Here is a 115,343-nt window from a genome sequence, read left to right as displayed (position 1 = left end):
GTAGCCCTCGGGGTTGCCCCGGGCGTCGTCGGGGAGCTTGAGGTGGGCCTTAGCCAGGGACTTCTTGGTGGTGCCCGCCGGGACCCTCAGGGCCTTGTCGACGGCGGCGTAGACCTGTCCGGAGCGCCAGCCCTCCGGAACGACGAGCGACGTCGGGCGCCCGTCGTCCCCCATGCTCAGCAGCGGCACCGCCACGGCGGTGGCCGCCACGACGGCGCCGGTCGCGATGAGGGCGACTCGGCCCCGGCGCGTCAGTCGGATCGTGCTCCGTGGCGGAGTGTTCGTCTGCATAACGGGCACGGTAACGCGCTATTGCCCGCAAACCCGGCATATCGTCATCTTGTCGGCTCCAGTTGGGCGTCACGGTGGACCAGGGCGGCATAGCGGCCCTCCGCGGCCAGCAGTTCCTCGTGCGTGCCGCGCTCGACCGCTTGACCCGCGTCGAGGACGACGATCTGGTCGGCGCTCCTGATCGTGGACAGCCGGTGCGCGATGGTGAGCGTGGTGCGGTTGGCCGACAGGGCGTCGATCGCCTCCTGGACGGCGTGCTCCGTACGGGTGTCCAGGGCGCTGGTCGCCTCGTCCAGGATGAGCACGGGCGGGTCACGCAGGATCGTGCGGGCGATGGCGAGGCGCTGCTTCTCACCGCCGGAGAACCGGTGGCCGCGCTCGCCGACGACCGTGTCGTACCCGTCGGGCAGTGAGGCTATGTGCTCGTGGATCTGGGCCGCCCGGGCCGCCGTGTACAGCTCCTCGTCGGTGGCGTCCGGCTTGGCGAAGCGCAGGTTCTCGGCGACCGAGGCGTGGAAGAGGTACGTCTCCTGGGAGACGACGCCGACCGCGCGCGCGAGGGTGTCGAAGTCGAGGTCCCGGACGTCGACCCCGTCGAGGGTCACGCGTCCGCCCGTGACGTCGTACAGCCGGGGGACGAGATAGCTGAGCGTCGACTTGCCGGAGCCGGTCGGTCCGACGACGGCGAGGCTGCCGCCGGCCGGGACCGTGACGTCGATGTCCTTCAGGATCGGGGCGCCCTTGTCGTCGTAGCGGAACTCGACGTCCTCGAAGCGGATCTCACCCTTGACCTGGTCGAGGTGGACGGGGTTCTCGGGCTCGGTGATGTCGATGGGCAGGTCGAGGTACTCGAAGATGCGCTGGAACAGCGCGAGCGAGGTCTGGATCTGCACACCGGTGGCCAGCAGGCTGACCGTGGGGCGGAACAGGCCCTGCTGGAGCGAGACGAAGGCGACGAGCGTGCCGATCGATATCGACGGACCGCCGAGTTCGAGGGCTATGCCCGCGGTCCAGTAGATGACGGCGGGCATGGCGGCCATGACGATGCCGATGACGGACATACGCCAGCGTCCCGCCATGTTCGACCGCACCTCCAGGTCGACCAGGGCCTCGGACTCCTCGGCGAAGGACTTCGTCAGCGAGTCGGCCCGGCCCATGGTGCGCCCGAGCAGGATGCCGCTGACGGAGAGCGATTCGGTGACGGTGGCGGCCATCGCCGCCATCTGCTTCTGGCGCTGGGTCGTGATCTTCTTGCGTTCGTTCCCGACCCGGCGGCTGATCCACACGAAGACCGGCAGCAGGAGCAGGGAGACGACGGTCAGGCGCCAGTCCAGGGCCACCATGGCGACGATGGTGGCGACCACGCTGGTGAGGTTGGAGACCAGAGAGGTGGCGGTGGACGTGACGGTCGCCTGCATCCCGCCGATGTCGTTGGCGATGCGCGACTGGACCTCGCCGGTGCGCGTCCGGGTGAAGAACGCGAGGGACATGCGCTGGAGACGGCCGTACACCGCGGTGCGCAGGTCGTGCATCACCCGCTGGCCCACGGTCGTGGAGATCAGTGTCTGCAGGACACCGAAGACACCGCTGAGGACGGCACTGGCGATCATGCCGAGCGCGAGGAGGGTCAGCAGACCCGTACGCCCTTCGGGGATCGCGGTGTCCAGGATCGCCTTCAGCAGGAAGGGGGTGGCCACGCCCACGAGGGACGCGGCGCCCACCAGCAGGCCGACGATGGCGAGGCGGCCGCGGTAGGGACGGAAGAGACCGAGGATGCGGCGCACCTGCCGCGGTTGTCCCTTGTCGGCGGGTGGCGGGCTCCAGTTGGACAGTTCGGGGCGCAATGGACTCCTAGGAAATGAGGATCACAGGGACATCGGTGAGGTTCCGACGGCTGCCGGAGCCTAGCTCATTGTTACCTATACTCACAATGAACGGCATCCTGATATTGTTCCCGCATGACCACCCCCGATGCCGACGGACTGCTCGCCGAGCAGCTGCTGCGTCTGACGCGCCGCGTGCACCGCATCCAGAAGCGCCATCTGGAGCAGCGCGAGCTGGGCATCACCCCCGCCCAGTCACGGCTCCTGCGCACCCTGGCGCACTACGCCTCTCCGCCCCGCATGGCCGATCTCGCGGAGCGCCTCGAAGTGGTGCCCCGTGCCGTGACCACACTGGTCGACGGCCTGGAGGCGAGCGGCAGGGTGCGCCGGGTGCCCGATCCCACCAACCGCCGGGTGATCCGGATCGAGGTCACGGACGAGGGGCGCAAGGCGCTGCGGGAGCTCCGCGCCGCGCGCCGCGGCGCCGCGGAGGAGATCCTGGCTCCATTGACCGACGAGCAGCGCGAGGTGCTCGGCGGCCTGCTGGACACCCTGGTGGACGGCATGCCGCGGATGGAGCACCAGTGCTGAGCGGGCTCGCGGCGGTGCGCCGGTGCTGAGCGGGCCCATGGTGGTGCGTCGGGGCTGAGCAGGCCCACGGCGGTGCGCCGGCGCTGAGCGGGCCCACGGCGGTGCGCCGTCGCTGAGGCGGCCGGGCCCTCCGCGCCGCCCGTGGCCGCCACGAGCGTGTGAGGAGTGTCCGCGATGCCTCTGCTGGAGCCCGACCCCGACCGGCTGCGCCCCCGCGCCCGTCAGAAGGCCCCGGCGGGCGACCGGGTCCCCGAGGACCGGGCCGGCGGGACGCCCGAGCCGCTGCGCGGCGAGCTGACGGCCCTGCTCGGCCCGGACAAGGTCCTGACGGGGATCTCCGACCTGGTGCGCTACGCCTCCGACGCCAGCCCCTATCGCTTCGTGCCGCGGGTCGTCGTGGTCCCCGAGGACGTCGACGACGTGTCGGCCGTGCTCTCCTACGCCCACGGCCGGGGCCGCGAGGTGGTGTTCCGCGCGGCCGGGACGTCGCTCAACGGCCAGGCTCAGGGCGAGGACGTCCTCGTCGACGTCCGCCGGCACTGGACGGGCGTGGAGGTCCTGGACGACGGGGCGCGGGTCCGGGTCGCTCCGGGCACGACCGTCGCCCGCGTCAACGCCGCCCTCGTCCGGCACGGGCGCGTGCTCGGCCCCGACCCGGCCAGCGCGGTCGCCTGCACGGTCGGCGGCGTCGTCGCGAACAACGCCTCCGGCATGACGGCGGGCACCACCCGCAACTCCTACCGCACCCTGGCCTCGCTCACCGTCGTGCTGCCCTCCGGCACGGTCGTCGACACGGCCGAACCGGACGCCGACGAGCGGCTGGCCCGCGCGGAGCCGGCGCTGTGCGCGGGGCTCATGGAACTCAAGGCGGAGATCGAGGCGGACACCGAGCTGACCGACCGCATCCGCGCCAAATACGCGATCAAGAACACCAACGGCTACCGCCTGGACGCCTTCCTCGACGGCTCCACGCCCGTCGGCATCCTGCGCGGTCTGATGGTCGGCTCGCAGGGCACCTTCGGCTTCATCTCGGAAGTCGTCTTCGACACCCTGCCCCTCGACCGCCGGGTCTCCGCCGCCCTGCTCTTCTTCGGCTCGCTGCCGGCCGCGGCCGCCGCGGTGCCCCCGCTCACCGCCGCGGGCGCGTCGGCCGTCGAGCTGATGGACGGCAACACCCTGCGCGCCTCGGTGGCCGTCGAGGGCGTGCCCGGGGACTGGGCGGATCTGCCGCGTCCCACAGCGGCGCTCCTCGTCGAGTTCCGGGCCCCGGACGAGGCCGCGCAGGAGGCCTACGAGGATCGGGCCCTTTCGGTCCTGCGGGAACTCCCCATGGTGGCGCCCGTGCCGTCCGTGACGAACGCCCTCACCCGCGACCCGCGGGCCATCGCCGGCTTCTGGAAGGCCCGCAAGGCGTTCGTGACGGCGGTCGGCGGGGCACGCCCGTCCGGCACGACGCTGATCACGGAGGACTTCGCGGTGCCGCCCGAGCGGCTCGCCGAAGCGTGCGAGGCGCTGCTGGAACTCCAGACGCGGCACGGCTTCGACGCCGCCGTGGCGGGCCACGCCGCACACGGCAATCTCCACTTCCTGCTGGCCTTCGACGCGTCCTGGCCGGCCGACGTGGAGCGGTACGCCGCCTTCATGGACGACTTCTGCCGCCTCACGGTCGAACGCTTCGACGGCTCCCTGAAGGCCGAACACGCCACCGGACGCAACATCGCGCCCTTCCTCGAGCTCGAATGGGGTTCCAAGGCAACGGATTTGATGTGGCGCACGAAACGGCTCATCGACCCGGACGGCGTGCTCGCGCCGCGCGTCGTCCTCGACCGTGATCCGCGGGCGCACGTCCGGGGTCTGAAGACGATCCCGCGCGTCGAGGCGATCGCCGACCCCTGCATCGAGTGCGGCTTCTGCGAACCGACCTGCCCCAGCCGGGACCTGACGACGACACCGCGCCAACGGATCGTGCTGCGGCGCGAGATGACGCGCCAGCCCGACGGCTCCCCGGTCGAACGGGAGCTCCTGGAGGCGTACGGGCATGACGCCGTGGACACCTGCGCGGGCGACTCGACCTGCGCACTGGCCTGCCCGGTCGGCATCGACACGGGCGCCCTGATGCGGACGTTCCGGCATGCCCGGCACACGCCGCGCGAGGAGCGGGCCGCCGCGCTCGCCGCACGGCACTTCCGCACGCTCGAAGCCTCGGCGCGACTGGCCGTCGCCGCCGCCGACCGGATCGGCGCCCGCCGTGTGAACGCCGTGACCCGGGCGGTCCGCAAGGCCGTGCGCCCCGATCTCGTACCGGAGTGGCTGCCCCGGATGCCCGGCGGCGCCCCCTCCGTCCTGCCCCGCACCGACCGCGTGGGCGCCGTCGCCGTCTATTACCCGGCCTGCGTCAACCGCATCTTCGGGGGCCCTGGCGACGTGTCGCTCGCACACGCCCTCGTCGCGGTGTCCGCCCGAGCGGGAAAGCCGGTGTGGATTCCCGAGGACGTCCGGGGAACGTGCTGCGCGACGATCTGGCACTCCAAGGGGTACGCGGAGGGAAACGCCGTGATGGCCAACCGGGTTGTCGAGGCGGCCTGGGGCTGGACGGCCGGCGGACGGCTGCCGCTGGTCGTGGACGCCTCGTCGTGCACCCTCGGCCTCGCGCGCGAGGTCGTCCCGCATCTGACGGCCGACAACCGCGAGTTGCACGCCGAGCTGAAGGTCGTCGACTCGCGGGTGTGGGCCGCACAGGACCTCCTCCCCCACCTCACGGTGCACCGCACCCTGGGGTCCGCGGTGCTCCACCCGACCTGCTCCATGCGGCACTTGGGCGACGAGGCGCAGCTGCGCTCGGTGGCCGAGGCCTGCGCGGACGAGGTGGTGATCCCCGACGACGCCGGGTGCTGCGCCTTCGCGGGCGACCGCGGCATGCTCCACCGGGAGCTCACCGAGTCGGCCACGCGCGACGAGGCCGCGTATGTGACCTCGCGCCACTTCGACGCGCGTCTGTCGGCGAACCGTTTGTGCGAGGTGGGCATGGATCACGCGACGGGCCGCCGCTATTACTCGGCCCTGCTGGCCTTGGAGCAGGCGACGCGTCCGGGCGGGCTCGACGGGCGGCACGGTCCCGTGTGAACACCCGCACGGCGAGCCGGACCGGTCGCCGTCCGTCAGGCCTTCAGATCCGCCTTGTCCCCCATCACCACCACGGGGTGCTGCTCCGGGTCGAGCGTGCGCAGCAGGTACTCCATCGCCGGCTTCGACAGACTCACGCAGGCCGACGTACCGCTGCCGTGGTCCATGTGCAGCCAGATGCCGCCGCCCTTGTCGTCGCCCCAGGGACGCGTCCCGTCGTCCGGCGGATTGCCCTTCAGTCGGTTGTAGTCGATGGCGATGACGTAGTCGAAGTCGTGCCAGTACGACTTCGCCCACTCGTGCGGCGCCTGGAACGTCTCCGACTGCGTGTACGGCAGCCGGGCTCCCGGGTCGTCGAGCACACCGCCGGCGTCGCTGAGCGTGAACACCCCGACGGGACTGCGCTTGTCGCCCTCGTGGTGGTCGGCGGTCCAGCCCTTCTTCCCGTTGTGCGCGGCCCAACTGCGCGTCTTCTCCCAGACCTTGCCGGACTTGGTGTAGAGCACGGCCGTCGACTCCGCGGAGTCCTTGCCCTGGCCGTACACCGCGAGGACCTGGCGGGAGTCCGACGGGATCCGGCCCTGGAGCCGGTCCCCCACGTCGGGGATGCGCGTCGGGTCGGCGGGCGGCGCACTCGTACGGGCGACCCCGCCGCGGGCTCCCGGGCGGCCCTTCCCTCCGCCACCGCCGCCGCCCTCCCCGCCACCGCAGGCCGCGAGCATCACCGCGACGGTCCCGCAGACCATGGCCGCGAGCCCCGTACGCACCGCACCGTTCGTTCGCATGCCGCCCATCCTCGCACCACGTATCGGACGAATCACCCTCATCCGCCGTCCCGGCAGGTCGTGGCCGGCCCGGGCCGGTTCCTTGCGGCGGCGCGTAAAACCGCTTGCTTTCGACCACGCCGCGACGCGAACCTTTCACGGTTTGCTGTCGGCCTCCGCTGCCGACCGCTGCCGAAATCCGGAGCACTCTCCACCGCCTGACACGAGCCACTGGGACGTCATGCAGATCCAAGACCTTCCGTATCCCGACCCCGGTGTGCCCGACGCACGCTCGGGTCCCCGCTTCCTGTGGTGGCTCGGCCGGAACCAGCTCGACGGACAGATCAAGGCTCTGGCCTGGGGTCTGCTGCACTTCCTGGCCGTTTCCGCGCTGCCGTTCTGCGTCGGTCTGGCCGTCCAGTCCGTCATCGACCGCTCCGGCACCCGGCTCTCCCTGACGGGAGCCCTGATGGTCGCGTGCGGCGCGTGCATCGCCCTGGGCGAACTCATGCTGCACCGCACCGCGGTCACCAACTGGATCACCGCGGCCGCACGCCTCCAGCAACTGCTGGCCCGCAAGACCGCGCTCCTCGGCTCCGCGCTGACACAGCGCGTCGCGGCGGGCGAAGTGGTCGCGGTCTCCACCGGCGACGTCGAGAAGATCGGCTGGTTCGTGGAGGGCGTGTCCCGGTTCTCCGCCGCCGCTGTGACGGTCGTGGTGGTCTGCGTGACCCTGGTCGTCTACCAGCCCGCCCTCGGGGTGATCGTCGCCGTGGGCGTGCCCGTGCTGGCGGTGGCCGTGCTGCCGCTGCTTCCCCGCGCCACCCGGCGCGCCGACTTCCAGCGCGAGAAGGCGGGACGCGCCACCGAACTCGCCTCCGACACCGTGGCGGGCCTCAGGGTGCTGCGCGGCATCGGCGGCGAGGAGCTCTTCCTCGACCGCTACCGCCACGCCTCCCAGGAAGTCCGCCGGGCCGCCGTCCGTAGCGCGCGCATGTGGTCGCTGATCTCGGCGATCCAGGTGCTGCTGCCGGGTCTGCTGATGATCGCCGTGGTCTGGCGGGGCGTGCAGCTGGCCCGGGACGGACGGATCGAGGTCGGTGAACTCGTCACCGTGTACAGCGCCGTCATGCTGCTCACCTACCCCTTGCGGCATTTCGAAGAGATCGCCATGGCCTACTCCTTCTCCCGTCCGTCGGCCCGCCGCGCGGCCCGGGTGCTGTCCCTGGAACGGGCCGTGGACAGCACGGGCTCGCTCGCCGCGGAAGTCCCGGACGGCGATCTGTACGACCCGGTCACCGGTCTGCTGGCCCCCGCGGGCCGGCTCACCGCGGTGGTGTGCGGAGACCCGGACGCGGCGGGGCATCTCGCCGAACGGCTCGGCGGCCATGCCTCCGAACCGGAACAGGTCGAGGAACCCGAGGCCGGACGCGGGCCGAAGAACACCTCGGTCGTCCTCGGGGGCGTCCCGCTGGACGAACTGCCCCTGGAGAGCGCCCGCACCGCCGTCCTCGTCCAGGACAAGGACCCGGTGCTTCTGTCCGGCTCTCTGCGCGAACTCCTCGACGTACCCGCGTCGGGACTCGTGAGCGCGGAGGCCGCCTTGTCCGCCGCCCAGTGCGCGGACGTGCTGGACGCGCTCGCCCAGGGGGCGCTGGATGCCGGGGATCCGATGGACGCGCGCATCACGGAACGCGGGCGCTCCCTGTCCGGCGGCCAGCGCCAGCGGCTCGCGCTGGCCCGGTCCCTGATCACCGACCCCGAGGTGCTCGTCCTGGACGAGCCGACCTCTGCGGTCGACTCGCACACCGAGGCCCGGATCGCCGACGGAGTGCGCTCGCTGCGCGCTGGGCGCACAACCGTGGTCTTCACCTCCTCACCGCTGCTCCTGGACCACGCGGACCGGGTCGTCCTCGTCCACGACGGAGAGGTCGTCGCGGTCGGCGTGCATCGCGAACTGGTGCGCACCGAACCGCGGTACCGCGCGGTGGTGACCCGCGAGGCCGAGGAGGAGGCCGCCGCCGGGACCGCGGACCGGACCGCTCTCGGCGACGTGACCGCAGACGACGAAGCCGTTCTGGACGGCGTACTGGAAGAGATCGAGGAGACCGCATGATCGGCGTGGCGCCACCTGCGTACGACCCGGCCGCCCCGACGACGGCGAACACGCTGCCCGTAGGCGCGCCCGCGACCGTGCGCGCCTACGTCACCGAGCTGTTCCGGCGGCACCGGCGGGCCTTCCTGCTCCTGGTCACCGTCAACGCCGTGGCCGTGGTCGCCTCGATGGCCGGGCCCTATCTGCTGGGCTCCGTCGTCGAACGCGTCTCGGACCACGCGCGTGACCTCCATCTGGGGACCACCACCGCCCTGTTCGCCGTCGCGCTCGTCGTCCAGGCCATGTTCGTACGGCAGGTGCGGCTGCGGGGTGCCGTGCTCGGCGAGCGGATGCTGGCGGACCTGCGCGAGGACTTCCTCGTACGGTCGGTCGGCCTGCCGCCCGGCGTCCTGGAGCGCGCCGGAACGGGCGACCTGCTGTCCCGCATCACCACCGACATCGACCGGCTCGCCAATGCCATGCGCGAGGCCGTCCCGCAGCTGGCCATCGGCGTCGTGTGGGCGGCACTGCTGCTCGGCGGACTCGCCGTGACCGCCCCGGTGCTCGCTCCCGCCGTGCTGGTGGCCGTACCTCTGCTGGTCGTGGGCTGCCGCTGGTACTTCAAGCGGGCGCCCGCCGGCTACCGCTCGGAGGCGGCCGGCTACGCCGCCGTGGCCGCCGTCCTGGCCGAGACCGTCGACGCCGGGCGCACGGTGGAGGCGCACCGTCTGGGCGAGAGCCGCATCGAGCTGTCGGACCGCCGGGTCCGTGAGTGGACGGCGTGGGAGCGCTACACGCTCTGGCTGCGTTCGGTTCTCTTCCCGGTCGTCAACATCACGCATGTGACGGTGCTGTGCTCGGTCCTGATGATCGGCGGGTGGCTCGTGCTCCAGGGCTGGATCGGGGTGGGCCAGCTGACGACGGGCGCGCTGATCGCGCAGATGCTCGTAGACCCGGTGGGGCTGATCCTGCGCTGGTACGACGAGCTCCAGGTCGCCCAGGTCTCGCTGGCACGCCTGGTCGGGGTCCGGGACATCGAGCCGGACGCCGGCGACCCGGCGGTGGCGCCGGAGGGGCGTGACGTCCACGCCGACGGGGTGCACTTCGGCTACCGCGCCGGGGTGGACGTGCTGCGGGAGGTCTCCCTCGCGGTTCCGCCCGGTACCCGGCTCGCCCTGGTGGGCCCGTCCGGCGCGGGCAAGTCCACCCTCGGCAGGCTCCTCGCCGGTATCTACGCGCCCCGGGACGGCCGGATCACCCTCGGCGGCGCCGAGCTGTCCCGGATGCCCGCGGAGGAGGTCCGGGCGCATGTCGCGCTGGTCAACCAGGAGCACCATGTGTTCGTGGGCTCGTTGCGCGACAACCTGCTGCTCGCCGTCCCCCGGTCCCGACGGGACCAGGACACCGAGCAGACACAGAAGCAGCAGCAGAGAACGGAGAAGGAAGACGGACGGGCACGGACTGCGGCGTCCGGGGCTCAGGGCGAGGACACCGCCTCGGTCGACGCCCGGCTGTGGGCCGCTCTCGGCGCGGTCGACGCGGTCGGCTGGGCACGGGCCCTGGACGACGGCCTGGACACCGAGGTCGGCTCGGGCGGGTTCGCGCTGACTCCGGCCCAGGCGCAGCAGATCGCGCTGGCCCGGCTGGTCCTGGCGGACCCGCACACCCTGGTCCTGGACGAGGCGACCTCGCTCCTGGACCCGCGGGCCGCCCGTCATCTGGAGCGATCGCTGGCCCGCGTCCTGGACGGCCGCACCGTCATCGCCATCGCCCACCGCCTCCACACCGCCCACGACGCCGACGTCATCGCCGTCGTCGAGAACGGCCGCATCAGCGAACTCGGCAGCCATGACCAGCTGGTCGCGGCGGACGGCGCCTACGCGGCGCTGTGGAGGTCCTGGCACGGGTGATCGCGGCCCCGGGCCGAGGTCGCCGGCCGCAGCGAGCCCGCCCGGTGCCGGGCGGGCTCGCCCGGCCGCCGGGTGCGGCGCGCCAGTCGTCGGGTACGGCGCGCCAGTCGTCGGGTACGGCGCGCCAGTCGTCGGGCAGTGGGCCCAGTCGTTGCGGTTCCACCGCGCGTGCTCACCGTGACCCTGATCAGGGGTACGGCACTGTCCCGTTCGCCCTGCGAGGGGCCGGGCGGGCCGGAGGCCGGGCCCTGTGGCGCTGCTGGTCGGGCCCTGTGGCGTTGCGCGGTGCCGAAGGGGGATGGAAGGCTGGTTGTGGGCACCCGCTCGGGGGACTCCCGGGAACCAACCGGTTCGCGGGGAGCGACGCCTGTGTCCGCGGGCCCGCGCGCCCGCCGTCGACCACGGCGGCAGCGGTCCCGTCCGCACCCCCTGGAGGTACCCGTGGACAGCGCCGACGGATGGGGAGACGACGTCTACCAGCCCGACGGATCCGAGGTACAGGACGACGCGGGGCTGCTCGACGCCGAGGACACACTGGTCACCGACGGCGTGAGTGACCCCCTGGACCGCGGCTGGTCCCCTCCCGAGCGGCCGTGGGCGGTGGAGCACCGCGGGGTGACCGCCTCGGAAGGCCGGACGGGCGAGAGCCTGGACCAGCGCCTCGCCGACGAGCTGCCCGACATCGCCGCATCCGACGGGGACGGCATCGGCGACTGCGAGGGCACCGACGGGGAGCCACTCGACAACGAGGTCGGCGCCCTGCGCTCCGGCCGCCTGGTGGCACCGAACGAAGGCGCGCACGAGGACGAGGAGAGCGGGCTCATCGCCACGGACATCGGCATCGACGGCGCCGCGGCCTCGGCGGAGGAAGCCGCGATGCACATCGTCGACGAGGACGCCGTGTCCGGCTGACCGGCACCCGTCCCGCACCTCCCCGGAGGAGTTTCCATGCAGCAGGACAAGCAGCCCGACTACCGTGCCGTGGTCTTCCGCGACCGTGCCGCCGGTTACGCGTTCCTGACCCGCTCCACCGCGAAGAGCGACCGGACCATCGACTGGGACGACGGTGAGACCTACCCGGTCGTGGACGTGGAGATCTCCTCGGAGAGCCATCCCTTCTACACGGGCAAGGCCCGCACGGTGGACTCCGAGGGCCGCATCGCCCAGTTCGAGCGGCGCTACGGAGGCGGAGAGCAGGGGTCCGGGCCGGAGAACGGCTGAGCGCGGCGGGCGTCCTGCGTCGAGCGAAGAACGCCCCGCCTCCGGCCCCTCAGGGCCCTCCGGACTCAGATGAAGTTGAGCGCGGCCGCGCAGCCCACGGCGCCCAGCAGCATGAACACCGGCGTCAGCACCTTGAGCTCGACCCAGCTGCCCGCGCGGAAGCGCATCACCTTGGGCGGACCTATCGGGTACCAGCGCTTGCGGCCGATCGGGATGGGCCACAGGATCGGACAGCCCGACACCGTGAGCGCGTCCCCGATGTCGTGCACCAGGGCGCCGAGGATGACCGGCAGACCGAGCCAGAGGTACTCCTGCCCAGGCGCGGTGAACAGCCAGTCCGAGCCGTTGCCCGGCTTGTCCAGGGTCTGCGCGAGGATCCAGGAGGTCGTCGCGGCGAGCAGCCAGACCAGGACGTTGCTGCTCGAACCGCGGGCGGCTCGCCACAGCAGGCCTTCGATGGCGAGCACCATGTGCACGAAGAGGATGCCGAGGACCGCCCAGCGACCGCAGGTGATCGCCAGGACCGCCGTGCCCGATCCGACCGCCACCGCCCACACCCAGGTGTGCGTCAGCGTGCGGTGTCCGCCGTTGCGCCGGGGGTCGCCCGGCTTCCTGGTGCTCTTGTAGGCGGCGTAGGAGAGCTTGTCGACGATCTCGCACAGCCTTCGCGACACCGGTCCGAAGGCGTTCGAGATGGTGGCGGCGTGGTGGTCCAGATCCGGGGCGAGAGCGGCGCCCGCGCAGATCAGGGCGCCGACGAGCAGGACCGGCCAGGGCATGGCATGGCCGGTCGCGGCGGCAGCCGCTCCGACGCCCAGCCAGGCCGTGGCCCCCGACAGTGAGTGTGCTGGTCCCATCATGGCCGTTCCCCGCCCCATTTCTCTTGTAACGCTGTCCAGTTGCCCGTGCCCGCTGACGCGTCACCGGCGCCACAGCGTAGCGGTCGTGATCTTTCCCCGAACATCCGATTCCCCCATCACGTGTATCGACAGGCAAGATGGGGGCGTGACCCTCATCGATCAGCTGCCGCAGACCACAGACCCCGACGCCCTCTACGAAGCCTTCGAGTCGTGGGCCGGGGAGCGCGGCATCACGCTCTACCCCCACCAGGAGGAGGCGCTGATCGAGGTGGTGTCGGGTGCGAACGTGATCGTCTCGACGCCCACCGGCTCCGGCAAGAGCATGATCGCCGCGGCTGCGCACTTCGCGGCGCTGGCCCGGGACGAGGTCACCTTCTACACGGCGCCGATCAAGGCGCTCGTCTCGGAGAAGTTCTTCGAGCTGTGCAAGATGTTCGGCACCGAGAACGTCGGCATGCTCACCGGCGACGCCTCCGTGAACGCCGACGCTCCCGTGATCTGCTGCACCGCCGAGGTCCTCGCGTCCATCGCGCTGCGCGACGGCAAGCACGCCGACGTCGGTCAGGTCGTCATGGACGAGTTCCACTTCTACGCCGAGGGCGACCGCGGCTGGGCCTGGCAGATCCCGATCCTGGAACTTCCGCAGGCGCAGTTCATCCTGATGTCGGCGACGCTCGGCGACGTCTCGATGTTCGAGAAGGACCTCACGCGCCGCACCGGCCGCCCCACGGCGGTGGTCCGCTCGGCGACCCGGCCCGTCCCCCTCTCCTACGAGTACGTGCTCACTCCGCTGACGGAGACGCTCACCGAACTGCTCGCCACCAAGCAGGCCCCGGTGTACATCGTGCACTTCACCCAGGCGCAGGCCGTGGAGCGGGCGCAGGCGCTGATGAGCATCAACATGTGCACGCGCGAGGAGAAGGACCAGATCGCCGAGCTCATCGGCAACTTCCGGTTCACCACCAAGTTCGGCCGCAACCTCTCCCGTTACGTACGGCACGGAATCGGTGTGCACCACGCCGGCATGCTGCCCAAGTACCGGCGCCTGGTGGAGAAGCTGGCGCAGGCCGGTCTCCTGAAGGTCATCTGCGGCACGGACACCCTCGGTGTCGGTGTCAACGTCCCCATCCGCACGGTGCTGTTCACCGCGCTGACGAAGTACGACGGAACCCGGGTGCGCACCCTGCGCGCCCGCGAGTTCCACCAGATCGCCGGCCGGGCCGGGCGCGCGGGCTTCGACACGGCGGGCTACGTCGTCGCCCAGGCCCCCGAGCACGTCATCGAGAACGAGAAGTCGCTCGCCAAGGCGGGCGACGACCCGAAGAAGCGCCGCAAGGTGGTGCGCAAGAAGGCGCCCGAGGGCTTCGTCGGCTGGACGGACAGCACCTTCGAGAAGCTGATCGCCTCCGACCCCGAGCCGCTGACCTCGCGTTTCCGCGTGACGCACACGATGCTGCTCTCGGTGATCGCCCGGCCCGGCAACGCCTTCGACGCGATGCGGCATCTGCTGGAGGACAACCACGAGCCGCGCAAGCAGCAGCTGCGGCACATCCGCCGGGCCATCGCCATTTACCGCTCGCTCCTCGACGGCGGCATCGTGGAGAAGCTCGACGAGCCCGACCCGACGGGCCGCATCGTGCGGCTGACCGTCGACCTCCAGCAGGACTTCGCGCTCAACCAGCCCCTGTCCACGTTCGCGCTCGCCGCGTTCGACCTGCTGGACCCCGAATCCCCGTCTTACGCGCTGGACATGGTGTCCGTCGTGGAGTCCACGCTGGACGAACCGCGGCAGATCCTCGCGGCCCAGCAGAACAAGGCCCGGGGCGAGGCCGTGGCCGCGATGAAGTCCGACGGCGTGGAGTACGAGGAGCGCATGGAGCGGCTCCAGGAGGTGACGTACCCCAAGCCGCTGGAAGAACTGCTCTTCCACGCGTACAACACCTACCGCAAGAGCCACCCGTGGGTCGGCGACCACCCGCTGTCGCCGAAGTCGGTCATCCGCGACATGTACGAACGTGCCATGTCCTTCACCGAGTTCGTCTCCTTCTACGAGCTCGCCCGCACCGAGGGCATCGTCCTGCGCTACCTGGCCAGTGCCTACAAGGCCCTGGAGCACACCGTGCCGGACGACCTCAAGTCCGAGGACCTGGAGGACCTGATCGCCTGGCTGGGCGAGATGGTGCGACAGGTCGACTCCAGCCTTCTCGACGAGTGGGAGCAGCTCGCCAACCCCGAGGTGATGACGGCGGAGGAGGCCCAGGAGAAGGCCGACCAGGTCAAGCCGGTCACCTCCAACGCCCGCGCCTTCCGCGTCCTCGTCCGCAACGCGATGTTCCGCAGGGTCGAGCTGGCCGCCCTGGACAACGTCGACGAGCTCGGCGAGATGGACGGCGAGTCCGGCTGGGACGCCGACGCCTGGGGCGAGGCGATGGACAAGTACTGGGACGAGTACGAGGACCTGGGGACCGGCCCCGACGCCCGTGGCCCCAAGCTGCTCTCGATCGTGGAGGAGCCCCAGAACGGCCTGTGGCGCGTCCGTCAGACCTTCGCGGACCCGAACGGCGACCACGACTGGGGCATCAGCGCGGAGGTCGACCTCACGGCCTCGGACGCCGAGGGCCGTGCCATCGTCAAGGTCACCGATGTCGGACAGCTCTGAGCACAGGAGAATCCCACCGATGACGAACCCGGCCGAAAGGCTCGTCGACCTGCTCGACCTGGAGCAGATCGAGGTCAACATCTTTCGCGGCCGCAGCCCGGAGGAGTCGCTGCAGCGGGTCTTCGGCGGCCAGGTGGCGGGACAGGCTCTGGTCGCCGCCGGCCGCACCACCGAGGGCGACCGGCCCGTGCACTCCCTGCACGCGTACTTCCTGCGTCCGGGACGGCCGGGCGTCCCGATCGTGTACCAGGTCGAACGGGTGCGGGACGGCCGGTCGTTCACCACACGTCGGGTCACCGCGGTGCAGCAGGGCCGCACGATCTTCAATCTGACCGCCTCCTTTCACAAGCCCGAGGAAGGAAGCTTCGAGCACCAGTTGCCGCCGGCCCGCGAGGTGCCGGACCCCGAGTCCCTGCCAACGGTGACGCAGGAGATCAAGGAGCATCTGGGTTCTTTGCCGGAAACGCTGGAGCGCATGGCGCGGCGCCAGCCGTTCGACATCCGCTACGTGGACCGGCTGCGCTGGACGCCCGAGGAGACAAAGGGCGCCGAGCCGCGCAGCGCGGTGTGGATGCGCGCCGTCGGACCTCTGGGTGACGACCCGCTGGTGCACACGTGCGCTCTCACCTACGCGAGCGACATGACCCTCCTGGACGCCGTCCGCATTCCGGTGGAGCCGCTGTGGGGGCCGCGCGGCTTCGACATGGCGTCGCTGGACCACGCGATGTGGTTCCACCGGCCGTTCCGCGCGGACGAGTGGTTCCTCTACGACCAGGAGTCCCCTGTCGCGACGGGTGGCCGTGGTCTGGCCCGCGGACGCATCTACGACCTCGAGGGCCGCCTGCTCGTCTCGGTCGTACAGGAGGGACTGTTCAGGGCCCTGTAGGCGGAGTCGTGGGGGTTCCTCCGGCGCAGCCAGGCGAGCAGCCTCCCTGAGCGCGGGGACCTCGACTGCGTGAGCGGGACGTCCTCGGCGGCGCAGCCTGTTCGTGCTGCGCGCGGACTCCGGCCCGTCGCGTTCCGTTCTGCCGGCCGAGGAGGCCCTGCCGGGCGGGCCCTCGACACCGCGGACGCGGGGGTCCGGGCAGGAGCCGGGTCGACCGAAGGCGCCGGTTCCGGGCGGGGTGCGGGACGGTCCTGCCTGGCCTCCAGAACGCTCTGCCCCAGGTCCGACCTGAGCCAGCCGATCTCGTCCGGGTCGTCCGCCGTCGTGATGCGTTCGGCGATCCGGGCTCCGGGTGAGTCCGGCGCTGCCTGCGAGACGGGCGCGGGTCGAAGGCGGTCGAGATGGGCGCGTTCGTAGGGGTCCTCGACGACCTCGGCCACCTGAATCGGGTCGAGCAGGGACGCGACCACCGCGGCACGGGCCCAGGGATCCTCGGTCTGCCGCAGCAGGAACCCCAGGTGACGGCCACGCCAGTTGCGCGGACGAAGGTCGAGACCTTCGTCCAGCCGGTCCCGGAGGCCTTCGGGCGTCCGGCCGCTCAGCAGCGGCGCGTTCTGCTCGTCGGTCGCGAACCGCCGCAGCTCCTCGGCGAGGTAGAGCCAGACGACGACCCGATAGCGGTTCAGATAGAACTTGACCGGCACCACCAGTCCCAGACGGGCGAGGCGGGTGAACCGGGTGGTGGTGATGCCCATCAGCGCGGCGCCCTCCGTGGTGCCGATGGCCTTCACCCGCTCCCGCAGCGTTTCGGGGAAGCCGGCTTCGGCTCGCACCCGGTCGATCTCCTCGCGGGTGATCCGGCGTCCTCCACCCCCCTCGTCGGGAACCGAGCGCACACAGCCGAGGTGCAGGGCGAGGCCGAACTCGCCGCGCCTCAGCTCCAGTTCCCGTGCGGCCCGACTGAGCGAACAAGTGGCGGCCCGCGTGATCGTCGTCCCGGACATGACGGTCTCCCCTGTGGTGTCGAGGGCTCGCGCCGGTGTGCGCTCGCCTCGGGAAAAACCGTATCGGGCATGTCCGACATCGCGGGGAGCCTGTGGATAACCTCGGCCGCGGTGACGTGTCAGCAGGTGGAGCGGGTCAGAAGTCCGAAACGGGCTTGCCTTCCGGTTGCCGCGCGTCCACGCGAAGGTGTTCACCGACGCGGTTCACCAGCAGCGTCATCTCGTAGGCGACCTGGCCGATGTCCGCCTCCGCCCCGCTGAGGACGGACAGACAGCTTCCCGATCCGGCCGCAGTGACAAAGAGGACCGCGTCGTCGAACTCGACCATCGTCTGCCGTACCTGCCCGGCGCCGAAATGCCGGCCGGAGCCCTTCGCCAGACTGTGCAGTCCCGACGACACCGCAGCGAGGTGTTCCGCATCCTCGCGGCGCAGTCCCGTGCTCGCGCCCGTCACCAGCCCGTCGTTGGACAGCACCAGCGCGTGCCGAACGTGCTCGACGCGCTCGGTGAGGTCGTCCAGCAACCAGCCGAGTCCCGTGTTCTGTTCCATGATCCGGTCTCCCCGTGTGCTGTTCCCCCCTGGCCGGAGGATTCGACCAGCAAGCCTTCCCCACAGCCGCCGTCCGGGCAAGGAGGACGGGTGGCATGGCAGAGAAGATGGCCGACAGGCAGGTGCGGGGGCGTCGCGGAGTCCGCCGCGGATGGTGCCTGCGTCAGCTGACGGATTCGAGCAACCGGGCGGTGTGAACTCGCCCGGCGTACTCGACGAGCCGGATCAGCACCTCCTTGCCGGAGTCGCGGTCGCGGGCGTCGCAGAGGACGACCGGCGTCCCCGGGTCGAGGTCGAGGGCGTGGGAGACGTCCGGAGCCCCGTACGTGCGGGCGTCCGGGAAGCAGTTGACGGCCACCACGAAAGGAATCCGGCGGTGCTCGAAGTAGTCCACGGCCGGGAAGCAGTCCTCGAGCCGTCGGGTGTCGGCGAGGACGACGGCACCGAGTGCGCCCGTGGACAACTCGTCCCACAAGAACCAGAAGCGGTCCTGGCCGGGAGTGCCGAAGAGATAGAGCGAGAGCCCGGAACGGATGGTGATGCGTCCGAAGTCCATCGCCACGGTCGTGGTGATCTTCTGACCCACGCCGTCGGTGTCGTCGACCGGCCGGCCGGCCTCGCTCAGCAGTTCCTCGGTGCGCAGCGGCCGGATCTCGCTGACCGCGCCCACCAGCGTGGTCTTCCCGACGCCGAACCCTCCGGCGACCAGGATCTTCAGGGCCAGGGCGGTCTGGTCGCCACCCGTGGCGTCGGAGTTCTCGGAGACCATCGATCACTTCTCTCGAAAGTGCCGGCGAACGCCGGCCGTCGGTGCGTCGGTTCGGGTGGGGGAAGCCAGCATCATGACAACCACGGTGCCGTCGGGCCGGGTTGGACCGCATATGACCCATCACGGCCGGAGCGCCTCCGGTCCGCACCCGAAAGTGAGCACGAAGGATCACGAGACCGACCGTCGTGGATCACCTAGAGCGCCCTCAGGCCCTCGATGACCTCACGGAGGATCCGCTCGTCGGGGAGATGCGCGGGCGGAACCGGCCGGCGGACGATGACGCGGCCGCGCTCCAGGAGATCGCCCAGGAGCACCCTGACGACGCCCACGGGCAGACCGGTGCCCGCGGCCAGTTCGGCGACCGACAGCGTCTCGGCACGGCACAGTTCCACCAGGGTCAGGTGCTCGGGACCGAGCGAATCGTCCTCGTCGGTCTCCGGTGCCGTCCGGTCGAGCGCGACCAGGGCGATCAGGTCGAACCGCGTCCCGGGCGGACCGGCCTGGGTACGGCCGCCCGTCACCGCGTAGGGGCGGACGAGCGGGCCCGCCTCCAGGTCGTACCACTGGCTGCCGGGCCGTGACGGGGTGCCCGGTGCGTCCTCGGTCATCTCTCCAGGCCGTCCTCGGTCATCCCGCCGCGGGCGGCTGTGCGGCGGACCGGGGCGGGGCGTGCAGGTGCTCGCCGACACGCCGGACCAGAAGCGCCATCTCGTACGCCACGAGGCCGATGTCGACGGTGACGGCGGTCAGCACGGCGAGGCACGAACCGTCCCCCGCCGCGGCCACGAACAGGAAGCCCTCGTCCATCTCCACCATCGTCTGGCGGACCCCGCCCGCGCCGAAGTGGCGGCCGGCTCCCTTGGCCAGGCTGTGGAACCCGGAGGCGACGGCCGCGAGGTGTTCGGCGTCCTCGCGGCGCAGGCCGGTCGAGGCGCCGACCGCCAGTCCGTCGTTCGACAGCACCACGGCGTGCCGTACCTCGGTCACCCGCAGGACCATGTCGTCCAGCAGCCAGTCGAGTTCGCCGGACCGCTGGGCGCTGCCCGTACTCGGGTCCTGGATCATGTGGGGTCTCCTTCACTGCTGTCGCTGCCCGCTCGGGGGCCGGGGGGTGCGCCGACGCCGGGTGGCCGGCCGCCGCCGCGTGTCCAGCCGGCCCGGTACGCGGTCATACGTGTGCGGACGACTTCGGGTGTGCGCTCGTCGTCCACCGGGGACGCCCGGTGGTCCGTCGGCTCCTCCACGCGCTGCTCGCGCAGTTGGGGGGCGAGGTTCGCCTGGCGGACCCGGCGCGGAAGTCCGTCGGTGCCCGGCGAGTCCCCCTGGGCAGGCTGCAGCCGCAGCGGCACGGCTCCCCGGGGCGCGGTCTCCCGAGGAACGTCCGCCGGGGGCGGTACGACCCGAGGGCCGTCTTCCGGTGGCGGTACGACCCGTGGTCCGTACCCCGCGGGCGGCATGACCCGTGCGCCGTCCGGCGGAGGCGGTGTCGCCCGTGACCCGTCCACCGATGGCGGGGTCACCGAGGGTCCGCCAGACCCTTCCGCCACAGCCCTCGGTCGCGGCAGAACCAGTGCGGGCCGCCGGTCGAGGGCCTGGACGGCGTCGCGCTCCGGAACGTCCGGTACGCGCGTGTACTCCCTGTCCGGCGTGCCGTCCTCCTCGGCCTCGCGGGGGGAACGTTCCGCCGGGCCGTCGTGCAGCAGCGCCGTGGGCAGCAGCACGACCGCGGTCGTGCCCCCGTAAGGAGAAGGCTGCAGGTGCACCTTGACTTCGTGCCGGGCCGAAAGTCTGCTCACCACGAAGAGACCCAGCCGGTCGCTGTCGTACAGGTCGAGTGCCTCGGACCGCTCGATGCGCAGGTTGGCCTCGGCGATCCGCTCCTTGCCCATGCCCAGTCCCCGGTCCTCGACCTCGATGGCGTAGCCGTTCGCGACCGGTTCACCGGTGATCCGGACCCTGGTGTGCGGAGGTGAGAACTGGGCTGCGTTCTCGACGAGTTCCGCCAGGAGGTGGGTGAGGTCGGCGACCGCCGCGCCGGCCACCGCCGTCTCGGGCAGCTGCCGTACCTCCACGCGCGCGTAGTCCTCGATTTCGGAGACCGCCGCCCGGACCACGTTCGTGAGCGAGACGGGCCTTCGCCACGCTCGGCCGGGCGCGGCCCCGGACAGGATGATGAGGCTCTCCGCGTGACGTCTCATCCGCGTCGTGAGGTGGTCGAGCCGGAACAGGTCGCTGAGCTCGTCCGGGTCCTCGGACCTGCGCTCCATGGCGTCCAAAAGATTCAGCTGGCGGTGCACGAGTACCTGGCTGCGCCGGGCGAGGTTCACGAAGACCCCGGAGATGCCGCCGGCCAGTTCCGCGCGTTCGACGGCGGCGTGCAGGGCGGCCCGGTGCACGGTGTTGAGCGCTTGGGCGACCTGTCCGGTCTCGTCGTCGGACGGCCTCCCCGGCGGGGCCTCGTCGTCCACGTCGACGGCCTCGCCCGCGCGCAGCCGGCTCATGGCCGAGGGGAGCTTGCGGCGGGCGATGTCCAGGGCGCTGTCGCGCAGTGCCACGAGTTCCACGACGAGGTCGCGTCCGATGCGTACGGAGATGATGAGTGAGGCGATGACGGCGCCGAGGCCGAAGAGGACCGCGGCACCTGCCGGGGTGAAGAGCGCGTGCCCGAGCGGGTCCGCGGCGTCTCCGGCGTCGCGGCCCGCGTCCGCCTCGACCGTGCGCATTCCGTCGCTCACCCGCTCGTGCGCGATGCTCCAGGTGGCCTCCGGAGCGGCGTCCAGGGCCTTGGCCCCGGGGCGCGCGGCGAGCACCTTGTCCTCGAGCGAGCGCACGTCGTCGTACGCGCTGCCTTCCATGAGGTCGTTCCAGGCGACTCGTTCGGGTCCGCCGAGGTCCGGCGCGGCGGCGTCCGTCAGGGTGCGGCGGGTGTCCACGGCCCCCGTGAACAGCCTCAGCCGCTCGGCGTCGAGGGTTCCGGCGAGCCGGGCCCCGCCGAGTACGGCGTCCTCCTGGGCGAGGGCCTCCCCGGCCCGGGAGAACTCGAGCAGGACACGGGACTCCGAGCGCATGCCCGTGGCGGCGACACCGGTGAGGGCACCGTCGGCGCCGAACGCGGTCGCGATGGTCCTGGTGTACTCGCCGTACGCCTCCTGCCATCGCGTACGGCGGTCCAGTACGCCGGTGCGCAGCGAGCGCAGTCGCTCCGTGTCGGCCACGAAGTCGGCGAGACGTCCCGCGACACCGGTGGGCAGGCCGGCGCCGTCGGCGACGGTGTTGTGGTCCCCCAGGCGGAGCTTCGCCACGGCGCGGTCGGTGATCCGAGACAGGTCCTTGTAGTCGCTCGGCGACACCGTGGCGGGGTCGGTCGCGTACCGGACCGCCTCGGCGCGTTCCGCCTGGAGCGCCGCGACCGCGGCGTCGACGGGGGCGCGGACCGTGGAATCCACGCGCTGCGACTGCCGCAGCCGCGCGATGTCCTGCGCGGTGCTCACGGTCGCGTAGGCCCACAGTGCGAGCAGGGAGACGATGGGCACCATCAGCAGGCTGACGATCTTGGCCCGGACGGTACGGGGCCGGACGCTCCACCGCCCCGCGGCCGTGAGCGCCTGCGGCGACGGTCCGGAGAGGAGGTCGCCGATGTCCGCACGCTCGTCGGCGGGCGGGCCGGCGTGGGCGCGACGGCCGCGCGGCGGGGGCGGCGGGGAGCCGGCGGTGGTGGTCCTGCGGGGTGTACGCATGGCCTCCTCGATCGGAGAGTTCGGAGCGCGTGTCCGGGCCGGGTGCGGCGGGCGCCGCGTCAGCGGGCGACGCCCTCGGCCGGCAGTCGCGAGGGCGTGGACGCTTCGGACCGCCCGGACATCGGGGACAGCGCGACGAACGCCGCTGTCAGGAAGAGGTAGGAGCCGAGTCCTACAGCGAGGGGGAAGATGAACTGCATCGCCGTGGCTCCGGGGAGGGCGACGGCCGAGGGGGTGACGCTCACGCTCACAGCCATCATTCCGGTGTAGTGCATGCTGCTCACGGCTCCGCCCATGACCAGGGAGGCGACGGCGACCGCGACGGGCGACCGGATGGACAGCGCGGCCCCGAGGGCGGCGGTCGCCGCGATCACGCCGATCACGACCGAGAGGGCGACGACGGCCGGGTCGTAGTGCACCTGGCCGTGCAGCCGCAGCGCCGCCATACCCAGGTAGTGCATGCTCGCGATGCCGAACCCGGCGGTGAGCCCGCCGACGGCGAGTGCGCGGCGCCGGTGACGGCCGTATCCGACGGTGAAGAGGCCGACGCCGACAACGGCCATGGCGACCAGCAGGCTGAGGATCGTGAGGGGGACGTCGTAGCGGATCTCCATACCCGTGACGCCGAAGCCGAGCATCGCCACGAAGTGCATCGTCCAGATGCCGGTGCCGAGCGCGGAGGAGGCGGCGAGCAGCCAGTTGCGGCGCGAGCGGCCGGTGGCGTCGAGTCCGCGGACCGTGCAGCGCAGCCCCAGCGCGGAGCCCGTACAGGCCATCGCGTACGACAGTACGGGGGTCAGCCAGCCGAAGGCGGCGTGGTCCATGTGTCCCATGGCCCCGGGACGCTAGTGCGCGCTGGGGCGCACGACCGGGGCGCATTTCGAAAGCTGTTGCAAAGTGACGGAGAGGTGCGCCCGAGCGATCGCACCGGGCTCGAACGTGTGCAGCGCGTCGTCCTTCGTGTCGGTGAGAGATCATGCGGCACATGAGCGACGACCACACACACGTCCAGGAGTTCTTCGGCTCACGTGCCGCCGACTGGGACAGCCGCTTCCCCGACGACGGGCCGGCCTACGCGGCCGCCGTGGCGCTGATGGGGTTGCGCGCGGGTGACCGGGTGCTCGACGCGGGCTGCGGCACGGGGCGCGCCCTGCCGCCGCTGCGGGCCGCCGTCGGCGGCACCGGGGTGGTCGTGGCGGCCGATCTGACCCCGGCCATGCTGGAGGCCGCGGTGAGGGCCGGACGGGACGCCGACGGGCAGCTGCTGCTGGCCGACGTCACCGCGCTGCCGCTGCGTCCGGAGTCGCTGGACGCGGTGTTCGCGGCCGGGCTCATTGCCCACCTGCCGGACCCGGCCGGGAACCTGGTGGAGTTGGCCCGGGTCGTGCGGCCCGGTGGCACGCTCGCCCTCTTCCACCCGATCGGCCGGGCGGCGCTCGCCGCCCGGCAGGGCCGGCAGATCACCGCGGACGACCTGCGCGCCGAGCACAACCTGGGCCCCCTGCTGTCCGGTTCGGGCTGGGACCTGACCTCGTACGTGGACGAGGACGCCCGCTTCCTCGCGCTGGCCGTACGCCGGGGATGACCGCGGATCCCTGACGGTGAACGTCCGTCAGTCCGTACCGACGTCCGTCAGGCCCTACCGAGGACGGCCTCCGCGAAGGCGTCGGGGGCGTCGAACATGATGTTGTGTCCGGCGCCCGGAACGGTTACGACCCGCACGCCCGCCGCTTCCAGGCCCTCCGCGCCGGGCAGTTCGTCGCTGAGTCCGCCCTGGAGGTACACGCGCTCCATCGTCAGCCCAAGGAGCATCCGGCGCATCGTCGGGGTGGTGCCGTGGACCAGTCCCGTCGCCGAGCGGTGCAGGGCGCGTGGATCGGCGAGCCGCATGGTCGCGGCCCAGGGGTGGCCGACCTTGTCGAGCACGCGCGCGTGACCGCCGTTCTCGACGTAGTCGTCCTCTTCGTAGGCGGCGATTCCGCTGCTGCCCGCGGTGACCGTGGGGTGCGGGTCGAGATTGGCCTCCACCAGGAGGAGCCGGGAGACGAGTTCGGGGCGGCGATGGGCGAGCACGATCGCGACCGAGCCGCCCATGCTGTGCGCGACGAGTTCCGCGCCGGTGACCTCGGCCGCGTCCAGGACTGCCGCCAGAGCGGCGGCATGGTCCTCCAGGCCGTAGCCGAAGTCGGCGGGCCGGTCGCTGATGCCGTGGCCGGGCAGGTCGACGAACAGGGTGCGCCGGCCCGCCAGTTCGGGCCGGGCCGCGATGTGGGCGTTGTAGACCGTCGACGCCGATCCGAGCCCGTGCACGTACACGCGCGCGGGTCCGCCGCCCGGCGCCTCCGTCCAGCGGATGCAACTCCCCCTGCCGTCGAACTCGGTCTGCCGCACAGTGCTCTCCCCCGGATGCCGGTCCCGCGCTTCCGCGATGCGTCCCCGCGCCGCGCTTTCCATGACCTGGAGACAATACCTCGGTTCCGATGTATCCATGAAGCGATGTACAGCGTCGGTGCGACAGAATGTGGCCATGCTGGAGCTGGCCATCCTGGGATTCCTGTCCGACACCCCGCTGCACGGCTACGAGCTGCGCAAACGGATCACCGCGCTCACAGGCCACGTGAAGCCGGTGGCGGAGAGCACTCTCTATCCCGCGATCAAGCGACTGGAGAACGCCGGGCTGCTGGAACGGGCCACACAGCCCGGCTCCGTCGCCGCCCCGCGTCACGTGCTGACCCTCACCGAGGAGGGCGGGCAGGAGCTGCGCCGCAGGCTCGCGCAGCCGTCCCGGCGGGACGTCACGGACGAGAACCGCTGGTTCACGGTGCTCGCCTTCCTGAAGCACCTGCGGGACCCCGAGGCGCAGGCCGCCGTCCTGCGCCGCAGGCTGTCGTTCCTGGAGGAGCCGGCGAGCTTCTTCTACGACGGCGACCGGCCACTTCGGGCGGAGGAGCTGGACGACCCCTTCAGGCGCGGCATCCTCACCATCGCGCGGGCCACCAGTCAGGCCGAACTGGACTGGCTGCGGAGCACCCTCGACACCCTCGAACCGGCCGCCCACTGAGACGGAGGTTCCGCTTCACCGGGTCGCCCCTCTTCTGTTGCCGCGGCTCCATCTCTACGTTGAGTAGCAGCAACCGCACGATCGGCTATCACGCAGGGGATGGTGACCGGATGTCCGGCATATTCGGCAGGCTCCGCACGATCGGGCGCAGGACGACGGCGGCGGACTCAGGGGAGCCTTCACGGCAGGCGGCGCTGAAGGAGAGAAAGCGCACATACAACCTCTTCGAAGCAGCTGCGGTGTACGTGGCCGCGTGCGCCGTCGACAACCAGGAACGGATCGACGAGGCAGCCGCCTGGGTGTCTCCCGAGGCACTGTCGTTCGGGGTGAACGAGCTGGCCTGCCGGGCAGTTGTCGCTCTCGCCCGGGAACGCGACGAGTCGCCGCAGGAGGTCGCCCGCACCCTGCTCGGACTGCCCGCTGCCTGACCTCGGGAGCCCGTGGGCGTTTCGCCCCTGTCCAGTCGGATAGCTGCAGCTCCGCACGGGTTTCGGGCCCGTGACAAGCGCCTTCCCGTCGCTTATGGTGCGCCGACAGATGGAGCGATCGGGAGGCTGGAATGGCCGGGACGGACGAAGACGCCGTCGCCACCGCGGATGACGACGCGCTGTACGTACTGACGGCGGTGCTGCTGACACCGGCGAAGTTCCCCAGCGTGCTCGGTGACGACTACCCGGAGGCCTGTGCGGCGCTCGACCTCGCGCCTCTCGCGGAGGGGTACGGACTGGTGCTCGGCCAGGACGGGGAGGGCGCGCGCTGGACCGTCGTCATCGACGACGTCTCCCTGGTGGCTGTCGCCATCGCGTCCTGGGACTGCGGGATGGAGCACGAGCTGTCTCCCCCGGAGCGGACGGTCGTCGCCGCGCTGCCCGGCTGGCCTCTCGAGGTGGCCGTCTCGACCCCCGGCGTACCGGCGCCGCACGATCCGCCGGCCGAGCTCACGGAGCGGCCCCCGCTCAGCCCGCCGGACACCACCGTCTGGGGTCCTGCCCAGCGGCGTCTCGGCGCGGACGAGATCGCGCTCCAGTGGGCGACGTGGCGCGAGCAGATCGACGACAGCGACTTCGCGCCCTCGGAGGGCGCCGAGGACGCCTCCGGCGATGCCGAGGACACCCAGGCCGACAAGGGCGAGGACAAGAGCGAGGAGAAGGAGGAGGGCAAGCAGGAGAAGGCCGTGAACCGCGCCGGCATCCGCCGCGTCCTCGCCGAGGCCCGCTCCTACGTGGACACACCGCCCCCGCTGGGCCGGGTCCGCTCGTCCTTCGCCACGGGCGACGCCCGGACCCTGCGGGCCGACGGCCCCGGCTGGTCGCTCGTCGCCAGGACCGACGACATCGCGTTCGTCCTGCTCGACGAGGAGCCCGGGGAGGTCCTGCCCGTCGGTCGCGGTCCGGAGCTGCCCGACCTCCTGGAGGCTCTGGACAAGATGGCCGTCCGCCCCAGCTGAGCGCGCCCGTCAGGCGCCATTCCGGCCACGCGACGCGGACGGGAATGGCGCGTCGGCAGCGTCGGTCCCTCCAGCTCTCACCGGCTCGCACGGGCCACGGTGGGAGCCGGAAGGACCGACGACGGACGGATCTTCATCGAACGGATCCGCGGCGGAGGGATCCCCGCCGGGCGGATGGCCCCGGACACCACACCCGAGGACGGACCACCCCCGGGACGGATCATCCCGGGGCGACGGCCCGCCGGCCGTTCGCCGGAAGGCGGTCGGCCCTCAGCGTCCCAGTTCCTTGCGGCTGACACGGCGCAGCCTGCGCCGCTGTGAGGGGTCCAGCGCCAGATACGCGGCCGCCGGAACCCCCAGCACGATCAGGAAGGCGGCCCACCAGGGCAGCCAGATCAACAGAATCAGGCCGACCGCCACACCTCCTGCGGCGATCTTCGCGTTCTTCGACATGTGTCGCCTCCTCCGCGGCTGCTGCCGCTCTCTGTCCTGAGAACGGGTCCCCGTCTCCCACGGTTCCGGACCGCGACCCTGATACGTCCCTGAGCCGCACCCCCTAGTGAACCCTGAGGGCCCGGCACGGTCCGCGAGCCGCATCCTGACCGTGACCTACCCACATCCCGCCGGTGTGCGAACCGAGGCCGCCCCGATCGGCCCGTGGAGTCGACGGTGAAGAGGTCGAAGGGCCCCGGCACGGCCGGAGGAGACCCGATGATTGGTCGACGCACGGCGTTCATCCCCACGTCGTGATCCGTTCGGCGTCGGGGCCAACTCTGTCGGCTGTCAACGTACTTGTGACTCAGGAGGCCTGATGTCCCCGCATGTCGCCGGCAAGCGCCACATCCCCCGATCCATCGCCCTGGGCGTGCCGCTCGCCGTGCTGGCCGCACTGGTGACGACCGGCACCGCGGACGCGACGTCCGGACCCGCGCAGCCGCAGGTGACGCACACTGCGACGCTCGGGGACATCCCTCTCGGCGCCTTCAGCAACGCCCTGCTGCCCGGGACCGTGGACGACGACCGTGGTGTCGATCTCGGCGGCATCGGAAGCGACATCTACCCGGCCGGGCGCAAGGGCGAGTTCTGGACGGTCACCGACCGTGGGCCGAACGGCCAGATCAAGGTGGACGGCAAGAAGCGCCGGACGTTCCCCGTTCCGGGCTTCGACCCGGCGATCGTCAAGATCCGGGTCTGCGGCGACTCCGTGAAGGTGATCGACTCGATCCCGATCACCACCTCCTCCGGTAAGCCGGTCACCGGCCTGTCCAACCAGGCGGGGCGCGACGAGGCTCCGTACTCCTACGACGCGCAGACCCCGCTCGCGTACAACCCGAACGGTCTGGACACCGAGGGCATCGTGCGGGCGAAGGACGGCTCCTTCTGGCTCGTGGACGAGTACAGCCCTTCGCTCGTGCACGTCTCCGCGCGCGGGAAGGTCCTCGCGCGTTACGTGCCCAAGGGCCTCAGCCTGACGGGCGCGGACTACCCGGTCGTCGAGGCGCTGCCCGCCGTTCTCCTCCACCGCAAGACCAACCGCGGTCTCGAAGGGCTCGCCCAGCTCCCGGACGGCGACCTTGTGATGGCGCTGCAGAGCCCGCTCTCGCTGCCCGACGCGAACGCGGGCGACGCCTCGCGGAACACGCGGCTGCTTCGCTTCTCGCCCAAGAAGCGTGCCGTGACGGGCGAGTACGCGTACCGCTTCGACCCGGTGAACGTGGTCGACCCGAGCGAGGACGACACCTCCGAGCTGAAGATCTCCTCCGTTGTGGCGGTCGGCGGCGACCGACTGCTCGTCGAGGAGCGCACCGACAAGGCGGCCCGGTTGCAGTCGGTACGGCTCACGCGGGACGCCAACATCCTCGGCGGCCCGTGGGACAGCGACACCACGTCGCCCTCGCTGGAGCAGCTGGACGACCCGGCGTCGGCCGGCGTTCCGGTGCTGGCTAAGCGTCTGGTCGTCGACCTGGGAACGGTCGCGGGGGTGCCCGGCAAGATCGAGGGCGTCGCGCGCGTGGACCGCGACACGCTCGCCCTGATCAACGACAACGACTTCGGGATGACCGACGGGACGGGCGCCTTCGACGCTCAGGGGCGGCTCGTGGACAGCGGCATCGAGACGGTCGTCACCTACGTGCGGCTGCCGCGCGGGATCTGATCCCCGGGCCGGCCTCTTCGGGGCGGCACGCGTGCGAGGACGGTCGACGGGGGCCACGCACACGTGCCGCTCACCGCAGCGGTCCGGTGAGCTTGTGGGTGCTGTCGGCGCCGACGCCCGCGGCCAGGCTGCACGTGACCTTGTCGATCCCGGTCCCGTAGGTCCCGGTGTCCGGGTACTGCACCAGCGTCTCGCGCACCGTACCGGCGGCCTGGGCGGCCGCTCTGCTCTCCAGCGGAGCCTTGCACAGCGCGGACGCGGCCTTCTTGAGGGCCGCGTCCGTCGTGTAGGTGCCGTCGAGTTCGGTGACCTTCACGACCTCGGCGTCGTGCGGCCGCGTGCATGTGCGCCGGGCGGCCTGACCGGGCTGGGCTTCGTCCGCGTCGAAACAATCGCCCTCCTGAAGCAGGTAGTAGGGAACCTCGTCGTCCGCGAGAGACGGGAAGAGCGACTTCAGATCGCTGGGAAACAGCCCGGTGGGCAGGTCCGAGGGAAACGACGGCACGACGGTGGGCAGACCCGAGGGCAGCGAGGGCAAGCCGGACGGGAGGCTCAGCGACGGAGTCGGCGTGCTCCCGGTGCCGCCCGTGCCGGGGGACTTCTTGTCGTTGCCACCGCCGCCCGAACCCGACACGACGAAGGCGACGACGACACCGACACCGACGATCGCAGCGAGGGCGAGAAGAAGGCCGACGCGACGCCGTCCGCCACGATTCCCGTCGGGTCCGCCGGGCCCGAAGGGCGGCCCGGAGGGCGGCCCCGGCGGCGGCCCGGACGGAGGAGGCGGCGGCCATCCCCCGTCACCCTGCCCAGGAGGGAAGCCACCTCCTTGCGCCGGCGAGCCGTGGCCCCACGAGGGAGAACCGTCGCTCCCCGGAGAAGAACCGAAACCGCCCGGCGGAGGCCCGTAACCACCGGAGGACGGTGGGCCGTAACCACCGGAGGACGGCGGCCCGTACCCGGCGGAGGTGGGCGGGCCATACCCACCCGAGGACGGTGGGTCGTACCCGCTGGAGGTGGGCGGGCCATACCCACCGCCCGAGGACGGTGGGTCGTAGCCGCCCGGGGACGGCGGACCGTACCCACGAGACGGCGGAGTGGCGTGGCCCTCCGAGCGCGGGCCTTGGGCATCACCCTCGGAGGGGTGCGTCTCTCCCCGCGGCCGCGGGGGCTGAGGCGGTTCCGGCGGCATGGCCATACCGCCAAGAGTCGCCTCGAATCCGGTCATCGCGCGACCCCTGTGCGGAAGTTGATACGGACTCATGCCATGGATCACACGATTCCGGTAATGTCCGCGCGCGGGCCGGGGTGCGGCAAGGAGCGGGTCGGACCCGCCGCCGGAAGGCGGGTCCGTTCCCTCGGAAGCGGTCCGGTCAGCCGCGCGCGCCCAGGAGGTGGTCCATCGCCAGCTGGTCCAGCTGCTCGAAGGCCATTCCGCGCGCGGCCGCTGCCTCGACATCGAAGTCCTCGAAGGCCGCCCGGTCGGCGAGCAGCGCCGCGAGGCCGTCCTCGGCGGTGGGCTGCGCCAGCTCGTGCAGACGCGAGGCGCGCAGCGCCGCCTGGACCTCCGGGTCGGCCCGGAAGGCCGCCGCGCGCTCACGCAGGATCAGGTAGTTGCGCATACAGCCCTCGGCGGACGCCCACACGCCGTCGAAGTCCTCGGTCCGCGGCGGCTTGAAGTCGAAGTGCTTCGGGCCCGCGTATCCGGCGCTCTCCAGGAGGTCGACGAGCCAGAACGCGGAGCGCAGGTCGCCCGCGCCGAACCGCAGGTCCTGGTCGTACTTGATCCCGGACTGGCCGTTGAGGTCGATGTGGAATAGCTTGCCCGCCCACAGGGCCTGCGCGATGCCGTGCGGGAAATTCAGCCCGGCCATCTGCTCGTGGCCGACCTCCGGGTTGACGCCGTAGAGCTCCGGACGCTCCAGGCGCTCGATGAAGGCGAGGGCGTGGCCGACGGTGGGGAGCAGGATGTCGCCGCGGGGCTCGTTCGGCTTGGGCTCGATCGCGAACTTCAGGTCGTAGCCCTGCGAGGTCACGTACTCGCCGAGGAGGTCGAAGGCCTCCTTCATCCGGTCGAGGGCGACGCGCACGTCCTTGGCGGCCCCGGACTCGGCTCCCTCACGGCCGCCCCAGGCGACGTACGTCTCGGCGCCGAGCTCCACCGCCAGGTCGATGTTGCGGACGGTCTTGCGCAGCGCGTAGCGGCGCACGTCACGGTCGTTCGAGGTGAACGCGCCGTCCTTGAAGACGGGGTGGGTGAACAGGTTGGTGGTGGCCATCGGCACCTTGAGGCCGGTGGCGTCCAGGGTCTGCCTGAACCGCTTGATGTGGGACTCGCGCTCGCTGTCCGAGGACCCGAAGGGGATCAGGTCGTCGTCGTGGAAGGTCACTCCGTAGGCGCCGAGCTCGGCCAGTCGCTGTACGGACTCGACCGGGTCCAGGGCACGCCGGGTGGCGTCGCCGAAGGGGTCCCTTCCCTGCCAGCCGACGGTCCACAGTCCGAAGGTGAACCTGTCCTCGGGGGTGGGCTGGTAGTTCATGCCGCGGCTCCTTGCTAGCTCCGACTATTTCGTCATGGCGGTTTACAAATTAGTATGCGGACGCATCTCTGGGAAGAGACGAAGTAGGAAACCTGGTCACATCGGTCCAGGGACGAACTGCGGGACCCGGGCCTCTGCGGTCTGGAAACCCCCGTGACCAGCACAGATCCCGCGGAGCCGCGGAAGAGGGAGAGCCCGATGTCAGCAGCCGAGGGTCCGCTCGTCGTCGGGGTGGACTCGTCCACCCAGTCCACCAAGGCCTTGGTCGTCGACGCGTCGACGGGAGAGGTGGTGGCGAGCGGGCAGGCGCCGCACACCGTCTCCACCGGGGCGGGCCGCGAGAGCGACCCCCGTCAGTGGTGGGACGCGCTGTGTGAGGCCCTGCGCCAGTGCGGTGACGCCGCCCACGAGGCGGCGGCGGTGTCCGTCGGCGGGCAGCAGCACGGCCTCGTGACGCTCGACGCGCGCGGCGAGCCCGTACGGCCCGCCCTGCTGTGGAACGACGTGCGCTCGGCGCCGCAGGCCCGTCGGCTGGTCGAGGAACTCGGCGGCCCGAAGTCCTGGGCCGAGCGGACCGGCAGTGTGCCGGCCGCGTCCTTCACGGCCACGAAGTGGGCCTGGCTGGCCGAGCACGAGCCCGACGCCGTCCGGGCGACAGCCGCGGTGCGACTGCCCCACGACTACCTCACGGAACGGCTCACCGGGCTGGGCACCACCGACCGCGGCGACGTCTCGGGCACCGGCTGGTGGGCCTCGGGCAGCGAGGCCTACGACGAGGAGGTCCTGGCGCACATCGGTCTCGACCCCGCGCTCCTCCCCCGCGTCGCCCGCCCGGGTGAGGTGGTGGGAACGGTGCACGCCAGGGGTGAGCTGCCGTTCTCCAAGGGCACCCTGGTGGCGGCCGGAACCGGGGACAACGCGGCCGCAGCGCTCGGTCTCGGGCTGCGCCCCGGCACGCCGGTGGTGAGCCTCGGCACCTCGGGGACCGTGTACGCCGTGTCGACGCGCCGCCCGGCCGATCCGACCGGCACGGTGGCGGGGTTCGCGGACGCGCGCGGCGACTGGCTCCCGCTCGCCTGCACGCTGAACTGCACGCTGGCCGTGGACCGGTTCGCCGCGCTGCTCGGCCTCGACCGCGAGGCCGTCGAACCCGGCTCGTCGGCGACGGTGCTCCCCTTCCTGGACGGCGAGCGCACCCCGAACCTGCCGCACGCCTCGGGACTGCTGCACGGGCTCAGGCACGACACGACGGGCGGCCAGCTCCTCCAGGCCGCGTACGACGGCGCCGTGCACTCCCTGCTGGGCGCCCTCGATCTGGTTCTGGACGCGGACGCGGACCGCTCGGCACCCCTGCTGCTGATCGGCGGCGGGGCGCGGGGCAAGGCCTGGCAGCAGACCGTGCGCCGGCTCTCGGGACGGCCCGTGCAGGTGCCCGAGGCCAGGGAACTGGTCGCGCTCGGGGCCGCGGCGCAGGCGGCCGGCCTGCTGACGGGCGAGGACCCGGCGGCGGTCGCCCGGCGCTGGGGAACCGCCCGGGGGCCGGTGCTGGAGGCCGTGGAGCGGGACGAGGAGACCCTCGCACGGATCACCGGGGTACTCTCCGACGCGGCCCCGCTGCTCGAACGGGAGCCGAACAGGAACTGACGGGGCCGGAGCGTGCCGTCCCGGCTCTCACGCGGGGCACCGGGTCCCATGCGAGCGACGGCGGCCGGGGCGGCCCGGTGAGCACCGCTCGACGCGGGACCGCCCGTGGGGACGGGCACCGAGACAGGCCGGCGGTACCGGCCGGACGAGGATCGACGCAAGCATGACCGCACCGCTGCACGAGGCCCATCCGACCGGTTCCGGCCGGCGACTGCCCGACACCCAGCAGGCCATGCGCCGCCGCAACCTCGCCCGGGTCATGCACACCGTAGGCGACGAGGGACCCTTGTCGCGGGCCGCCGTGGCCTCCCACATCGGTCTGACACGGGCGGCCGTGTCCACCCTGGTCGACGAGCTGATCCGCGCGGGATTCCTCGATGAACTGGGGCCCGAACGGCCGGGCAGGGTGGGACGGCCCGGCTCGGCACTCGCCGTCAGCGGACACGGTCCCGCGGGGATCGGCGCGGAGGTGGGCGTCGACCATCTCGCTGTGTGCGCCGTGGATCTCCGGGGCGCCGTGCGGGCCAAAGCCGTGCGCCACGGCACGAACCGCGGCCGGCCGGCGGGTCCCGTGATCCGGGAACTGACCGCGCTGGTGCGCCAGGTCGTCGCCGAGGCCGACCAGGAGGGGCTGTGGCCCGCGGGCGTCGCCGTCGCCGTCCCCGGCCTCGTGGCCCGTGACGCCCGGACCGTGGTCCAGGCCCCGAATCTCGACTGGCACGACACCGACCTCGGCGAACTGCTGCCCGCCGAATGGCCGTTGACCGTGGACAACGAGGCGAACTTCGGCGGACTGGCGGAACTGTGGCTCGGGGACGCGACCCCGCGTGACTTCCTGCACGTGTCCGCGGAGATCGGCATCGGCGCCGCGGTGCTCGTGGACGGGCGGCTGCTGCGCGGCACCCGCGGGTTCGCCGGCGAGCTGGGACATGTCCCGGTGCGCCCGGACGGACCGGAGTGCCCGTGCGGAGGACGCGGGTGCCTCGAACAGTACGCGGGCGAGGAGGCCGTCCTGCGGGCCGCGGGGCTCGGACCGGGCGAGGACCGCGTCGGTCTGCTGTCGCAGCGGGCCGCCGACGGCGATCCGGACGTACGCCGTGCCCTGCGCGACGCCGGGACCGCGCTCGGCATCGCCCTGACCGGCGCGGTCAACCTGCTGGACCCGGAGACGGTCGTGCTGGGCGGTGCCCTCGCCGGGCTCGCGCCCTGGCTGCTCCCCTCGCTGGAGGACGAGTTGGACCGGCGCACGGCGGGCCCCGCCTGCCCCGTGTCCGTCTCCCGGCTGGGATCGGAGGGGCCTCTGCTCGGTGCGGCACATTCGGTGGTACGGGCGGTGCTCGACGATCCGGCCGCGTTCGCCGTGCGGGCGTAGGCGGAACGCCGGGCCCCTCGCGGGGGTGGGGCGAATCGCCCCCGCCCCACCGCGAGGGCGGAGCGAACCGCCGGGCCCTCAAGGGGCTGAGCAAACCGCCGGACACACGGCTCACACGGCCCACCGCCCGGAGGACGTTCACAACGTTCACCCTCACGGATGGGCGCGTTGTCCACTTCCCGCGTGCCGTCCACGGACTCGCGCTCGACCCTTCCAGCCCAACCGGCAAGCGCCGTACCGTAATTCACGCGAGGCGCAGCCGTCCTGCCGGTGGCTGTGTTCCGGTCGGATCGGGGGGTTCAGATGTCGGAGGGGGCGGTTCCGGGTCTGCGGCGTGAGGCGATCGGCCTGCGCGAGGTCCTGTTCCAGAGCATCACGGCGATGGCGCCGGCCGCGGCGGTCGCCGCGTCCATTCCGTCCGGAGCGGCGTTCGCGGGCGGGAGTCTGCCACTGTCCGTACTGATCGCCCTGGTGGCCTGTCTTTTCACCGCGTCGTGCGTCGCGGAGCTGGCGCGGGAGATGCCGGCCGCGGGCTCGGTGGCCACCTACACCGCGCAGGGCCTGCATCCTGCCGTCGGATTCCTCGTCGGCTGGGGCTATGTGTTCGTCGAAGCCCTGGTCCCGCCTCTGCTCCTCCTCCAGCTCGGGTTCACCACGGCGGGCACGCTGCACCAGGAGTGGTCCTCCTATCCGGAGGACCTCTGGTGGCCCTGGTCGCTCGCGGGCGCGGTGGTCATCGCGGTGGCGGGCTATTGGGGAGTGCGCGCGTCGGCCCGGTTCGGAACGGTCCTCGGCGTCTTCGAGGTGCTGGTCTTCGTCGTCTTCGCGGTGTGGCTCATCGTCCGGGCCGGCGGGGACAACACCCTGTCGGTGTTCGGGACGTCCCACACGGCCGAGGGTTACGACGGGATCAGCGGGGTGTTCGCGGGTTCGGTGTACACGGTGCTCGCCTTCGCCGGGTTCGAGGCGGCGGCCCCGCTGGCGGAGGAGACCAAGGACCCGCGCCGCACGATGCACCGGGCCGTCCTCGGCGCGGCCCTGGCGATCGGCTTGGTCTACGTGCTCACGACGTACGCCATGTCGGTTTACTTCGGCCCCGACAGGTTCGCCAAGTTCGGGGCGTCGGGCGCAGGCTCCTGGGAAGGAGTGGCGCGAGCGTCTTTCGGTCTGTTCTGGGTGCTCGTGTTCCTGGCGGTGATCAACTCGACGATCGCCAATGCCAACGCCTGCGCCACGGTCTCCACCCGAACGGCCTTCGCCCTGGCCCGCATCCGGGTGCTCCCCGCCCTCTTCGCGCGCGTGCACCCGAGACACCGCTCCCCCGCGGCCGGGGTGGCCGTCCAGTGCGCCGTGGCAGTGGCGGTCATGCTGGGCCTCGGTCTCGCGTACGACCCGGTCACCGCGTTCCTGCTCCTCGCGACGGTGATCGTGACCGTGGTGATCGGCGTGTACATCGTGGTCAACCTCGCCTGTGCGGGCTATTTCCTGCGCCGCAGACGCGCGTTGCTGCGTCCCGTCCGGCATCTGGTGTTCCCGCTGCTCGGCATCGTCGCGTTCGTTCCGGCGCTGCTGACGGCCGCGGGGCTGCCGGTCTTCGACTTCGTGACCGAACTGACCCCACCCGTCTCGTACGCCGGGCCGGTCGTGGGTGCCTGGATGGCGGCCGGTGCCGTGATATTGATCTTCCTGCTGCGCCGCCACCCCGGGCGCATAGCCGAGACCGCCCGTGTCCACCTCGACGAGACCTCGTCCCCCGCCCCTTCACAGAGCGGAGCCGTACAGCCATGAGCGACCCCCGGGTCCTGACCTTACGTCCCGCGCCGGGCGAGTTCGCCTGGACCTTCGGCGGCGCACCACCCGTCGCACGGATCGCGCCGGGCACCGTGCTCGATCTCTACACCGAGGACTGCTTCGCCGGGCGGGTGCGCTCGGAGAAGGACTTGGTCTCCGAGGTCTGCGAGTTCCCGTTCCTCAATCCGCAGACCGGTCCGTTCTACGTCGAGGGGGCGGAGCCGGGGGACACGGTCGCGGTCCACTTCGTCTCGATCGAGCCGGCCCGAGACTGGGCCGCGTCGACGACGGTCCCCCTCTTCGGCGCCCTGACCTCGACCCACACCACGGCCTCCCTGCAGCCGCCGTTGCCGGAGACCGTGTGGATCTGGCAGCTCGACCGGGAGCGGCGGACGGCGCAGTTCAGTGCGCGGGACAGCGACATCCGGATCGAACTGCCGATGGATCCGATGCACGGCACGGTGGGGGTCGCGCCGGCGAACCTGGAGGTGCGGTCCGCGCTGGTGCCCGACGCGCACGGCGGGAACATGGACACGCCGGAGATGCGCGCGGGAGTGACCTGCTATCTCGGGGTGAACGTCGAAGGCGCCCTGCTCAGCCTGGGCGACGGACACGCGCGCCAGGGCGAGGGCGAGACGTGCGGCGTCGCGGTCGAATGCGCGATGAACACGGTGGTGATCGTCGAACTCCTCAAGGGAGTCGCCACTCCCTGGCCCCGCATCGAGTCCGACACCCACATCATCTCGACGGGTTCCGCGCGCCCGCTCGAGGACGCCTTCCGGATATCCCAGCTCGACCTCGTGCAGTGGCTGGTGCGGGACTACGGGTTCAGCGAGCTGGACGCCTACCAGTTCGCGACACAGACCGTCGAGTCTCCGCTCGCGAACGTCTGCGACACCAACTACACGTGCGTCGCCAAGCTGCGCAAGGAGTGGCTGCCCGCGCGGGAGACCCATCGTGGTCTGCACGCCCGGCTGCGCGAGACGGCCGCGGCCCTGCGGCACTGACCGCACGGCCACCCGGGTCACTCGGGCCGGGCAGGCCACGCGGGCCACGCTTCACCGGGCCCGAATCCGTCCGCGGCCTCGCTCGTCCCATCCGGCACACCGGGAACACCGGGAACAGCCAACACACCCAGCACGCCGCAAACAGCCAGCACGCCCGGCTCACCCAGAACGCCTAGAACGCCTAGAACGCCCGAGCAAAGGCCGTGTGTTCACGGCCCCACACCCGACAGCCCCACACCAAAAGGCCCCACACCCCCCACCGATGAAAGGCCCAGATCCATGGAGCGAGCACGGTCGTTCCCGAGCCGACGGCGGCTGCTCAAGGGCGCAGCCCTCGCGGCCCTCCCCTACGCGTTGCTTCCCGACGTCAAGGCGGCCGCACAGCCGTCGGCCGTCGACTACCCGGGCGCCGACTGGTATCCGGCGACCGGCTCCAACTACACGGCCTCCGACCGCCCCTACAGCTACGACCTCGACTATGTGGTCATCCACGTCACCCAGGCCACGTACGCCACGACGCTGTCCATCTTCCAGAATCCGGCGAAGAAGGTGTCCGCGCACTACCTCGTGCGGTCGGCAGACGGTCATGTCACCCAGTGCGTGCGGGAGCGGGACGTCGCCTGGCACGCGGGCAACTGGGACTACAACACCAGAAGCATCGGCATCGAGCACGAGGGCTGGGTGGACCGGCCCGCGTACTTCACCGACGCCCTCTACGAGGAGTCGGCGCGGCTCACGGCCGCGATCTGCGACCAGTACGGGATCCCCAAGGACCGCGCCCACATCATCGGGCACTACGAGGTGCCGGGCACCGACCACACCGATCCGGGGCCCAACTGGGACTGGACGCGGTACATCCGGCTCGTCAACTTCGCCTGAGCGGGAACGGCCTCGCGGCGAGGCGGGCCGGGACCCAGGGGGGGCACCGGGCGGAAGGGGAACGTCACACGGGTTGTCCAGGCCCGCACCGGGAGTGACGATGGACCCAGCCGCATCGCCTTCCGGGAGGCCGAGTTGACCGATCCTTGGGTGGCCCTGGAACCGGGGACCGATCCCGCCGAGCGGGGTCGGCTGCTGCGCCGCGCGTACGAGTCGTTCACCGAGGCGGGTACGGTGCCGCGGCCGGTTCGTGGCGTGGTGGCGGAGTCGTGGCGGCGGTCGGCGCGAGCGGGCGTCGTCCCGGAGGACACCGCGAGGGTGGAACTCATGGACGGGGAACTCGGCTCCTACCGGGCCGAGCATCCGCTCGCGCAGGTGATGCCGCTGTTCCGGGAGCTCATGGGGACGTTCGCGGCGGACGGGGAGCATCTGCTGGCCGTGTGCGACGCGCAGGGCAGGCTCCTGTGGGTCGAGGGCCACCCGGGGACACGGCGGCAGGCCGGGCGGATGAACTTCGTTCCGGGCGCGCGGTGGTCGGAGTCGGCGGTCGGAACGAACGCACCGGGGACGGCGGTCGCGGTCGACCGTCCGGTGCAGGTGTTCGCGGCCGAGCACTTCATCCGGCGGGTGCAGCCCTGGACCTGTGCGGCGGCGCCCGTGCACGATCCGCGCACCGGACGGGTGCTCGGGGCGGTGGACATCACCGGCGGGGACGGGCTCGCGCATCCGCACAGCCTCGGGTTCGTCCAGGCGGTGGCGCGGGCCGCCGAGGCCCATCTCGCCCTGCTCGCGCCGCCCCGGGCCATGGCCGACGCCCTCGAACTGACGGCCCTGGGGCGCGACGAGGCCCAACTGGTCACCGACGGACGGAAGATCAGGCTCAGTCGCCGGCACAGCGAGATCCTGGTCCTGCTGGCCCGGCATCCGGAAGGGCTGACCGGCGACGAGTTGCAGTGCGCGCTGTACGAGGACGAGTCGGTGACTCCGGTGACCCTGCGGGCCGAGCTGGCGCGGCTGCGCCGGATCCTCGGTCCGGGGCTGCTCGGTTCGCGTCCCTACCGGCTCACCCGGCCGGTCGAGTCCGATGTGGCGATGCTGGAGCGGCGGCTCGGCAGCGGCGCGGTGACGGCGGCCGCGGCGGTGTACTCCGGTCCGCTGCTGCCGGGTTCGACGGCACCGGCGGTGGTGCGGCTGCGGCGACGGCTGGCCGACGGGCTGCGGACGGCGGTCATCACCCGGCGGGACCCGGATCTGCTGGCCGACTGGGTCCGGGCGCCGTGGGGCGAGGACGATCTCGACGTCTGGCGGGCGCTGTCGGCGCTGCGCCCCGCGGCGGCCGTCCACGCGCGGGTGGCGGAGCTGGAGTCCGAGCAGGGCGCACCGGCGGGATGGGCGCACGCCGCACGCGAGGTCAGGGTGCGGCCGCGGCCGCATTGACACCGCGGAGGGCGCCTCGCCGACAGGACTGGCGGGGCGGCGGTGGACCGCTCCGTGGAACGGGGCCGCGGCTCCGGGCGCTCCGGCCTCCCACGGTTCCGACGGTCGTGGCCTCCACAGTTCCGGGCGCCGCGCTCTCCCACGGTTCCGGGCGCCCCGGCCTCCCAAGGTCCCTGGCGCCCTGGCCTCCCACGGTTCCGGGCGCGCAACGTCGTTGCAACGTCCGGGTTCCTAGCCTCGCGGCGAGAGCTGCCCGACGGCGGGCAGCGCTTCTCCGGGAGGCAACCAGCATGACCCGTTACGCGGCGCCCGGCAGCGAAGGCGCGATCGTCTCCTACCAGGCGCGTTACGACCACTTCATCGGCGGCGAGTACGTGGCGCCGGCCCGCGGGGGGTACTTCGAGAACCCGAGCCCGGTGAACGGGCAGCCGTTCACCGAGGTCGCGCGCGGCACCGCCGAGGACGTGGAGCGCGCACTGGACGCGGCCCACGCGGCGGCACCCGCGTGGGGACGCACCTCGGTGACCGCGCGCGCCGACATCCTGCTCAAGATCGCCGACCGCATGGAGGCGAACCTGGAGAAGCTGGCGGTCGCGGAGACGTGGGAGAATGGCAAGCCGGTCCGCGAGACGCTGGCTGCGGACATCCCGCTCGCGATCGACCACTTCCGCTACTTCGCGGGGGCCGTCCGCGCTCAAGAGGGTTCGCTGAGCGAGGTCGACGACGACACCGTGGCGTACCACTTCCACGAGCCGCTGGGCGTGGTGGCGCAGATCATCCCGTGGAACTTCCCCATTCTCATGGCGGTGTGGAAGCTCGCTCCGGCGCTGGCGGCGGGGAACGCGGTCGTCATCAAGCCGGCCGAGCAGACACCGGCGTCCATCCACTACCTGATGAGCCTGATCGCGGACCTGATCCCGCCGGGCGTCGTCAACATCGTCAACGGCTTCGGCGTGGAGGCGGGCAAGCCCCTGGCCTCCAGCCCGCGGGTGGCGAAGGTGGCGTTCACGGGCGAGACCACCACGGGGCGGCTGATCATGCAGTACGCCTCGGAGAACATCAAGCCGGTCACGCTGGAACTCGGCGGCAAGTCGCCGAACATCTTCTTCGACGACGTGTGGGCGCAGAACGACGACTTCCGCGACAAGGCGCTCGAGGGCTTCACGATGTTCGCGCTCAACCAGGGCGAGGTGTGCACATGTCCCTCGCGCGCTCTCGTCCAGCGCGGCCACTACCGCGAGTTCATGGAGGCGGCGGTCGCCCGCACCGAACTCATCAAGCCCGGCAACCCCCTCGACCTGGACACGATGATCGGCGCCCAGGCGTCCAACGACCAGTTGGAGAAGATCCTCTCCTACCTGGACATCGGCCGGCAGGAGGGCGCGAAGGTGCTCACCGGCGGTGAGCGCATCGAGCACGACGGGGAGTTGAAGGGCGGCTACTACGTCCAGCCGACGATCTTCGAGGGCGACAACCGGATGCGGATCTTCCAGGAGGAGATCTTCGGCCCGGTCGTCTCGGTGACGTCCTTCGACGACTTCGACGACGCCATCAAGATCGCGAACGACACCCTGTACGGGCTCGGCGCCGGCGTGTGGACGCGGGACGTCAACACGGCCTACCGGGCCGGGCGCGCCATCCAGGCCGGCCGGGTCTGGACGAACTGCTACCACGCCTATCCGGCGCACGCCGCGTTCGGAGGCTACAAGCAGTCCGGCATCGGCCGCGAGAACCACAAGATGATGCTGGAGCACTACCAGCAGACGAAGAACCTGCTGGTCAGCTACTCGCCGAAGAAGCTCGGCTTCTTCTAGACCCACGAGTAGACCCACGAGTAGACCCACGAGCAGGGCGCCCGACCCGGAAGTCGCCGGGTCGGGCGCCCTTCGTCGGCGGTGGCGGCCCTCCGGCCTGAGGCTGCGCGTACCCTTGAACACCCGTCCGGACGGTCCGAGGGCGGGCGGATACTGTGCGCGAGACGGACGCCCGGTCAGAGAGGGAAAGCGTGACCGACACCAGCGACACCCGACCCGCCGAGGACGAGGCGCGCGCCCCACGGCCGAGCCGATTGCACCGGCTGATGCGCTTCATCCCCCTGATCGCCCCCGTCCTGCTGTGGTCGGTGCCCTGCTGGGTACTCCTGTACGGCGGCCAGCACTGGCCGGCGGCCGTCACCGCGGCCGGCACCGCGCTGTTCGTCCTCGGCCTCGTCGGCATGCCGATCTCGATGGTGCGCGGCCACGGCCGGCGCCAGCAGGACCGGTTGGCGATCGTCGGCGACACCCTGCTGGGCACCAGCTGGGTCCTGTTCACCTGGTCCGTGCTGCTCGGGGTCCTCCTGCGGCTCGCCCTGACCGTGGCCGGCGTCGGAGACGGCCAGGACCGGGCCCGCCTCGTCACCTGGGCCGTCCTCGGCATATCCGCCGTGCTGCTGGCCTGGGGATACACCGAGGCCCGCCGCGTGCCCCGGGTGCGCCGGCTCGACGTACAACTCCCGCGGCTGGGCACCGGCCTGGACGGCCTCAGGGTCGCCCTCATCACCGACACCCACTACGGCCCGCTCGATCGCGCACGCTGGTCGGAGCGGGTGTGCGAGACAGTGAACACGCTGGAGGCCGACGTGGTCTGCCACACCGGCGACATCGCGGACGGCACGGCCGAACGCCGCCGCGCCCAGGCCCTCCCGCTCGGTACCGTACGGGCCACCCGGGCCCGGGTGTACGTGACCGGCAACCACGAGTACTACAGCGAGGCCCAGGGCTGGGTCGACCTGATGGACGAGCTGGGCTGGGAGCCGCTGCGCAACCGCCATCTGTTGCTCGAACGCGGCGGCGACACCCTCGTGGTCGCCGGCGTGGACGACGTCACCGCCGAGTCCTCGGGCCTCGCGGGCCACCGCGCCCACCTCGACGGAGCCCTGAGCGGCGCCGACCCCGACCTGCCCGTCCTGCTCCTCGCCCACCAGCCCAAGTTCATCGACCGGGCGGCGGCGGCCGGCATCGACCTCCAGCTCTCCGGGCACACCCACGGCGGTCAGATCTGGCCGTTCCACTACTTGGTCCGCATCGACCAGCCCGCCGTCGCGGGCCTGAGCCGTCACGGCGCCCGCACGCTTCTCTACACCAGCCGCGGCACCGGCTTCTGGGGCCCGCCGTTCCGCGTCTTCGCCCCCAGCGAGATCACCCTGCTCGTCCTCCGCTCCCCGCGGGCGGACGCCTAGGAAGGCCGGCCGAAACGGTCCAGGAGCGCGTCCAGGCCCTCCGCGAGTCCCTCCGGTCCACCCCGCTCCGCGAGCGCGGGCGCGCTCTCGCGCAGGGTCGGCAGCTCCCGCGGCGACAGATGGTGCAGACCGAGTCGGAAGGCGGGATCGGACTCGTCCGGGTTGTCCACCATCGGCTGCACTTCCACGGAGACGTATCCGAGCAGCCAGGCGGAGTAGGCGCGGAAGAGGGCGGCCGTGCTGGGTTCGTCGAATCCCGCCGCCCGCAGCAGGGTGAGCACCCGCTCGTGGTCCCGCAGCACCGCGCTCGGCCGGCGGGCCAGCGGGACCGCGAGCATGCGGGTGGCGAGCAGCGGAACCGCCTGGGGATGGGCGAGACACACCTCGTACATGGCCCCGGCGGCCCGGTGCAGCCGCTCCCGCCAGTCCGGCTCCTCCTCCGCCGCGGGCGTCAGCTTCTCCTCGAGTTCGAGGTAGAGCGCCTCCACCAGCCCGTCGAGCAGGGCGTCCTTGCTGGGTGCGTACCGGTAGAGCGCCATGGCCTCGACGCCGAGCGCGGATCCCAGTCGCCGCATGCTGAGCGCCGACAGGCCTTCCTCGTCCACCAGCTGCAACGCGCTGGCGAGCACCCGTTCCCGGCTGAGCCGACCGTAACGCCCACGGTCGCTGGCGCGCCGCGCCGGCTGTTCCCCCTCGTTCATCGCCTCGTCCTCCACGCCGGTGAACTTCGCATACGGAGCGAACTCGACGATAAGCCATCGGCCGCCCGTGAAGACCGAGGCGGACCGGGGTCCGGAGGGGAGATGGGGAGTGAAGGCGTTCTCAAAGCGCTCCACCTGGCGCAAGGAGTCGACGCGGCCTACGCGTCCGGCGTTTCCCGGATCACGGCGAAGAGCGCCCGATCCGCGGGCAGGCCGTCGGCGTCGAAGGCGCGGTGCCGGCCAAGGTGTTCGACCCGCCCGCCCGCGCAGTTCTTCAGCAGGTACTCGGTGAGCCAGACGTCGGGGGTCGGCTCCATGCGGGGCAGTCCGAACGACTCGGGCATCTCGTCCTCGCCGCTGTCGAAGAACATCACCTTGCCGGTCTTGTCCCAGAGCCCGCGGAGCATGTCGGTGGCCGTGCCGAAACCCAGCTCCCGCACCAGGTGGTGCCACAAGGACAGCAGGAGGGTGCAGTCGGTCGCCGGCAGGAGGGGGAGGGTGTCGGGGCGGAACTCGAGGCTCATCACGGCCACGTTGTCGAGCCCGTTCCGCCGCACGGCGGTCGTCGCCGTCCGTACGCACTTGGGGTCCGCCTCCAGCGCGACGGAGGGTATTCCGCGCTGGGCGAGCCTGATCGGGAAGTAGCCGACGTTCGCTCCCACGTCGAGCGCGCTCTCCACCCGGAGCCGCTCGACGACCGGTTCCATGGCCTCCCAGCGCGACCCCGTACCGACGGATCGCTTGGCCCTTCGCACATGGATGCCCGGGACCGGCTGGTAGATGCCGTCGGGCAGCGCGTCGAGCTTGAGGCGGAACAGGTCGATCCCCTCGTCGAGCACGCGACGCGCATCGTGCATCAGGCGCGTGGTCGGGAATCGCTGATGGAGGCGCACCATGCGCGTGGAGGTCTGGGTTCCTGCCAACTGGTCCACGGATTACCTCTGTCGACTGGCGAATTACGGTCGCTCCTTGCAGGTCAATCATACCTTTTTCCCCGAATGCGCCACTCTGTGGCGAAGAGGGTCCGGCTCTCCGCGCGCAACGGCAACGCGCGTTCCGCGGCCGAGATGCGGCCCGCTGAACGACAGAGCAGTGTTGGTGGGTGAAGGTTCAGAACGCCTACCGTTCGCGACGGATGAGGAACTGGATCCATGCGCTTTTCGGGCCCTCGAACCTCGGCGAGACGCAATGGTCTCGACGTGACGTCTCCGGCGCCCCGCGACACCTGGCAGCGATGGGTCGACCAGAACGACCGGGCGCTGATCACCCAGACCCCGGACTGGCTCGACTGCATCTGCGCGACGGATTCCTATGACGACGCCAGCCGCTTCTACGCGTTCGGCGATTCCGGCGGGATCGTCGTGCCGCTGGCCCGTAGGCGCGGCTGGCCCGCCCGGCTGATCGCCCAGGACGCCTGGCCCTCCGAATGGGGCATCGGCGCTCCCGTCACCGCTCAGGCGCCCGACCCGCGGCACGTGCGCGCCGTCTTCGAGGATCTGGCCCGGCTCCCCTCGAACCGTGTCTCCGTCCGGTTCGGCCCGAACGTGGACCCCGTGTGGCTGTCGTGCGTGCCCTCCGCCTTCACCACCGTGCCGCACACGACGTACGTCCTGGATCTGGACGGCGGTTTCGGTGATGTGTGGGGGCACTTCAAGAGTTCGGTGAGAACCGCCGTGCGCAAGGGCGAGAAGGCGGGGGTCGAGGTGGAGGTCGACCGCACCGGGCGCCTGGTGCCGGAGTTCTACGCCCTCTACCAGCACTCGATCGCCCGGTGGGCGCAGCAGGCGAACGAGCCGCTGGCGCTGGCCCGCTGGCGCAGGAGCCGGATCGATCCGCTGCTCAAGTTCGAGACGGTCGCGGAGACGCTCGCGGAGTCCTGTGCCGTGTGGATGGCCTCGTACCGGGGTGAGCCGGTGGCGGCCATGATCGTGCTGCGCCACGGGCCGCACGCGAAGTACTGGCGGGCGGGCATGGTCAAGGAGCTGGCCAACCCCGTGCGCGCCACCACGTTGCTGCACAAGCTCGCCATCGAGGACGCCTGCGCTTCCGGTTGCCGGTTCTACCACTTCGGCGACTCCGCCCCCGATTCCTCCGTCAGCGTCTTCAAGGAACGGCTCGGTGCCCACGGCTACCCGTCCTTCGGCTGCCGCAGGGAAGTGCTCCCCCTCACGGCGGGCGATCAGCTGCTGCGGGGCGCCGTGAAGCGGCTCATCGGCTTCAAGGACGAGTGACGCGCGGTCCCCGAGGACGGGCGACGCCAGGACGACGAGGACCTCCGACGCCCGGCCCTCGAGAACGCCTGCCCCCGGTCCTCACGGGCGAGCGACGCCCGGTCCCACCGAGATGCCCTGGCCGGACGCCCCGCCTAGCATCGGACGTAGGCACGTGGGTCCTCGGTCCGCGAGCGTCGTCCTCGCGGGGCCCCTGCGCCCGGCAGGAGAGGTCCGTGAACGCACCTGCTGAGTTCCCGATCGACACTCCGGCCGGTCCCGCGCTCGTCACCACACCGGCGCCGCGTGACATCTGGTGGGAGTTGGCGGGCAAGGACCCCGACACCAACCCCAGCCAGACTCCGCACTGGCTGGACTGTCTGTGCGCCTCGGGACCGTACCGGGACGCGAGCCGTCTCTACGAGTTCGAGCGGGGCCGGCGGCTCGTGCTTCCCCTCGTCGGCAGAAGGCGCCGCCCGCCGTTCCTGGACGCGGCGGAGTCCTGGCCGGCCCAGTGGGGCATCGGAGGGCCGGTGTGCCCGGAGAGCGTCGGCCCGGCGGAGGCGCGTGCCGTCCTCGCCGACCTCGCGCGGCTGCGGGCGCTGCGGATCGCCGTGCGGCTGAGGCCGGCGGACCAGGCCGTTTGGGCGGCCGCGGCCGCCGGTTTCGATCTGCAGCCGCACATGACGCAGATGGTGGACCTCGACGGCGGCTTCGGAGTGGTCTGGGAACAGCGCATCGGGCGGCGGATGCGACGGGAGGTCCGCCGGGCCGAGCGTTCGGACGTCGACGTCGAGGTGGACCGCAGCGGCCGGCTCGTTCCCGCCTTCTACGAGCTGTACCGGAAGTCGATCGTGCGGTGGGCCGAACAGCAGCACGAGCCGCTGGCGTTGGCCCGCTGGCGCAGGACCCGGGAGTTCCCCGAGAAACGGCTGGCGGAGGTGGCGGCCCGGCTCGGTGACGGGTGCGCGATCTGGATGGCCTGGCGCGCCGGTGAGCCCGCGGGGGCGTGCATCGTGCTGCGCCACGGCGGGCACGCCAAGATGTGGCGCAGTGCCATGGACCGGGAACTGGCCCATCCGGTCCGGGCCGTTCCGCTGCTCTACCGGCTCGCGATCGAGGACGCGTGCGAGGCGTCCTGCCGGACCTTCGACATGGGAGAGTCCGCCCCGGGGTCCTCGCTCGCCGAGTTCAAGGCCGGATTCGGCGCGGAGAGCTTCTCCTCCCCGCGCCTCCTGCGGGAACGGATTCCCGTCTCGGCTGCCGACCGCCGGTTGCGGTCGGCCGTCAAACGCCTGATCCGCTTTCAGGACCCCTGAGGTCAGGGAGCTCAGCCCACGTCGACGGGTTCCACGTCGTCGCTGTGGTGCAGGGCTGACAGGCCGTAGGCGTCCAGGAGCATGCGCAGGAGCCCGAACTGGTTGTTCGGCTGGGCATGGTCGCCCGGGCGGACGTGCTGCCCCACCAGGACGGTGGGGACGTGGTTGGGGCCCTTCCCGTCGTCCTCGTCCCAGGTGACGACGAGCAGACTGTTGTGGGTCATCGCCCAGTCGGCATAGCCGCCGAGGTTGTCCCGCAGCCAGGTGTCCCCCTGCCGCACACCGCCGTCGTGCATGTTGTGCTCGAGGTCGGGGACGACGAACGCGACCGTGGGCAGCTTGGTGTAGTCGTGCGGGAAATCGGTCCAGGGGCGGTTCACGGAGGCGGGCAGGTTGTCGAAGTTGACCCAGGGGTTGTGCCGCCGTACGTACGGACCGTCGGCGCAGCCGGTGAAACCCCGGCGCGGCATGCTCTGCGCGTAGCCCGTGAAGGTCAGGCCGGACTGGAGGAGTTGGGTGCCGAGATTGCGGGACGTGAGCCGGTGCGGGCAGGAGTCGTCGTCGACCCCCAGGAAGGAACCCGAGAAGAGCGCCAGGTAATTGGGCTGGCTGGGATGCGTGAGGGCGTAGTACTGCGTGAGCGAGGCGCCCCGCCGGGCCAGTTGGTTGAGGTAGGGGGCTTCCTCGTTGCCGATGACGGCGTCGTAGGGCTGATCGTCCTCGATGACCACGACGATATGGTCCGGGCGGGGAAGCCCGGTCCGGCCCGCGGCGTCGCCACAGCCGGCGCCCGCGAGGAGCGTCACCATCACGGCTGCCCACGCGAGAAGCCTCCTCGCCACCGGGGATCCGGGACCGGTTCGCAGGAGCCTCCTCGCCACCGTGGATCCCGGCCGGGCTCGGAGGGATCTCCTCGTCACCGGGGATCCCGGCCCGAGCCGAAGGAACCCCCTCACCACCGGCGATCCCGGCCCCCGTCGTACGCCTCTCATCCGCCGCTCCACCGCTCTCCGTCCGGGCGCCGCCGCTCCGCGCGCCGCGCGTGATCGCCGCGGGCTGCCACTTGCAGCAATCGGAAATACCGTCACAATCAGTATTGATACCTCCTGCTGGTCGCCATCCGGCGTTGCCGCGGACCGACGAACGGGAGTGCCGACGGCTGTGTCGCCGAGGGCCGTCACGTCGGGTCGGGAGACCGACAGGCCGGATCCGGAAGGTGCACATGCGTCGAGTCAACGCCCCTGTCGGCCGTGGCGGCAGGACGACCGGCCGCCTCAGGGAGCCGGCGTTCCGCGACACGAGGACCGCCGTCGGAGCACCGGTTCTCCGGGAGAGCTCTTCATGGGCAAGCTCCAGACGCTGACCGCCGGGCGCGTGGCGTCCCTCACCGGAGCCGTCACCCGACGGCCCGGTACCGCTGCCGGGGAGCGGCACTCCTCCGGCCGGATCACGGCACTCCAGTGGGCGTCCCGCCTGATCCTTCCCGCGGCCCTCGCCCTGTGGCTGCTGTCGCTGCGCCATGTGGATCTGGCCGGAATGCGCGACTACGGCCTGCTGCAGGTGCTGCCGGTGCTCTTCTGGATCGCGCTCGGCCTGCTCGCCCTCGGGTTCTGCCTGGCCCTGGCCGAACGGCGCACCACGGGCGGGTGGTTCGCGGGATACGTCCTCGGACTGATCGCGGTCATCCACGCGACCCCCACGCTCCTCTACCCGACGCTGCGGTACAGCTGGGCGTGGAAACACGTGGCGGTCGTCGACGCGGTGATCCGCCACCACGGCGAGGTGCCCCACGCGGACAAGCTCGCCATCTACAACCAGTGGCCCGGCTTCTTCGACCTCAACGCGTTCTTCCTCCAGGCCACCGGCCTGCATTCCGCGCTCGGCTACGCGACGTGGACCCCGCCCGTCTTCAACGCCGTACTGCTCGCTCCCCTGCTGCTGCTCCACCGGACGGTGACGCGTGACCGCCGGCTGATCTGGGGGGCGGCGTGGGTCTACTACTCGTGCTCCTGGGTCGGACAGGACTACTTCGCACCCCAGGCCTTCGCGTTCCTGCTCTTCGTGACGGTGATCGCCCTCGTCATGGGGCAGTTGCCCACCTCGGCGCTGTACCGCACGAGCGAGACCCGCGCGGGCCGGTGGCCGGTGGGCCGCTTCGTGGTGGTCATGGTGCTCGCGGCCGTCATTATCTCCTCGCACCCACTGACACCGCTGATGCTGATCAGCGCGCTGGTGGCGCTCTCGCTGCCGCGGCGCAACCGGCGGACCGTCCTGCCCGTCCTGGCCGGCACGGTGGTGCTGGCCGTGATCTGGGACGCCACCGTCGCCCGCCCCTACCTCTCGCAGAACCTGGGCGATTTCCTGAACTCCCTGCTGAAGCCCGACACCAACGTGGTCTCGGGACTGGCCGCCCTGGGCGCCGCGGCCCCGGGCCAGGTCGTGGTGTCCTGGATCGACAGGGGCCTGTCCGCCGCGGTGTTCGTCCTGGCGGCCGTCGCCTTCCTCGCCCGCCCCTGGGTCCGCCGCACCGGCCTGCCCCTGCTCCTCGTGGCCCCGGTGCCGCTGCTGGCCGCGAACGCCTACGGCGGAGAAATGATCTTCCGCGCCTATCTCTTCGCCCTGCCCGCGGCCTCGCTCCTGATCGCGGCCCTGCTGCTCGGCCGGAGCGCGCGACCGGCTCCCGAGCCGGGCCGGCGGCCGCGCCTCGGGGTGCTGGCCGCGTATCCGCTGATGCTCGCCCTGCTCGGGGGACTCATGTTCGGCTACTACGGCAAGGAATCGGCGAACTACTTCACGCAGGAGGAGGTGGCGGCCGGACGGTTCGTCGCGGCGACCGCTCCTCCCGGGTCCACCGTCGTCTCGCTGACGTCGGCCGTTCCCGGCCTGTACCTGCGCTACGACGAGAACCCACAGGTGCAGATGGACGAGCAGGACCTCCAGGACAGACGGCGCCTGGTGGAGGATCCGGTCAAGGGCCTGGAGGGGTTCATCCAGCGGGCCGACCCGCAGCAGCCCGCCTACATCATCCTGAGCCGGGCCCAGGCCGCCGACCTCTACCAGAGGGGGATCCTGCCCGGCGGCACCGTGCAGCGCATGGACGCCGCCCTGGCGAAGACTCCGGGCTTCGTCCCCGTCTACCGCAGCAAGGACGCGGTGGTCTACCGGTACCAGGGCGCGAAGAGCTGAGCCGGGCCATGACCACCACACGCTGGGGACTCGCGCTGTCCGGCTGGGTGGCCCTGGCCGCGGTCACCCTCCTGCCGGACGCCCTGGTCCTGCGCGCCGTCGTGACGACGGCGTTCCTGCTCGTCTGCCCCGGTCTGGCGGCCTCGCGGTGGGCCCGGCCGGGCAGGCGACGGTTCACGGACCGCACCGCGGTCCTGGAGACCGGCGTCCTGGCCCTGACGCTCAGCCTGTCGGCGGCGGTGCTCGTCGTGGAACCGCTGTTCCTGAGCGGCACGTTCACGGTCACCCGGGCGCTGCTCGTGCTCGCCGCCGTCACGTCCGTCCTGGCGCTGCTGCCCCGGCCCGGCGGAGACCGGCACCGGGAGCCGCAGACCGCCCCGGACGCGGACCCGTCGACGGCCGGCACCGGCCGGTCCGAGCCGCCCGACGCGGAGTGAGGCACCGCGCGGCCCGGCCGGGACGCCGCGTCGCACCACGTCAGGGCCTCACAACCGCCCCGCAGCCCCGAAGACCCGCTCCGCCCCCGCCCGCCCGGCGGGGGCGGAGCCATGTCGTCCACAGACCGCCGCCGGGCGCTTGACGTCACTCACAAATCGGGTGAAGGTGTAGATATACGACGTAAACATATGCCGTATGGGAGCACTCGGAGATGCATGATCATGTACAACGACCCGGTCATCGGTAACGAGCGTGAAGCCGGGGCACAGGCCACCGTCAGCCTGGTCGTCCCCGCTCTCAACGAGGCACGCAACATCGCGTGGGTGTTCGAACAGATCCCGGCGTGCGTGGACGAGGTCATCCTCGTCGACGGCGACTCCACGGACGCCACGGTCCCCATGGCCCAGCACTGCCTGCCGACCGTGCGCAACGTCCGGCAGAACGGCCCGGGCAAGGGAAACGCGCTGCGCACCGGCTTCCTGGAGGCCAAAGGGGACTACGTGGTGATGATGGACGCCGACGGCAGCATGTCGCCGGCGGAGATCCCCCACTTCGTGCACTTCCTCGACCACGGCTACGACTTCGTCAAGGGTTCGAGGTTCGTCGCGGGCGGCGGCTCGCTCGACATCACCCCCATCCGCAAGATGGGCAACCATGTGCTCCTGCTCGCGGCGAACCGGCTGTACGGCGCCTGCCTGACCGACCTCTGCTACGGCTACTGCGCCTTCCGGCGCAGCTTCCTCGACCAGCTGGACCTGCACGCCGCCGGCTTCGAGATCGAGGCCGAGATGATCGTGCACGCCCTGCGCTCCGGTCTGCGCATCGCCGAGGTCCCCAGCCTGGAACTGCCCCGGCGCAGCGGCTGCTCGAACCTGCACGCCATCTCCGACGGGCGCCGGGTGCTGCGCACCCTGCTCTCGGAACGCCCCGGTGCCGCCCGGGCCTCCGCTCGGCGGCCCGAGCGGAGCGCATCGTGAGCTCCGCCCCCGTCCCCCCGCCTCTCGTCCGGCCCCCGGTGCCGGTGGTCGACATCGACCTGGCCCGTCCGGGCGAGTTCCGGCTGCCCGGGGACAGGGGGCCCGCCCGGCCTCGGGGGCAGGCCAGGGCGCTCGTACGGCTGAACGGCCGTCCCCTGGGCATGGTCAGCGCCGCTGACGCCTCGGGGCCCGAGGGACTGTGGCGGGCGCTGGCCGACACCGCCCGCGTGGAGCTGGCCGGACAGCTCGCCCGCCACCGGGCCACGGACCGCACCGCCGCTCCGGACGCCGCCCGGCCCCGCACCCTGCGCCAGACACCCGTCATCAGCGTGATCGTGGCGACGCGCGACCGCCCCGAGCGGTTGCGGCACTGCCTGCACTCGCTGCTGCGCTCCACCTACACCGACTTCGAGATCATCGTCGTCGACAACGCCCCGGCGGACGACACCGCCCAGGTCCTGGTCCGCGCGGAGTTCCCCGACCGGGTGCGCTACGTCCGCGAACCCGTCGCCGGGCTGGCCCGCGGGCACAACGTCGGGCTCGCCCGGGCCCGCGGCTCCGTCGTCGCCTTCACCGACGACGACACGCTCGTGGACCCGGGGTGGCTGTCGGCACTGGCCGACACGTTCGCGCGCGACCCCCGGATCGGCTGCGTCACCGGACTGATCGTGCCCGCCGAACTGGAGACCCCGGCCCAGACCGCCCTCGAACGGCAGGGCGGCTTCGCGAAGGGGTACGTGCCCCGGACGTGGTCCCTCTTCGACCCGCCGGCCGACCCGCTGTTCCCGTTCACCGCCGGGCGCTTCGGCTCGGGCGCCAACATGGCGTTCCGTACCGAGGTGCTGCGCGCCCTGGGCGGCTTCGACACGGCGACCGGTGCCGGCACCCCCGGCCGGGGCGGGGACGACCTGCTGGCCTTCTTCGAGACCCTGACCGCCGGGCACACGCTCGCCTATCAGCCCGGCGCCATCGTGTGGCACTGCCATCGCCGCACCATGGACGCCGTGGCCTCACAGGCCTTCGGCTACGGCGCCGGCCTCGGCGCCTATCTCACCGGCGCGCTGCTCAGCGACCCGCGCCGGCTCCCCGCCCTGCTGCGGCGACTGCCCCGCGGCATCCGGTACGCCGTGGCCCGGTCACGCGACCGGGGCGCCGATCCCGAGGCCGGATGGTCCCGGCGTCTGGCGCTCCTCGAAGTGCGCGGGATGGTCTACGGCCCCTGCGGCTATCTCCGCGGACGCCTCACCGGCGCCGGCGCCGGATCCCACTGACGAGGTGAGCGGCTTGGACACCAGTCGGGTGACCGACTCGGCGGCGGGAGGCGCCGGTATGCGACGACGGCCCCTGGGCATGCTGCGCGCCGGTGTCGCCGCCGCGCTCCCGGGCGAACCCGTCCTGCGCACGGGACACGTCCTCGCGGTCAGTTCCCTCGTCAACGCCGGGCTCGGCTTCTTCTTCTGGACCTTCGCGACCCACTGGTACGACGAGCGGACCGTGGGCCTGAGCTATTCGGCGCTCTCCGCGTCCCTGCTGCTCACGGGCATCGGCCAGCTCAACCTGAACGACTTCCTGGTGCGGTTCGTGCCGACCTCCGGCCACCGCGCCCGCCGTCTGGTCCTCACCTGCTACGCCGCGAGCACGTCCTGCAGCGTGCTGGTGGCCGTGGCGTTCCTCGCCCTGGTGCCGACGGTCGCCCCGAAACTCGAGTTCCTGCTGACACCGGTCACCGCGGTCTGCTTCGTGGTCGCGACCGCCGGTTACGCCGTCTTCGTGCTGCAGGACGGCGCGCTCACCGCGGTCCGCATGCCGGGCTGGGTCGTGGGCGAGAACCTGATCTTCGCCGTCGTCAAGATCCTGCTGCTGGGCCTCGGCGCCGCCCTGACCCTCTTCTCCGGGATACTCATGTCCTGGGCCGGGGCCCTCGTGGTGTCGCTGGTCGTGGCCAACGCCGTCCTGATGGGCAGGGGCATCCCCCGGCACGAACGCGAGACGAAGGCCGCGCCGCCACCGCCGCGCATGCTCGGGTACGCCGCCGCCGACTGGTTCGGGTCCCTGTTCCGCGTCGCCGCGTACACCGTGGTCCCGCTGATCGTGCTGAACACCCTCGGCGCCGAGCAGAGCGCCTACTTCTCCGTAGCCTGGAACGTCGCCTACGTGCCGTATCTGATCGCCCGCAACATGGGGACGTCGCTGCTCGCGGAGGCCGTGCGCGGGCCCGAACGGCTCGTGGAGCACTCCCTGCGCGTCCTGCGCCACTCGGGTCTGCTGCTGGGCGGCGTCACGGTCCTGCTGGTCGTCGCGGCCCCGCAGATCCTCTCCCTGTTCGGCGCCTCGTACGCGGCCGAGGGAAGCATGCTGCTCCGTCTGCTGGCCCTGTCCGCGGTGCCGAACCTGGTGCTGAGCGTCGCCATCGACGTGGCGCGGGCCCGGCGCCGGCTGCGCTGGGCCGTGTGGCTGCAGGTGGTGATGTGCGTCCTGGTGCTCGGGCTCACCCGCGCGCTGCTGCCGCACTTCGGCGTCGTGGGCGCGGGCATCGCCTGGCTCGTCACCCAGTGCCTGATCGCCGGCTTCCTGATCGTCACCCGGTCCCGCTGGCTCGTCCCCGTCCCCGAAGGGTCATCATGAACAGCGCCCTCTCCGCCGAACGCACGCTCCCGACCCTGGCGGTCGTCATCTGCGCCTACACCCTCGACCGCTGGGACGACACCCGGGCCGCGATCGGGTCCGTGCTGGTCCAGGACCCGCCCGCCGACGAGGTCGTGCTGGTGGTCGACCACAACCAGGACCTCCTGGAACGCGCCGAGCGCGAACTGTCCGGCGTCCACGTGGTGGCCAACCAGCGGCGCCGGGGGCTGTCCGGGGGCCGCAACACGGGGGTGTCGGTGTCGCGTTCCGAGGTGGTGGCCTTCCTCGACGACGACGCCACGGCCGAAACGGGCTGGACGGGCCGTCTCCTGGCGCCCTACCGCGATCCCCGTGTGGTGGGCGTCGGCGGGTTCGTCCGGCCGTGGTGGCTGACCGGAAGGCCGGTGTGGTTCCCCCCGGAGTTCGACTGGGTGGTGGGCTGCTCCTACCGGGGGCAGCCCCGGCACGCCGCTCCGGTCCGCAACTTCATCGGCGCCAACATGTCCTTCCGCAGGAGCGAACTGATCGCCGTCGGCGGCTTCTTCGACGCCTTCGGGCGGGTCGGCAGCCGTCCGGTGGCCAGCTGCGACGAGACGGACTTCTGCCTGCGGCTCGCCGCACGCGACCCGGAGGCCGTCCTGCTGTACGAACCGGCCGCCGAGATACGGCACCGGGTCCCGGAGTCCCGAACCAGCTGGGCCTACTTCCGCAACCGCTGCTACATCGAGGGGCTGTCCAAGGCGCTGGTGGCACGGCGCTGCGGGCGCGGACCCGCCCTGGCCAACGAGCGCGCCTACGTACGGTCGACGATCTCTCGGGCCCTCGCCCGCAACGTGTCCCGGATCCGGCGACCCGGCGCGCTGCGCAGGATCGGGGCGCTGGCCGGGGGCGTGGGCGCCACCGTGGCCGGCTACATCGTCGGCTCGATCCGGCCGCTGGGTTCCGAGACGGCCGCCGGGTCCCGCCCCGGGGTGGCGACGCCGACGAGGGCGGTGCGGACATGAGCGTCGTACCCGTCTTCCTCTATCACGCGGTGTCGGACGATACCCCGTCGTGGCTGGCCCCGTTCACGGTCAGTCCCCGCACCTTCACGGAGCACCTGGACCTGATCGCCGACAGCGGACTGCGCGTCGTCCCGTTGCGACAGCTGGTCACCCGGCTGCTCGGAGGCCCTCCCCTGCCCCCGCGGGCGGCGGTGCTGACCTTCGACGACGGATACGCGGACTTCGCCACCACGGTGGCTCCGGAGCTCGCCGCTCGGGGACTTCCCTCGACGCTGTACGTGACCACGGGCGCCCTGGACGCCGCCGGCCGGCCGTCGGGGGGCGGACCGTTCCCGTCCGTGGCCACGCTCGACTGGGCCGGCGTCAAGGAACTGGACTCGGCCGGGGTCGAGATCGGCGGGCACTCCGTGACGCATCCTCAACTGGACACGCTGCCGCGGGCATCGGTGCGGGAGGAGGTGTCCGGGTGCAAGGAGCGCATCGAGGACGCGCTCGGGCACCAGGTCGACGCCTTCGCCTACCCGCACGGCTATTCCAGCCGGGGTGTCCGCGCAGTGGTCCGGGAGGCCGGCTGGGTCTCGGCCGCCGCCATCCGGGCGGACTCGGCGTTCAGTTCGGAGACCGACGAACCGCTGCGGTTCGCCCGGCTCATGGTCCGGGCCGACACCGACCGGAACCGGTTCGCGCACTGGACCGGAGGCGAGGGTGCGCCCGTGGCACCGTTCGCGGAGGGACTGCGGACCAGGGGCTGGCGGGCCTACCGCCGGGCACGGGCGATGAGCGGACTGCCGTACCGGGCGATACCCGCCTGACCCTGCCGCCGGCCGGCCGGACGCACCTCCTGTTGTCCTGCCCTCTCCTGAGGTTCTGTCACCGCTGCCAGACGCGGACCCAGTCCACGCTCATACGCGCCGAGTCGGTACCCGGGGGCGGGGTGTAGGGAAGCCCGACGGCCAGGTTCAGGATGACCTCCATCGGCACATGAGGAATGCGCTCGGGCGCGGTCACCCGGAACCGTTCGACCCCGTCGACGTACCAGACGAGCCGGTCCTTCTCCCACAGCAGTCCGAAGCGGTGATAGCCGTCGGGGAAACCGGGCGCGGTGAACGTCCCCCGCTGCTTGCGCTCGGCGCCCTCGGCGTTCTTCCAGTGCACGAACATCGACACCGTGCGCGTGGTGCCGAGGAACTCCATGATGTCGAGCTCGGGCGGGGTGTAGCGGCTCGCGGGCATCATCCAGAACTCCGGTGTCATGCCGCCCTGCGGCGGGATGCGGACCGCCGCCTCGAAGTAGCCGTAGGTGAAGGTGTGCCGCGGCCGGGCGTACCAGTCGTCCCGGCCGGTGGAGATCATGCCGGAGACCCAGGGGTAGACCTTCCCGTCGCTGCCGCGGATGCTCCGGCGCTGGGCGGTCAGGGTCAGTTTCCCTCCGCCCACGGTGACCTGGCCGGGCTGGTACCACTCCAGTTCGTTGTTGGTGCTGATGGTGCAGCCGTTCTTGTTCCAGTCGTAGCAGGTGGCCCAGCGGCCCGTGTCGAGGCGTGAACCGTCGAATTCGTCGCGCAGGACCAGTCGCCACGCGCCGGGCACGGGTGGCCCGGACTCGGGGGACCCGGGCGTGGAACCGCAGGCCCCGCAGGCCGCCAGCAGCAGCAGGACGACCCCGACCAGCGCGCCCCGTGACCTCGTCATGGGCGCTCTCGGGACCCGGCCGCGACGGCGCCGGCCAGCCGGCGCGCGGCGAATCCGGTGCCGGCGACGAACCGCAGCACGGGTCCGAAGGTGGGAGCGGCCGCCAGTCCGGTGAAGAACAGCCCGGGCACGGAGGACTCGAACCCGGACGACAGCCGGGGCGCCCCGTGGAACGTCTCGACCTCGCGGCGGAGTTCGGGTGCCAGCAGCGTCAGCCGGTCGACGTCCACCCGGTATCCCGTGGCCAGCAGCAGATGGTCGGCCCGCAGCGTCTCCGTGCGCCTCCCGTCGCCCACGGCCTCGATCTCCAGACGCACCCCGCCGTCCTCGGCCACCGCGGAGCGGACGCCGCGTCCGCAGAGCACGGGGACCCGGTCCTCCACACGCTCCCGCAGCCACCAGCCGCCGGACGGGCCGAGGACGCTGCGCAGCATCCGCAGCCGTACGTCCTGCGGCAGATGCCGGATGACCCCACCGCCGCGGGCGCACGCCAGCAGCGACCAGCCGGGGCCGAGCGGGGAACCCGGCTTGAGGACGCGTACCGGGCGCGGGCGGTCCGAGGGCCGGTCGGTGTCGGGCGGGGTACCGAAGGCGACGGACCGGGCGCGGGCGATCACGGTGGGGAAGGCCCCGGCCTCGTGCAGCAGCGCGGCGCTCTCCAGGGCCGACTGTCCGGCACCGAGGACGGCGATCCGCTGCCCCGAGAAGCGGCCCAGATCGTGATGCCTGCTGGTGTGCGAGACCAGCTCCGCCGGGAGTCCGGTCAGTTCAGGGGGTTCGTGGGCGAAGGGGACGAGCCCGGTGGCCATCACCACGCGCCCGGCGAGGAACTCCTCCCCCGAGTCCAGGGTGACGCCGAACAGACCGTCGGCCCGCCCTATGGAACGGACCCTGCGGCGCTCCACTTCCGGTACACGGCGCTCCTGGAACCACCGTCCGTAGGCGATCATCTCCTCGACGGGGACGGGGTACCGGTCGCCGACGGGCCCGTGCCCCCGCGCGGTACGGAAGTCCTCCAGCCGGTATCCGGCCTCCGGGGCGGAGACGGACGAGGCGGCGGGGACCGACTTCAGGAACATGCCGTCGGGCATGTTGGCGCTCCAGCACTCCATGGGTTCGCCGAACACCCGCCGTTCCGTTCCCGCCGCGCTCAGCCAGGCGGCGGTGGCGAGTCCGTAGGGGCCCGCACCGATGACGACGGTGGGCAGCCGCCGCGGGGAGCCGTGGACGCGCCCGCTCCCGCCCTTGCCCCTGGGCACGCGGTACCGGGCGGTGAATCCGGTGTTCATGGGCATGGGTCGCTCCCTCCGGTCTCGGGCGACGGCGCGGCGCTCACGGCCGCGCACCGGCCCAGCGGGCGCATTCCCCGAGCACGGGCGCGACCGTGTGCGTGAGCCAGCCGTAACTGCGGCCGAACCTCGGGGACTTGCTGACGTTGTTCACCACGTGCCACAGCCAGCTGAGCAGGGGGATCGCCACCGGGTCGGCGACCCCGTCGTCCGGGTCGAGCCCGGCCAGCGCGAGCAGGGCGCGGTCGTCGTCCGGGATCCGCCCCGCCCGCAGCGTCTCGGCGACCAGGCTTCCCAGCGGGCGGCCGGTGAGCGTGCTGCGCAGGGCCAGCACGAAGGAGTAGGCGTCGATCTCGCACGGCCCGTCGGACCGGCCGCTGCTCCAGTCGAAGACGCCGGTCACCTGGAGGGGGACGCGGTCGAGCAGCACGTTGCCGGGGTGGTAGTCGCCATGGGTCCAGCCCTCCGTCAGCACGGCACCGGTCAGAGCCGCGTCCAGCCGGTGGCGCAGGGCCTCGAACTCGGCCGCCCGACGGCCGGATCCGTAGCGGGGCATTCCGCCGGACAGGACCGTCAGCTGTTCCTCGCACCAGACGGAGGTGCGGTCGGCCGCCTTGCGGGGGCGTCCGGTGGCGGCCCGCAGCTCCGCCAGCAGTCGCAGGGCGGGTGCCATGGCGGCGTACGGGTCCCTGGAGGCGTCCAGGATCAGGTGCTCGGCCGGGACGCCCGGGAGCGCGGTCTGGGCGAGGGTTCCCCCGGGCCCGGGCGAGCCGACGGCCCGGGGCAGGACGGCGCGCCAGGGGTCGAGCCGGCCGTCGGCGGCGAGCTCCTGCAGGACCTCGCGCTCGCGTGCCGTGACGGCGGCGCCGGCCTCGTCCCTGGGGTGTTTGATCACCAGGCTGCCGTCGCCCTGCCGCAGTTCGAACACCAGCAGGCCCGCCTTGGGCAGCGAGGGACGCCGGACCACGGTGATGTCCCGGGGAGCGGCGCCGCGCACGAGCCAGTGGGCCCGGAGGCGGTCGTCGAGACCGGCCAGAGCGCGCGGAAAGTACAGGGGCAGCAGACCGGAGAGCGAGGACATCTTGGCGGGTGTCTTCATACCAGACCTTGCCGGACTGTCAGCGGCACGACCCGTGCATGACGGGGATAATGGTTTCAGGCTGTCTGTCCCGTTCGAGTCGATCTACGAGCCTCGTCCATATTAGTTCCTTTCGGGAGAAGCTTCCCGGAGAGGGGCGGGTGGTCTTCTTGCTGGACACCGAGGTGCCCGTGCTCCTCGCCAGAATCGGCAACTATCCGCTGCACCACGGCAGTCTGGGGGTGGTGCGCACGGTCGGACGGCTGGGCGTGCCCGTCCACGCCGTCGTCGAGGACCGTTTCACCCCGGTCGCCCTCTCGCGCCATCTGACGAGCAGGATCGTGTGGCCGACCACCGGCCGCGAGGAGCCGGAGCGGCTCGCGGACGGCCTGTTGTCCATCGGCCGGAGGATCGGCGCCCGGTGCGTGGCGGTGCCGACCGACGACGAGGCGGCCATCCTCCTCGCGGAGTACGCGCACCGGCTGAAGGAGTGTTTCCTGATCCCGCCCGTGCCCGCCCACCTGCCGCGCCTGCTGGCCTGCAAGGCGAGCCTGCACCGGATCTGCTCCGAGGCCGGCGTGCCCTCGCCGCCGTCACGGGCGCCGGAGAGCCGCGACGAACTGGTCGAGGCGGGCCGCGAGCTCGGCTATCCGCTGGTCCTCAAGAACCTGGCGCCGTTCAGCAGGCTGCGCACCCCCGCCGTCAGCGGCACCACCACCGTCGTGCCCACCGAACGGGCGCTGCTCGCCCGGTTTCCGACCGCCGCGCCGCCGCCCGTGCTCGTGCAGGAGTACATCCCCCGGCAGCAGGCGGAGGACTGGATCACCCACATCTACTGCGGTGCGGGCGGTGTTCCGCGCGCCCTGTTCACCGGGCTGAAGCTGCGCTCCTGGCCTCCGTACGCGGGGATGACCGCCCGGGCGGTGGCGCTGCGCAACTCCGAACTGGCCCGGCTGGCGGAGCGGCTGTGCCGCCGTACCGGCTACAGCGGGCTGGCGGACCTCGACTGGCGCTTCGACCGCCGGGACGGGCAGTACAAGCTCGTCGACTTCAACCCGCGCACCGGCGCCCAGTTCCGCCTCTTCGAGAGCGTCGACGGGGTCGACGTCGTCCGCGCCATGCACCTCGACCTCACCGGCCGGACCGTGCCGGACGGCGCCCAGGCGGAGGGGCGGGTCTTCGTCGCCGGCCAGCTGGACTTCGCGTCGGCGGCGGCCTGGCTGCGTCATGAGCGCCGGCTGCCGCCCGATCTGCTGCACGTGCGGCCCACCGAGCGGGCCTGGCTCTCCTGGGACGACCCACTGCCGGCGGCGGCGGAGGCGGTCCGGTTCTCGGGACTGGTGACGTGGCGCCTGCTGCGGCCGAGACGGCCCGGCCCGACGGGGTGCCGCTGACTCCAGCGGTTTTCGGCTCGGCAGGGTGCCGTTCACCGCGACAGGCCCTGGCCCGGCAACGTGCCGTTGACCCCGGCGGGCCCCTGGCCCGGCGGGATGCCGCCGACCCCGGCAGTCCCCTGCCTGGCGGGATGCCGCCGACTGCGGACTCCCCCGGCACCCGGCAGGCGCCCCACCCGCGCCCCGCAAGTCCCGGGCCTGCGGGGCGCTGCCGTGCGTGACCGGCCCGATCGCGGGTCCGCCGCGCCACGGATCTCTCCACAGTGCCGTTGACCTCAGCCCGTCCTGGGGTAACTATGTACGTATACGCCGTAAATATACGGACGGAAACCTCGGAGACAGACATGCGCCTCACAGTCATCGGCACCGGGTATGTCGGAGCAGTCCACGCCGCCTGCATGGCCGAGACAGGCCACGAGGTGCTCGGCGTCGACGTCGACGAGGAGCGGGTCGCCGCGCTCGCCGCCGGGCACCCCCCGTTCCACGAGCCCGGGCTGTCCGCGATGCTCCAGCGCACGGTGGCCGCGGGCACACTGCGCTTCACCACCTCGCTCGAGGAGGCCGCCCGGTTCGCCGACACCCACTTCGTGTGCGTCGGCACGCCGCAGCGGCCCGACTCCGGCGCGGCCGACCTGCGTCATGTCGAGGCCGTGGTGGACGGCCTGGCGCCGGGTCTGCGCGAGGGGGCGCTGGTCGTCGGCAAGTCCACCGTGCCCGTCGGCACGGCGGACCGGCTGGCCCCGCGGCTGGCCGTGAGCGGCGCCGAGATCGCCTGGAACCCGGAGTTCCTGCGCGAGGGCTCCGCGGTCCAGGACACCCTGCGGCCGGAACGCATCGTGGCGGGCGTCCGCTCGGCCGGGGCCGAGGCACGGCTGCGCGCGGTGTACGCCCCCCTCACGGCGGCCGGCGCGCCGTTCGTCGTCACCGACACGGTGACCGCCGAGCTGGTCAAGGTGGCCTCGAACTCCTTCCTGGCCACCAAGATCTCCTTCATCAACGCCATGGCCGAGATCTGCGACGTCATGGGCGCCGACGTGCTCACGCTCGCCGAGGCGATGGGCCGCGACTCCCGCATCGGACCGGCTTTCCTTTCGCCCGGCCTCGGCTTCGGCGGGAGCTGTCTTCCCAAGGACATCCGGGCCTTCGCGGCGCGGGCCGAGGAGATCGGCCGGGGCGAGTCGGTGGCGTTCCTCCGCCAGGTCGACGAGATCAACGCACGGCAGCGCCGACGCACCGTCGACCTCGCCGAGCGGTTCACGGGCGGGAGTTTCGAGGACCGTGACGTGGCGGTCCTGGGGGCCGCCTTCAAGCCCGGCAGCGACGACGTGCGGGACTCTCCGGCGCTCGCGGTCGCGGAGGAGGTGCGCCGCCGCGGAGCCCGGGTCCGGGTGCACGACCCGGAGGCGATCGACAACGCCCGGGCCGTGTACCCCGAGCTGCAGTACGCCCTCGACGTGACGAAGGCCTGCGAGCAGGCCGATGTCGTCCTGCACCTCACCGAGTGGCCCCAGTACCGGGAGCTGGACCCCGCCGCGCTCGCCGGCGTGGTGCGCGCCCCTGCCCTGGTCGACGCCCGCAACACCCTCGACCCCCAGGCCTGGCGGGCCGCCGGCTGGCGGCTCGGCGCCCCGGGCCGCCCCCGGCTCGGCTGAGCGGAAGGACGATTCCCATGCGTGTGGCGATTTCCGGCGGCAGCGGCTTTCTGGGGTCCCACCTGTGCGAGGAACTGCTCCGCAGGGGTGACACCGTCTACTGCCTGGACAACTTCTCCTCCGGCAGCAAGGCGAACATCGCCCGTCTGCTGGACCTGCCGGGCTTCCGCTGCGTCCCGTGCGACGTCACGGAGCGCTTCCGCTTCTCCGCGACGGTCGACGCCGTCGCCCACCTCGCCTCTCCGGCGTCCCCGGCCGACTACCACCGCCATCCGCTGGAGACGCTGGCGGTCGGCAGCCGGGGAACGGAGAACATGCTGCGGCTGGCCGAGAGCCAGGAGGCGCGCTTCGTCCTGGCGTCCACCAGCGAGGTCTACGGGGATCCCGCGGTGCATCCGCAGAACGAGGACTACTGGGGCCACGTCAACCCGATCGGCCCGCGCAGCGTCTACGACGAGGCCAAGCGCTTCGCCGAGGCCCTCTCCATGGCGTACCGGCGCAGCCGCGGGGTCGACGTGGGGATCGTCCGGATCTTCAACACCTACGGCCCGCACATGCGCCCCCACGACGGCCGGGTGATCTCCAGCTTCATCCGCCAGGCGCTGGACGAGGAGCCGCTGACGATCTTCGGCGACGGCTCCCAGACACGGAGCTTCTGCTACGTCGACGATCTGGTCCGCGGCCTGGTGGCGATGCTCGACTCCGCCGATCCCGGGCCGATCAACCTGGGCAATCCGGAGGAGCACACGGTTCGGGAAGTGGCGGAACTGGTGACGGGGATCACCGGGTCCCGCGGCGAGCTCCGCCATCTGCCGCTGCCCGTGGACGATCCCGTCCGCCGGCGCCCGGTCATCACCCGGGCCCGCGAGGCCCTCGGCTGGCAGCCGCGGGTACCCCTGGAGGAGGGGCTCCGGCACACGGTCGACTGGTTCGTCGCGGAGGCGCGGGCCCACGCCCGCAACCCGGAGGAGGCCGTCGCGGCCGGATCGGCCTGACACGGGACGGCGCGTGGACCACTTCGCCGTCACCGGGCGGCCGGCGGCCCGGGGGCCGACAGCCCGGGGGCCGCCGGCCGCGTGATGCGGCCGGCGCCCTGGCGCGTCGGCGGGGTCAGTGCTGCCAGACCCGCACGTAGTCGACCATCATGTCGGCCGGAGCGATGTTCGTTCCGCTGTGACTGGGGTTGATGGCGTTGTTCAGGATCAGGTACATCGGGGACGAGGTGATCCCCGTCGTGATCTGACCGACCTGCTTGCCGTCGTAGTAGTACGTGGCGGAGCCCTGCTTCCATTCGGCGCCGAACGTGTGCCAGCCGCCGGAGTAGGTGCCGGAGGCGCAGCCGCCCGGACCGCCCGCGGTGGAGTGGAAGTGGTAGCAGGCGGAGCCGCCCAGGCCTTCCAGGACGTCCAGCTCGCCGTCCGTCGGCCAGTTCTGCCCGTCCGCCCAGAAGGAGGGCCAGTTGGCCATCTGCGAGCCGGACGAGGGCGTGTAGATACGGGCCTCGAAGGCGCCGTACGTGAACTGGGCCTTGTTGTTGCTGGTCACGATGCCGGAGACGTAGGGGTACGTCTTGCCGGCGACGGTGGTCGGCTGCTGGGCGAGCTTCAGGTGAAGCGACCCGTCGGCGACCGAGACCTGCGAGGGCGAATAGGCGGATCCCTCGGCGGAGTTCGGCGGCTTGGTGACGCATCCCGAGCATCCGAACCAGTTCGAGTTCCACTTGGAACCGTCGAGGCTGGAGCCGTTGAACTCGTCGCCGAACACCTGGTGCCAGGTGCCGGGGATACCGACGGGACCGGCGGCGGTCGTGGACGGCGCGGAGGACGTCGGTGCCGGGGTCGACGGAGCCGACGACACCGGAGCCGGGGTCGTCGGGGCCGGCGTCGTGGGCGCCGAGGAAGTCGGCGCGGTGGTCGACGGAGCGGTGGTCGACGGGGGCGTGGCCGCCGGGGTGGACGGCGCCGTCGTCGTCGGCGTGGAGGACGCGGGCTGCGTGGCCGTGGGCGTCGGCGTCGGCGTCACGGTGGACCCGGTGCCGGTGCCGGCGGTGAAGGACTTCACCGGAGAGACGCTGTACCAGTGGTCACGGACCTTGTACGCCACGTAATACGTGTAGCTGCCGGGCTGGAACGTGCGGGAGCCCGAGGTGAAGGTGGCGGACCGGGGTCCCAGCGTGGTGGCGGTGGCCCCGGGGAAGTCGTTGTTGCTGCCGTCGGCGGACCGCACGGCGACGGTGAGCGCCTGCAGCTTGATCGTTCTGGCGCTGTGGACGGTGGCCGTGGCCTTGGACTGCCCGTTCGCTCCGGCCGACACGGACAGGGAATCGACCACGACGTTGGGCGTGGACGCCTCAGCCTGGTCCGTCTGCGTAAGGACGCCTCCGGCGAGCGCGGCCGTGGTGACCGCGAGCACGCCCAACTTGGTGCGCATGGCGCGAGGACGACGATGTTTCCGGTTATCAATGGTGCACTTCATTGGCATGTACGCGTGACCTTTCGCCCCCATGCGACAGCTGGACCATGTGCCGGACAAGTGGGCCATGGCGGACTGAACGGTCATGGACTCTGCGCGAGGCCCACCCGATGCGCAAGTGCCCCACCGGCGCCGAAGAACGGCCATATCCGCCGGAAGTTCCTGCCCCGCAACCGAGTTGGCCGCATCGGGCGGAACCCAGTGATGTCCGACACCCCATGGGGCAATTCGGTCATACCGACTAAAGCGCACCGTACTGGTGGGATCTGACACCCCGTGAGCCTCCGCCGGGAGGTGCGCGCGTCCGGAGCCTTGACGTCCGATGAAACAACTCAATAGTTTCAGTATCATCGACTCACCGAGGGGTGTTCCCTTCGTCGTCCCGCCCTGAACGTCAGCAGTCCGCGGATCCCACCGCTCGCGCCGCGAGCCGGGGGCCGCGCTTCCGGCAGGAGGGATCACCCATGGGCCGTTACAGCCGGGTCCGGCGCATCCGGCGGATGGATCCGCGGCAGGACTTCGAGCGGATATACCGGTGGATCATCCATCACGAGTTCCCCCGCGACTATCTGCACGGGACCTCGATCGCGTTCCTGCGCGACTACGCCGTCCCGGACATCTCCCGGCTCCTGGACCGCACCCAGGAGTTCGAACGCGCGGGCCAGAAGCGGTACGACGACACGGTGCTGATCACCTACGAGATGGTCCGCGAGGGGATGGACTCGGAGCACGGCCGGGCGGCCGCCCGCCATCTGAACCGCATTCACGGCCGGTACCGCATCGCCAACGAGGACTTCCTCTACGTCCTGGCCACCACGGTGGTGGGGCCCAAGCGCTGGATCGACCGGTACGGCTGGCGACGTCTGTGCGAGCAGGAGACCGAGAGCCTGGCACTGGTGGGCCGGAGGATGGGCGAACTGATGGGCATCTCCGGCGTGCCCGACACCTACGCCGCGTTCGAGCGGCTCCACGACGACTACGAGCGCGAGAAGTTCGCCTACGACCCCGCCAACCGCCGGGTCGCCGCGGCCACCCTGCGGATCATGGCGGCGTGGTACCCGGCCCCGGTGCGGCGGCTCGCCTCCCGGGCCGCGCTCGCCGTCCTGGACGAACCGCTGCTGACGGCGCTCGGCTTCAGCCCGGAGCCGCCCTGGCTACGGACCGCCGTCCACCGCGTCTTCCGCGCCCGGGCCGTGCTGATCAGGCTGCTGCCCGCGCGGCCGGAGCGGTTCCCGCGCAAACCCGAGGCGCGCACCTACCCCTTCGGCTGGACCCTGGACGACCTGGGTCCGCACTGGGCGCACTCCCGTCCCACGACCCCGCTCCAGGACGAGACGCCGCCCGACCGGGCTCCCGGAGCGGAACAGGCTCCCGGACCGGAACGGCCGTCCACCACGGGGCAGCCCTTGGCCCCTCATGCTCCCCGTCAGGAGACCCGATGACCGAGACCACCCCGGCCGCCGCACCGCGCGCCGCGACCTTCACCACGCACTCCCCCGCGACCGGCGAGCCGATCGCCGCGCACCGGGTGAACGGGCCCGAGGAGGTCTCCGCCGCCGTGGTCCGGGCCCGGGCCGCCCAGGCCGGCTGGGCGGCACTGCCGGCGTCCCGGCGGCGGGACGCGCTGCTGCGCTGGAAGAGGGCGCTCGCCGGCGACCTGGACACGGTGGCTCGCGCCATCGCCGAGGAGACCGGCAAGCCGGCCGGGGACGCCGCGCTGGAGGTCGTGCTGACCCTGGAGCACCTGGGCTGGGCCGCCCGCAACGCCGGACGCGTGCTGCGCCGGCGGAGGGTCGGCACCGGGCTGTTCGCCGTCCACCAGCGGGCCTCGCTGGTGCACAGGCCGCTGGGCGTGGTCGGTGTGATCGGCCCCTGGAACTACCCCCTGTACACGCCGATGGGCTCCATCGGCTACGCCCTGGCCGCGGGCAACGCGGTGGTCTTCAAGCCCTCCGAACTGACGCCGGGGACCGGGGTCCTGCTGGCCGAGACCTTCGACGCCGCCGTGCCCGCGCACGCCGGGCTGCTCACCACCGTCACCGGCGCGGCCTCCACCGGGGACGCCCTGGCCCGGTCCGGGGTCGACAAGCTGGCGTTCACCGGTTCGCCGGGCACGGCCCGCAAGGTGATGGCGGTGTGCGCCGAGACACTGACCCCCTTCCTCGCCGAGTGCGGCGGGAAGGACGCGGTCCTCGTCACCGCGGACGCGGACCTGGACGCGGCCGCCGACGCGATCGTGTGGGGCGCGCTGAGCAACGCGGGCCAGACCTGCGCGGGGGTGGAACGCGTCTACGCGGTGCGCGAGATCCACGCCGAGCTGTGTGAACGGGTGGTCCGGCGGGCCGAGTCGCTGCGCCCCGGCGCCGAGGCGGACGCCCCCTACGGGCCGATGACCCTGCCGGGCCAGGTCGCGGTCGTCGAACGGCATGTGGCCGACGCGCTGTCCTCGGGCGCACGGGCCCTGCTGGGCGGGCCCGAGTCGGTGCGCGCCCCGTTCGTCGCCCCGGTCGTGCTGACCGGCGTTCCGGAGGACTCGGCGGCGATGGCGGAGGAGACCTTCGGCCCGGTCGTGGCGGTCAATCAGGTGGCCGACGTGGACGAGGCGGTGGAGCGGGCCAACTCCTCGCGCTACGCGCTGGGGGCCGCGGTGTTCTGCGGCAGCGGGCGTGCCGGGGCGGCGATCGCGGCGCGGCTGCGCGCGGGGGCGGTGTCGGTGAACTCGGTGCTGGGCTTCGCGGCGGTGCCGGCGCTGCCGTTCGGCGGTGCGCAGGACTCCGGCTTCGGGCGGATCCACGGCGAGGAGGGGCTGCGCGCCTTCACCTCCGTGCAGTCGACGACGGTCCAGCGGTTCACCCCGCCGGTCGTGCTGACCTCCTTCGGTGTTCCGGCCGCCACCCGGGAGCGGGCGATACGGCTGGCGCAGGCGCTGCACAGGCGCCGCTGAACGGCGGCGCCTGCGCGGCGGCAGGGCGCCGGCCAGGCGTGCAGGAGTCGGTCAGGCGTCCAGGAGCGGGGCCAGATAGCGACGGGCGAAGGCCCGGGCCTGGTCCTCGTCCTCCATCTCGATGCAGCCGGCGGGGTTGAGCAGGAAGGACACGGCGACCCGGACCATCAGTTCGGCGACCGGGCGCAGGTCCTCCTCGGGACGGCCCTCGGCCTGCTGCGCACGCCGCAGATGGACCGTCAGGTACTCGACGGTGGCGGAGAGGGAGGAACTGCCCTGCACCGTCAGATAGGGCAGCACCACCTCGGGTTCGAGGCGCAGCAGGCCGCCGAAGAGCGGATGGGCACGGGTGTGGCGCAGGGCGACCACGAAGCCCTCGACGACCCGTTCCTTCATGGTCGGCAGTGCCGCGACGGCCGCGTCCAGTTTCCCGAAGAACCGGCCGAGTTCGCGCAGCAGGGTGTCCTCGACCAGCTTGTCCTTGGTCTGGAAACGCCGGTAGACGGTGACGCGGGAGACGCCGGCCCGTTTGGCGACGTCGTCCACGGAGGAGCGGCGCAGTCCCAGGAGGGTGAACTGCTCCAGGGCGGCGTCGAGGATCCGGCGCTCCGTACGGTCCTCGGGATCCGGCCGGTCGAGGGCCCGGGCGAGCAACGCGTCGTTGGTGTCAGCTCTCATGGTGCCCCTCACGATACCGGCAGACGGCCCTCCAGAGTCTCTGATACATCTACCATATCTTTGTAACGTGCCGCTCGACCGGGCGCCGACTCCCGCGTGGTACGAACGCGAATGCCGCCCCCCCCCCCCCCCGGGATCGGGGGACGGGCGGCAGGTGTCGCACTTGGTCGGTCAGTCCTCGTAGAGCCCGGACAGCTCGTCCGCGTACTTGTCCCGGATCACGCGGCGCCGCATCTTCAGCGAGGGCGTCAGCTCGCCGGTCGCCGGGCCCCATTCCTCGGCCAGCAGTTCGTAGCGCTTGACCTGCTCGGTGCGGTTGAGGCGGGTGTTGGCGGCGGCCACCGCCCGGTCCACCTCCGCCCGGACCGCGGGGTGCTGCACGAGCGCGGCCGGTCCCCCGGCGGTCTCGACACCGTGGGACGCGGCCCAGGCGGGGGCGGCCTCGGCGTCGAGCACCAGGAGGGCGACCAGGTAGGAGCGGTTGTCGCCGTGCACCATCGCCTGGCCGATCAGCGGGTGTTCCTTGAGCGCGTTCTCCACCAGGGCCGGCGAGACGTTCTTGCCGGTGGAGGTGATGATCATCTCCTTCTTCCGGTCGGTCAGCCAGAGGAAGCCGTCCTCGTCGATCCGCCCGATGTCACCGGTGGCCAGCCAGCCGTCGGCGTCGAGGGCGGACCGCACCGAGCCGTCGGGCTGGAGGTAGCCCGAGAACACGGACGTGCCGCGCACGAGGATCTCCCCGTCCCCGGCGACCCGGAGCTCCACGGAGTCCACCGGGCGCCCCACGGAACCGAGCCGGAATCCGGTCTTCGGACTGTTGCCGGTGGCCACGCCGGCGGTCTCGGTCAGCCCCCAGGCGTCCATGACGACGATGCCGAAACCGGCCCAGAACCTCACCACGTCGGGCGACATCGGCGCCGACGCGCTGGCCGACCAGGTCACCCGGTCCAGGCCGCCCGCGGCCAGCAGCGGCACGAGCACGTCCGCGCGGGCCTTCGCGTACCGCTCCTCCAGCTCGGCGGGCGGGGTCTCGCCGCGCTCGCGGTACGCCACGTGCTCGCGGGCGACCTCGAACGCCCCGTCGATGGCGGCCCGTTGCTCGTCGGGCATCAGCGACAGGATCGCCCGCACCGCGGCGGACAGCTTCTCCCAGATCCTCGGCACCCCGAAGAACTGCGCGGGACGCACCTTGCGCACCACCTCGCCGACCCGCGTCGGATCGGCGCAGAGCAGGACGTGCGCGGCCCGGTGGCAGGGCAGATAGATGCCCAGCATCCGCTCGGCGATATGGGCGAAGGGCAGGTAGCAGATGTGCTCGACGTGCGGGGGCAGGTCCACCACGGCATCCAGGGCAAGGGCGTTGGACATCACCTGGCGGTGGGTCAGTACGACGCCCTTGGGCTCACCGGTGGTCCCGGAGGTGTAGACGACGGTCAGCGGGTCCTCGGGGCGGGCGGTGTCCAGTTCCTTGCCGAACTCCTCGGGCACCGGCTCGTGCAGCAGTGCCGCATAAGGGAGATGGCCTCCCGCCGTGCCCGCCTCGACCACCACCAGCCGCTCCAGCGGGGTGCCAGGGTCGGCCAGCAGCGGCTCCCACACGGCCACCTGTGCCGCCCCCTCCAGAACGGCCACGCGGGCCCGGCAGTTGCGGGCGATGTGGGCGATCTGTTCGGGGGCCGCGGTGCCGTAGACACTGACCGGGACGGCGCCGAGGCGGACCAGGGCCAGGTCCGACAGCCAGTGCTCGGGCCGGTTGGCCATCATCATCAGCACATGGTCGCCGCGGCCGACGCCGAGGGCCCGGAAACCGGCGGCGAGGCTCCGGGTCCGCTCGTGGATCTCCGCCCAGCTCAGCGTCGCCCACGCACCGTCCGGGTCCGCGGACTGCCAGGACAGACCCGGAAGCCCGGCGTGTTCCCGGGCGTTGCGGGCCAGGAGCTGCGGCAGCGTCCGCTCGACCGGGTCGGCGGCCGGGTCGCCGGTGGTGCTGGGTGCCGATGTCATCGGGTCCTCCTTGCGGGCCGGTGGGGAAACGTCTGGTGCGACCGGCGCGGCGGGGAGCCCCCGCGACCGGGTGCACGGGGCGCCGTGGGGCCCCGGGCCGGATCACGAGTCGGCCGGGGCGGGAATCGGTCAGGTCCGGAGTCGGTCAGGTCCGAAGTCGGTCCGAGCGCGAGTCGGCCGGGTCGGGAACCGTCGAGGGCGCAGGGCTACGGAGGCGGACCGCCGGGGGGAGGCGTTCCGAGTCGGGTCGGGGCGGCGCCGGGTGCCGGGCGCCGCACAGGGGTCAAGTCGCCCTCGCTGAAGGCCAGTTCAGCACAAGATCGGTCGCGCCCGTTCACAGCCGGTTCCGTACGCGCCCGGTCGCGCCCGTTCACAGCCAGTTCCGTACGCGCTCGATCAGCCGGGCGGGGTCGGGGCCGACGGGCGTGACGTTGAGCATGGTCACGCCCGCCTCACGGAAGGCCTCGATCCGGTCGCGGACGTGGCCTTCGGGGCCGGCCAGGCACAGGCGTTCCAGCAGCTCGGCCGGTACGGCGGCCTCCGCGTCCTTCTTGCGTCCCGCGAGGTAGTGCTCCTGGACGGCGGCCGCGGCGGACTCGTAGCCGTAGGAACAGACCAGGTCGTGGTAGAAGTTGCGGCCGGGCGCCCCCATGCCGCCGACATACAGGGCGACGGTGGGACGCATCAGGTCGTGGACGGCCTCGGCGTCGTCGGTGACGGCGAGCGGACCGCCGGCCACGACCGAGAGCGGGCCGAGCGCGGGGTCGCGCGCGGCACGGCCCTCGGCCAGCGGGCGGCCCCAGACGTCGGCGGCGTGCTCGGGGACGTAGAGGAACGGCAGCCAGCCGTCGGCGATCTCGGCGGTCATCCGGACGTTGGCCGGGCCCAGCGCCGCGACGTAGACCGGGATGACGCCGCGGACCGGGTGGTTCAGCAGCTTCAGCGGTTTGCCGAGGGTGCCGCCCTTCTCCGACGGCAGGGGCAGCTCGGTGATGCCGTGGTGTTCGATCACCTCGCGCCGCCAGATCCGCCGGGACAGTTCGATCACCTCGCGGGTGCGGCCGAGCGGGCGGTCGTAGCGGCGGCCGTGCCAGCCCTCCACCACCTGGGGTCCGGAGGCGCCGACGCCGAGCAGCGCACGGCCGCCGCTGAGGGCGTCGAGTCCGGCCGCGGTCTGGGCGATCAGCGCGGGGGTGCGCGAGTAGACGTTGAGGATCGCCGAGCCGATCCGCATCCGCTCGGTCCGCGCGGCGAGATAGCCCATGGCCGTCGGGGAATCGAAGCCGTACGCCTCGGCCACCCAGACGGCGTCGAGGCCGGCGCTCTCCAGGGCCGCCGCCCGGTCCGCCGCGGCACGCGGATCACCGGCGTACGTCAGCGGTGAGGAGAGCTCCATCAGCAGCGGTCCTTCGGTGCGTCGGACGCGTCCCGGTCGCGGGCGGGACGGCCCGGGGAGTTCTGGCTCATGGGTTCCTTCCTCGACGCGGGACGAACTCACCGCCGTCACAACGGAGACGTACTGAGCGTTCGCTAAAGAACGTAGAAGCAGGACGCCGGTCGGTCAACTCCGCGTACAGCACCAGTTTTTGGAGGCAGGAGACGGGGAAGGGACACCAGGCCGGGTGCCGGTCGCCCCGGTTGCCTGATCGATCGCTAAGCACCGGAGGAGAGACGTTCCGGACGCACGGCCGTACGATGTCGCCGATCGCCGCCCGTCCCGAGGAGAGCCGTTGAACACCGCGCCGAGCCAGGACACCACGCCACCGGCGGAGCACTGGCGCTCGTACGGGCCGCTCACCCTGCACCCGATCCTGACCCACGCCATGGAAGCCTTCAACGAGCACGGCTACCACGGAACTTCGGTCCGGGACATCGCGGGCCGGGTCGGCGTCACCGTGCCGGCGCTGTACTACCACTACGAGAACAAGCAGGCCCTGCTGGCCACCCTGCTGGAGACGTCCATCAAGGACGTCCTGGACCGCTGCCGGGCCGCCTCGGGCGAGGCCGGGGACGATCCGCTGGCGCGGTTCTGCGGCATGGTCGAGTCGATCGTGCTCTCCATGGCCCACCGGCGCCAACTGGCCTTCCTGGACACGGAGATCCGCAGCCTGGAGTCCCGCAACCGGGAGCGGTACGTCGCCCTGCGCGACTATCTGGAGCACATGCTGCTGGACACGGTCGAGGAGGGCCGCGCCCAGGGCGTGTTCACCACGCCCATCCCGGCCGACGCGGTGCGTTCGGTGCTCGTGATGTGCCAGGGGGTCGCCAACTGGTTCCGGGAGGACGGCCCGCTCACCGCGGAGGAGGTCGCCCGACGCCATGTCCTGCTGAGCCTCGGCACCGTGGGTCACCCGGGCGCGGTCACCGGCGACCTTCCGTTCCCCTTCCCGCGGCACTCCTCCCCCGTACGCACCCCCGCCTCCCGGCGTTCCGCTCCGCGCGCCTCCGGGTGACGCGCCCGGGGCGCCATCCCGACCGAAGGGACACCCCGCATGGACCCGCTCGACGCCCGCGCCCGCTTCCGGGAGCTGCGGGAGCAGGACGGACCGGTCGACCCCGCCGAACTCGACCGGATCTGGGCGGCGTTGGCCACCGTCCGCCCCGAGGAGATACTCGGCGAGTGGAAGGGCGGCGAGTTCCGCACCGGCCACCCGCTCAACGGCGCCCTGGAGAAGGCCGGCTGGTACGGCAAGACGTTCGCCTCCGTGCACGACGCCAAACCGCTCATCTGCCGTGACGCAACGGGCGCGCTGTTCTCCGACCGTGAGCTCGGCAAGGGTGAGGCCAGCCTGTGGACCGTGGAGTTCCGCGGCGAGGCGACGGCCACGATGGTCTACGACGGCCAGCCGGTGTTCGACCACTTCAAGCGGGTGGACGACACCACGCTGATGGGGATCATGAACGTCAAGGGGGTGCCCGCCGAAGGCCCGTTCTTCTACTTCTTCCTGGAACGCGCTCCCGGGGCCGATCGCGAGACGACGTCCGCGACCGCTCACGCGTCGGCCGCCGAGACCGCGGGCGAGACCGGGTCCGGGACCGGATCCGAGAGCACGACGGACGGCCGGCGCGCGGGGACCCGGGCCGGAGAGGACTCGTGAGGCGGGTCCGCGTCGCGGTCACCGAGGCGCCCGGCGCCCCGTTCACCGTCCGGGACGCGGAGCTGGAGGAGCCTCGGTCGGACGAGGTGCTGGTGCGGATGACCGCGGCCGGGATCTGTCACACCGACCTGGCCATGCGCGACACCTGGCCCGGGCGGCTCACCCCGATGGTCTTCGGGCACGAGGGCGCCGGCCGGGTGGAGGCGGTGGGCGCCGAGGTGACGGGCCTGGCACCCGGTGACCAGGTCTGCCTCACCTTCGCCAGTTGCGGCTCCTGCGAGCAGTGCGCGCAGGGCCACCCCGCCTACTGCCACGAGGCACGGGCCCGGAACCTCTCCGGCGGGCGCGCCGACGGGACCACCCCGCTCCGCCTCGACGGCGTACCGCTCCGCGCCGGCTTCTTCGGCCAGTCCAGCTTCGCCACGCACGCCGTCGTCCAGGCCCGCGGGGCGGTCAGGGTGCCCTCCGGCCTGCCGGCCGCCGTCGCCGCGCCGCTGGGCTGCGGCGGTCAGACGGGCGCGGGAACGGTGCTCAACCGGCTGCGCCCCGAACCGGGTTCCTCGCTGGTCGTCCTGGGCGCGGGCGGGGTCGGGCTGAGCGCGCTGACGGCCGCGGTGGCGGCGGGCTGCGACCCGGTGGTTGCGGTCGACCCGGTCGCCTCCCGCCGCGCCCTGGCCACCGAGCTCGGCGCCAAGGCGGCCCTGGCCCCCGGGGAGGGCCTGGTGGCGGCGCTGCGCGACCTCACCGGCGGCGGCGCGCACCACGTCGTCGAGACCACCGGCCGTCCGGAGACGGCCCGGCTGGCCGTCGCCGCGCTGCGCCCGCGCGGCGGGCTCGCCCTGGTCGGCCTCGGCGACGAGGTGACGTTCGACGTGATGAGCCTGCTCGCCAAGGGCGTCCGCGTCCACGGGGTGATCGAGGGGGACTCCGATCCTGGCCGCTTCATCCCGGAGCTCGTCGGCCTGTACGAACGGGGGCTCTTTCCGCTCGACCGGATCGTCACCCCGTTCCCGTTCGAGGAGATCGGTGCCGCCGTCGCCGCGATGAGGGACGGCGACGTGGTCAAGCCGGTCCTCACCTTCGGCTGACGGGCCCCACCCACCTCCGGCCGACCGATCCGGCACCCGTCTGCGGCCGACCAGCCTGGCGCCCGTCTGGGGCCGACCAGCCCGACGCCCGCCTCGGTCCGACCGGCCCGGTGCCCGAAATCCGGCCGACCGACTCGACACCCACCGCCGACCGACCGGCTCGACACCCACCGCCGACCGACCGACCCGGCGCCCGCCTCCGGCAGACCGGCCCCGCGCCGCCCCCACTGGGGCTCCTGTGGCGGTGGTGGTCCGAGGGCCGGCCCGGCCCCCGCGGTCCTCGCCGAGGGGGCCGGGCCTCCTGACGGTGTGTGATTGACTGATCGGCATGGCTCCCGCCTCCCCGTCCGCCCGTTCGGGCGCCTCCGCAGGACCGGCCACGGCGACCCGGCCGCGCAACCGCAAACAGCTCATCCTCGACGCGGCGGGGCGGGTCTTCAGCGAGCGCGGCTACCACACCGCGTCCATGGAGGAGGTCGCCGCCGCCGTCGGGATCACCGCGGCGGCCCTGTACCGGCACTTCCCCAACAAGTACGCGCTGTTCGCCGCGTGCGCCCACGTCATGGTGGACGGACTGGTCGCCGCGCTCGACGAGGTCCCGCCCGGGGCCTCCCTGACGGACGTGCTCTCCGCGGTCACCCGGACCACCGTCGCCCATCGCGCGTCGGGCGGGGTGTACCGCTGGGAGGCCCGGTATCTCGACCGCGAGGACCGGCGGGCGCTCGCGGTGAAGTTCGGTCGTCTCGTCGAGCGGGTCGAGGAGGCGGTGGGGCGCGAGCACCCGTTGCCCGGCCGGCGGCTGCGCGCGATGGCGGCCCTCGGCGCGATCGGTTCCGTCACGATGCACCACACCTCCATCGCCGCGCGCCGCGCCGAGGAGCTGCTGCTGGCGTCCGCGCTGCGCGTGGCCGCGACCGATCCGGCGGCGGGCCCCTCGGGCGCGCACCCCGTCGAGCTGCCCGCCCGACCGGTGCCGCGCACCCGGCGCGCGGAGATCCTCGCGGCCTCCGTCCCGCTGTTCGCCCGGGACGGGTTCGCCAACGTCACCAACGGACAGATCGCGGAGGCGGTCGGGCTGGCCCCGTCGGCGCTCTACCGCCACTATCCCGGCAAGATCGACATCCTGGCGGCCGCGTGCCTCCAGGCGGCGGGGCTGCTCGGGCAGGGCGTGGAGCGGAGTCTGCGGGACGTGACGGGACCCCGTGAGGCCGTCGTGGCGCTGGCGGCGACGTACGTGGCGTACAGCTTCGAGTGCACGGAGCTCAACAGCGTCGCCGAGGCGGAACTCGCCGGTCTCCCGGACGACCTGCGCAAGCCGCTGGTCCTCGCGCAGCGGGAGCACATCGCCGTGTGGGAGCAGCAGTTGCGGCTGGTACGGCCCGAACTGGACCCGCGTCAGGCCCGGGTGCTGGTGCACGCGGGGTTCGGCGTGGTCGTGGAGGCGGGACGGAGGCTGCGCTGGCGGGACAGCCCCGAGCACCGCGAGGCCGTGACCGCTCTGGTCGCGGGCGCGCTGGGTCTCTGAGCCTCCCCATGCCTCCGTCTGGGCCCGCCCCTCGTCCGTCCCCGGACAGGGCGGGCGCAGCCGGATGCGACCGTCTTCTCAGGCCGCCCTGTTCGCGGTGGGGATCGTGATGGGCGTGGTGGTCCCGGAGGCGCCCTTGTTGAGGAACAGCATGGCCAGGGCCCGGATGAACTGGTCGAACACGTAGAAGGTGCCGGGCATGATGGGCGACAGTCCCTCACGGAAGAGGATGAACGCCGGCCAGGCGGTGCGGATCAGGGCCGCCGAGGCGTAGTCGCGGGGCAGTCCGAGCCAGTCGCCGACCTGGTCACTGAGGACGTAGCGCACGAACTCGTTCAGGAACCCGCGGGTGACACCGAGGTCGATCTGAGCGGTCAGGCCGAGCAGGTCCTCGGCCATTTCGACGCCCTCGGTGGTCGGGGTCAGGATCGGGGTGAGCACCTGCGCCGACTGCTGCTCGGCGGCCGCCCAGGTCTGGGGGATGTGCTCGTCCGGCACGCCGAGCAGATGGACGGCCACCTGCCACGCGTGCAGGAACGCCTCCTGGTCCGCGGCCGGGAACGGGATCTTCCAGTCGAGCAGCTTCCGGTGCACGTACGTGCCGAGGCTGTGGAAGGTGACCAGGATGTCGGCGGCGCTGATCGGGGTGGTCTCGTCGGTGACCGCCTTCCAGTGCGGCGACTGGGGCAGCAGGTGCCGCACCGACGCGTGGACGACGCGTGTCTTGTTGGCGGTGACGACGAACTGTCCCGTCGGCTCGAAGGCGCCGAGCTGGGACAGGTCATAGCCGAAGGTGAACGTCTTGGCGGCGCGGTCCTGCATGTTGGCGCCGCCGGCGGACCAGTAGACGCTCCGCGCCTCGCGCGGGATCACGGTGCTCATGATCCCGCTGCCGAGGCCGTACAGCATGAAGAGGTACGTGTCCCGGCGCCGGTTGAAGTCGGCCGCGCGGGTCAGCTTGACCGGGTCGGCCCACGAGGGCAGCGCGTTGACCTGCTTGAGGTACGCGGTGAACTCGGCCGGTACGCCGGTGGGCAGCGGGTCGTCGTTGTTCACCCACGACGCCCAGGCCGAGTTGATCGCGGGCACGTGTCCGTTGTCGAGCATCGAGGCCATCAGTGGGTCCGCCGCGCTGTCCCAGATCCACTCCGGACCGGTTCCCGCGGCGGCTCCGGCCGCCGAGCCCGTCGACGCCCACGCCTGGAGGGGGTTGGCCACGCCCACGAGCCCGAGCGCGACCCCGAGCGACAGCGCCTTTCGCCTGCTGAGGTTCTCCATTGACTTACCTGCTTCCCTGAGGGGTCAGACAGTCCCAATTGCCTTGGCAGACCTGCATATTGCGCGACGCGTGCACGATGAATCATGTCGCACAGATGTGATTTTCGATTAACATAGCGAGGTACGTTGCCGTGGGCAATGGTGGCGGCGGAGCGTTGTCGGCGACGCCATCGGGCCCGAGAGGGAGTGCCTGGCGGGGAGCGGGGTCGGCACCGGAGCGGGGCCCCGCCAAGAGGGGCGGGGTCCCGGTCAAGAGAACGGGGTCCCGGCCGGGAGGCGCGGGACCCCGCGGGGTCGGACGGGCCCCAGGGCCCGAGAGGTCCTACTGCCGAGAGGCGCCGTGGTGCGGTGCCGCGAGCGGGTCGCCGGACCGCGCGACCACACGGGCGATCCAGGCCATCGCCTCCGGCACGTCATAGTTGCCGGCGTGCGGCTGGTTCCAGGCGAGCCGGTAGTCGACGTCCTCGACCTGCTTGTCCGCCTCCAGCGCCCGGTCCAGGTTGACCGAGACGATGAACGAGGTGTCCCGGTCCCGGGTGCCGTTGCGGACGTACCAGTTGGGCGCGGTGTCGGCGTTCGTTCCGATGAAGTCCATCGGGTCGATCAGATGGATCTGGTCGTCGAGGGTCGTGCTCTTGCGGGCGGTGTACTGGTCCCAGGTCAGCCCCGTGTCGTCGGTGCCGCTGCCGTCCCCGGCGACGTCGTTGTGGTTCCAGCTCCACTCGGTGTAGTTCATGTACTTCTGGGTGTACGGGCCGAAGAGGTTGGTCTCGGTCCCGCTGGTGGTGTTCCCGTGCACACCCACGGCGTCGAAGGCCGGTGTCGTCTTCAGGGCGGCCTGGGTGGCGACGAACTTCAGGTACTTCGTCATGTCGACCGACAACACCTTGTCCGCCGCGTTGTCGACGTCGATCCAGTCGTTCACGTACGACTTCGTGGTGGAGCCGCCGGGTCCGCCCGAGGTGATGTCGAAGGTGGCCCCGAGCGCCGGGATCGTGTTGGCGGGGTCGGCCTTCATGTACGCCTCGGCGGAGCGGACGACCTCCTTCTCGACGGTGTCGAGCATGGTCCCGGCGGTCAGCCTGGATCCGTCCGGGTTGCGGAGCCCGAGGCTCTTCTCGTACGCCGGGAACCCGGCCGCGATCTCGGCGGCGTCCTGGGGAGCGGCGTTCGACCCGGTCGCGTCACGGGTGCCGAGGACGTTGTACAGCCATTCGTAGGCCGTGTCCGCGTTGCCCAGGTCGGTGATCGGACAGTAGGCGTTGACCGCGAACACGTCGTCGCGCAGGGTGCTGCGGCCCCGGGCGTCGATACCGGCCGCGCCGATCGCGGCGAGGTAGGAGTCGTACGCGGGACTGTTGCCCGAGGCGCCCAGGATCGAGGACAGCGCGCCGCCGCCGCTGGTGCCGTTCACGACGATCCGCTCGGCGCTGCCGGGCATGACGGCGTCGTTGAGGCGCAGATACCGCACCGCGGCCTTGGCGTCGACCGCGGCGGCGGGCGCCTTGCCCGGCGAGGAGCCGTCGGCGCCGGTCAGGCCGCGGCTGCGGTTGGCGACGTCCACGAAGACGTAGCCGGCCTTCAGCGCGGCACCGACGTTGCTGGTGGTGCTGCTGTAGGACGAGCCGTCGGTGACGCTCGCCCGGATGTAACTGGCCATCCAGCCCGCGTTGTTGACCGCGAAGTAGATGGGCGCCCGCTGGTCGGTGAAGGCGCTCTCGGGCACGAAGACGTTCATGCTCTCGTAGCCGCAGCGGGTGTTGCTGATGGTGGTCGTGCCGAAGATGCCGGACTGCTGGGCGGCCGCGGCGACCGGGTCGGCGACGTAGCAGACCTCGCTGTAGGCGCGTACCTTCAGCGGCCGGCCGTCGACCGTGACAGTGAGGGTCTTGTACGCGCCGGTGTCGAAGGCCAGGGCGGCGTCCTGCGGGTCCGCACCGTACGGGTGCGACGCGGCCCGCCCCTGGGCCGCGAGCGCGGACGAGGGTGCCGCGATCGCGGTGAGCGCGAGGGAGCCCGCTATCGCCATCCCCCGCATCAGACGCCTGCGGCCGGGGGAACGTCCTGCCCGTCCACCCGCCGGTCGGGCGGCGCCGCGCTCGGAGGATTCCGAGAGCCACTCCATGAGGGTCTCCTCTGGTCGAGTATCGAGTGTTCCGCTGACACCTCGGGCCCAAGGCGTGACGCACGCTACAAGATTGTTAACAAAATACCCAGCAATTTTGCAAACATTTCGCGCGGCCCGAAAGCCCTGGGGGCGTCGGCCCGAGAGGCCCGGGGGCGCCGGCCCGAGAGCCCTGGGAGCGCCGCCCCGGAAGCCCCCGGGGCCGCCACCCGGAGGGCCCCAGGGCCGCTTCGCCGCGAGGGTGCGTCGCACCGATAAGGCCGCTGCGCACTTACCGCCGACGCCCCTGGCGGTCACCATGGAGAAGGCTTTATCGACACGTATGACCTGAATGAGCTGACTCCAGGAGGGCTCATGGACGCCCCGACCGCGACGACGGCGGGCCCGGCCGCGCAGGACGACGCGCAGGAGGACCCGACCGTCCACATTCTCTGGATCAACGCGGGGCTGAGCTGCGACGGGGACTCGGTCTCGCTGACCGCCGCGACCCAGCCGAGCATCGAGGAACTGGCGCTCGGCGCCCTGCCGGGACTGCCCAAGGTGGCGGTGCACTGGCCCCTGATCGACTTCGAGTGCGGGCCCGTGGAGGGCGCCGACAATTTCGTCGAATGGTTCTTCAAGGCGGACCGGGGCGAGCTGGAGCCCTTCGTGCTGGTCGTCGAGGGGTCCATCCCGAACGAGCGGGTCAAGCCCGAGGGCTACTGGTGCGGCTTCGGCGACGATCCACAGACAGGGCAGCCGATCACCACCAGCGAGTGGCTGGACCGGCTGGCCCCCAAGGCGCTCGCCGTCGTCGCCATCGGCACCTGCGCGACGTACGGCGGGATCCACGCGATGGCCGGGAACCCGACCGGCGCGATGGGCGTGCCGGACTACCTCGGCTGGGAGTGGAAGTCCCAGGCGGGCATTCCGATCGTCTGCATCCCGGGCTGCCCCGTGCACCCGGACAACGCCTCGGAGACCCTGCTCTATCTGCTGTACCAGGCGGCGGGCGCGGCCCCCATGATCCCGCTGGACGAGGAACTGCGTCCGACCTGGCTGTTCGGGGCGACCGTGCACGAGGGCTGCGACCGCGCCGGCTACTACGAGCAGGGGCAGTTCGCCACCGAGTACGGATCTCCCGAGTGCCTGGTCAAACTCGGCTGCTGGGGCCCGGTGGTCAAGTGCAACGTGCCCAAGCGCGGCTGGATCAACGGGGTGGGCGGCTGCCCGAACGTCGGCGGGATCTGCATCGCCTGCACGATGCCGGGCTTCCCCGACAAGTTCATGCCGTTCATGGACGAGCCGCCGGGCGGGCACGTGTCCGCGACGGCGAGCGGCATCTACGGATCCGTCATCCGGCGGCTGCGGAACATCACCGCGCGGACCGTCGACAAGGAACCGAAGTGGCGCGGCCGCAGCGAGGAGCTCACGACCGGCTACAAGGCCCCGTGGTGACCACGGTTGCCCGCTGAGCAGACACTCGACAGGAAGGTGGCGCGGCACCATGGCGACGGCGACGAACAAGCCGGCCGGTGACGGCCTCACGGAGATGTCGTGGGACCCGATCACCCGCATCGTCGGCAGTCTCGGCATCCACACCAAGATCGACTTCAAGGCGAAGCGGGTCGCGGAGTGCTACAGCACCTCGTCCGTCTTCCGCGGGTACAGCGTGTTCATGCGGGGCAAGGACCCGCGCGACGCGCACTTCATCACCAGCAGGATCTGCGGCATCTGCGGCGACAACCACGCCACCTGTTCCGTCTACGCCCAGAACATGGCGTACGGCGTGGCACCCCCGCACCTGGGCGAGTGGATCATCAATCTCGGCGAGGCCGCGGAGTACATGTTCGACCACAACATCTTCCAGGAGAACCTGGTCGGCGTGGACTACTGCGAACGGATGGTCCGCGAGACCAACCCCGGTGTGCTGGAGCAGGCCGAGCGCACCGAGGCGCCGCACGCGGCCGACCACGGCTACCGGACGATCGCGGACATCATGCGCTCGCTGAACCCGCTGGAGGGCGAGTTCTACCGTGAGGCGCTCCAGGTCAGCCGCTACACCCGCGAGATGTTCTGTCTGATGGAGGGACGCCATGTGCACCCCTCCACGCTCTACCCGGGCGGGGTCGGCACGGTCGCGACCATCCAGCTCTTCACCGACTACCTGACCCGGCTCACCCGCTACGTGGAGTTCATGAAGCGGGTCGTCCCGCTCCACGACGACCTCTTCGACTTCTTCTACGAGGCCCTGCCGGGCTACGAGGACGTGGGCCGGCGCCGGGTGCTGCTGGGCTGCTGGGGCGCGCTGAACGACCCGGAGTACTGCGACTTCCAGTACGCGAACATGGAGAACTGGGGGCGGCGCATGTTCGTCACCCCGGGCGTCGTGGTGGACGGCAAGCTGGTCACCAACAGCCTCGTCGACATCAACCTCGGCATCCGCATCCTGCTGGGCAGTTCGTACTACGAGGACTGGTCGGGCATGGAGAAGTTCGTCGAACGGGACCCGCTCGGCAACCCCGTCGACGAGCGCCACCCCTGGAACCAGCACACGATCCCCGCACCGCAGAAGCGGGACTTCGACGACAAGTACAGCTGGGTCATGTCGCCGCGCTGGTTCGACGGCACCGATCATCTGGCGCTGGACACCGGCGGCGGTCCGATCGCCCGGCTGTGGTCCACGGCCCTGTCCGGACTCGTCGACATCGGCTACATCAAGGCCACCGGGCACAGCGTGCAGATCAACCTGCCGCGCACGATGACCAAGCCCGAGATGGCACTGGAGTGGCGCATCCCGCAGTGGAGCAACGCCATCGAACGCAACCGGGCCCGCACCTACTTCCAGGCGTACGCCGCCGCGGCCGCCCTGTACTTCGCCGAGCAGGCGATGGAGGAGGTGCGCGCCGGACGCACCCAGACCTGGGAGAAGTTCGACGTGCCGGACGAGTCGATCGGCTGCGGCTTCACCGAGGCGGTCCGGGGTGTGCTCTCCCACCACATGGTGATCCGCGACGGCAAGATCGCCAACTACCACCCGTACCCGCCGACCCCGTGGAACGGCAGTGTCCGCGATTCCTACGGCACGCCGGGCCCCTACGAGGACGCGGTGCAGAACACCCCCATCTTCGAGGAGAACCCGCCCGAGAACTTCAAGGGCATCGACATCATGCGGGCCGTCCGCAGCTTCGACCCGTGTCTGCCGTGCGGTGTGCACATGTACGTCGGCGGCGGGCGGACCGTGGAGGAGACGCACCTGCCGACGGGGCTGAGCGGACTGGCCGTCTGACCCTCCCGGGATACGGCGTCCCCCGCGATCCGACGTCCATCGCGATCCGACCTCCTCGCGATGCGACCTTCCCCAGGAGCCTCAGAGAAGGGCTTGCCGATGGCCGGACAGGAGACGGGCGAGCGGATTGGCGCGCTGCTCGACGAGCTGGCGCAGCGGGCGGGACCGGAGGCGCGCGACGTCGCGGACGAACTGGTGCGCTGCCTCATGGAGTTCTACGGCGAGGGCCTGGCCCGGACCGTGCGCCTGCTGCGCTCCGCCCCGGCGGGCGCGGACCCCCTCGCCGTCCTCACCGCCGACGAACTCGTGAGCGATCTGCTGATCCTGCACGATCTGCACCCCGAGGACACCGCGACCCGGGTGGGCCGGGCCCTCGACAAGGTGCGGCCCTACCTCGGCTCGCACGCGGGCGACGTCGAGGTGGCCGGGCTCGACCTGGAGGCACCGGACGGTCCGACGCTCCGGCTGAGGCTGCGCGGCAGCTGCGACGGCTGTCCGTCCTCGACCCAGACCGTGCGCTGGACCATCGAGGAGGCGGTCGCCCGGATCGCGCCCGAGATCGAGCACATCGAGGTCGAGGGCGTCGCCTCCGGGAGCCCGGAACCGGCGCTGCTGCAGATCCTGCCGCACCGCCCCGACGACGCCCCGGGCGCCGCACCGCCGTCCCCACCGGCGGGCGAGGCGGCACGCTGGTACGAACTGGGCCCGCGCTCCCTGCCGGCGGACGACGGCGCCACCCGGATCACCGAGGTCGCGGGCCGCACCCTGCTGCTGGTCAGGCTGCCGGGGCACCTGTACGCCTACCGCGACCCGTGCCCGCTGTGTTCGGCGGGACTCGCGCCGGCGCTCCTGGACGGCGAACTGCTGCGGTGCGCGGGCTGCGGCGCCGCGTTCGACGTGCGCCGGGCGGGCCGGGGCGACACGGGCCACCTGGATCCCGTACCGCTGCTGGAGGAGGACGGAGCGGTACGGGTGGCGCTGCCCGGCGAGCTGCTGGGGGCGGGGCCGTGACCACCGACATCCTCCGGCAGTTCACCCGCCGGCCGCCGCCCGAGGGCGAGCGCTGCGACCTGTGCGGGGAGCCGCTGCCCGCCGAGCACCGGCACATCGTCGACACCTCCCGGCGGTCCCTCAAGTGCTCCTGCCCGCCGTGCCATCTGCTCTTCACCCGGCCGGGCGCGGGGCAGGGCCGCTTCCGGGCGGTCCCGGACCGGTATCTCACCGATCCCGGGTTCGTCCTGGACGAGGCCGGCTGGAACCGGCTGCAGATCCCGGTCTCGCTCGCCTTCTTCTTCCGCAACTCCGAGCTGGGCCGGCTGGCGGCCTTCTATCCGAGCCCGGCGGGTGCCACCGAGAGCGAGCTCGACCCGCGGACCTGGGACGCGGCGCTCGGCCGCAGTCGGCTGGCGGAGCTGCTCGAACCCGACGTGGAGGCGCTGCTGCTGCACCGCGCGCGGGAGGGCACGGTGACGTGCACGCTCGTCCCGGTCGACGTCTGCTACGAACTGGTCGGACGGATGCGGCTGCACTGGAAGGGCTTCGACGGCGGCGCGGAGGCCCGCGCGGACATCGCGGACTTCCTGGAACGGATCACGGCGGCCGCCCGGGAGCCGGACCCGGTTCCCGGAGCATCGGACAGTGCACCTGCCCACGGCGGACGGCCGGTCGGCGCACCGGCGGACGGCGGACGGCCGGACGCCCGCGAACCGGACCCCGCTGACCCCGCCTCCCAGCCAGGGGGCGCCCCATGACCGATCTTCAGTTCTCCTGCACCGGGGTGCGCCCCGAGCCGTACGGGGCGGGGCCCACGCTGCTGTTCGGGCTGCGCATCGAGGAGGCGGACCACCGGCCGGTGCACGCCGTCGCGCTGCGCTGCCAGATCCGGATCGAGCCCGCGGGACGGTCCTACGAGCCGGAGGAGGTGGACATGCTGGGTGACCTGTTCGGCGAACCGAGCCGCTGGAGCAGCACGCTCAAGCCGCTCCAGTTCGCGCACGCCTCCATCACGGTCCCGGGCTTCACCGGATCGACCGAGGTCGACCTCCCGGTGCCCTGCACCTACGACACCGAGGTCGCGTCGGCCTCGTACTTCCGTGCGCTGACACGCGGCGAGGTCCCGCTGCTCCTGCTCTTCTCCGGCACGGTGTTCACCGGCCGGGACGGCTTCGTGGCGGAGCCGGTGCCCTGGCACAAGGAGACGTCGTACCGGATGCCCGTGGACGTGTGGCGGAACCTGATCGAGCAGTACTTCCCCAACTCCGGGTGGCTGCGCGTCCGGCTGGACGTGCTGGACGCGCTGCGCCGCTACCGGTCCGCGCACGCGCTGCCGTCCTGGGAGCGGGTCTTCGACGAACTGCTCGCCACCGCAGACGCGAAGGGGGCCGACTGAGATGGGCAATCCCCTGGAGGACCGTTTCGAGCAGGCCCGCGCGGTGGCGGACGCGGTCCTGTTCGAGGGATACGTCCTCTACCCCTACCGCGCCTCCGCCGCGAAGAACCAGCTGCGCTGGCAGTTCGGGGTCCTGGTGCCGCCCGCCTGGACCGCCACGACGGGAGAGCACGCCGTCCAGCGCACCGAGTGCCTGCTGGAACCCCGCCAGGGCGACCGGCTCCACGCCGAACTGCGTTTCCTGCACGTCCGGCGGCGCACCGTCGAGCGGCTCGACCCCGGCGGCGGCTACACCGAGGTCCCCGAACTCGAACTGCCGGACCGGGTGTTGGTCCCGTGGGACGAGGGGCACGAGGAACGCGTCCTGATCCATGAGCCGCTCGCCCAGCTGACGGGCGATCAAGCGAGTGTGCACGCCGTACGGTTCGATCTCCCGGACGCCGTCGAGTACGAGCCGGTGACCGACGAGGAGGGCCGGACGGTGGGCCGCCTCGTCCGGCACAGACAGCGGCTGACCGGCGAACTACGCCCACGGGTCGAGGAGTTGCCCGGCCCCTATCGCGTGCTGCGGCTCACGGTGAGCGTGCACAACACCACCGTCGCACCCGAGGACGCCGTCCTCGACCGCGACACCGCCCTCGCCCACAGCCTGATCGGCACCCATCTGCTGTTCGGCGTTCCCGGCGGGCGCTTCCTGTCGCTGACGGACCCTCCGGAGTGGGCGCGCCCGGCCGCCGCGAGCTGTCACAACGACCGCACCTGGCCCGTGTAACCAGGCATGCGCACGCCTCACATCCGGGCGCGGCGGGGCCGGCGGAGGGTCTCCCGGCGGGAGGTGAGGGCCGTGCATGAGCTGTCGATCGCGGTCGCGGTCGTCGAGCAGGTCGAGGAGGCGGTGCGGGACCGGGGCCGGGCGGTCGCGTCCCTGACCCTGCGGATCGGCGAGCTCGCGGGGGTGGTGCCCGAGGCGCTGGAGTTCTCGTTCGGGCTCGCCGCGGAGGGCACCGCGCTGGCGGGGGCCCGGCTGCTGATCGAGACTGTCGAAGCGCGGGGCCGCTGCGAGGGCTGCGGCCGCGAGGCGGCGACGGGGATGCCTCCGGTGCTGTGGTGCGCCGGGTGCGGGGCGCCGCTGACCCTGCTGGGCGGTCGGGAGCTGGAGATCGTCCGGTTGACCCTGGCCGAGGGGCCCGCCGAGGAGCCCCGGTCCGCGCCGCCCGGGCCGCCCGTACGCGACGAGGAGGCGAGCCATGTGCCGCACCGTTGACCTGCATCAGGCCGTGCTCGCGAGGAACGACGAGAACGCACTGGCCCTACGGAGCTATCTGGGTGACCGCGGCACGGTGGCGGTCAATCTGCTGTCCAGTCCGGGCAGCGGCAAGACGGCCCTGCTCGAGCAGTTGCTGGCGCGGGCCGTGGCGGGCGGCACCCCGGCCGCAGCCGTCACCGCCGATCTGGCGACCGAGAACGACGCGACCCGGCTGGCGCGGTCCGGGGCGCCGGTGCAGCAGATCCTCACCGACGGACTGTGCCATCTGGAGGCGGGCATGCTCCAGCGGCGGCTGGAGGGCTGGCTGCCCGAGGGCACCCGGCTGCTGTTCGTCGAGAACGTCGGCAATCTCGTCTGTCCGGCCTCCTACGACCTCGGGGAGACCCTGCGCATCGCGCTCGCCTCGGTGACCGAGGGCGAGGACAAGCCGGTCAAGTACCCGACCGCCTTCGGCCTCGCGCAGCTGGTGGTGATCACCAAGACCGACCTCGCGGACGCCGTCGGCTTCGACCGGGACGCGTTCCTCGCGGGTGTCCGGCAGGTCAATCCCGGGGTGCCGGTCCTGGAGACCTCGGCCCGCACCGGCCAGGGGGTCGACGCCCTGCTGGCGCACGTCCTGCGCTGCGCGGCCGGGGAGGAGACGCACGTACCGGTGCTGGCCCGGCAGCACGAGCGCCACACGCACCGGCACGGGAACGGCCACGGCCACCCGGCGGAGGACGGGCACACCCACGCCGACGGACACACCCACGCCGACGGGCATGTGCGCCCCGGCGTACGGGGACCGGCGCGGTGAACCGGGCCCCGGGGCGCGAGCGCCGGCACGTCGTGGTCACCGGCGTGGTCCAGGGGGTGGGGTTCCGGCCCTTCGTGTACACCCTCGCGGAGGAACTGGGGCTGACCGGCTGGGTCACCAACAACGCGCGGGGAGTCGAGGCCGAGGTCGAGGGTCCGGCCGCCGCCGTGGCGGAGTTCTGCGCGCGGATCGGGACCCGGCCGCCGCCGCTCGCGGTCGTCGAGTCCGTCGAGCACCGGCCCGTGCCCGTGGCGGACGACGGCGCCGTGTTCACCATCCGCCCCTCGTCCGGCGGCCCGGGACGCACGCTGGTCTCCCCGGACACCGCGACCTGCGACGCCTGTCTGCGCGAACTCGCGGACCCGGCCGACCGGCGCCACCGGCACCCCTTCATCACCTGTACGCACTGTGGTCCGCGGTTCACCATCGTGACCTCGCTGCCGTACGACCGGGACCGCACCACCATGGCGGGCTTCCCCATGTGCGCGGACTGCGCGCGGGAGTACGCGGACCCGGGCGACCGGCGTTTCCACGCCCAGCCGATCGCCTGCCCCGCCTGCGGTCCCCGGCTCACCCTGCGCACCGGGGCGGACGATCCGGGCGGGCTGCGGGACGGGGAGGCGCTCGCGGAGGCCCGCCGGCTGCTGGCCGAGGGCGCCGTGGTCGCGGTCAAGGGGATCGGCGGCTACCACCTGGCGTGCGACGCCGGCGATCCCGCGGCCGTGCGCACCCTGCGCAAGCGCAAGAACCGCGGCGGCAAGCCCTTCGCGGTGCTCGCCGGCTCGCTGGAGACCGTCCGGCGGCTGGCCCATGTCGGGCCCGAGGAGCGGGAGTTGCTCCTCGGGCCGCGCAAGCCGGTGGTCCTGCTGCGGCGGCGGGCGCGGGCCGGCGACGAGATCGCGGCGGCCGTCGCCCCGGGCAGCCCGGACCTGGGCTTCATGCTCCCGTACACACCGCTGCACCGGCTGCTGCTGGGGCTGCCCGGTGATCCGCCGGGGCCCTCGGTCCTGGTCATGACCAGCGGGAACCGTTCGGGCGAACCCATCGTCACCGACGACGCCGAGGCGCTGACCCGGCTGGCCGGGCTCGCCGACGCCTGGCTCGCGCACGACCGGCCCATCCACGTGCCCTGCGACGACTCGGTGGTCCGGGTGTGCGCGGGCGCCGAGCTGCCGGTGCGGCGCTCGCGCGGTTACGCCCCCTTCCCGGTCGCCCTGCCGGTGCCGGTGGTCCCGGCCCTGGCCGTGGGCGGGGACCTCAAGAACACCTTCTGCGCCGGGGAGGGCCGCTACGCGTGGCTGTCCGCGCACGTCGGGGACATGGACGACCTGGCCACCCTGAACGCCTTCGAGCGGGCCACCGGCCATCTCACCGACCTCACCGCGGTCGTGCCGCGGCTGCTCGTCGCCGACCGGCACCCCGGCTACCGCTCGACCCGGTGGGCCCGGCGCACCGCCGAGGCCCGCGGACTGGAACTGCGCCAGGTGCAGCACCACCACGCCCATGTCGCCTCGGCGATGGCCGAGCACGGACTCGACGGCTCGCAGCCCGTGATCGGGGTCGCCTTCGACGGCACCGGCTACGGCGACGACGGTGCCGTCTGGGGCGGCGAGTTCCTGCTCGCGGACTACGACGGCTACCGGCGGTTCGCCCATCTGGGCTACGTCCCGCTGCCGGGCGGCGACGCGGCCGTACGCAACCCCTACCGGATGGCGCTGTCGCATCTGCGGGCCGCGGGACTGCCCTGGTACGACGGGCTGCCGTGCGCGGCGGCGGCCACGCCCGAGGAACGGCGGCTGCTCGGGCGGCAGCTGGAGCGCGGGCTGAACTGCGTTCCCACGTCCAGCATGGGCCGCCTCTTCGACGCGGTGTCCTCGCTTGCGGGCGTGTGCCACCGGGTGGAGTACGAGGCGCAGGCGGCGATGGAGCTGGAGAACGCGGCGCTGAACGATCTGACGGGTCCGCCGGCCGACGACGAGCGGAACGACGCGTACCGGTTCATGCTGAGAGCGGTCCGTCAGGACCCCGGATCACCGCTGATCGCCGATCCGGCTCCGGTCCTGGCCTCCGCCGTCGCGGACGTGAGGGCCGGTGTCCCGGCCGGTCCGGTGGCCCGCCGGTTCCATCGGGCCGTCATCGGCCTGGTCCTGGAGGTGTGCACGGTGGCGCGGGAGCGGACCGGGCTCGGCACGGTGGCCCTCAGCGGCGGGGTGTTCTGCAACGCCCTGCTGACCGAGGGCTGCGGCTCCGTCCTGGAACGCGCGGGCTTCACCGTGCTGCGGCACCACCGGGTTCCCCCCAACGACGGCGGCCTGGCCCTCGGCCAGCTGGTCGTCGCCGCCCGGTCGGCGGCCACCCCCTAGAGCGCCGGAGCGCACGAGCGAGGCAGGAGCGAGTCATGTGTCTGGCCGTACCCGGCCGAGTGCTGGAGATCGAGGAACGTGACGCGACGCGGATGGCCAAGGTGGACTTCGGCGGTGTCGTCAAGGACGTGTGTCTGGAGTACGTGCCGGACATGAAGGTCGGCGACTACGCCATCGTCCACGTGGGATTCGCGTTGCAACGGCTGGACGAGGAGTCCGCCAAACAGACCCTGGAACTCTTCGAGAACCTCGGGGTGCTGGAGGAGGAGTTCGGCGACGCCTGGGGCAAGGCGGCCCGTGACGCCGGCGCCGAACGCCCCGCCGGAACCGGACGTCCGCCCCTGGAGGGCGCCGACAAGGAGGCGCGGTCATGAAGTACCTGGACGAGTTCAGCGATCCGGTCCTCGCCAAGCGGCTCTTCGACGACATCAGGGCGGTCACCACCCGGCCCTGGTCGCTCATGGAGGTCTGCGGCGGGCAGACGCACTCGATCATCCGCCACGGCATCGACCAGCTGCTCCCCGAGGAGATCCAGCTGATCCACGGGCCGGGCTGCCCGGTGTGCGTGACCCCGCTGGAGATCATCGACAAGGCGCTGGAGATCGCCTCCCGGCCCGACGTGATCTTCTGTTCGTTCGGCGACATGCTGCGCGTGCCCGGCAGCGGCCGTGACCTGTTCAAGGTCAAGAGCGAGGGCGCGGACGTCCGGGTCGTGTACTCGCCGCTGGACGCGCTGAAGATCGCGCAGGACAACCCCGAGCGCCAGGTCGTGTTCTTCGGCATCGGCTTCGAGACCACCGCGCCGCCCAACGCGATGACGGTCTACCAGGCCAAGAAACTGGGCATCCCCAACTTCAGCCTGCTGGTCTCGCACGTCCGGGTGCCCCCGGCCATCGACGCGATCATGAACTCGCCGGACTGCCGGGTGCAGGCATTCCTCGCCGCCGGACACGTGTGCACGGTGATGGGCACCGCCGAGTACCCCGAACTCGCCGAGCGGCACCGGGTGCCGATCGTCGTGACCGGCTTCGAGCCGCTCGACATCCTGGAGGGCATCCGCCGCGCGGTGCGCCAGCTGGAGGCGGGGCAGCACACCCTGGAGAACGCCTATCCGCGCGCGGTGCAGGCCGACGGGAGCCCGGCCGCCCGCGCCATGCTCGCGGACGTCTTCGAGGTGACCGACCGGGCCTGGCGCGGGATCGGCATGATCCCGGCGAGCGGCTGGCGGCTGTCGCCCAAGTACCGCGACTTCGACGCCGAGCACCGCTTCTCGGTGACGGGCATCGAGACCGAGGAGTCGACCGTCTGCCGCAGCGGCGAGGTCCTCCAGGGACTCATCAAGCCGCACGAGTGCGCCGCGTTCGGCAAGGAGTGCACGCCGCGCAATCCGCTGGGCGCGACCATGGTCTCCAGCGAGGGCGCGTGCGCCGCGTACTACCTCTACCGGCGGCTGGAGTCCCCGGACAAGGAGGCGAGTTCCGTTGGCTGACTCGGCATACGCCCCCGCCGACTTCTCCTCCTGGACCTGTCCGGCGCCGCTGCGCGACCACGACAGGATCGTGATGGGTCACGGCGGCGGCGGCACGCTCTCCGCCGAACTGGTGGAGCACCTGTTCGCGCCTGCCTTCGGCAACTCCGTGCTCGCCGAGCTCGGCGACGCGGCCCATCTGCGGATGGGCGGGGCCCGGCTCGCCTTCTCCACCGACTCCTTCGTCGTCCGGCCGCTGTTCTTCCCCGGCGGCAGCATCGGCGACCTCGCCGTCAACGGCACGGTCAACGACCTGGCCATGGCGGGGGCCGTACCGGCCTATCTCTCCTGCGGGTTCATCCTGGAGGAGGGGGTCGAGCTGTCCGTCGTGGGGCGCGTGGCCGAGGCGATGGGCGAGGCGGCCAGGACCGCCGGGGTGCTGGTGGCCACCGGTGACACGAAGGTCGTCGACGCCGGTCACGGCGACGGCGTCTTCATCAACACCGCCGGGATCGGCCTGATCCCGGACGGCGTCGACATCCGCCCGCAGCGCGCGGCCCCCGGTGACGTGGTGCTGGTCAGCGGGCCCATCGGCGTGCACGGAGTGGCGATCATGAGCGTGCGGGAGGGACTCGAGTTCGGTGTCGAGATCCAGAGCGACACCGCGTCGCTGGCCGGTCTGGTCGCCGACATGCTCGCCGTCTGCCCCGATCTGCACGTGTTGCGCGACCCCACCCGCGGCGGGCTCGCCACCTCCCTGAACGAGATCGCCGCGGCCGCACAGGTCGGCATCAAGCTGGACGAACGGTCCCTGCCCGTCCCGGAGACGGTCGCCAACGCCTGCGCCTTCCTCGGCCTCGACCCGCTGTACGTGGCCAACGAGGGCAAGCTGGTGGCGTTCGTGGCGGCCGAGCACGCCGACGCCGTGCTGGCGGCGATGCGGGCCCACCCGCTGGGCAAGGAGTCCGTGGCGATCGGACACTGCGTCCCCGACCACCCCGGCATGGTGGTCGCGGCCACCGGTCTGGGCGGCACCCGCGTGGTGGACATGCCGCTGGGGGAGCAACTGCCCCGCATCTGCTGAGACATCGCGCCGGCGGCGGCTGACACCCCGCCGGCCGGAACCCGCACGACCCGAGGCCGGCCCTCGGTGACGACCCGCATCACGCGGGAGTCACCGGGGGCCGGCCTCCCGTGTGCGCGGGCGGTGCAACCCTCTCGCAACGTCCGGGGTGGTCGGCTGGTGCGCGACAGCCGTGAGACCCGAGGGGGAAGCCGATGGACGCCGTCGCGCGCGTGGAGCTGACGCCCGAGGCCGCCGACCTGCTGAGGCGGCTGCGGGAACGGCACGGCCCGCTGATGTTCCATCAGTCGGGCGGCTGCTGCGACGGCAGCGCGCCCATGTGCTACCCGGACGGCGAGTTCCGCACGGGCGGTTCCGACGTCCTGCTGGCCGAGTTGGAGGTCGAGGGCGTCGAGGAGACGGTCTCCTTCTGGATGTCCAGGAGCCAGTTCGAGCTGTGGGCCCACACCCGCCTGATCGTGGACGTCGTCAAGGGCCGTGGCAGCGGCTTCTCCCTGGAAGCACCCGAAGGAGTGCGTTTTCTGATCCGTTCCCGCGTCGTCGGCGCCTAGCCACCGTCCCGGCCCGCCACCTCTGGTGCAATTCCCCTGAGTCCTGGCAGAGTTGACGAGACATCAGGGGGCACCGTGACGCGTCTTGGCAGACGGTTCGGAACGGTACTGACGGTCTTCACGGCAAGCGGCGCGCTGGCCGGTGCGGTGCTCACGGGGGCGGCTCCGGCCGACGCCGCGGAGAAGACGACCCGTATCGGGCCCGGCGTCACCTACACACAGCTCGACATCCCGGCGGCCAGGGGCGTGGCGCACGCGCACGTGGTGACGGTCGATCTGCGCAATCCTCATGTGCGTGTCGACCTGCTGCACCCCGGTGCGGTGGCGGCCCGGGCTCCCGTGTCCCGGCTGGCCGACGCCCGGGGCGCGGTCGCCGGGGTCAACGGCGACTTCTTCGACATCTCGGAGACCCAGCATCCGGGCGTCGAGGCGACGGGCGCGACCGTGGGTCCGGCGATCGCGAGCGGCCGCGGACTGAAGGCGGCGGTGCCCGAAGGCCAGCGGTTCGGACCCCCGCTGCCGCCCGGCACGGACACCGAGGACGTGTTCGGGGTGGGCGCCGACCGCCGGGCCCGGCTGGACCGGGTGGCCCTCGACGGGTCGGTGCGCAGCGCCAAGGGCACCTGGCCGCTCCGCGGGTTCAACCAGTACGCGCTCCCGGTCGGCACGGTCGGCGCGTTCGCCTCGGACTGGGGCGGCGCCTCCCGGGTCCGGGCGACCTGCGGCACCGACACGGACCGGGCCGCGCCGTGCAGTACCGACACCTACGAGGTGACGGTCCGTCGCGGGCGGGTCGTGTCCGCCGCCGGGGCTCCGGGGAGCGGGCGCATCGCGCGGGGCACCACGGTGCTGGTGGGCCGTGAGGCGGGCGCGCGGAAGCTGCGGGGGCTTTCCCTGGGCGAACGGGTCAAGGTACGCCACCGGCTGGTCGCGCGGTCCTCCCGGGTGCCGTACCGGTTCGCGGTCGGCGGGTATCCGATGATGACCGGCGGGGTGCCGCTGCCCGGTCTGGACGACACGACCTCGGCGGTGCGCACCGCGGTGGGCTTCTCCGACCACGGCCACCGGATGCAGCTCCTGGCCCTGGACGGCGCGCCGCGGTTCCGCGCCGGGCTCACCATCGCCGAGGTCACCCTGGCCATGAAGCGGCTGGGGTCGAAGGACGCCTTCAGCCTGGACGGCGGCGGGTCCACGACGATGGTCGCCCGCCGCCCGGGGGCGCACGCGGTGAGCGTCCTCAACCACCCGAGCGGCGGCGCCGAGCGCCCGGTGCCCAACGGCATCGGGGTGTTCGAGACCCCCTGACCCGGCGGCCGGTCAGGGCGTCAGGCTGCCCACGATGTCCGCCGTAGCGGTGAGACCGCTGTGGATGGTCGGGGCCATGCTCGTGCTGGCCAGCAGGAATCCGAGCAGGGCGCAGACCAGGGCGTGGGAGACCTTCAGCCCACCGTTGCGCAGGAAGATCACCGCCAGCACCAGGAGAAACAGCACCGCAGAGATGGAAATCGCCATCGTCAACCTCCTCCGCCACGTCCACTTCGCGGCGTTCGGCCGTAAGTGTGGCGTAGCGGAGGGTTCGTCCGGGCGGCTGACATGTCCCCCGATCGGGTGGTCTTGACCCGCCGCAGGTGAGTACCGGGAAGACGCTTCGGGACCACCCGGACGTACGCGAGGAGCCCGCCCCCTGACGGGACCGGCTCCTCGCGGGACGGGCTCCTGACGGGACGGTCAGGGGGCCTGGAGGTCGACCAGCCCGGCCAGGGCCTCGCGGTGCGCGCCCGCCGTGCCGTAGGCGATCGAGTCGGCCTTGGCGCGCTTGAGGTGGAGGTGCGCCGGGTGCTCCCAGGTCATGCCGAGGCCGCCGTGGAGCTGGACCGCCTCCTCCGCCGCGTGGACGGCGACGGGTGCCGCGTACGCCTGGGCGACGGCGACCGCCACGTCGGTGTCGGCGCTCGCGGTGGCCAGCGCGTCGGCGGCGTTGCGGGCCGCGGCCCGGGCTCCCACGACCTCCAGCCACACCTGGGCCAGCCGGTGCTTGAGCGCCTGGAAGCCGCCGACCGGACGGTTGAACTGCTTGCGCTCCTTGAGGTAGCGGACCGTCTCGGTCAGCGCCTGGTCGGCGATGCCGAGCTGCTCGGAGGCGAGCAGTCCGGCGCCGGCGCGCAGGGCGCGCCGTACGGCGCCGGAGGCGTCCGCGGTGAGCAGGCGCCCGGGCGCCGCGTCGAAGGTGATCCGGGCGAGCGGCCGGGTCTGGTCGAGGCTGACCTGCGGGACGACCGTGACGGCGGCCGCGTCGACCGCGTACAGCCCGCCGTCCTCGGCCGGGACCAGCAGGACGTCCGCGGCGGCCGCGTCGGCGATGCCGGTCAGCTCACCGTGCAGGGTGCCGTTCTCCAGACGCAGGACCCGGTGGGCGGCTCCGGGGCCGGTGTTGAGCGCGACGGCGAGGGTGCCGACGGTCCGGCCGGAGGCGAGCGCGGCGAGCAGTTCGTCGGCGACCGGCCCCTCGCAGCCGAGCAGTGCCTCGGTGGCGACGACGGCGCTGGTCAGATAGGGCACGGGAGCGACGGCGCGGCCGAGTTCCTCCAGGACCACGGCGGCCTCGCGGTGGCTCGCGCCCTGGCCGCCCCGGTCCTCGGGCACCAGGAGGCCGGCCAGACCCATGCCCTCGGTGAGCGCCTTCCAGAGCTCGGGGTCGTGCGGGGTCGCCGACTCGGTGCGGGTGATGACGTCGGCCGCGGCGCAGCGGTCGGTCAGGAGGTCGCGGACGGCGGCGCGCAGCGCCTCCTCCTCCTCGGTGTAGAGCAGATCGGGCTCGGTGCTCACCTGGCTCATCGGGCGAGGTCCTTCCATGCGACGTCCTTGTCGGTGCGCGGCTCGGACGGCAGGCCGAGGACGCGTTCGGCGACGATGTTCAGCAGGACCTCGCTGGTCCCGCCCTCGATGCTGTTGCCCTTGGAGCGCAGGTAGCGGTATCCGGCGTCCCGGCCGGTGAAGTCCACGAGTTCGGGCCGGCGCATCGTCCAGTCCTCGTACAGCAGGCCTTCCTCGCCGAGGAGTTCGACCTCCAGGCCGCTGATCTCCTGGTTGAGCCGGGCGAAGCCGAGCTTCATGCCGGCGCCGTCGTGGCCGGGCTGGCCGGCGACGAGCTGCTGGCGCAGCCGTTCGCCGGACAGGCGGGCGACCTCGGCCTCGACCCAGAGCCTCAGCAGTCGCTGGTGCGTGTCGTGGGTGCGCAGCTCGGGCCGCTCGCGCCAGGTCTTCGCGACCGGGCCGATCATGCCGCCCTCGCGCGGGATGCGCATGCCGCCGATGGAGACGCGCTCGTTCATCAGCGTGGTCTGCGCGACCCGCCAGCCGTCGCCGACCGCGCCGAGGCGGTGGGCGTCGGGGATCCGGACGTCGGTGAGGAAGACCTCGTTGAACTCGGCCTCGCCGGTGATCTGCCGCAGCGGGCGCACGTCGACGCCCGGGTCGCTCATGTCGCAGACGAAGTACGTGATGCCCCGGTGCTTGGGCACGTCCGGGTCGGTGCGGGCGATGAGGATGGCGAAGCGGGCGAGGTGGGCGCTGGAGGTCCACACCTTCTGCCCGTTGACCACCCAGTCACCGTCCTCGCCGCCCTCGCGGACGGCCCGGGTGCCGAGCGCGGCGAGGTCCGATCCGGCGCCGGGCTCGCTGAAGAGCTGGCACCACACCTCCTCGCCGGTCCACAGGGGCCGCAGGAAGCGCCGCTTCTGCTCCTCGGTGCCGAAGCCGAGGATGGTCGGGGCGGCCATGCCGAGGCCGATGCCGATGCGCCGCGGGTCGTTGTCGGGCGCGCCGGCGGCGGCCAGTTCGGCGTCCACGACGGCCTGGAGGCTGCGCGGGGCGCCGAGTCCGCCGAGGCCCTCGGGGTAGTGCACCCAGGCGAGCCCGGCGTCGAAGCGGGCTCTCAGGAAGTCCAGCCGGTCCGTTTCCCCGGGCGGGTGCGCGGCCAGCAACTCCTGGGTGCGGCGGCGCAGTTCGGCTGCGTCGGTCATGCGGCGACTCCGTTCTCCAGTGTGGGCACCACGGCGATCCGCCCGGTGGTGACTCCGTCGGCGACCCGCTGCACGGCGGCGGCGGCCTCGCCCAGCGGCACCCGCTCGCTCACCAGCGGCTTGATCGCGCCGCGCGCGGCCAGTTCGGTGAGCTGCTCGTGGCCGTGCAGCACGAGCTTCGGGTTCTTGGTGTTGTACAGGCCCCAGTGCAGGCCCAGGACGCCGTAGTTCTTGACGAGGGCGTGGTTCAGCGCGGGGCTCGGGATCGAGCCGCTGGCGAAGCCGACGACCACGATCCGGCCCTCGAAGGCGACGACCTTCGTGGACTGGGTGTAGGCCTCGCCGCCCACGGGGTCGTAGATCACGTCCGCGCCGCGTCCGCCCGTCGCCTCCTTGACGGCTCCGATCACGTCCTCGGCGCGGCGGTCGATCACGACGTCGCAGCCCAGGTCGCGCGCGACCCGGGCCTTGTCGGCGCCGCCCACGACTCCGATGACCCGCGCGCCCGCCGCCTTCCCGAGCTGGACCGCCGCGCTGCCGACGCCTCCGGCGGCCGCGTGGACGAGCAGCGTCTCGCCGGCCTCCAGCCGGGCCCGGCGGTGCAGCCCGAACCAGCCGGTCTGGTAGCCGATGTGCAGGGCGGCGGCCTCGGCGTCGTCGAGGGCCTCGGGGGCCGGCAGCAGGGCGGCGGCGTCCGCGACGGCGTACTCGGCGAAGCCGCCGTGGGGCAGCGCGGGGTTGGCGATCACCCGGCGGCCGTCCTCGGTCTCGCCGCAGATCTCCACTCCGGGCGTGAACGGCAGCGGCGGCCTGACCTGGTACTGGCCGCGGCACATCAGCGCGTCGGGGAAGTTGATGTTCGCGGCGCGCACCTTGAGCAGGACCTGGCCGTCACCCGGGGTCGGCCGGTCCACCTCCACCAGGCGCATCGCCTCCGCGGGCTCGCCGTTCTGGTGCACTTGCCATGCCTGCATGCGGGGCCTCCAGGGGACATCGTCGGCTGACCGGGGTCCTCCGCATACTAAGCGGTCGCTTGCCCACCTGGGAACAGCGGACGGCCTTCGTCTTCACCACGCCGCCCGCGGGCGCCTCACGCCCTGGACCGCGGCTCGTCGGCGCACGCGCCCCGGGGTCGGCCCCCGCCCGGTCGACATCTGCCCCCGCACCGGCGGCCCCGGCCCCGCCGGCCGCCCCGCGGCCCGTGCTCACCCCTCCTTGGAGCGGGCCTTGGGCCGCGCCCGTACGTGCATCCGCTCGCCCTGCGGTCCGAACAGGCTCAGGAACTCCGCGGGCCCCTCCCCCGTCGACCCGAACCAGTGCGGCACGCGAGTGTCGAACTCCGCCGCCTCCCCGGCCTCCAGCACGACGTCGTGCTCGCCGAGGACCACACGCAGCCGCCCGGACAGGACGTAGAGCCATTCGTACCCCTCGTGGGTGCGCGGGTCGGGCTCCGCGGTCCGCTTCGGTTCCAGCACTTTGTAGGCCTGGAGTCCGCCGGGCTGGCGGGTCAGCGGCCAGTGGGTGCGTCCGTGGCGCACGATCGGCTCGGCGCGGACCCGGGGGTCGCCGACCGGCGGGGCGCCGACCAGTTCGTCCAGCGGTACCTGATGGGCCCGCGCGATGGGCAGCAGCAGTTCCAGGCTGGGTTTACGCAGTCCCGACTCAAGGCGCGAGAGCGTGCTCACGGAGATGCCGGTCGCCTCCGACAGCCCGGCCAGGGTCGCCCCGCGCTCCTTCCTGATCCGCCGCAGCCGCGGACCCACCTCGGCGAGGACCTCGTCCGTCGTCGCCTCGGCGGCCCCGCGCCCGCCCTCGCCGCTCTCGCCCGCACGGGCCGTGTCGCTCATCCCTCCATTGCAGAATCGGCAAAGATGTTTGTCAATCCGGCGGATCTCGCGCGACCTTCTCCGTGGAGGTGGTCACCATGACCGAGGCAAGGAACGAGACGGGAACCGGGACGACGGACGGTCCGTCGGCGGGGACGACGGGCGGACCGGCGGGGGCGACGGGCAGTCCGTCGGCGGGGGCGTACGAGGTGGTCGTCGTGGGCGGCGGCGCGGCGGGGCTCTCCGCGGCCCTGGTCCTCGGCCGGGCCCGGCGCCGGACGCTCGTCGTCGACGAGGGCGGGCCGCGCAACGCGCCCGCCGCGCACCTGCAGGGCTATCTGACCCGCGACGGCATGCCGCCCGCCGAGTTCCTGGCCGCGGGCCGGCGCGAGGTCGAGGGCTACGGGGTGGAGATCGTCCGGGGCCGGGTGACGGAGGTCGTCAATGGCGGCGCCGGGGAGTTCGAGGTCACGGTCGGCGCCTCCGGGCAGACCGTCCACGCGCGCCGGCTGATCGTCACGACGGGCCTGGCCGACGAGATGCCTGCGGTGCCCGGGGTCGCCGAGCGCTTCGGCCGCGATGTGCTGCACTGCCCGTACTGCCACGGCTGGGAGGTGCGCGACCTGGCCTTCGGCGTGCTGGCCACGACCCCCATGAGCGTGCACCAGGCACTGATGGTCGGCCAGTGGTCGAAGGACGTCACGCTGTTCCTGCACACGGTGGCCGAGGACGAGCTGTCCGACGAGGACCTGCGCCGGCTCGCCGCCGCGGGCGTCGCCGTGGTGCCGGGCGAGGTCGCCGGACTGGTGGTCGCCGAGGACCGGCTCACCGGGGTGCGGCTCGCGGACGGGACCACGCACGAGCGCTCCGTGCTCTTCGTCGCGCCGCGCCCGGTGCCGCGGACCGGCCTGCTGGAGCGGCTGGGCGCGGAACTGCGGGAGACCCCCTTCGGCAGCTACCCCGTGACCGACCCGACCGGGCTGACCAGCGTGCCCGGCGTCTGGGCGGCCGGCAACGCCGCCGGGTTCGCCGAGCAGGTGGTGAACGCGGCGAGCGGCGGATACCGCGCGGCGGCCACGCTCAACGGCGAGCTCCTCTTCGCCGACCTCGACGCGGCGATCGCGCGCGGACAGGGCTGAAACACGTCGCCGGGGGACACACGCCGGGTGCCGTACGGGTGTGAAGCGGGCGCTCGCGTTGCACGATGGCTGCATGCTGCTGAGCCGGCTCGCCCATGTGTCCCAGGAGGTCGCCGCCACCTCGGCGCGGTCCCGGAAGACCTCGCTGCTCGCGGAGCTCTTCCGGGACGCCGAGGCGGAGGACGCGCCGATCGTGATCCCGTATCTGGCGGGCCGGCTGCCGCAGGGCCGCATCGGGGTGGGCTGGAAGGTGCTGAGCACCCCGGTCGCCCCCGCCGCCGCCCCCACCCTCACCGTGCGTGAGGTCGACGCCCGCCTCACCGCGCTCGGCCAGGTCGCCGGGGCCGGATCGCAGGCCGAACGGGCTCGGCTGGTGGGTGAGTTGATGGGGGCGGCGACCGAGGAGGAGCAGCGTTTCCTGTTCGGGCTGCTCACCGGTGAGGTGCGCCAGGGCGCCCTCGACGCGCTCGCGGTCGAGGGGCTCGCGCAGGCGACCGGCGCGCCCGCGGGGGACGTGCGGCGCGCGGTGATGCTGGCCGGCTCGCTCTCCGCGGTGGCGCGGGCCCTCCTCGCGGACGGTCCGGAGGCGCTGGCCGGGTTCCGGCTCACCGTCGGCCGCCCGGTGCTGCCGATGCTGGCGCACTCCGCCTCGTCCGTCTCCGAGGCGGTCGGCAAACTGGGGGCCTGCGCGGTCGAGGAGAAGCTCGACGGCATCCGGGTGCAGCTGCACCGGGACGGCGACGAGGTCCGCGTCTACACCCGCACCCTCGACGACATCACCGACCGGCTGCCCGAACTCACTTCGGTGGCAAGGGAGTTGCCGGTCGAACGGTTCGTCCTGGACGGGGAGGTGCTAGCGCTGGACGCCGAGGGGCGGCCGCGTTCCTTCCAGGAGACGGCCGCCCGCGTGGGCTCGCGCGTGGACGTGGCGGCGGCTTCGCGGACCGTGCCCGTCTCCCCCGTCTTCTTCGACGCGCTGTATGTCGACGGACGGGACCTGCTGGATCTGCCGTTCACCGAGCGGCACGCGGAACTGGCCCGGCTGGTTCCCGAGCCGATGCGGGTCCGGCGGACGCTGGTGCCGGGCCCGGAGGAATCGGGGCGGGCCGAGACGTTCCTGGCCGACACGCTGGCCCGGGGGCACGAGGGGGTCGTCGTGAAGGGCCTCGACGCCCCCTACAGCGCGGGCCGGCGCGGTGCCTCCTGGCTCAAGGTCAAACCCGTGCACACCCTCGACCTGGTGGTCCTGGCGGCCGAGTGGGGTCATGGGCGGCGCACCGGCAAGCTCTCCAACCTGCATCTGGGCGCCCGCGCCGGCGACGGCTCGTTCGTCATGCTCGGCAAGACGTTCAAGGGCATGACCGACGCGATGCTCGCCTGGCAGACCGAACGCTTCCGGGAGCTGGCCGTCTCGGACGACGGTCACGTGGTGGCGCTGCGGCCCGAACTCGTCGTCGAGATCGCCTACGACGGTCTGCAGCGCTCCACCCGCTACCCGGCCGGTGTCACCCTGCGCTTCGCCCGGGTGGTGCGCTATCGCGAGGACAAGACGGCCGCCGAGGCCGACACCGTCGACACCCTGCTGGCCGCCCACCCGGAGGTGACGCCGTGAGCGGAGCACGACACCCGAAGCGCAGCGCGGGACTGCTGCTGTTCCGGCGCACCGGTCAGGGCGTGGAGGTCCTGGTCGGCCACATGGGCGGCCCGTTCTTCGCACGGCGCGACGCCGGGGCCTGGACGCTCCCCAAGGGCGAGTACGAGCCCGACGAGACGGCCTGGGACGCCGCCCGCCGCGAGTTCCGCGAGGAGCTCGGACTGCCGCCGCCCGACGGGGAGGCGATCGCGCTCGGCGAGGTCACCCAGACGAACGGCAAGATCGTCACGGCCTGGGCGGTCGAGGCGGACCTCGACCCCGCCTCGGTCGTGCCCGGCACGTTCACCATGGAGTGGCCGCCGAGATCGGGACGGCGGGAGGAGTTCCCCGAGCTGGACCGGGTGGAGTGGATGACCCCGGAGCGGGCCCGGACGCTGCTGGTATCCGCCCAGACCGTGTTTCTGGACCGGCTGGCTGAGCACTCGGCCTGAGAGCCGGTGTTCGGCCAGGAGCACCGGCTCACCTCGGGGGCCCGCCCGCGTTGCGCCGCAGGGCACCGCGCGGGAGGGTCGGGGAACAAGCAGCCTTCAGGAGGTCGGCATGCCCATCGCGACGGTGAACCCGGCGAACGGCGAGACGCTCAAGACGTACGACGCACTCGGCGCCGAGGAGATCGAGCGCAGGCTCGCCGCCGCCGAGGCCACGTTCCGCACGTATCGCACCACCCCCTTCGCCGAGCGGGCGCGGCTCATGCACCGTGCCGCCGACCTGCTGGACGAGGACCTGCAGGACATCGGCCGGGTGATGACCACCGAGATGGGCAAGCCGGTCAAGCAGGCCCGGGCGGAGGCCGCCAAGTGCGCCAAGGCGATGCGCTGGTACGCCGACCACGCCGAGGACCTGCTCGCCGACGAGCTCGCCTCCCCCGCCGACGCCGCCGACTCCGGGGCCTCCCGGGTCCTCGCGCGGTACCGGCCGATCGGCCCCGTGCTCGCGGTGATGCCGTGGAACTTCCCGCTCTGGCAGGTGGTCCGGTTCGCCGCGCCCGCGCTGATGGCCGGCAACGTGGGCCTGCTCAAGCACGCCTCGAACGTGCCGCAGACCGCCCTGTACCTGGAGGACCTGTTCCGGCGCGCGGGCTTCCCCGAGGGCTGCTTCCAGACGCTGCTGATCGGGTCGGGCGCCGTCGAGGGCGTCCTGCGCGACCCGCGGGTCAAGGCGGCCACCCTCACCGGCAGCGAGCCGGCGGGCCGGGCGGTCGCCTCGGTCGCCGGGGACGAGGTCAAGAAGACGGTGCTGGAGCTGGGCGGCAGCGACCCGTACGTGGTGATGCCGTCCGCCGACGTGGAGCGCGCCGCCACGGTCGCCGTCACCGCGCGTGCGCAGAACAACGGGCAGTCGTGCATCGCCGCCAAGCGGTTCATCGTGCACGCCGACGTGTTCGACGCCTTCGCGGAGCGGTTCACGGCGGGTATGCGGGCCCTCAAGGTCGGTGACCCGCTGGAGGAGGAGACCGAGATCGGGCCGCTCTCCACCGAGCAGGGGCGGGCCGACCTGGAGGAACTGGTCGACGACGCCGTGGAGAACGGCGCGACGGTGCTGTGCGGCGGCGAACGCCCCGACGGTTTCGGCGCCGGCTGGTACTACACGCCGACCGTGCTCACCGACATCACGCCGGACATGCGCATCCACCTGGAGGAGACGTTCGGGCCGGTCGCCACGCTCTACCGGGTCGAGGACCTGGACGAGGCGGTGGCCCTCGCCAACGACACCCCGTTCGGGCTGAGCTCGAACGTATGGACCCGTGACGAGGCGGAGGTGGAGCGCTTCGTGCGCGATCTGGACGCGGGAGGGGTGTTCCTCAACGGGATGACGGCCTCGCACCCGGCGTTCCCCTTCGGCGGGGAGAAGCGGTCGGGCTACGGGCGTGAACTGTCGGGGCACGGAATCCGCGAGTTCTGCAACATCACCACCGTATGGCACGGAGCGTGAGCGTTCCGCAGCTACGATCCCTTGTGTGAACCGCGAAGTGACCCTCCCTCTGATCGTCGACGACCGCGGCACGTTGCAGGTGGCGGCCGCCGACGTCAGCAAGCTGCTGCGCACGGTGGGCGGCCGGTGGCTGCATCTGGTGGAGGCCGGCCAGGACGGTCTCGACGAGGACACGGTCGCCGCCCTCACGATCGAGCTGGCCAAGCTGGCCGACCGGATCGACGTGGCCTGCATCGCGCACAGCAGCGGCCCGAACGGCCGCTGACCCGTCCGGCGAGCGGCGGGCGGCGGGCGGCGACCGAGAGTCACCGTCCGCCGGATCGCCGGGACTCCTCGCGGGCCGGGCCCGCGGCCCGTGGAATCCGGCTCCGGGGTCAGACGACCCGCTGGTCCTGTTCCCACAGGGCGTGCCAGAACCTCGTCTCGTAGGCCTGGAGCAGCCGTCCGTGGCGCAGGACCTCGTCCAGCGAGATCCGGTCGGCGTCGAGGCCGGCCTGCACGGCGGCCAGCGCCCTGTTCTCCAGGTCCGGCGCGGGCGCGGCGAAGAGGTCGAAGAACGCGCAGGCCGCGTCGTCGAAGCCGTAGTGGCGGCGCAGGGCCTCGGCGATCGTCTCGCAGTAGCCGCCCCAGGCGGCGACGTTGGCGCCGAGCGCGAGGACCACGTCGGTGGGCTCCCCGTTCAGGGCGAGCAGGGCGACGTACGCGGGATAGGCCTGGCAGTCGGCCAGCGGCTCGTACTCCGCCGCCCGTACCTCGTCCGCGCCCACCGCGGCGGCGAAGGCGGTGAGCCGTTCACCGGCCCTGACCTCGTCCTCGGCGAGCATCTCGAAGAACGCGGCGCTCGCCGGATCGGGGGCGGACGTCCGGGTGCCGGCCGCCGAGCGTTCGGCCAGGTGGACGAACGCGCGATGGTCCGCGGCGATCACATGACGCTCTTCGAGGGCCAGCGCCGCGAGCGTGTCGACCTGGGCGGCTCCCCTGGCGATCAGGGGCAGCAGGCGGTTGGCATGGGGGTCCGGGGCGAGTTTCCCGGTGACGCCCTCCAGCAGTTCCCTGGCCGTCCGCGTCATCGCGCGCTCCTTCGGTCCGGCTGAGTCCGAGCCCCCGCGACCAGAGTGCACGCTCACCCCCGCTTCACCGTGCTGCGACGCGAAGTCCCAGGTCCGGTGGGGTGACGGAGCCGGGCCCGCCAGGGCCGCGCGGACGCGGCCGGGCGCGGCACCCCGGGGCGCCGGTGTTCACCGGCGCCCGTCGGCAGCGCGGGACGGGCCCGTCGCGCACCGGGGGGTCAGCGGATCGGCATGCCCGACAGGGTGCGGGCGATCACCAGGCGCTGGATCTCGCTGGTGCCCTCGAAGATCGTGTAGATGGCCGCGTCGCGGTGCATCCGCTCCACCGGGTACTCGCGTGTGTAGCCGTTGCCGCCCAGGATCTGGATCGCCTGGCCGGTGACCTTCTTCGCCGTCTCGCTGGCGAACAGCTTCGACATGGAGCCCTCGGCCGCCGTGAACTGCTTGCCGTTGACCGCCATCCAGGAGGCCCGCCACACCAGCAGCCGTGCCGCGTCGATCGAGGTGCGCATGTCGGCGAGCTGGAAGGCGACGCCCTGGTTGTCGATCACCGGGCGGCCGAACTGCTCGCGCGTCATCGCGTAGTCGAGGGCCACCTCGTACGCGGCCCGCGCGGTGCCCACCGCCATGGCGCCGACGGCCGGGCGGGAGGCCTCGAAGGTGGCCATCGCGGCGTTCTTGACACGCTCGCCACCACCGGCCTTCGCGCGCTCGCGGGCACGGGCGAGGCGCTCGTCGAGCTTCTCCTTGCCGCCGAGCAGGCAGGAGCCGGGAATACGGACGTTCTCCAGGACGACCTCGGCGGTGTGCGAGGCGCGGATGCCGTGCTTCTTGAACTTCTGGCCCTGGGACAGGCCGGGGGTGTTCGGCGGCACGATGAAGGAGGCGTGGCCCTTGGAGCCCAGCTCGGCGTCGACGACCGCGACGACGACGTGGACGTTGGCGATGCCGCCGTTGGTCGCCCAGGTCTTCGTGCCGTTCAGGACCCACTCGTCCTTGGCCTCGTCGTAGACGGCGCGCGTGCGCATCGAGGCGACGTCGGAGCCGGCGTCGGGCTCGGAGGAGCAGAAGGCGGCGACCTTGACATCGTTGGCGTCGCCGTACATCTGGGGGATCCAGGTGCCGATCTGCTCCTCGGTGCCGTTGGCGAGGACGCCGACCGCGGCGAGACCGGTGCCGACGATCGACAGCGCGATGCCCGCGTCGCCCCAGAACAGCTCCTCCATGGCCATCGGGATGCCGAGGCCGGTGGGGTCGAAGTACTGCTGGGCGTAGAAGTCCAGGGAGTAGATGCCGACCTTGGCGGCTTCCTGGATGACCGGCCAGGGAGTCTCCTCACGCTCGTCCCATTCGGCGGCCGCGGGGCGGATCACATCGGCGGCGAAGCCGTGCAGCCAGTCGCGGACCTCCTTCTGTTCGTCGTTGAGCTCCATGGTGAACTCGGCCATGTCCCCTCCAGCACTGCACTAAGCTGTTACTTGCGGTAACTGGAGTGTGTTACTGGCTAGTAGGAAAAGTCAACTCCCGAGTTCGGCTCGGCATCCCGTTCGATACCCATACGCCGATCAGTGTTAGTTTGCGCAAGCGTCACCGAATCACCACGGGTGGGGAGAGCACATGGACACCACGCAGCGGACCGATCAGCAGAAGTCCGCCGACCGCCGCCGGCGCGAACTGCTGGAAGCCGCCGACAGAGTGGTGCTCCGCGACGGCCCCGGCGCCTCCATGAACGCCATCGCCGCCGAGGCCGGCATCACCAAGCCCATTCTGTACCGCCACTTCGGCGACAAGGGCGGTCTGTACGCGGCGCTCGCCAAGCGGCACACCGACGCCCTCCTCGAAGCGCTGCGGGCGGCCCTGGACGCGCCGGCCGAACGGCGTGAGCGCGTCGAGTCGACGCTCGACACCTATCTGGCCGCCATCGAGGCACGTCCGCAGGTGTACCGCTTCCTGATGCATCCTGCGGAGGGCGGCCAGCCGGGCGACCCCGGGTTCGACATCGGCAAGTACTCCGCCCCGGTCCTGCGCCGCATGGGCGAGGAACTGGCCGAGGTCATCGAGGAACGGGTGGACCTCGGACCGGGCAGCCAGCAGCTGGCGCGGGTGTGGGGCCACGGCATCGTCGGCATGATGCACGCGGCCGGCGACTGGTGGCTGGGCGAACGCCCTTGCTCGCGCGCCGAGTTGGTGCGGAGCCTGGCCGACCTGCTGTGGGGCCGCCTCGCGGCGGCGGGCGACCGGCTCGGCGGACCCGGCTTCTGACCGGGCCCTGCCGACAGGACCCGGATACTGACGGGCCCACCCGGGCAGGACCCGGATACTGACGGGCTCACCTGGACAGCACGCGGATCCTGACCGGGGCTCACCCGGACACCCCGTCAAAGAACCGGGCACCGCCCGCCGGAGACGCCCGACGCGTCGAGCCGCCGCGTCGAGCTTCTCCGCGCCCGGGCCGCGGCCGTACGCCATCGCCGCGGCGACCGGGCCCTCAGCCGCTCCAGGGCGCCCGCGCCACCTTCCGCAGGAGCCTGCGGCGGCGCATGCCGGTGAGCCGGTCCGCGTACACCCCGCCCTCCAGGTGGTCGCACTCGTGCTGGAGGCAGCGGGCGAACCAGCCGGTGCCGTGCACGGTGACCGGCTCGCCGGTGAGCGCCCGGCCCTCGACGACCGCGTGGTCGTACCGCTCGGTGCCGGCCTCGAGACCGGGCAGCGAGAGACAGCCCTCGGGTCCGCGCAGGACCACGCCGTCCGCCTCGACGAGACGCGGGTTCACCACATGACCGACATGACGGACATCGTCGTCGTCCGGGCAGTCGTAGACGAAGACCCGCAGGCCGACGCCGATCTGGTTCGCGGCGAGGCCGACGCCCTCGGCGGCGTACATCGTCGCGAACATGTCCTCGACGAGCTCCGCGAGTTCCGGGCCGAAATCTGTGACGTCCTCGCAGGCTGTACGCAGGACGGGGTCACCCAGCAGGATGAGGGGCCGGACGCGCCCGTGGGTGCCGGGGATGGATCCGTGTCGCATGGCGGCAAGGGTACGGTCCTCGTAGGCGCGCGCAGGTAGCGCCGGCACCGAGGTGGTGCCGCGATTCGGGCCCGTGAGTGGATCTCGATAGGCTGAGCCCCACATGTGCCGGGGGCAGGGGCGCGGCGCGTACGCAAGGAGGATCGAGAAACGATGTCAGGCAACTCGGACCCGCTGTCGCCGCGGGCCAAGCTGGCCGTGACGGCGGGCAAGGCGGCGGCAGCCGTCTCGCGAGCCGCCGGACGCGGCAGCGGATCGGTGATCGGCGGCCGGGTGGCGCTCAAGCTCGACCCCGACCTGCTGGCGAGACTCGCCACGCACCTGGACGTGATCCTGGTGTCGGCGACCAACGGCAAGACCACGACGACCCGGCTGATCGCGGAGGCGCTGCGCGCCGCCGGCCCGGTCGTGTCCAACGCGCTCGGCGCCAACATGCCCGCGGGCATCACCTCGGCGCTGGCCGGCGGCTCGGACGCCAAGTTCGCGGTCATCGAGGTCGACGAGAAGTACCTCGCGGGTGTGGCCCGTGACACCGACCCGAAGTGCATCGCGCTGCTGAACCTCTCGCGCGACCAGCTCGACCGCGCCGCCGAGACGCGGATGATGGCCGAGCACTGGCGCGAGGGGCTGGCCGGTTCCAAGGCCGTCGTCGTCGCCAACGCGGACGACCCGCTGGTCGTCTGGGCCGCGTCCTCCTCGCCGAACGTCATGTGGGTGGCGGCCGGCCAGATGTGGAAGGAAGACGCCTGGTCCTGCCCGTCCTGCGGCGGCGTGATGCAGCGCCCCGGCGACGACTGGTTCTGCGGCGAGTGCGGTTTCCGCCGTCCGACCCCGACCTGGGCGCTGTCCGGGGACCACGTCCTCGACCCGCACGGCTCCGCGTGGCCGATCCACCTCCAGCTCCCCGGCCGCGCCAACAAGGCGAACGCCGCCTCCTCGGCCGCCGTGGCCGCCGTCTTCGGGGTGCCGCCGCAGGTCGCCCTGGAGCGCATGTACCAGGTGCAGGCGGTCGCCGGACGCTACGACGTGGTCCAGTTCATGCAGCGCGACCTGCGTCTGCTGCTGGCCAAGAACCCCGCGGGCTGGCTGGAGACCTTCTCCCTGATCGACCCGCCGCCGACCCCGGTCATCCTGTCGGTGAACGCGCGCGGCGCCGACGGCACCGACACCTCCTGGCTGTGGGACGTCGACTACACCCGCCTGACCGGACACCCGATCTTCGTCCTCGGCGACCGCAAGCTCGACCTCGCCGTCCGCCTCGAAGTCGCGGGCCAGCAGTTCCAGGTCTGCGACACCCTCGACCAGGCCGTGCAGATGGCACCGCCCGGACGCATCGAGGTCATCGCGAACTACACCGCATTCCAGGACTTGAGGCGTCGTGTCGGCAACTGAGCCACGGAGGACGAAGAGAATGACTGACAACAGCCTGCGCCTGGTGTGGATCTACCCGGACCTGCTGAGCACCTACGGCGACCAGGGCAACGCCCTCGTCGTGGAGCGCCGGGCGCGTCAGCGCGGCCTCGACGTGGCCCGTGTCGACGTGCGCAGCGACCAGCCGGTCCCGACCTCCGGCGACATCTACCTCATCGGCGGCGGCGAGGACCGGCCGCAGCGGCTCGCCGCGGAGCGGCTGCGCCGCGACGGCGGTCTGGAGCGCGCGGTCGGCAACGGCGCGATCGTGTTCTCGGTCTGCGCCGGCTACCAGATCCTCGGGCACGAGTTCATCAACGACCTCGGCCAGCGCGAGCCGGGCCTCGGCCTGCTCGACGTGGTCTCGGTGCGCGGTGAGGGCGAGCGCTGCGTCGGTGACGTCCTCGCGGACATCGACCCGCGGCTCGGCCTGCCCCAGCTGACCGGCTTCGAGAACCACCAGGGTGTGACCCACCTCGGGCCCGGCGCCCGCCCGTTCGCGAACGTGCGGCTCGGCAAGGGCAACGGCACGGGTGACGGCACGGAGGGCGCGTACAACGACACGGTGTTCGGCACGTACATGCACGGGCCCGTCCTCGCCCGCAACCCGCAGATCGCGGACCTGCTGCTGAAGCTGGCCCTCGACGTCAACGCGCTGCCGCCGACCGACGACCGCTGGTACGAGGCGCTGCGCTCCGAGCGCATCGCGTCCGCCACGCAGCCCGCGTAGGGCGACCCGCCCCGGCGGGACGGAGGAACCGTTTCTCGAGGAGGAACGGTTCCTCTTCGCGTTTCCGGGAGAAGGACCGTTTCAGCACCTCAAACGGCCTCTCCGGCCCCTCCCCCGGGGCCCGTCTGAAACGGTATCCGCACAGGTGAGCGGGGGTGTCCAGCAGGCGGACGCACGGTACGGCGCGGACCCCTCGCGCCGGTAGGCTGGCGGCGATCCTTGCCGGACAACGTGGTCCGGTCCCCGGACCACGTTGAGAAGGTAATTCGGGCTATGCGCATTGGTGTCCTCACGTCCGGCGGCGACTGCCCCGGCCTGAACGCCGTCATCCGGTCGGTCGTACACCGCGCCGTCGTCGACCACGGCGACGAGGTCATCGGCTTCCGGGACGGCTGGAAGGGTCTTCTGGAGTGCGACTACCTCAAGCTCGACCTCGACGCGGTGAGCGGCATCCTCGCTCGCGGCGGCACCATGCTCGGCTCCTCCCGGGTCCAGCCCGCGCATCTGCGTGACGGCGTGGAGCGGGCCAAGGGCCATGTCGCGGACCTCGGGCTCGACGCGATCATCCCGATCGGCGGCGAGGGCACCCTCAAGGCGGCGCGCCTCCTCTCGGACGGCGGCCTGCCGATCGTCGGCGTGCCGAAGACCATCGACAACGACATCGCGGTCACGGACGTCACGTTCGGCTTCGACACGGCCGTCGGTGTCGCGACCGAGGCCCTCGACCGGCTGAAGACCACCGCCGAGTCCCACCAGCGCGTCCTGATCGTGGAGGTCATGGGCCGCCACACCGGCTGGATCGCGCTGCACTCCGGCATGGCCGCCGGCGCCCACGCCATCGTCGTGCCGGAGCGGCCCTTCGACATCGAGGAGCTGGCGGCCCGGGTCGGCGAGCGGTTCGAGGCCGGCAAGCGCTTCGCCATCGTCGTCGCCGCCGAGGGCGCCAAGCCCCGCGAGGGCTCGATGGCCTACGACGAGGGCGGCAAGGACATCTACGGCCACGAGCGCTTCGCGGGCATCGCCCGGCAGCTCTCCATCGAGCTGGAGGAGCGGCTCGGCAAGGAGGCCCGCCCGGTCATCCTCGGCCACGTCCAGCGCGGCGGCACCCCGACGGCCTACGACCGCGTGCTCGCGACCCGCTTCGGGTGGCACGCCGTGGAGGCCGTGCACCGGGGCGAGTTCGGGATGATGACCGCGCTGCGCGGCACCGACATCGTCATGGTGTCGCTCGCCGAGGCGGTCGAGACCCTGAAGACGGTTCCGGACGAGCGCTACGCCGAGGCGGAGTGCGTGCTCTGAGACGTACGCGGGAGAACCGCCCCCGGTCGCAGCCGCGGCCGGGGGCGGTTCTACTCTGGTGCGGACAGACAGCGCACAACCAGTACGAAACAGGAGCCGGCGGATGGATCACAGCGGGCACGGCATGACCATGGATCTGCCGCCGTTCACGCTGGGGCGGGGGCTCGCATGGTCCGCCGACCCGTTCTTCCTCGTCGCGTGCCTGCTCGGGCTCGGGCTCTACGGCTGGGGAGTCGTACGGCTGGCCCGGCGCGGCGACGCGTGGTCGTGGGGCCGTACGGCCGCCTTCCTCGTCGGCGTGCTGACGGTGATGCTCGTCATGTGCACCCGGCTGAACGACTACGGCATGGTCATGTTCAGCGTGCACATGGTCCAGCACATGGTGATCAGCATGCTCTCGCCGATCCTGATCCTGCTCGGGGCGCCGGTCACGCTGGCGCTGCGCGCCCTGCCGGTGGCCGCGAAGCGGGGTGGCAAGGGACCGCGCGAGCTGCTGCTGATGTTCCTGCACAGCCGGTACATGAAGATCGTCACGCACCCGGCGTTCACCATCCCGATGTTCATCGCGAGCCTGTACGCGCTGTACTTCTCCCCGCTCTTCGACTTCCTGATGGGCTCGACCACGGGCCACATCGCGATGATGTGCCACTTCCTCCTCGTCGGCCTGTTCTTCTTCTGGCCGATCATGGGAGTGGACCCGGGCCCGCAGCGTCCCGGCTATCTGATGCGGATGCTGGAGCTGTTCGCGGGAATGCCGTTCCACGCGTTCTTCGGCATCGCACTCATGATGGCCTCGGGTCCGATGGTCGAGTCGTACAAGAATCCGTCGGCCTCGCTCGGCATCGACGCGCTCTCCGACCAGACCGCCGCCGGCGGCATCGCCTGGGCGTTCAGCGAGATCCCCTCCGTCCTCGTCCTGCTCGCGCTGCTCTTCCAGTGGTACAACTCCGAGCAGCGCCAGGCGAAGCGCCTGGACCGCGCCGCCGACCGGGACGGCGACAAGGAACTCGAGGCGTACAACGCCTATCTGGCCTCGCTGAACGCGCGCGGCCACTGAGGGAACGCCTGCGCGCGGCCGCCGGGCCACCTGGGTGGTGCGCCGTCCGCGCCCGGTGGTCATCCCTCCCGCGGCGGGCCCACCGCGCATCCCGGGAGCCAGGCAGGGCGCACGGCCCTGGCGATGCGCCTCCCTCCGGGTGAAAATGGGCCTTGAGGCCATGGCCCGCGTCGCGGACCCGCCTGGAGGAGGGTGCTGCGATGCCCGGTTCGACGAAGACGATGGGGGTGCTCACCGTGGGCGGGCTCGTCGTGGTGACGGCCTACACGGTGGCGCTCGGCAGCAACGGCTGGCTGTGGTTCGGCTGGGTCGTGCTCGGCCTGATCACCCTGGGGATGGTGGCCTCCCGCAGCGCCTGAACCCGCCCGGGCCGGGCCAGGTCCGCGAACGGTGACCGGACATCCGCGGGTGCGGACGGTCGCGGAGCCGACCGCCGGGGCGCCGGGGCACCGGGTTGCAGCGGAGCCGGTGCGCCCCGAGCACCGGGTTGCCGAGCCGGTCCAGCCCAGGCGCCGGGTCGCCCAGGAGCCGGGGCAGCCGTGGGGCCGGCACCCTTCACCGCCGGGGCGCCGGCAGCCGTGGGCCCGGGATCCCTCACTGCCGGGGACTCCGGGCGGCGGAGTGCACCCCGGGCTGGTACTTGGGGAGCCGGGCGGTGATCTTCGTACCCGCTCCCACCGCGGTCTCGATGACCAGGCCGTGATCGTCGCCGTACACCTGGCGCAGCCGTTCGTCGACGTTGGAGAGCCCGATCCCCCCGGACGGGCCGACCTCCCCCGACAGGATGCGGCGCAGCCGTTCGGGGTCCATGCCGACGCCGTTGTCCTCGATGACCACGAGCGCCTCGGCCCCGGCGTCCTGCGCCGTGATGCTGATGTGGCTCTTGTCGGTCTTGCCCTCCAGACCGTGCTTGACGGCGTTCTCCACCAGGGGCTGGAGGCACAGGAACGGCAGCGCGACCGGCAGCACCTCGGGGGCGATCTGGAGGGTGACGGACAGCCGCTCGCCGAAGCGGGCCCGGACCAGCGCCAGGTAGTGGTCGATGGCGTGCAGCTCGTCCGCGAGGGTGGTGAAGTCGCCGTGCCTGCGGAACGAGTAGCGGGTGAAGTCGGCGAACTCCAGGAGGAGCTCGCGGGCGCGCTCGGGGTCGGTGCGGACGAAGGAGGCGATCACGGCGAGCGAGTTGAAGATGAAGTGCGGGGATATCTGGGCCCGCAGCGCCTTGATCTCGGCCTCGATCAGCCGGGTACGGGACCGGTCGAGGTCGGCGAGTTCCAGCTGGACGGAGACCCAGCGCGCCACCTCTCCGGCGGCCCGTACGAGGACCGCGGACTCGCGCGGCGCACAGGCCACGAGCGCTCCGTGCACCCGTTCGTCGACGGTGAGCGGTGCGACGACGGCCCACCGCAGCGGGCAGTCGGGCGCGTCGCAGGTGAGCCGGAAGGCCTCGCCCCGGCCGGTCTCCAGCGGGCCGGCGAGACGCTCCATCACCTCGGCGCGGTGGTGGGCGCCGGCCCCGTCCCAGGCGAGGACGGTCTCCTCGTCGGTCAGGCACAGGGCGTCCGTGCCGAGCAGGGTGCGCAGCCGCCGGGCGGACCTGCGGGCCGTCTCCTCGGTGAGTCCGGCGCGGAGCGGGGGCGCGGCGAGCGAGGCGGTGTGCAGGGTCTGGAAGGTGGCGTGCTCGACCGGGGTGCCCAGTCCCCCGAGGTTCTCGGGCCGCGCGGTGCGCCGGCCGAGCCAGAATCCGGCGGCCAGGAGGGGGAGCACGGCCACGCACAGGCCCGCCACGAACCCGCTCATCCGCTCACCGCCCGGACCTGGCCGTCCGTGAGTTCCTCCGGGAGGTGGAAGCGGGCGAGGATCGCCGCCGTCCCGGGCGGGACGCGGGCGGGGGTGGCCAGCGACACCAGCACCATGGTCACGAAGCCGAGCGGCACCGACCAGAGGGCCGGCCAGGCGAGCAGGGCGCGCAGGGTGCCCGCCGTCCCCGGGTAGCCGGCCATGGTCGCGGCGACGGCGACGAGTGCCGCGCCCCCGCCGACGAGCATCCCGGCCGCCGCCCCGGGCGGGGTGAGCCGCCGCCACCAGATGCCGAGGACCAGCAGCGGGCAGAAGGAGGACGCGGACACGGCGAACGCGAGGCCGACGGCGTCGGCGACGGGCAGTCCGCCGACCAGCACGCTCGCGGCGAGCGGTACGGCCATCGCGAGGACGGTGCCGAGCCGGAAGTGCCGGACCCCGCGGGCGGGCAGCACGTCCTGGGTGAGCACGCCCGCGACGGCCATGGTCAGCCCGGACGCGGTGGAGAGGAACGCGGCGAACGCGCCGCCGGCGACGAGCGCCCCGAGCAGGTCCGCGCCCACTCCGCCGATCATCCGGTCGGGCAGCAGGAGGACGGCGGCGTCCGCGTCGCCGGTGAAGGTCAGTTCCGGGGCGTACAGGCGCCCCAGGGCGCCGTAGACGGGCGGCAGCAGGTAGAAGGCGCCGATCAGGCCGAGAACGGCGACGGTGGTGCGGCGGGCGGCGACCCCGTGCGGGCTGGTGTAGAAGCGGACGACGACGTGGGGAAGGCCCATCGTGCCGAGGAAGGTCGCGAGGATCAGTCCGTAGGTGGCGTAGAGCGGGCGTTCCTCGCGGCCGGCGGCCGGTGCGGCGGACAGGGCGTCGGCGCCGCCGCGTCCGGCCTCCGGGACCCGGGCGCCCGGGTCGAAGGTCAGCCGGGTGCCGCCGCCGATGCGGTGGGTTCCCCGGGGCAGCCGGACGCGCGCGTCCTCGTAGCGGCGGCCGTCGACGGTGCCGGTCGCGGTGACGGTGAGCGGGCTGCGGAGCTTGAGGTCGAGCGTGGAGCCGATCTGGACGAGGCGCCGCTCGCGGAAGGCGGGCGGTTCGTCGAAGGCGTCGCGGGGGGCGCCGTGGGCCTGCCAGGCGAGGATCAGGAAGAGGGCGGGGACGAACAGGGCGGTGAGCTTGAGCCAGTACTGGAAGGCCTGGACGAAGGTGATGCTGCGCATGCCGCCGGCGGCGACCGTGGCCACCACGACGACGGCGACCAGGACCCCGCCGAACCAGTCGGGCGCGTCGGTCAGGACCGCCAGCGTCAGCCCGGCGCCCTGCAGTTGGGGCAGCAGATAGAGCCAGCCCACGCCGACGACGAAGGCCCCGGCGAGCCGTCTGACGGCCTGGGAGCCGAGCCGGGCCTCCGCGAAGTCGGGCAGCGTGTAGGCGCCGGAGCGGCGCAGGGGGGCCGCGACGAACAGGAGCAGCACGAGGTAGCCGGCGGTGTAGCCGACCGGGTACCAGAGCATGTCGGGCCCCTGGACGAGCACCAGGCCGGCGATGCCGAGGAAGGAGGCGGCGGACAGGTACTCGCCGCTGAT

The 115,343-nt window shown here is 72.3% G+C and carries 99 protein-coding genes and 2 pseudogenes (2 of these 101 only partly in view); 64 read left to right on the top strand and 37 right to left on the bottom strand.

Features of this window, described 5'->3' with window-relative positions:
* Both mltG and IO36_RS05900 read right to left on the bottom strand, forming a co-directional pair.
* A pseudogene (mltG, locus tag IO36_RS05905) lies at positions 1–291 on the bottom strand (endolytic transglycosylase MltG) (its annotated part extends 546 nt beyond the left edge of the window); the annotation flags it as partial.
* A 44-nt stretch (positions 292–335) separates the two neighbouring features.
* Complete coding sequence (locus tag IO36_RS05900) at positions 336–2,135, bottom strand: ABC transporter ATP-binding protein (protein ID WP_037616814.1); 1,800 nt, start codon at positions 2,133–2,135, stop codon at positions 336–338.
* Positions 2,136–2,249: 114 nt separating this feature from the next.
* Here IO36_RS05900 and IO36_RS05895 point away from each other — a divergent pair, with 114 nt between their 5' ends.
* Positions 2,250–2,705 (top strand): MarR family winged helix-turn-helix transcriptional regulator, encoded by a 456-nt coding sequence (locus IO36_RS05895; protein WP_037616813.1) that lies wholly within the window; start codon positions 2,250–2,252, stop codon positions 2,703–2,705.
* A gap of 174 nt (positions 2,706–2,879) precedes the next feature.
* Positions 2,880–5,828: an FAD-binding and (Fe-S)-binding domain-containing protein gene (locus IO36_RS05890; protein WP_037616811.1), complete on the top strand. Its 2,949-nt coding sequence runs from the start codon at positions 2,880–2,882 to the stop codon at positions 5,826–5,828.
* A 35-nt stretch (positions 5,829–5,863) separates the two neighbouring features.
* Here the strand turns inward: IO36_RS05890 and IO36_RS05885 are convergent, their stop codons facing one another.
* A complete protein-coding gene (locus IO36_RS05885; RefSeq protein ID WP_209441154.1) occupies positions 5,864–6,613 on the bottom strand; it encodes a L,D-transpeptidase family protein in 750 nt (249 codons plus the stop codon).
* Between the two features lie 220 nt (positions 6,614–6,833).
* Here IO36_RS05885 and IO36_RS05880 point away from each other — a divergent pair, with 220 nt between their 5' ends.
* From IO36_RS05880 to IO36_RS05860, 4 genes are all read left to right on the top strand, one after another.
* The gene (locus tag IO36_RS05880; protein ID WP_037616809.1) at positions 6,834–8,708 is read left to right on the top strand and encodes an ABC transporter transmembrane domain-containing protein; all 1,875 of its coding nucleotides are present in this window, start codon (positions 6,834–6,836) and stop codon (positions 8,706–8,708) included.
* The gene (locus IO36_RS05875) at positions 8,705–10,597 is read left to right on the top strand and encodes an ABC transporter ATP-binding protein (protein WP_037616807.1); all 1,893 of its coding nucleotides are present in this window, start codon (positions 8,705–8,707) and stop codon (positions 10,595–10,597) included. Before IO36_RS05880 ends, IO36_RS05875 begins: the two co-directional genes overlap by 4 nt.
* 441 nt (positions 10,598–11,038) lie before the next feature.
* Positions 11,039–11,509 (top strand): DUF5709 domain-containing protein, encoded by a 471-nt coding sequence (locus IO36_RS05865; protein ID WP_037616802.1) that lies wholly within the window; start codon positions 11,039–11,041, stop codon positions 11,507–11,509.
* 36 nt (positions 11,510–11,545) lie between these two features.
* Positions 11,546–11,818, top strand: coding sequence for a type B 50S ribosomal protein L31 (locus IO36_RS05860; RefSeq protein WP_037616800.1), 273 nt, complete (start codon positions 11,546–11,548; stop codon positions 11,816–11,818).
* Positions 11,819–11,883: 65 nt separating this feature from the next.
* Here IO36_RS05860 and IO36_RS05855 read toward each other — a convergent pair whose 3' ends face one another.
* Positions 11,884–12,678 (bottom strand): metal-dependent hydrolase, encoded by a 795-nt coding sequence (locus tag IO36_RS05855; RefSeq protein ID WP_037616798.1) that lies wholly within the window; start codon positions 12,676–12,678, stop codon positions 11,884–11,886.
* A gap of 145 nt (positions 12,679–12,823) precedes the next feature.
* Between IO36_RS05855 and IO36_RS05850 the strand changes: the two genes are divergently transcribed.
* Positions 12,824–15,337: a DEAD/DEAH box helicase gene (locus tag IO36_RS05850; RefSeq protein ID WP_037616796.1), complete on the top strand. Its 2,514-nt coding sequence runs from the start codon at positions 12,824–12,826 to the stop codon at positions 15,335–15,337.
* A 19-nt stretch (positions 15,338–15,356) separates the two neighbouring features.
* On the top strand, positions 15,357–16,223 hold the full coding sequence (locus tag IO36_RS05845; RefSeq protein ID WP_037616793.1) for an acyl-CoA thioesterase: 867 nt from the start codon (positions 15,357–15,359) through the stop codon (positions 16,221–16,223).
* Here the strand turns inward: IO36_RS05845 and IO36_RS05840 are convergent.
* The 7 genes from IO36_RS05840 to IO36_RS05810 form a co-directional block, all read right to left on the bottom strand.
* The gene (locus tag IO36_RS05840; RefSeq protein WP_107065645.1) at positions 16,160–17,227 is read right to left on the bottom strand and encodes a DUF6397 family protein; all 1,068 of its coding nucleotides are present in this window, start codon (positions 17,225–17,227) and stop codon (positions 16,160–16,162) included. The genes IO36_RS05845 and IO36_RS05840 overlap by 64 nt on opposite strands.
* A 136-nt stretch (positions 17,228–17,363) precedes the next feature.
* Positions 17,364–17,777, bottom strand: coding sequence for a roadblock/LC7 domain-containing protein (locus IO36_RS05835; RefSeq protein ID WP_037616792.1), 414 nt, complete (start codon positions 17,775–17,777; stop codon positions 17,364–17,366).
* Positions 17,778–17,940: 163 nt separating this feature from the next.
* Positions 17,941–18,546, bottom strand: coding sequence for a GTP-binding protein (locus IO36_RS05830; protein WP_037616788.1), 606 nt, complete (start codon positions 18,544–18,546; stop codon positions 17,941–17,943).
* A gap of 194 nt (positions 18,547–18,740) precedes the next feature.
* Positions 18,741–19,154, bottom strand: coding sequence for a DUF742 domain-containing protein (locus IO36_RS05825; protein WP_037616786.1), 414 nt, complete (start codon positions 19,152–19,154; stop codon positions 18,741–18,743).
* A 19-nt stretch (positions 19,155–19,173) separates the two neighbouring features.
* Complete coding sequence (locus IO36_RS05820) at positions 19,174–19,611, bottom strand: roadblock/LC7 domain-containing protein (RefSeq protein ID WP_037616783.1); 438 nt, start codon at positions 19,609–19,611, stop codon at positions 19,174–19,176.
* Positions 19,608–22,283, bottom strand: a complete 2,676-nt coding sequence (locus IO36_RS05815; RefSeq protein WP_037616782.1) for a sensor histidine kinase — start codon at positions 22,281–22,283, stop codon at positions 19,608–19,610. Before IO36_RS05815 ends, IO36_RS05820 begins: the two co-directional genes overlap by 4 nt.
* A gap of 59 nt (positions 22,284–22,342) precedes the next feature.
* The gene (locus IO36_RS05810) at positions 22,343–23,116 is read right to left on the bottom strand and encodes an MHYT domain-containing protein (protein WP_037616780.1); all 774 of its coding nucleotides are present in this window, start codon (positions 23,114–23,116) and stop codon (positions 22,343–22,345) included.
* Positions 23,117–23,268: 152 nt separating this feature from the next.
* Between IO36_RS05810 and IO36_RS05805 the strand changes: the two genes are divergently transcribed.
* Positions 23,269–23,868 carry a class I SAM-dependent methyltransferase gene (locus IO36_RS05805; RefSeq protein ID WP_037616996.1) on the top strand — a complete coding sequence of 200 codons (600 nt, stop codon included), beginning with the start codon at positions 23,269–23,271 and terminating at the stop codon, positions 23,866–23,868.
* A gap of 47 nt (positions 23,869–23,915) precedes the next feature.
* Here IO36_RS05805 and IO36_RS05800 read toward each other — a convergent pair whose 3' ends face one another.
* Positions 23,916–24,674 (bottom strand): alpha/beta fold hydrolase, encoded by a 759-nt coding sequence (locus IO36_RS05800; RefSeq protein WP_037616995.1) that lies wholly within the window; start codon positions 24,672–24,674, stop codon positions 23,916–23,918.
* A gap of 136 nt (positions 24,675–24,810) precedes the next feature.
* Between IO36_RS05800 and IO36_RS05795 the strand changes: the two genes are divergently transcribed.
* The 3 genes from IO36_RS05795 (at position 24,811) to IO36_RS05785 (ending at position 26,791) form a co-directional block, all read left to right on the top strand.
* Complete coding sequence (locus IO36_RS05795) at positions 24,811–25,344, top strand: PadR family transcriptional regulator (RefSeq protein ID WP_037616994.1); 534 nt, start codon at positions 24,811–24,813, stop codon at positions 25,342–25,344.
* Between the two features lie 110 nt (positions 25,345–25,454).
* On the top strand, positions 25,455–25,772 hold the full coding sequence (locus IO36_RS05790; protein WP_037616778.1) for a hypothetical protein: 318 nt from the start codon (positions 25,455–25,457) through the stop codon (positions 25,770–25,772).
* A 131-nt stretch (positions 25,773–25,903) separates the two neighbouring features.
* Positions 25,904–26,791, top strand: coding sequence for a hypothetical protein (locus IO36_RS05785; RefSeq protein ID WP_037616774.1), 888 nt, complete (start codon positions 25,904–25,906; stop codon positions 26,789–26,791).
* Between the two features lie 270 nt (positions 26,792–27,061).
* On the opposite strand, the gene IO36_RS05780 is transcribed toward IO36_RS05785, so the two are convergent.
* Positions 27,062–27,244 carry a hypothetical protein gene (locus IO36_RS05780; RefSeq protein WP_037616771.1) on the bottom strand — a complete coding sequence of 61 codons (183 nt, stop codon included), beginning with the start codon at positions 27,242–27,244 and terminating at the stop codon, positions 27,062–27,064.
* A gap of 358 nt (positions 27,245–27,602) precedes the next feature.
* On the opposite strand from IO36_RS05780, the gene IO36_RS05775 reads away from it, so the two are divergent.
* Positions 27,603–28,946, top strand: coding sequence for an esterase-like activity of phytase family protein (locus IO36_RS05775; RefSeq protein WP_037616770.1), 1,344 nt, complete (start codon positions 27,603–27,605; stop codon positions 28,944–28,946).
* Positions 28,947–29,016: 70 nt separating this feature from the next.
* On the opposite strand, the gene IO36_RS43700 is transcribed toward IO36_RS05775, so the two are convergent.
* On the bottom strand, positions 29,017–29,580 hold the full coding sequence (locus IO36_RS43700; RefSeq protein ID WP_107065644.1) for a hypothetical protein: 564 nt from the start codon (positions 29,578–29,580) through the stop codon (positions 29,017–29,019).
* A gap of 739 nt (positions 29,581–30,319) precedes the next feature.
* Entirely contained in the window at positions 30,320–31,486 is a 1,167-nt protein-coding gene (gene xylA / locus IO36_RS05765) for a xylose isomerase (protein ID WP_037616767.1), read from the bottom strand.
* Between the two features lie 198 nt (positions 31,487–31,684).
* Here xylA and xylB point away from each other — a divergent pair, with 198 nt between their 5' ends.
* The 8 genes from xylB (at position 31,685) to IO36_RS05725 (ending at position 42,836) form a co-directional block, all read left to right on the top strand.
* Complete coding sequence (gene xylB / locus IO36_RS05760) at positions 31,685–33,130, top strand: xylulokinase (protein WP_037616765.1); 1,446 nt, start codon at positions 31,685–31,687, stop codon at positions 33,128–33,130.
* 163 nt (positions 33,131–33,293) lie between these two features.
* Entirely contained in the window at positions 33,294–34,502 is a 1,209-nt protein-coding gene (locus IO36_RS05755; protein ID WP_037616763.1) for an ROK family transcriptional regulator, read from the top strand.
* Positions 34,503–34,805: 303 nt separating this feature from the next.
* A complete protein-coding gene (locus tag IO36_RS05750) occupies positions 34,806–36,290 on the top strand; it encodes an APC family permease (protein ID WP_037616761.1) in 1,485 nt (494 codons plus the stop codon).
* Positions 36,287–37,300 (top strand): acetamidase/formamidase family protein, encoded by a 1,014-nt coding sequence (locus IO36_RS05745; RefSeq protein ID WP_037616759.1) that lies wholly within the window; start codon positions 36,287–36,289, stop codon positions 37,298–37,300. Before IO36_RS05750 ends, IO36_RS05745 begins: the two co-directional genes overlap by 4 nt.
* A 279-nt stretch (positions 37,301–37,579) precedes the next feature.
* On the top strand, positions 37,580–38,179 hold the full coding sequence (locus tag IO36_RS05740) for an N-acetylmuramoyl-L-alanine amidase (RefSeq protein WP_037616757.1): 600 nt from the start codon (positions 37,580–37,582) through the stop codon (positions 38,177–38,179).
* 135 nt (positions 38,180–38,314) lie between these two features.
* Entirely contained in the window at positions 38,315–39,616 is a 1,302-nt protein-coding gene (locus IO36_RS05735; RefSeq protein WP_037616755.1) for a GAF domain-containing protein, read from the top strand.
* Between the two features lie 290 nt (positions 39,617–39,906).
* Positions 39,907–41,430, top strand: a complete 1,524-nt coding sequence (adh, locus tag IO36_RS05730; RefSeq protein ID WP_037616753.1) for an aldehyde dehydrogenase — start codon at positions 39,907–39,909, stop codon at positions 41,428–41,430.
* A 191-nt stretch (positions 41,431–41,621) separates the two neighbouring features.
* Complete coding sequence (locus tag IO36_RS05725; protein ID WP_037616751.1) at positions 41,622–42,836, top strand: metallophosphoesterase; 1,215 nt, start codon at positions 41,622–41,624, stop codon at positions 42,834–42,836.
* On the opposite strand, the gene IO36_RS05720 is transcribed toward IO36_RS05725, so the two are convergent.
* On the bottom strand, positions 42,833–43,537 hold the full coding sequence (locus tag IO36_RS05720; protein ID WP_037616989.1) for a TetR/AcrR family transcriptional regulator: 705 nt from the start codon (positions 43,535–43,537) through the stop codon (positions 42,833–42,835). The genes IO36_RS05725 and IO36_RS05720 overlap by 4 nt on opposite strands.
* A gap of 158 nt (positions 43,538–43,695) precedes the next feature.
* Complete coding sequence (locus tag IO36_RS05715) at positions 43,696–44,394, bottom strand: class I SAM-dependent methyltransferase (RefSeq protein ID WP_158997236.1); 699 nt, start codon at positions 44,392–44,394, stop codon at positions 43,696–43,698.
* A 342-nt stretch (positions 44,395–44,736) separates the two neighbouring features.
* Here IO36_RS05715 and IO36_RS05710 point away from each other — a divergent pair, with 342 nt between their 5' ends.
* Both IO36_RS05710 and IO36_RS05705 read left to right on the top strand, forming a co-directional pair.
* Positions 44,737–45,768 carry a lipid II:glycine glycyltransferase FemX gene (locus IO36_RS05710; RefSeq protein ID WP_037616746.1) on the top strand — a complete coding sequence of 344 codons (1,032 nt, stop codon included), beginning with the start codon at positions 44,737–44,739 and terminating at the stop codon, positions 45,766–45,768.
* 215 nt (positions 45,769–45,983) lie between these two features.
* Positions 45,984–47,066, top strand: a complete 1,083-nt coding sequence (locus tag IO36_RS05705) for a GNAT family N-acetyltransferase (protein ID WP_037616742.1) — start codon at positions 45,984–45,986, stop codon at positions 47,064–47,066.
* A gap of 11 nt (positions 47,067–47,077) precedes the next feature.
* Here the strand turns inward: IO36_RS05705 and IO36_RS05700 are convergent, their stop codons facing one another.
* Entirely contained in the window at positions 47,078–47,797 is a 720-nt protein-coding gene (locus IO36_RS05700) for an alkaline phosphatase family protein (protein ID WP_209441153.1), read from the bottom strand.
* A 610-nt stretch (positions 47,798–48,407) separates the two neighbouring features.
* On the opposite strand from IO36_RS05700, the gene IO36_RS05695 reads away from it, so the two are divergent.
* The 7 genes from IO36_RS05695 to IO36_RS05665 all read left to right on the top strand — a co-directional run bounded on the left by IO36_RS05695 (position 48,408) and on the right by IO36_RS05665 (position 56,108).
* Positions 48,408–50,252: a hypothetical protein gene (locus IO36_RS05695; protein ID WP_051900028.1), complete on the top strand. Its 1,845-nt coding sequence runs from the start codon at positions 48,408–48,410 to the stop codon at positions 50,250–50,252.
* A gap of 8 nt (positions 50,253–50,260) precedes the next feature.
* The gene (locus tag IO36_RS05690) at positions 50,261–50,689 is read left to right on the top strand and encodes a hypothetical protein (protein ID WP_037616741.1); all 429 of its coding nucleotides are present in this window, start codon (positions 50,261–50,263) and stop codon (positions 50,687–50,689) included.
* A gap of 216 nt (positions 50,690–50,905) precedes the next feature.
* Positions 50,906–51,667 (top strand): glycosyltransferase family 2 protein, encoded by a 762-nt coding sequence (locus IO36_RS05685; RefSeq protein ID WP_051900025.1) that lies wholly within the window; start codon positions 50,906–50,908, stop codon positions 51,665–51,667.
* Positions 51,664–52,938: a glycosyltransferase family 2 protein gene (locus IO36_RS05680; RefSeq protein ID WP_051900023.1), complete on the top strand. Its 1,275-nt coding sequence runs from the start codon at positions 51,664–51,666 to the stop codon at positions 52,936–52,938. The genes IO36_RS05685 and IO36_RS05680 overlap by 4 nt, the downstream gene beginning before the upstream one ends.
* A gap of 58 nt (positions 52,939–52,996) precedes the next feature.
* Positions 52,997–54,292, top strand: coding sequence for a lipopolysaccharide biosynthesis protein (locus tag IO36_RS05675; RefSeq protein ID WP_158997234.1), 1,296 nt, complete (start codon positions 52,997–52,999; stop codon positions 54,290–54,292).
* The gene (locus IO36_RS05670; protein WP_063764827.1) at positions 54,289–55,296 is read left to right on the top strand and encodes a glycosyltransferase family 2 protein; all 1,008 of its coding nucleotides are present in this window, start codon (positions 54,289–54,291) and stop codon (positions 55,294–55,296) included. Before IO36_RS05675 ends, IO36_RS05670 begins: the two co-directional genes overlap by 4 nt.
* Positions 55,293–56,108 carry a polysaccharide deacetylase family protein gene (locus IO36_RS05665; protein ID WP_037616737.1) on the top strand — a complete coding sequence of 272 codons (816 nt, stop codon included), beginning with the start codon at positions 55,293–55,295 and terminating at the stop codon, positions 56,106–56,108. The genes IO36_RS05670 and IO36_RS05665 overlap by 4 nt, the downstream gene beginning before the upstream one ends.
* Positions 56,109–56,166: 58 nt before the next feature.
* On the opposite strand, the gene IO36_RS05660 is transcribed toward IO36_RS05665, so the two are convergent.
* From IO36_RS05660 to IO36_RS05650, 3 genes are read right to left on the bottom strand one after another with little or no spacing between them, the layout of a single operon-like run.
* A complete protein-coding gene (locus IO36_RS05660; protein WP_037616734.1) occupies positions 56,167–56,988 on the bottom strand; it encodes a glycoside hydrolase family 16 protein in 822 nt (273 codons plus the stop codon).
* A complete protein-coding gene (locus IO36_RS05655) occupies positions 56,985–58,283 on the bottom strand; it encodes an NAD(P)-binding domain-containing protein (RefSeq protein WP_245173130.1) in 1,299 nt (432 codons plus the stop codon). The genes IO36_RS05660 and IO36_RS05655 overlap by 4 nt, the downstream gene beginning before the upstream one ends.
* 37 nt (positions 58,284–58,320) lie before the next feature.
* A complete protein-coding gene (locus IO36_RS05650; protein ID WP_037616732.1) occupies positions 58,321–59,376 on the bottom strand; it encodes an aminoglycoside phosphotransferase family protein in 1,056 nt (351 codons plus the stop codon).
* A 140-nt stretch (positions 59,377–59,516) separates the two neighbouring features.
* Here IO36_RS05650 and IO36_RS05645 point away from each other — a divergent pair, with 140 nt between their 5' ends.
* The 3 genes from IO36_RS05645 (at position 59,517) to IO36_RS05635 (ending at position 63,396) form a co-directional block, all read left to right on the top strand.
* Positions 59,517–60,749: a carboxylate--amine ligase gene (locus IO36_RS05645; RefSeq protein WP_063764826.1), complete on the top strand. Its 1,233-nt coding sequence runs from the start codon at positions 59,517–59,519 to the stop codon at positions 60,747–60,749.
* Between the two features lie 344 nt (positions 60,750–61,093).
* Positions 61,094–62,401, top strand: coding sequence for a UDP-glucose dehydrogenase family protein (locus IO36_RS05640; RefSeq protein ID WP_037616730.1), 1,308 nt, complete (start codon positions 61,094–61,096; stop codon positions 62,399–62,401).
* A gap of 17 nt (positions 62,402–62,418) precedes the next feature.
* Positions 62,419–63,396, top strand: a complete 978-nt coding sequence (locus tag IO36_RS05635) for a UDP-glucuronic acid decarboxylase family protein (RefSeq protein WP_051900021.1) — start codon at positions 62,419–62,421, stop codon at positions 63,394–63,396.
* A gap of 115 nt (positions 63,397–63,511) precedes the next feature.
* On the opposite strand, the gene IO36_RS05630 is transcribed toward IO36_RS05635, so the two are convergent.
* Entirely contained in the window at positions 63,512–64,831 is a 1,320-nt protein-coding gene (locus IO36_RS05630; protein WP_037616728.1) for a glycoside hydrolase family 16 protein, read from the bottom strand.
* Positions 64,832–65,337: 506 nt separating this feature from the next.
* On the opposite strand from IO36_RS05630, the gene IO36_RS05625 reads away from it, so the two are divergent.
* A complete protein-coding gene (locus IO36_RS05625; protein WP_051900019.1) occupies positions 65,338–66,315 on the top strand; it encodes an oxygenase MpaB family protein in 978 nt (325 codons plus the stop codon).
* Positions 66,312–67,817, top strand: a complete 1,506-nt coding sequence (locus IO36_RS05620; protein ID WP_037616725.1) for an aldehyde dehydrogenase family protein — start codon at positions 66,312–66,314, stop codon at positions 67,815–67,817. The genes IO36_RS05625 and IO36_RS05620 overlap by 4 nt, the downstream gene beginning before the upstream one ends.
* Before the next feature lie 51 nt (positions 67,818–67,868).
* Here the strand turns inward: IO36_RS05620 and IO36_RS05615 are convergent, their stop codons facing one another.
* The 3 genes from IO36_RS05615 to IO36_RS05605 form a co-directional block, all read right to left on the bottom strand.
* The gene (locus IO36_RS05615; protein ID WP_037616723.1) at positions 67,869–68,495 is read right to left on the bottom strand and encodes a TetR/AcrR family transcriptional regulator; all 627 of its coding nucleotides are present in this window, start codon (positions 68,493–68,495) and stop codon (positions 67,869–67,871) included.
* Between the two features lie 171 nt (positions 68,496–68,666).
* A complete protein-coding gene (locus IO36_RS05610) occupies positions 68,667–70,499 on the bottom strand; it encodes an AMP-dependent synthetase/ligase (RefSeq protein WP_037616722.1) in 1,833 nt (610 codons plus the stop codon).
* 370 nt (positions 70,500–70,869) lie between these two features.
* Positions 70,870–71,895, bottom strand: a complete 1,026-nt coding sequence (locus IO36_RS05605; protein WP_037616720.1) for an LLM class F420-dependent oxidoreductase — start codon at positions 71,893–71,895, stop codon at positions 70,870–70,872.
* A gap of 334 nt (positions 71,896–72,229) precedes the next feature.
* On the opposite strand from IO36_RS05605, the gene IO36_RS05600 reads away from it, so the two are divergent.
* From IO36_RS05600 to IO36_RS05585, 4 genes and pseudogenes are all read left to right on the top strand, one after another.
* Positions 72,230–72,952, top strand: coding sequence for a TetR/AcrR family transcriptional regulator (locus IO36_RS05600; RefSeq protein WP_037616718.1), 723 nt, complete (start codon positions 72,230–72,232; stop codon positions 72,950–72,952).
* 39 nt (positions 72,953–72,991) lie between these two features.
* Positions 72,992–73,456: pseudogene (locus IO36_RS05595) on the top strand (DUF4334 domain-containing protein); the annotation flags it as partial.
* Between the two features lie 137 nt (positions 73,457–73,593).
* A complete protein-coding gene (locus IO36_RS05590; RefSeq protein WP_037616716.1) occupies positions 73,594–74,685 on the top strand; it encodes an NAD(P)-dependent alcohol dehydrogenase in 1,092 nt (363 codons plus the stop codon).
* Between the two features lie 328 nt (positions 74,686–75,013).
* Positions 75,014–76,210 carry a TetR/AcrR family transcriptional regulator gene (locus IO36_RS05585; RefSeq protein WP_037616714.1) on the top strand — a complete coding sequence of 399 codons (1,197 nt, stop codon included), beginning with the start codon at positions 75,014–75,016 and terminating at the stop codon, positions 76,208–76,210.
* Between the two features lie 78 nt (positions 76,211–76,288).
* Here IO36_RS05585 and IO36_RS05580 read toward each other — a convergent pair whose 3' ends face one another.
* Positions 76,289–77,488, bottom strand: coding sequence for an oxygenase MpaB family protein (locus tag IO36_RS05580; RefSeq protein ID WP_037616712.1), 1,200 nt, complete (start codon positions 77,486–77,488; stop codon positions 76,289–76,291).
* Positions 77,489–77,810: 322 nt separating this feature from the next.
* Entirely contained in the window at positions 77,811–79,517 is a 1,707-nt protein-coding gene (locus IO36_RS05575) for a subtype B tannase (protein WP_051900017.1), read from the bottom strand.
* Between the two features lie 450 nt (positions 79,518–79,967).
* Here IO36_RS05575 and IO36_RS05570 point away from each other — a divergent pair, with 450 nt between their 5' ends.
* From IO36_RS05570 to IO36_RS05505, 14 genes are all read left to right on the top strand, one after another.
* Positions 79,968–81,050 carry an NADH-quinone oxidoreductase subunit B family protein gene (locus tag IO36_RS05570; RefSeq protein WP_037616711.1) on the top strand — a complete coding sequence of 361 codons (1,083 nt, stop codon included), beginning with the start codon at positions 79,968–79,970 and terminating at the stop codon, positions 81,048–81,050.
* A gap of 49 nt (positions 81,051–81,099) precedes the next feature.
* The gene (locus IO36_RS05565) at positions 81,100–82,881 is read left to right on the top strand and encodes a nickel-dependent hydrogenase large subunit (protein ID WP_037616708.1); all 1,782 of its coding nucleotides are present in this window, start codon (positions 81,100–81,102) and stop codon (positions 82,879–82,881) included.
* Positions 82,882–82,980: 99 nt separating this feature from the next.
* Complete coding sequence (locus IO36_RS47940; RefSeq protein WP_037616706.1) at positions 82,981–83,892, top strand: NifU family protein; 912 nt, start codon at positions 82,981–82,983, stop codon at positions 83,890–83,892.
* Complete coding sequence (locus tag IO36_RS05555) at positions 83,889–84,632, top strand: DUF5947 family protein (RefSeq protein WP_342455107.1); 744 nt, start codon at positions 83,889–83,891, stop codon at positions 84,630–84,632. The genes IO36_RS47940 and IO36_RS05555 overlap by 4 nt, the downstream gene beginning before the upstream one ends.
* Positions 84,629–85,270, top strand: a complete 642-nt coding sequence (locus IO36_RS05550) for a DUF6084 family protein (RefSeq protein ID WP_037616704.1) — start codon at positions 84,629–84,631, stop codon at positions 85,268–85,270. Before IO36_RS05555 ends, IO36_RS05550 begins: the two co-directional genes overlap by 4 nt.
* A gap of 1 nt (position 85,271) precedes the next feature.
* On the top strand, positions 85,272–86,042 hold the full coding sequence (locus IO36_RS05545) for a hypothetical protein (protein WP_037616964.1): 771 nt from the start codon (positions 85,272–85,274) through the stop codon (positions 86,040–86,042).
* Between the two features lie 72 nt (positions 86,043–86,114).
* A complete protein-coding gene (locus IO36_RS05540; RefSeq protein WP_037616702.1) occupies positions 86,115–86,534 on the top strand; it encodes a hydrogenase maturation nickel metallochaperone HypA/HybF in 420 nt (139 codons plus the stop codon).
* Positions 86,518–87,333: a hydrogenase nickel incorporation protein HypB gene (hypB, locus tag IO36_RS05535; RefSeq protein WP_037616699.1), complete on the top strand. Its 816-nt coding sequence runs from the start codon at positions 86,518–86,520 to the stop codon at positions 87,331–87,333. The genes IO36_RS05540 and hypB overlap by 17 nt, the downstream gene beginning before the upstream one ends.
* Complete coding sequence (gene hypF, locus IO36_RS05530; RefSeq protein WP_037616697.1) at positions 87,330–89,696, top strand: carbamoyltransferase HypF; 2,367 nt, start codon at positions 87,330–87,332, stop codon at positions 89,694–89,696. The genes hypB and hypF overlap by 4 nt, the downstream gene beginning before the upstream one ends.
* 35 nt (positions 89,697–89,731) lie before the next feature.
* On the top strand, positions 89,732–90,070 hold the full coding sequence (locus tag IO36_RS05525; RefSeq protein ID WP_051900015.1) for a HypC/HybG/HupF family hydrogenase formation chaperone: 339 nt from the start codon (positions 89,732–89,734) through the stop codon (positions 90,068–90,070).
* Positions 90,067–91,185, top strand: coding sequence for a hydrogenase formation protein HypD (hypD, locus tag IO36_RS05520; protein ID WP_037616695.1), 1,119 nt, complete (start codon positions 90,067–90,069; stop codon positions 91,183–91,185). The genes IO36_RS05525 and hypD overlap by 4 nt, the downstream gene beginning before the upstream one ends.
* A gap of 73 nt (positions 91,186–91,258) precedes the next feature.
* Entirely contained in the window at positions 91,259–92,248 is a 990-nt protein-coding gene (gene hypE, locus IO36_RS05515) for a hydrogenase expression/formation protein HypE (RefSeq protein WP_245173135.1), read from the top strand.
* A 194-nt stretch (positions 92,249–92,442) separates the two neighbouring features.
* Positions 92,443–92,799 (top strand): DUF779 domain-containing protein, encoded by a 357-nt coding sequence (locus IO36_RS05510; protein ID WP_037616691.1) that lies wholly within the window; start codon positions 92,443–92,445, stop codon positions 92,797–92,799.
* 75 nt (positions 92,800–92,874) lie between these two features.
* Positions 92,875–94,104, top strand: coding sequence for a phosphodiester glycosidase family protein (locus IO36_RS05505; RefSeq protein ID WP_037616688.1), 1,230 nt, complete (start codon positions 92,875–92,877; stop codon positions 94,102–94,104).
* A 12-nt stretch (positions 94,105–94,116) separates the two neighbouring features.
* Here the strand turns inward: IO36_RS05505 and IO36_RS05500 are convergent, their stop codons facing one another.
* The 5 genes from IO36_RS05500 to IO36_RS05480 all read right to left on the bottom strand — a co-directional run bounded on the left by IO36_RS05500 (position 94,117) and on the right by IO36_RS05480 (position 98,668).
* Positions 94,117–94,311 carry a hypothetical protein gene (locus IO36_RS05500; protein WP_037616685.1) on the bottom strand — a complete coding sequence of 65 codons (195 nt, stop codon included), beginning with the start codon at positions 94,309–94,311 and terminating at the stop codon, positions 94,117–94,119.
* A 216-nt stretch (positions 94,312–94,527) separates the two neighbouring features.
* On the bottom strand, positions 94,528–95,634 hold the full coding sequence (locus IO36_RS05495; protein WP_245173129.1) for an acyl-CoA dehydrogenase family protein: 1,107 nt from the start codon (positions 95,632–95,634) through the stop codon (positions 94,528–94,530).
* Positions 95,631–96,821, bottom strand: a complete 1,191-nt coding sequence (locus IO36_RS05490) for an acyl-CoA dehydrogenase family protein (protein WP_037616683.1) — start codon at positions 96,819–96,821, stop codon at positions 95,631–95,633. Before IO36_RS05490 ends, IO36_RS05495 begins: the two co-directional genes overlap by 4 nt.
* Positions 96,818–97,795, bottom strand: a complete 978-nt coding sequence (locus IO36_RS05485) for an NADPH:quinone oxidoreductase family protein (RefSeq protein ID WP_037616681.1) — start codon at positions 97,793–97,795, stop codon at positions 96,818–96,820. Before IO36_RS05485 ends, IO36_RS05490 begins: the two co-directional genes overlap by 4 nt.
* Before the next feature lie 231 nt (positions 97,796–98,026).
* On the bottom strand, positions 98,027–98,668 hold the full coding sequence (locus IO36_RS05480) for a helix-turn-helix domain-containing protein (RefSeq protein WP_051900014.1): 642 nt from the start codon (positions 98,666–98,668) through the stop codon (positions 98,027–98,029).
* Positions 98,669–98,745: 77 nt separating this feature from the next.
* Between IO36_RS05480 and IO36_RS05475 the strand changes: the two genes are divergently transcribed.
* From IO36_RS05475 to IO36_RS05455, 5 genes are all read left to right on the top strand, one after another.
* Positions 98,746–99,786 (top strand): NAD(P)/FAD-dependent oxidoreductase, encoded by a 1,041-nt coding sequence (locus IO36_RS05475; RefSeq protein ID WP_078943025.1) that lies wholly within the window; start codon positions 98,746–98,748, stop codon positions 99,784–99,786.
* A gap of 73 nt (positions 99,787–99,859) precedes the next feature.
* Positions 99,860–101,398 (top strand): ATP-dependent DNA ligase, encoded by a 1,539-nt coding sequence (locus IO36_RS05470; protein ID WP_037616679.1) that lies wholly within the window; start codon positions 99,860–99,862, stop codon positions 101,396–101,398.
* Entirely contained in the window at positions 101,395–101,871 is a 477-nt protein-coding gene (locus IO36_RS05465) for an NUDIX hydrolase (protein ID WP_037616677.1), read from the top strand. The genes IO36_RS05470 and IO36_RS05465 overlap by 4 nt, the downstream gene beginning before the upstream one ends.
* 109 nt (positions 101,872–101,980) lie before the next feature.
* Positions 101,981–103,372, top strand: a complete 1,392-nt coding sequence (locus IO36_RS05460; protein WP_037616675.1) for an NADP-dependent succinic semialdehyde dehydrogenase — start codon at positions 101,981–101,983, stop codon at positions 103,370–103,372.
* A gap of 25 nt (positions 103,373–103,397) precedes the next feature.
* Positions 103,398–103,637 carry a DUF6213 family protein gene (locus tag IO36_RS05455; RefSeq protein ID WP_037616672.1) on the top strand — a complete coding sequence of 80 codons (240 nt, stop codon included), beginning with the start codon at positions 103,398–103,400 and terminating at the stop codon, positions 103,635–103,637.
* 109 nt (positions 103,638–103,746) lie between these two features.
* On the opposite strand, the gene IO36_RS05450 is transcribed toward IO36_RS05455, so the two are convergent.
* Together IO36_RS05450 and IO36_RS05445 are read right to left on the bottom strand one after the other, a co-directional pair.
* Entirely contained in the window at positions 103,747–104,442 is a 696-nt protein-coding gene (locus tag IO36_RS05450) for a hypothetical protein (RefSeq protein WP_037616669.1), read from the bottom strand.
* Positions 104,443–104,660: 218 nt separating this feature from the next.
* Complete coding sequence (locus IO36_RS05445; RefSeq protein WP_037616667.1) at positions 104,661–105,890, bottom strand: acyl-CoA dehydrogenase family protein; 1,230 nt, start codon at positions 105,888–105,890, stop codon at positions 104,661–104,663.
* A gap of 169 nt (positions 105,891–106,059) precedes the next feature.
* Here IO36_RS05445 and IO36_RS05440 point away from each other — a divergent pair, with 169 nt between their 5' ends.
* Positions 106,060–106,704 carry a TetR/AcrR family transcriptional regulator gene (locus tag IO36_RS05440; protein ID WP_037616664.1) on the top strand — a complete coding sequence of 215 codons (645 nt, stop codon included), beginning with the start codon at positions 106,060–106,062 and terminating at the stop codon, positions 106,702–106,704.
* Between the two features lie 226 nt (positions 106,705–106,930).
* On the opposite strand, the gene def is transcribed toward IO36_RS05440, so the two are convergent.
* Entirely contained in the window at positions 106,931–107,470 is a 540-nt protein-coding gene (def, locus tag IO36_RS05435) for a peptide deformylase (protein WP_037616663.1), read from the bottom strand.
* 153 nt (positions 107,471–107,623) lie between these two features.
* Between def and IO36_RS05430 the strand changes: the two genes are divergently transcribed.
* The 5 genes from IO36_RS05430 (at position 107,624) to IO36_RS45755 (ending at position 112,325) form a co-directional block, all read left to right on the top strand.
* On the top strand, positions 107,624–108,862 hold the full coding sequence (locus IO36_RS05430; RefSeq protein ID WP_037616660.1) for a MurT ligase domain-containing protein: 1,239 nt from the start codon (positions 107,624–107,626) through the stop codon (positions 108,860–108,862).
* A gap of 19 nt (positions 108,863–108,881) precedes the next feature.
* Positions 108,882–109,610: a type 1 glutamine amidotransferase gene (locus IO36_RS05425; protein WP_037616659.1), complete on the top strand. Its 729-nt coding sequence runs from the start codon at positions 108,882–108,884 to the stop codon at positions 109,608–109,610.
* 273 nt (positions 109,611–109,883) lie between these two features.
* A complete protein-coding gene (locus tag IO36_RS05420; RefSeq protein WP_037616657.1) occupies positions 109,884–110,909 on the top strand; it encodes a 6-phosphofructokinase in 1,026 nt (341 codons plus the stop codon).
* A 103-nt stretch (positions 110,910–111,012) separates the two neighbouring features.
* Positions 111,013–111,966, top strand: a complete 954-nt coding sequence (locus tag IO36_RS05415) for a cytochrome c oxidase assembly protein (RefSeq protein WP_037616655.1) — start codon at positions 111,013–111,015, stop codon at positions 111,964–111,966.
* 200 nt (positions 111,967–112,166) lie between these two features.
* Positions 112,167–112,325, top strand: a complete 159-nt coding sequence (locus tag IO36_RS45755) for a hypothetical protein (RefSeq protein ID WP_037616653.1) — start codon at positions 112,167–112,169, stop codon at positions 112,323–112,325.
* A gap of 235 nt (positions 112,326–112,560) precedes the next feature.
* Here IO36_RS45755 and IO36_RS05405 read toward each other — a convergent pair whose 3' ends face one another.
* Positions 112,561–113,766: a sensor histidine kinase gene (locus IO36_RS05405; protein ID WP_037616650.1), complete on the bottom strand. Its 1,206-nt coding sequence runs from the start codon at positions 113,764–113,766 to the stop codon at positions 112,561–112,563.
* Positions 113,763–115,343, bottom strand: the 3' portion of a protein-coding gene (locus IO36_RS05400; protein ID WP_037616648.1) for a sodium/solute symporter. The gene runs 147 nt beyond the window's last position; only the last 1,581 of its 1,728 coding nucleotides appear in the window; its start codon lies beyond the right edge, outside the window — the gene reads right to left on this strand; its stop codon occupies positions 113,763–113,765. The genes IO36_RS05405 and IO36_RS05400 overlap by 4 nt, the downstream gene beginning before the upstream one ends.

Origin of the sequence: Streptomyces aureus, assembly GCF_000725495.1 — a bacterium.
Classification (GTDB): domain Bacteria; phylum Actinomycetota; class Actinomycetes; order Streptomycetales; family Streptomycetaceae; genus Streptomyces; species Streptomyces aureus_B.
Note: the sequence above shows the minus strand (reverse complement) of the source record. Positions and strands in the feature narration are given on the sequence as shown.

Coding starts and splice junctions, on each gene's coding strand:
- IO36_RS05895 (WP_037616813.1), top strand. CDS start 2,250: ATGACCACCCCCGATGCCGACGGACTGCTCGCCGAGCAGCTGCTGCGT.
- IO36_RS05890 (WP_037616811.1), top strand. CDS start 2,880: ATGCCTCTGCTGGAGCCCGACCCCGACCGGCTGCGCCCCCGCGCCCGT.
- IO36_RS05885 (WP_209441154.1), bottom strand. CDS start 6,613: ATGCGAACGAACGGTGCGGTGCGTACGGGGCTCGCGGCCATGGTCTGC.
- IO36_RS05880 (WP_037616809.1), top strand. CDS start 6,834: ATGCAGATCCAAGACCTTCCGTATCCCGACCCCGGTGTGCCCGACGCA.
- IO36_RS05875 (WP_037616807.1), top strand. CDS start 8,705: ATGATCGGCGTGGCGCCACCTGCGTACGACCCGGCCGCCCCGACGACG.
- IO36_RS05860 (WP_037616800.1), top strand. CDS start 11,546: ATGCAGCAGGACAAGCAGCCCGACTACCGTGCCGTGGTCTTCCGCGAC.
- IO36_RS05855 (WP_037616798.1), bottom strand. CDS start 12,678: ATGATGGGACCAGCACACTCACTGTCGGGGGCCACGGCCTGGCTGGGC.
- IO36_RS05845 (WP_037616793.1), top strand. CDS start 15,357: ATGACGAACCCGGCCGAAAGGCTCGTCGACCTGCTCGACCTGGAGCAG.
- IO36_RS05840 (WP_107065645.1), bottom strand. CDS start 17,227: ATGTCCGGGACGACGATCACGCGGGCCGCCACTTGTTCGCTCAGTCGG.
- IO36_RS05835 (WP_037616792.1), bottom strand. CDS start 17,777: ATGGAACAGAACACGGGACTCGGCTGGTTGCTGGACGACCTCACCGAG.
- IO36_RS05830 (WP_037616788.1), bottom strand. CDS start 18,546: ATGGTCTCCGAGAACTCCGACGCCACGGGTGGCGACCAGACCGCCCTG.
- IO36_RS05825 (WP_037616786.1), bottom strand. CDS start 19,154: ATGACCGAGGACGCACCGGGCACCCCGTCACGGCCCGGCAGCCAGTGG.
- IO36_RS05820 (WP_037616783.1), bottom strand. CDS start 19,611: ATGATCCAGGACCCGAGTACGGGCAGCGCCCAGCGGTCCGGCGAACTC.
- IO36_RS05815 (WP_037616782.1), bottom strand. CDS start 22,283: ATGCGTACACCCCGCAGGACCACCACCGCCGGCTCCCCGCCGCCCCCG.
- IO36_RS05810 (WP_037616780.1), bottom strand. CDS start 23,116: ATGGGACACATGGACCACGCCGCCTTCGGCTGGCTGACCCCCGTACTG.
- IO36_RS05805 (WP_037616996.1), top strand. CDS start 23,269: ATGAGCGACGACCACACACACGTCCAGGAGTTCTTCGGCTCACGTGCC.
- IO36_RS05795 (WP_037616994.1), top strand. CDS start 24,811: ATGCTGGAGCTGGCCATCCTGGGATTCCTGTCCGACACCCCGCTGCAC.
- IO36_RS05790 (WP_037616778.1), top strand. CDS start 25,455: ATGTCCGGCATATTCGGCAGGCTCCGCACGATCGGGCGCAGGACGACG.
- IO36_RS05785 (WP_037616774.1), top strand. CDS start 25,904: ATGGCCGGGACGGACGAAGACGCCGTCGCCACCGCGGATGACGACGCG.
- IO36_RS05780 (WP_037616771.1), bottom strand. CDS start 27,244: ATGTCGAAGAACGCGAAGATCGCCGCAGGAGGTGTGGCGGTCGGCCTG.
- IO36_RS05775 (WP_037616770.1), top strand. CDS start 27,603: ATGTCCCCGCATGTCGCCGGCAAGCGCCACATCCCCCGATCCATCGCC.
- xylA (WP_037616767.1), bottom strand. CDS start 31,486: ATGAACTACCAGCCCACCCCCGAGGACAGGTTCACCTTCGGACTGTGG.
- xylB (WP_037616765.1), top strand. CDS start 31,685: ATGTCAGCAGCCGAGGGTCCGCTCGTCGTCGGGGTGGACTCGTCCACC.
- IO36_RS05755 (WP_037616763.1), top strand. CDS start 33,294: ATGACCGCACCGCTGCACGAGGCCCATCCGACCGGTTCCGGCCGGCGA.
- IO36_RS05750 (WP_037616761.1), top strand. CDS start 34,806: ATGTCGGAGGGGGCGGTTCCGGGTCTGCGGCGTGAGGCGATCGGCCTG.
- IO36_RS05745 (WP_037616759.1), top strand. CDS start 36,287: ATGAGCGACCCCCGGGTCCTGACCTTACGTCCCGCGCCGGGCGAGTTC.
- IO36_RS05740 (WP_037616757.1), top strand. CDS start 37,580: ATGGAGCGAGCACGGTCGTTCCCGAGCCGACGGCGGCTGCTCAAGGGC.
- adh (WP_037616753.1), top strand. CDS start 39,907: ATGACCCGTTACGCGGCGCCCGGCAGCGAAGGCGCGATCGTCTCCTAC.
- IO36_RS05720 (WP_037616989.1), bottom strand. CDS start 43,537: ATGAACGAGGGGGAACAGCCGGCGCGGCGCGCCAGCGACCGTGGGCGT.
- IO36_RS05715 (WP_158997236.1), bottom strand. CDS start 44,394: ATGCACGATGCGCGTCGCGTGCTCGACGAGGGGATCGACCTGTTCCGC.
- IO36_RS05695 (WP_051900028.1), top strand. CDS start 48,408: ATGGGCAAGCTCCAGACGCTGACCGCCGGGCGCGTGGCGTCCCTCACC.
- IO36_RS05690 (WP_037616741.1), top strand. CDS start 50,261: ATGACCACCACACGCTGGGGACTCGCGCTGTCCGGCTGGGTGGCCCTG.
- IO36_RS05685 (WP_051900025.1), top strand. CDS start 50,906: ATGATCATGTACAACGACCCGGTCATCGGTAACGAGCGTGAAGCCGGG.
- IO36_RS05675 (WP_158997234.1), top strand. CDS start 52,997: ATGCGACGACGGCCCCTGGGCATGCTGCGCGCCGGTGTCGCCGCCGCG.
- IO36_RS05670 (WP_063764827.1), top strand. CDS start 54,289: ATGAACAGCGCCCTCTCCGCCGAACGCACGCTCCCGACCCTGGCGGTC.
- IO36_RS05665 (WP_037616737.1), top strand. CDS start 55,293: ATGAGCGTCGTACCCGTCTTCCTCTATCACGCGGTGTCGGACGATACC.
- IO36_RS05660 (WP_037616734.1), bottom strand. CDS start 56,988: ATGACGAGGTCACGGGGCGCGCTGGTCGGGGTCGTCCTGCTGCTGCTG.
- IO36_RS05655 (WP_245173130.1), bottom strand. CDS start 58,283: ATGCCCATGAACACCGGATTCACCGCCCGGTACCGCGTGCCCAGGGGC.
- IO36_RS05650 (WP_037616732.1), bottom strand. CDS start 59,376: ATGAAGACACCCGCCAAGATGTCCTCGCTCTCCGGTCTGCTGCCCCTG.
- IO36_RS05640 (WP_037616730.1), top strand. CDS start 61,094: ATGCGCCTCACAGTCATCGGCACCGGGTATGTCGGAGCAGTCCACGCC.
- IO36_RS05635 (WP_051900021.1), top strand. CDS start 62,419: ATGCGTGTGGCGATTTCCGGCGGCAGCGGCTTTCTGGGGTCCCACCTG.
- IO36_RS05630 (WP_037616728.1), bottom strand. CDS start 64,831: ATGCGCACCAAGTTGGGCGTGCTCGCGGTCACCACGGCCGCGCTCGCC.
- IO36_RS05625 (WP_051900019.1), top strand. CDS start 65,338: ATGGGCCGTTACAGCCGGGTCCGGCGCATCCGGCGGATGGATCCGCGG.
- IO36_RS05620 (WP_037616725.1), top strand. CDS start 66,312: ATGACCGAGACCACCCCGGCCGCCGCACCGCGCGCCGCGACCTTCACC.
- IO36_RS05615 (WP_037616723.1), bottom strand. CDS start 68,495: ATGAGAGCTGACACCAACGACGCGTTGCTCGCCCGGGCCCTCGACCGG.
- IO36_RS05610 (WP_037616722.1), bottom strand. CDS start 70,499: ATGACATCGGCACCCAGCACCACCGGCGACCCGGCCGCCGACCCGGTC.
- IO36_RS05605 (WP_037616720.1), bottom strand. CDS start 71,895: ATGGAGCTCTCCTCACCGCTGACGTACGCCGGTGATCCGCGTGCCGCG.
- IO36_RS05585 (WP_037616714.1), top strand. CDS start 75,014: ATGGCTCCCGCCTCCCCGTCCGCCCGTTCGGGCGCCTCCGCAGGACCG.
- IO36_RS05580 (WP_037616712.1), bottom strand. CDS start 77,488: ATGGAGAACCTCAGCAGGCGAAAGGCGCTGTCGCTCGGGGTCGCGCTC.
- IO36_RS05575 (WP_051900017.1), bottom strand. CDS start 79,517: ATGGCGATAGCGGGCTCCCTCGCGCTCACCGCGATCGCGGCACCCTCG.
- IO36_RS05570 (WP_037616711.1), top strand. CDS start 79,968: ATGGACGCCCCGACCGCGACGACGGCGGGCCCGGCCGCGCAGGACGAC.
- IO36_RS05565 (WP_037616708.1), top strand. CDS start 81,100: ATGGCGACGGCGACGAACAAGCCGGCCGGTGACGGCCTCACGGAGATG.
- IO36_RS47940 (WP_037616706.1), top strand. CDS start 82,981: ATGGCCGGACAGGAGACGGGCGAGCGGATTGGCGCGCTGCTCGACGAG.
- IO36_RS05550 (WP_037616704.1), top strand. CDS start 84,629: ATGACCGATCTTCAGTTCTCCTGCACCGGGGTGCGCCCCGAGCCGTAC.
- IO36_RS05545 (WP_037616964.1), top strand. CDS start 85,272: ATGGGCAATCCCCTGGAGGACCGTTTCGAGCAGGCCCGCGCGGTGGCG.
- hypB (WP_037616699.1), top strand. CDS start 86,518: ATGTGCCGCACCGTTGACCTGCATCAGGCCGTGCTCGCGAGGAACGAC.
- IO36_RS05525 (WP_051900015.1), top strand. CDS start 89,732: ATGTGTCTGGCCGTACCCGGCCGAGTGCTGGAGATCGAGGAACGTGAC.
- hypD (WP_037616695.1), top strand. CDS start 90,067: ATGAAGTACCTGGACGAGTTCAGCGATCCGGTCCTCGCCAAGCGGCTC.
- hypE (WP_245173135.1), top strand. CDS start 91,259: ATGGGTCACGGCGGCGGCGGCACGCTCTCCGCCGAACTGGTGGAGCAC.
- IO36_RS05510 (WP_037616691.1), top strand. CDS start 92,443: ATGGACGCCGTCGCGCGCGTGGAGCTGACGCCCGAGGCCGCCGACCTG.
- IO36_RS05500 (WP_037616685.1), bottom strand. CDS start 94,311: ATGGCGATTTCCATCTCTGCGGTGCTGTTTCTCCTGGTGCTGGCGGTG.
- IO36_RS05495 (WP_245173129.1), bottom strand. CDS start 95,634: ATGAGCCAGGTGAGCACCGAGCCCGATCTGCTCTACACCGAGGAGGAG.
- IO36_RS05490 (WP_037616683.1), bottom strand. CDS start 96,821: ATGACCGACGCAGCCGAACTGCGCCGCCGCACCCAGGAGTTGCTGGCC.
- IO36_RS05485 (WP_037616681.1), bottom strand. CDS start 97,795: ATGCAGGCATGGCAAGTGCACCAGAACGGCGAGCCCGCGGAGGCGATG.
- IO36_RS05480 (WP_051900014.1), bottom strand. CDS start 98,668: ATGAGCGACACGGCCCGTGCGGGCGAGAGCGGCGAGGGCGGGCGCGGG.
- IO36_RS05475 (WP_078943025.1), top strand. CDS start 98,746: ATGACCGAGGCAAGGAACGAGACGGGAACCGGGACGACGGACGGTCCG.
- IO36_RS05470 (WP_037616679.1), top strand. CDS start 99,860: ATGCTGCTGAGCCGGCTCGCCCATGTGTCCCAGGAGGTCGCCGCCACC.
- IO36_RS05460 (WP_037616675.1), top strand. CDS start 101,981: ATGCCCATCGCGACGGTGAACCCGGCGAACGGCGAGACGCTCAAGACG.
- IO36_RS05450 (WP_037616669.1), bottom strand. CDS start 104,442: ATGACGCGGACGGCCAGGGAACTGCTGGAGGGCGTCACCGGGAAACTC.
- IO36_RS05445 (WP_037616667.1), bottom strand. CDS start 105,890: ATGGCCGAGTTCACCATGGAGCTCAACGACGAACAGAAGGAGGTCCGC.
- IO36_RS05440 (WP_037616664.1), top strand. CDS start 106,060: ATGGACACCACGCAGCGGACCGATCAGCAGAAGTCCGCCGACCGCCGC.
- def (WP_037616663.1), bottom strand. CDS start 107,470: ATGCGACACGGATCCATCCCCGGCACCCACGGGCGCGTCCGGCCCCTC.
- IO36_RS05430 (WP_037616660.1), top strand. CDS start 107,624: ATGTCAGGCAACTCGGACCCGCTGTCGCCGCGGGCCAAGCTGGCCGTG.
- IO36_RS05425 (WP_037616659.1), top strand. CDS start 108,882: ATGACTGACAACAGCCTGCGCCTGGTGTGGATCTACCCGGACCTGCTG.
- IO36_RS05420 (WP_037616657.1), top strand. CDS start 109,884: ATGCGCATTGGTGTCCTCACGTCCGGCGGCGACTGCCCCGGCCTGAAC.
- IO36_RS05415 (WP_037616655.1), top strand. CDS start 111,013: ATGGATCACAGCGGGCACGGCATGACCATGGATCTGCCGCCGTTCACG.
- IO36_RS45755 (WP_037616653.1), top strand. CDS start 112,167: ATGCCCGGTTCGACGAAGACGATGGGGGTGCTCACCGTGGGCGGGCTC.
- IO36_RS05405 (WP_037616650.1), bottom strand. CDS start 113,766: ATGAGCGGGTTCGTGGCGGGCCTGTGCGTGGCCGTGCTCCCCCTCCTG.